Origin of the sequence: Polynucleobacter finlandensis, assembly GCF_018881755.1 — a bacterium.
Classification (GTDB): Bacteria; Pseudomonadota; Gammaproteobacteria; order Burkholderiales; family Burkholderiaceae; genus Polynucleobacter; species Polynucleobacter finlandensis.
In genome coordinates this window covers 1-115,343 of sequence record NZ_JACVPS010000007.1, presented here as the reverse complement: position 1 = coordinate 115,343, position 115,343 = coordinate 1, and the positions used below count along the sequence as shown (strand labels likewise).

Annotated in this window: 113 protein-coding genes, 2 tRNA genes and 1 riboswitch (1 of these 116 running past the window's edge); of the genes, 47 read left to right on the top strand and 68 right to left on the bottom strand. The window is 46.1% G+C overall.

Going from position 1 to position 115,343, the window contains the following annotated elements:
- Positions 1-520 carry the start of an adenylate/guanylate cyclase domain-containing protein gene (locus ICN49_RS06555; protein ID WP_216166878.1) on the bottom strand. It extends 1,052 nt beyond the left edge of the window, so 520 of the gene's 1,572 nt are visible here — the first part of the coding sequence; its start codon is at positions 518-520; its stop codon lies off the left edge, out of view.
- A 163-nt stretch (positions 521-683) separates the two neighbouring features.
- On the bottom strand, positions 684-3,611 hold the full coding sequence (locus ICN49_RS06550; RefSeq protein ID WP_255535419.1) for a bifunctional diguanylate cyclase/phosphodiesterase: 2,928 nt from the start codon (positions 3,609-3,611) through the stop codon (positions 684-686).
- 271 nt (positions 3,612-3,882) lie between these two features.
- Here ICN49_RS06550 and ICN49_RS06545 point away from each other — a divergent pair, with 271 nt between their 5' ends.
- Together ICN49_RS06545 and ICN49_RS06540 are read left to right on the top strand one after the other, a co-directional pair.
- A complete protein-coding gene (locus ICN49_RS06545) occupies positions 3,883-4,410 on the top strand; it encodes a PDC sensor domain-containing protein (RefSeq protein WP_216166876.1) in 528 nt (175 codons plus the stop codon).
- Positions 4,411-4,429: 19 nt separating this feature from the next.
- Positions 4,430-5,392 carry a diguanylate cyclase domain-containing protein gene (locus ICN49_RS06540; protein WP_216166875.1) on the top strand — a complete coding sequence of 321 codons (963 nt, stop codon included), beginning with the start codon at positions 4,430-4,432 and terminating at the stop codon, positions 5,390-5,392.
- 11 nt (positions 5,393-5,403) lie between these two features.
- Here ICN49_RS06540 and ICN49_RS11720 read toward each other — a convergent pair whose 3' ends face one another.
- The 3 genes from ICN49_RS11720 to dusA all read right to left on the bottom strand — a co-directional run bounded on the left by ICN49_RS11720 (position 5,404) and on the right by dusA (position 7,806).
- Complete coding sequence (locus tag ICN49_RS11720) at positions 5,404-6,357, bottom strand: HD-GYP domain-containing protein (protein ID WP_216166874.1); 954 nt, start codon at positions 6,355-6,357, stop codon at positions 5,404-5,406.
- 222 nt (positions 6,358-6,579) lie between these two features.
- Positions 6,580-6,655: transfer RNA gene (locus ICN49_RS06530), tRNA-His, on the bottom strand.
- A gap of 68 nt (positions 6,656-6,723) precedes the next feature.
- The gene (gene dusA, locus ICN49_RS06525) at positions 6,724-7,806 is read right to left on the bottom strand and encodes a tRNA dihydrouridine(20/20a) synthase DusA (protein WP_216166873.1); all 1,083 of its coding nucleotides are present in this window, start codon (positions 7,804-7,806) and stop codon (positions 6,724-6,726) included.
- 114 nt (positions 7,807-7,920) lie between these two features.
- Here dusA and ICN49_RS06520 point away from each other — a divergent pair, with 114 nt between their 5' ends.
- Entirely contained in the window at positions 7,921-9,051 is a 1,131-nt protein-coding gene (locus ICN49_RS06520) for a site-specific integrase (protein WP_216166872.1), read from the top strand.
- A gap of 59 nt (positions 9,052-9,110) precedes the next feature.
- On the opposite strand, the gene ICN49_RS06515 is transcribed toward ICN49_RS06520, so the two are convergent.
- The 3 genes from ICN49_RS06515 to ICN49_RS06505 all read right to left on the bottom strand — a co-directional run bounded on the left by ICN49_RS06515 (position 9,111) and on the right by ICN49_RS06505 (position 10,314).
- A complete protein-coding gene (locus ICN49_RS06515) occupies positions 9,111-9,443 on the bottom strand; it encodes a helix-turn-helix domain-containing protein (RefSeq protein WP_216166871.1) in 333 nt (110 codons plus the stop codon).
- Positions 9,440-9,787 (bottom strand): type II toxin-antitoxin system RelE/ParE family toxin, encoded by a 348-nt coding sequence (locus tag ICN49_RS06510; protein ID WP_216166870.1) that lies wholly within the window; start codon positions 9,785-9,787, stop codon positions 9,440-9,442. The genes ICN49_RS06515 and ICN49_RS06510 overlap by 4 nt, the downstream gene beginning before the upstream one ends.
- 95 nt (positions 9,788-9,882) lie before the next feature.
- Positions 9,883-10,314 carry a hypothetical protein gene (locus ICN49_RS06505; RefSeq protein ID WP_216166869.1) on the bottom strand — a complete coding sequence of 144 codons (432 nt, stop codon included), beginning with the start codon at positions 10,312-10,314 and terminating at the stop codon, positions 9,883-9,885.
- 211 nt (positions 10,315-10,525) lie between these two features.
- On the opposite strand from ICN49_RS06505, the gene ICN49_RS06500 reads away from it, so the two are divergent.
- Together ICN49_RS06500 and ICN49_RS06495 are read left to right on the top strand one after the other, a co-directional pair.
- Positions 10,526-10,849 (top strand): helix-turn-helix domain-containing protein, encoded by a 324-nt coding sequence (locus ICN49_RS06500; protein WP_216166868.1) that lies wholly within the window; start codon positions 10,526-10,528, stop codon positions 10,847-10,849.
- Positions 10,850-11,134: 285 nt separating this feature from the next.
- Positions 11,135-11,407 carry a hypothetical protein gene (locus ICN49_RS06495; RefSeq protein WP_216166867.1) on the top strand — a complete coding sequence of 91 codons (273 nt, stop codon included), beginning with the start codon at positions 11,135-11,137 and terminating at the stop codon, positions 11,405-11,407.
- A 129-nt stretch (positions 11,408-11,536) separates the two neighbouring features.
- On the opposite strand, the gene ICN49_RS06490 is transcribed toward ICN49_RS06495, so the two are convergent.
- The 13 genes from ICN49_RS06490 to ICN49_RS06430 form a co-directional block, all read right to left on the bottom strand.
- Positions 11,537-12,583, bottom strand: coding sequence for a Fic family protein (locus tag ICN49_RS06490; protein WP_216166866.1), 1,047 nt, complete (start codon positions 12,581-12,583; stop codon positions 11,537-11,539).
- 2,306 nt (positions 12,584-14,889) lie between these two features.
- Positions 14,890-15,225, bottom strand: coding sequence for a hypothetical protein (locus tag ICN49_RS06485; protein ID WP_216166865.1), 336 nt, complete (start codon positions 15,223-15,225; stop codon positions 14,890-14,892).
- 280 nt (positions 15,226-15,505) lie between these two features.
- A complete protein-coding gene (locus ICN49_RS06480; protein WP_216166864.1) occupies positions 15,506-15,784 on the bottom strand; it encodes a type II toxin-antitoxin system RelE/ParE family toxin in 279 nt (92 codons plus the stop codon).
- Positions 15,784-15,993: a TA system antitoxin ParD family protein gene (locus ICN49_RS06475; protein ID WP_216166863.1), complete on the bottom strand. Its 210-nt coding sequence runs from the start codon at positions 15,991-15,993 to the stop codon at positions 15,784-15,786. Before ICN49_RS06475 ends, ICN49_RS06480 begins: the two co-directional genes overlap by 1 nt.
- Before the next feature lie 219 nt (positions 15,994-16,212).
- A complete protein-coding gene (locus ICN49_RS06470; RefSeq protein WP_216166862.1) occupies positions 16,213-16,479 on the bottom strand; it encodes a hypothetical protein in 267 nt (88 codons plus the stop codon).
- A gap of 13 nt (positions 16,480-16,492) precedes the next feature.
- Positions 16,493-16,876 carry a translational machinery protein gene (locus ICN49_RS06465; protein WP_216166861.1) on the bottom strand — a complete coding sequence of 128 codons (384 nt, stop codon included), beginning with the start codon at positions 16,874-16,876 and terminating at the stop codon, positions 16,493-16,495.
- A gap of 104 nt (positions 16,877-16,980) precedes the next feature.
- Positions 16,981-17,880 carry a pseudouridine synthase gene (locus ICN49_RS06460; RefSeq protein WP_216166860.1) on the bottom strand — a complete coding sequence of 300 codons (900 nt, stop codon included), beginning with the start codon at positions 17,878-17,880 and terminating at the stop codon, positions 16,981-16,983.
- A 60-nt stretch (positions 17,881-17,940) separates the two neighbouring features.
- Entirely contained in the window at positions 17,941-18,732 is a 792-nt protein-coding gene (scpB, locus tag ICN49_RS06455) for a methylmalonyl-CoA decarboxylase (protein ID WP_216166859.1), read from the bottom strand.
- A gap of 25 nt (positions 18,733-18,757) precedes the next feature.
- Positions 18,758-18,973: a hypothetical protein gene (locus ICN49_RS06450; protein ID WP_216166858.1), complete on the bottom strand. Its 216-nt coding sequence runs from the start codon at positions 18,971-18,973 to the stop codon at positions 18,758-18,760.
- 14 nt (positions 18,974-18,987) lie between these two features.
- The gene (locus ICN49_RS06445) at positions 18,988-20,202 is read right to left on the bottom strand and encodes a polyhydroxyalkanoate depolymerase (protein WP_216166884.1); all 1,215 of its coding nucleotides are present in this window, start codon (positions 20,200-20,202) and stop codon (positions 18,988-18,990) included.
- Entirely contained in the window at positions 20,202-20,549 is a 348-nt protein-coding gene (locus tag ICN49_RS06440) for a hypothetical protein (protein WP_216166857.1), read from the bottom strand. The genes ICN49_RS06445 and ICN49_RS06440 overlap by 1 nt, the downstream gene beginning before the upstream one ends.
- The gene (locus ICN49_RS06435) at positions 20,540-20,977 is read right to left on the bottom strand and encodes a cupin domain-containing protein (protein ID WP_216166856.1); all 438 of its coding nucleotides are present in this window, start codon (positions 20,975-20,977) and stop codon (positions 20,540-20,542) included. Before ICN49_RS06435 ends, ICN49_RS06440 begins: the two co-directional genes overlap by 10 nt.
- Positions 20,978-20,979: 2 nt before the next feature.
- Positions 20,980-21,639 (bottom strand): glutathione S-transferase family protein, encoded by a 660-nt coding sequence (locus tag ICN49_RS06430; protein ID WP_216166855.1) that lies wholly within the window; start codon positions 21,637-21,639, stop codon positions 20,980-20,982.
- 172 nt (positions 21,640-21,811) lie between these two features.
- Between ICN49_RS06430 and ICN49_RS06425 the strand changes: the two genes are divergently transcribed.
- The 5 genes from ICN49_RS06425 to ICN49_RS06405 are packed head-to-tail and all read left to right on the top strand — an operon-like array spanning position 21,812 to position 29,829.
- Positions 21,812-25,234 (top strand): transglutaminase family protein, encoded by a 3,423-nt coding sequence (locus ICN49_RS06425; RefSeq protein WP_216166854.1) that lies wholly within the window; start codon positions 21,812-21,814, stop codon positions 25,232-25,234.
- A gap of 11 nt (positions 25,235-25,245) precedes the next feature.
- Entirely contained in the window at positions 25,246-27,855 is a 2,610-nt protein-coding gene (locus ICN49_RS06420; protein WP_216166853.1) for a circularly permuted type 2 ATP-grasp protein, read from the top strand.
- A 12-nt stretch (positions 27,856-27,867) separates the two neighbouring features.
- Positions 27,868-28,788: a transglutaminase family protein gene (locus ICN49_RS06415; protein ID WP_216166852.1), complete on the top strand. Its 921-nt coding sequence runs from the start codon at positions 27,868-27,870 to the stop codon at positions 28,786-28,788.
- A 36-nt stretch (positions 28,789-28,824) separates the two neighbouring features.
- Positions 28,825-29,598 (top strand): sulfite exporter TauE/SafE family protein, encoded by a 774-nt coding sequence (locus ICN49_RS06410; RefSeq protein ID WP_216166851.1) that lies wholly within the window; start codon positions 28,825-28,827, stop codon positions 29,596-29,598.
- On the top strand, positions 29,599-29,829 hold the full coding sequence (locus ICN49_RS06405) for a hypothetical protein (protein WP_216166850.1): 231 nt from the start codon (positions 29,599-29,601) through the stop codon (positions 29,827-29,829).
- Here the strand turns inward: ICN49_RS06405 and arsB are convergent.
- The 13 genes from arsB to scpB (ICN49_RS06340) all read right to left on the bottom strand — a co-directional run bounded on the left by arsB (position 29,826) and on the right by scpB (ICN49_RS06340) (position 46,451).
- The gene (gene arsB / locus ICN49_RS06400) at positions 29,826-30,884 is read right to left on the bottom strand and encodes an ACR3 family arsenite efflux transporter (protein WP_216166849.1); all 1,059 of its coding nucleotides are present in this window, start codon (positions 30,882-30,884) and stop codon (positions 29,826-29,828) included. The two genes, ICN49_RS06405 and arsB, sit on opposite strands and share 4 nt — an antisense overlap.
- Positions 30,881-31,360, bottom strand: a complete 480-nt coding sequence (locus ICN49_RS06395; protein WP_216166848.1) for an arsenate reductase ArsC — start codon at positions 31,358-31,360, stop codon at positions 30,881-30,883. Before ICN49_RS06395 ends, arsB begins: the two co-directional genes overlap by 4 nt.
- Positions 31,357-31,686 carry an ArsR/SmtB family transcription factor gene (locus ICN49_RS06390; protein WP_216166847.1) on the bottom strand — a complete coding sequence of 110 codons (330 nt, stop codon included), beginning with the start codon at positions 31,684-31,686 and terminating at the stop codon, positions 31,357-31,359. The genes ICN49_RS06395 and ICN49_RS06390 overlap by 4 nt, the downstream gene beginning before the upstream one ends.
- An 85-nt stretch (positions 31,687-31,771) precedes the next feature.
- Positions 31,772-32,848, bottom strand: coding sequence for a ketopantoate reductase family protein (locus ICN49_RS06385; RefSeq protein ID WP_216166846.1), 1,077 nt, complete (start codon positions 32,846-32,848; stop codon positions 31,772-31,774).
- 65 nt (positions 32,849-32,913) lie between these two features.
- Positions 32,914-33,024, bottom strand: a riboswitch (glycine riboswitch).
- A gap of 299 nt (positions 33,025-33,323) precedes the next feature.
- Positions 33,324-35,696, bottom strand: a complete 2,373-nt coding sequence (locus ICN49_RS06380; RefSeq protein ID WP_216166845.1) for a Tex family protein — start codon at positions 35,694-35,696, stop codon at positions 33,324-33,326.
- Between the two features lie 133 nt (positions 35,697-35,829).
- Entirely contained in the window at positions 35,830-37,647 is a 1,818-nt protein-coding gene (gene typA / locus ICN49_RS06375) for a translational GTPase TypA (RefSeq protein WP_216166844.1), read from the bottom strand.
- A 71-nt stretch (positions 37,648-37,718) separates the two neighbouring features.
- A complete protein-coding gene (gene truB, locus ICN49_RS06370) occupies positions 37,719-38,630 on the bottom strand; it encodes a tRNA pseudouridine(55) synthase TruB (RefSeq protein ID WP_216166843.1) in 912 nt (303 codons plus the stop codon).
- 4 nt (positions 38,631-38,634) lie between these two features.
- On the bottom strand, positions 38,635-39,003 hold the full coding sequence (gene rbfA, locus ICN49_RS06365; protein ID WP_216166842.1) for a 30S ribosome-binding factor RbfA: 369 nt from the start codon (positions 39,001-39,003) through the stop codon (positions 38,635-38,637).
- A gap of 19 nt (positions 39,004-39,022) precedes the next feature.
- Complete coding sequence (gene infB, locus ICN49_RS06360) at positions 39,023-41,785, bottom strand: translation initiation factor IF-2 (RefSeq protein WP_216166841.1); 2,763 nt, start codon at positions 41,783-41,785, stop codon at positions 39,023-39,025.
- A gap of 13 nt (positions 41,786-41,798) precedes the next feature.
- On the bottom strand, positions 41,799-43,280 hold the full coding sequence (gene nusA / locus ICN49_RS06355; protein WP_216166840.1) for a transcription termination factor NusA: 1,482 nt from the start codon (positions 43,278-43,280) through the stop codon (positions 41,799-41,801).
- The gene (gene rimP / locus ICN49_RS06350; protein WP_216166839.1) at positions 43,277-43,768 is read right to left on the bottom strand and encodes a ribosome maturation factor RimP; all 492 of its coding nucleotides are present in this window, start codon (positions 43,766-43,768) and stop codon (positions 43,277-43,279) included. Before rimP ends, nusA begins: the two co-directional genes overlap by 4 nt.
- 172 nt (positions 43,769-43,940) lie before the next feature.
- Positions 43,941-45,713, bottom strand: coding sequence for a 23S rRNA pseudouridine(2605) synthase RluB (rluB, locus tag ICN49_RS06345; RefSeq protein ID WP_216166838.1), 1,773 nt, complete (start codon positions 45,711-45,713; stop codon positions 43,941-43,943).
- A gap of 6 nt (positions 45,714-45,719) precedes the next feature.
- Entirely contained in the window at positions 45,720-46,451 is a 732-nt protein-coding gene (gene scpB / locus ICN49_RS06340) for an SMC-Scp complex subunit ScpB (protein ID WP_216166837.1), read from the bottom strand.
- A 189-nt stretch (positions 46,452-46,640) separates the two neighbouring features.
- Between scpB (ICN49_RS06340) and ICN49_RS06335 the strand changes: the two genes are divergently transcribed.
- The 3 genes from ICN49_RS06335 (at position 46,641) to ICN49_RS06325 (ending at position 48,156) form a co-directional block, all read left to right on the top strand.
- Positions 46,641-47,555 (top strand): patatin-like phospholipase family protein, encoded by a 915-nt coding sequence (locus tag ICN49_RS06335; RefSeq protein WP_439650852.1) that lies wholly within the window; start codon positions 46,641-46,643, stop codon positions 47,553-47,555.
- Between the two features lie 72 nt (positions 47,556-47,627).
- The gene (locus ICN49_RS06330; protein ID WP_216166836.1) at positions 47,628-47,897 is read left to right on the top strand and encodes a BrnT family toxin; all 270 of its coding nucleotides are present in this window, start codon (positions 47,628-47,630) and stop codon (positions 47,895-47,897) included.
- On the top strand, positions 47,881-48,156 hold the full coding sequence (locus ICN49_RS06325) for a BrnA antitoxin family protein (protein ID WP_216166835.1): 276 nt from the start codon (positions 47,881-47,883) through the stop codon (positions 48,154-48,156). Before ICN49_RS06330 ends, ICN49_RS06325 begins: the two co-directional genes overlap by 17 nt.
- 37 nt (positions 48,157-48,193) lie before the next feature.
- Here ICN49_RS06325 and ICN49_RS06320 read toward each other — a convergent pair whose 3' ends face one another.
- The 5 genes from ICN49_RS06320 to ICN49_RS06300 all read right to left on the bottom strand — a co-directional run bounded on the left by ICN49_RS06320 (position 48,194) and on the right by ICN49_RS06300 (position 54,637).
- Positions 48,194-48,868 carry a C40 family peptidase gene (locus tag ICN49_RS06320; RefSeq protein WP_216166834.1) on the bottom strand — a complete coding sequence of 225 codons (675 nt, stop codon included), beginning with the start codon at positions 48,866-48,868 and terminating at the stop codon, positions 48,194-48,196.
- 126 nt (positions 48,869-48,994) lie between these two features.
- Entirely contained in the window at positions 48,995-50,674 is a 1,680-nt protein-coding gene (locus tag ICN49_RS06315) for an ABC transporter ATP-binding protein (RefSeq protein WP_216166833.1), read from the bottom strand.
- Positions 50,671-51,696 carry an ABC transporter permease gene (locus ICN49_RS06310; protein ID WP_216166832.1) on the bottom strand — a complete coding sequence of 342 codons (1,026 nt, stop codon included), beginning with the start codon at positions 51,694-51,696 and terminating at the stop codon, positions 50,671-50,673. Before ICN49_RS06310 ends, ICN49_RS06315 begins: the two co-directional genes overlap by 4 nt.
- Positions 51,693-52,757 (bottom strand): microcin C ABC transporter permease YejB, encoded by a 1,065-nt coding sequence (locus ICN49_RS06305; RefSeq protein WP_216166882.1) that lies wholly within the window; start codon positions 52,755-52,757, stop codon positions 51,693-51,695. Before ICN49_RS06305 ends, ICN49_RS06310 begins: the two co-directional genes overlap by 4 nt.
- 11 nt (positions 52,758-52,768) lie before the next feature.
- On the bottom strand, positions 52,769-54,637 hold the full coding sequence (locus ICN49_RS06300; RefSeq protein WP_216166831.1) for an extracellular solute-binding protein: 1,869 nt from the start codon (positions 54,635-54,637) through the stop codon (positions 52,769-52,771).
- Between the two features lie 50 nt (positions 54,638-54,687).
- Here ICN49_RS06300 and fabI point away from each other — a divergent pair, with 50 nt between their 5' ends.
- The 6 genes from fabI (at position 54,688) to ICN49_RS06270 (ending at position 61,092) form a co-directional block, all read left to right on the top strand.
- Positions 54,688-55,470 carry an enoyl-ACP reductase FabI gene (fabI, locus tag ICN49_RS06295; protein ID WP_216166830.1) on the top strand — a complete coding sequence of 261 codons (783 nt, stop codon included), beginning with the start codon at positions 54,688-54,690 and terminating at the stop codon, positions 55,468-55,470.
- Position 55,471: 1 nt separating this feature from the next.
- Positions 55,472-56,827, top strand: coding sequence for a chromate efflux transporter (gene chrA / locus ICN49_RS06290; RefSeq protein WP_216166829.1), 1,356 nt, complete (start codon positions 55,472-55,474; stop codon positions 56,825-56,827).
- A 19-nt stretch (positions 56,828-56,846) separates the two neighbouring features.
- Positions 56,847-57,731 carry an HTD2 family dehydratase gene (locus tag ICN49_RS06285; RefSeq protein WP_216166828.1) on the top strand — a complete coding sequence of 295 codons (885 nt, stop codon included), beginning with the start codon at positions 56,847-56,849 and terminating at the stop codon, positions 57,729-57,731.
- An 18-nt stretch (positions 57,732-57,749) separates the two neighbouring features.
- Positions 57,750-59,126, top strand: a complete 1,377-nt coding sequence (locus ICN49_RS06280; RefSeq protein ID WP_216166827.1) for an MmgE/PrpD family protein — start codon at positions 57,750-57,752, stop codon at positions 59,124-59,126.
- 41 nt (positions 59,127-59,167) lie between these two features.
- Entirely contained in the window at positions 59,168-60,013 is an 846-nt protein-coding gene (locus tag ICN49_RS06275) for an HpcH/HpaI aldolase/citrate lyase family protein (protein ID WP_216166826.1), read from the top strand.
- Between the two features lie 92 nt (positions 60,014-60,105).
- A complete protein-coding gene (locus ICN49_RS06270) occupies positions 60,106-61,092 on the top strand; it encodes a tripartite tricarboxylate transporter substrate-binding protein (RefSeq protein ID WP_216166825.1) in 987 nt (328 codons plus the stop codon).
- A gap of 69 nt (positions 61,093-61,161) precedes the next feature.
- Here ICN49_RS06270 and ICN49_RS06265 read toward each other — a convergent pair whose 3' ends face one another.
- The 3 genes from ICN49_RS06265 to ICN49_RS06255 are packed head-to-tail and all read right to left on the bottom strand — an operon-like array spanning position 61,162 to position 64,735.
- On the bottom strand, positions 61,162-61,785 hold the full coding sequence (locus ICN49_RS06265) for a hypothetical protein (protein WP_255535418.1): 624 nt from the start codon (positions 61,783-61,785) through the stop codon (positions 61,162-61,164).
- Positions 61,782-63,017, bottom strand: coding sequence for a sialidase family protein (locus tag ICN49_RS06260; protein WP_216166824.1), 1,236 nt, complete (start codon positions 63,015-63,017; stop codon positions 61,782-61,784). Before ICN49_RS06260 ends, ICN49_RS06265 begins: the two co-directional genes overlap by 4 nt.
- On the bottom strand, positions 63,014-64,735 hold the full coding sequence (locus tag ICN49_RS06255) for an ArnT family glycosyltransferase (RefSeq protein ID WP_216166823.1): 1,722 nt from the start codon (positions 64,733-64,735) through the stop codon (positions 63,014-63,016). Before ICN49_RS06255 ends, ICN49_RS06260 begins: the two co-directional genes overlap by 4 nt.
- Before the next feature lie 207 nt (positions 64,736-64,942).
- On the opposite strand from ICN49_RS06255, the gene ICN49_RS06250 reads away from it, so the two are divergent.
- The 3 genes from ICN49_RS06250 (at position 64,943) to ICN49_RS06240 (ending at position 67,128) form a co-directional block, all read left to right on the top strand.
- Positions 64,943-65,278, top strand: coding sequence for a c-type cytochrome (locus tag ICN49_RS06250; protein WP_216166822.1), 336 nt, complete (start codon positions 64,943-64,945; stop codon positions 65,276-65,278).
- A gap of 10 nt (positions 65,279-65,288) precedes the next feature.
- A complete protein-coding gene (locus tag ICN49_RS06245; RefSeq protein ID WP_216166821.1) occupies positions 65,289-66,563 on the top strand; it encodes an NAD(P)/FAD-dependent oxidoreductase in 1,275 nt (424 codons plus the stop codon).
- A gap of 106 nt (positions 66,564-66,669) precedes the next feature.
- Positions 66,670-67,128 carry a phosphate-starvation-inducible protein PsiE gene (locus tag ICN49_RS06240; RefSeq protein WP_216166820.1) on the top strand — a complete coding sequence of 153 codons (459 nt, stop codon included), beginning with the start codon at positions 66,670-66,672 and terminating at the stop codon, positions 67,126-67,128.
- Here the strand turns inward: ICN49_RS06240 and ICN49_RS06235 are convergent.
- Complete coding sequence (locus tag ICN49_RS06235) at positions 67,125-68,534, bottom strand: TAXI family TRAP transporter solute-binding subunit (RefSeq protein ID WP_216166819.1); 1,410 nt, start codon at positions 68,532-68,534, stop codon at positions 67,125-67,127. The two genes, ICN49_RS06240 and ICN49_RS06235, sit on opposite strands and share 4 nt — an antisense overlap.
- A 76-nt stretch (positions 68,535-68,610) precedes the next feature.
- Between ICN49_RS06235 and ICN49_RS06230 the strand changes: the two genes are divergently transcribed.
- On the top strand, positions 68,611-69,312 hold the full coding sequence (locus ICN49_RS06230) for a pirin family protein (protein WP_216166818.1): 702 nt from the start codon (positions 68,611-68,613) through the stop codon (positions 69,310-69,312).
- Between the two features lie 6 nt (positions 69,313-69,318).
- On the opposite strand, the gene ICN49_RS06225 is transcribed toward ICN49_RS06230, so the two are convergent.
- The 3 genes from ICN49_RS06225 to ICN49_RS06215 all read right to left on the bottom strand — a co-directional run bounded on the left by ICN49_RS06225 (position 69,319) and on the right by ICN49_RS06215 (position 72,295).
- Positions 69,319-70,062: a GntR family transcriptional regulator gene (locus tag ICN49_RS06225; protein WP_216166817.1), complete on the bottom strand. Its 744-nt coding sequence runs from the start codon at positions 70,060-70,062 to the stop codon at positions 69,319-69,321.
- 10 nt (positions 70,063-70,072) lie between these two features.
- Complete coding sequence (locus ICN49_RS06220; protein WP_216166816.1) at positions 70,073-70,996, bottom strand: SMP-30/gluconolactonase/LRE family protein; 924 nt, start codon at positions 70,994-70,996, stop codon at positions 70,073-70,075.
- A gap of 156 nt (positions 70,997-71,152) precedes the next feature.
- On the bottom strand, positions 71,153-72,295 hold the full coding sequence (locus ICN49_RS06215; RefSeq protein ID WP_216166815.1) for a mandelate racemase/muconate lactonizing enzyme family protein: 1,143 nt from the start codon (positions 72,293-72,295) through the stop codon (positions 71,153-71,155).
- 95 nt (positions 72,296-72,390) lie between these two features.
- Here ICN49_RS06215 and ICN49_RS06210 point away from each other — a divergent pair, with 95 nt between their 5' ends.
- The 4 genes from ICN49_RS06210 to ICN49_RS06195 all read left to right on the top strand — a co-directional run bounded on the left by ICN49_RS06210 (position 72,391) and on the right by ICN49_RS06195 (position 76,395).
- Positions 72,391-73,368 (top strand): Bug family tripartite tricarboxylate transporter substrate binding protein, encoded by a 978-nt coding sequence (locus ICN49_RS06210; protein ID WP_216166814.1) that lies wholly within the window; start codon positions 72,391-72,393, stop codon positions 73,366-73,368.
- 45 nt (positions 73,369-73,413) lie between these two features.
- A complete protein-coding gene (locus ICN49_RS06205) occupies positions 73,414-74,961 on the top strand; it encodes a UxaA family hydrolase (protein WP_216166813.1) in 1,548 nt (515 codons plus the stop codon).
- A 133-nt stretch (positions 74,962-75,094) separates the two neighbouring features.
- Entirely contained in the window at positions 75,095-76,063 is a 969-nt protein-coding gene (locus ICN49_RS06200) for a DnaJ C-terminal domain-containing protein (protein WP_216166812.1), read from the top strand.
- A gap of 5 nt (positions 76,064-76,068) precedes the next feature.
- Entirely contained in the window at positions 76,069-76,395 is a 327-nt protein-coding gene (locus ICN49_RS06195) for a chaperone modulator CbpM (protein WP_216166811.1), read from the top strand.
- On the opposite strand, the gene ICN49_RS06190 is transcribed toward ICN49_RS06195, so the two are convergent.
- Positions 76,392-78,317, bottom strand: a complete 1,926-nt coding sequence (locus tag ICN49_RS06190; RefSeq protein ID WP_216166810.1) for an ATP-binding cassette domain-containing protein — start codon at positions 78,315-78,317, stop codon at positions 76,392-76,394. The genes ICN49_RS06195 and ICN49_RS06190 overlap by 4 nt on opposite strands.
- 67 nt (positions 78,318-78,384) lie before the next feature.
- Here ICN49_RS06190 and ICN49_RS06185 point away from each other — a divergent pair, with 67 nt between their 5' ends.
- Positions 78,385-78,981 carry a P-loop nucleotide/nucleoside kinase family protein gene (locus ICN49_RS06185; protein WP_216166809.1) on the top strand — a complete coding sequence of 199 codons (597 nt, stop codon included), beginning with the start codon at positions 78,385-78,387 and terminating at the stop codon, positions 78,979-78,981.
- Positions 78,982-79,042: 61 nt separating this feature from the next.
- Here the strand turns inward: ICN49_RS06185 and ICN49_RS06180 are convergent, their stop codons facing one another.
- From ICN49_RS06180 to ICN49_RS06165, 4 genes are all read right to left on the bottom strand, one after another.
- Entirely contained in the window at positions 79,043-79,672 is a 630-nt protein-coding gene (locus tag ICN49_RS06180) for an OmpW/AlkL family protein (protein ID WP_216166808.1), read from the bottom strand.
- 171 nt (positions 79,673-79,843) lie between these two features.
- Positions 79,844-81,259 carry an oxygen-independent coproporphyrinogen III oxidase gene (gene hemN / locus ICN49_RS06175; protein WP_216166807.1) on the bottom strand — a complete coding sequence of 472 codons (1,416 nt, stop codon included), beginning with the start codon at positions 81,257-81,259 and terminating at the stop codon, positions 79,844-79,846.
- A gap of 26 nt (positions 81,260-81,285) precedes the next feature.
- Entirely contained in the window at positions 81,286-82,899 is a 1,614-nt protein-coding gene (locus ICN49_RS06170; RefSeq protein WP_216166806.1) for an NAD(P)/FAD-dependent oxidoreductase, read from the bottom strand.
- Positions 82,900-82,927: 28 nt separating this feature from the next.
- A complete protein-coding gene (locus ICN49_RS06165; protein WP_216166805.1) occupies positions 82,928-83,917 on the bottom strand; it encodes a tripartite tricarboxylate transporter substrate binding protein in 990 nt (329 codons plus the stop codon).
- A 79-nt stretch (positions 83,918-83,996) separates the two neighbouring features.
- Here ICN49_RS06165 and ICN49_RS06160 point away from each other — a divergent pair, with 79 nt between their 5' ends.
- Both ICN49_RS06160 and ICN49_RS06155 read left to right on the top strand, forming a co-directional pair.
- Positions 83,997-84,542: a YaeQ family protein gene (locus tag ICN49_RS06160; RefSeq protein ID WP_216166804.1), complete on the top strand. Its 546-nt coding sequence runs from the start codon at positions 83,997-83,999 to the stop codon at positions 84,540-84,542.
- Between the two features lie 16 nt (positions 84,543-84,558).
- Positions 84,559-84,975, top strand: coding sequence for a putative toxin-antitoxin system toxin component, PIN family (locus tag ICN49_RS06155; protein WP_216166803.1), 417 nt, complete (start codon positions 84,559-84,561; stop codon positions 84,973-84,975).
- Here the strand turns inward: ICN49_RS06155 and ICN49_RS06150 are convergent.
- The gene (locus ICN49_RS06150) at positions 84,972-85,988 is read right to left on the bottom strand and encodes an LLM class flavin-dependent oxidoreductase (protein WP_216166802.1); all 1,017 of its coding nucleotides are present in this window, start codon (positions 85,986-85,988) and stop codon (positions 84,972-84,974) included. The genes ICN49_RS06155 and ICN49_RS06150 overlap by 4 nt on opposite strands.
- Positions 85,989-86,021: 33 nt before the next feature.
- Here ICN49_RS06150 and ICN49_RS06145 point away from each other — a divergent pair, with 33 nt between their 5' ends.
- The 3 genes from ICN49_RS06145 (at position 86,022) to ICN49_RS06135 (ending at position 86,874) form a co-directional block, all read left to right on the top strand.
- The gene (locus tag ICN49_RS06145; RefSeq protein WP_216166801.1) at positions 86,022-86,243 is read left to right on the top strand and encodes a hypothetical protein; all 222 of its coding nucleotides are present in this window, start codon (positions 86,022-86,024) and stop codon (positions 86,241-86,243) included.
- Between the two features lie 14 nt (positions 86,244-86,257).
- Positions 86,258-86,461, top strand: a complete 204-nt coding sequence (locus ICN49_RS06140; RefSeq protein WP_216166800.1) for a SlyX family protein — start codon at positions 86,258-86,260, stop codon at positions 86,459-86,461.
- A 62-nt stretch (positions 86,462-86,523) separates the two neighbouring features.
- Complete coding sequence (locus ICN49_RS06135; protein ID WP_369411512.1) at positions 86,524-86,874, top strand: phage holin family protein; 351 nt, start codon at positions 86,524-86,526, stop codon at positions 86,872-86,874.
- Positions 86,875-86,890: 16 nt separating this feature from the next.
- Here the strand turns inward: ICN49_RS06135 and ICN49_RS06130 are convergent, their stop codons facing one another.
- Positions 86,891-88,702, bottom strand: coding sequence for an AsmA family protein (locus tag ICN49_RS06130; protein WP_216166798.1), 1,812 nt, complete (start codon positions 88,700-88,702; stop codon positions 86,891-86,893).
- A gap of 96 nt (positions 88,703-88,798) precedes the next feature.
- Here ICN49_RS06130 and ICN49_RS06125 point away from each other — a divergent pair, with 96 nt between their 5' ends.
- Genes ICN49_RS06125 through ICN49_RS06115 form a run of 3 tightly spaced genes read left to right on the top strand, consistent with a single transcriptional unit; the run spans position 88,799 to position 91,069 of the window.
- Positions 88,799-89,674 carry a fumarylacetoacetate hydrolase family protein gene (locus ICN49_RS06125; protein ID WP_216166797.1) on the top strand — a complete coding sequence of 292 codons (876 nt, stop codon included), beginning with the start codon at positions 88,799-88,801 and terminating at the stop codon, positions 89,672-89,674.
- Positions 89,675-89,689: 15 nt separating this feature from the next.
- Positions 89,690-90,679 carry a Bug family tripartite tricarboxylate transporter substrate binding protein gene (locus ICN49_RS06120; protein WP_216166796.1) on the top strand — a complete coding sequence of 330 codons (990 nt, stop codon included), beginning with the start codon at positions 89,690-89,692 and terminating at the stop codon, positions 90,677-90,679.
- 42 nt (positions 90,680-90,721) lie between these two features.
- Positions 90,722-91,069, top strand: coding sequence for a zinc ribbon domain-containing protein YjdM (locus ICN49_RS06115; protein WP_216166795.1), 348 nt, complete (start codon positions 90,722-90,724; stop codon positions 91,067-91,069).
- Here ICN49_RS06115 and ICN49_RS06110 read toward each other — a convergent pair whose 3' ends face one another.
- Positions 91,070-91,285: an HP1242/YdcH family protein gene (locus ICN49_RS06110; protein ID WP_216166793.1), complete on the bottom strand. Its 216-nt coding sequence runs from the start codon at positions 91,283-91,285 to the stop codon at positions 91,070-91,072.
- Positions 91,286-91,505: 220 nt separating this feature from the next.
- On the opposite strand from ICN49_RS06110, the gene ICN49_RS06105 reads away from it, so the two are divergent.
- The gene (locus ICN49_RS06105) at positions 91,506-92,396 is read left to right on the top strand and encodes a hypothetical protein (RefSeq protein WP_216166791.1); all 891 of its coding nucleotides are present in this window, start codon (positions 91,506-91,508) and stop codon (positions 92,394-92,396) included.
- Between the two features lie 10 nt (positions 92,397-92,406).
- On the opposite strand, the gene ICN49_RS06100 is transcribed toward ICN49_RS06105, so the two are convergent.
- Positions 92,407-92,673: a hypothetical protein gene (locus ICN49_RS06100; RefSeq protein WP_216166788.1), complete on the bottom strand. Its 267-nt coding sequence runs from the start codon at positions 92,671-92,673 to the stop codon at positions 92,407-92,409.
- Positions 92,674-92,754: 81 nt separating this feature from the next.
- Between ICN49_RS06100 and ICN49_RS06095 the strand changes: the two genes are divergently transcribed.
- Positions 92,755-93,420, top strand: a complete 666-nt coding sequence (locus ICN49_RS06095; RefSeq protein ID WP_216166787.1) for an alpha/beta hydrolase — start codon at positions 92,755-92,757, stop codon at positions 93,418-93,420.
- 63 nt (positions 93,421-93,483) lie between these two features.
- Here the strand turns inward: ICN49_RS06095 and ICN49_RS06090 are convergent, their stop codons facing one another.
- The gene (locus tag ICN49_RS06090; protein ID WP_216166785.1) at positions 93,484-94,266 is read right to left on the bottom strand and encodes a bestrophin-like domain; all 783 of its coding nucleotides are present in this window, start codon (positions 94,264-94,266) and stop codon (positions 93,484-93,486) included.
- A gap of 161 nt (positions 94,267-94,427) precedes the next feature.
- Positions 94,428-95,264 carry a hydroxyethylthiazole kinase gene (gene thiM, locus ICN49_RS06085; protein WP_439650851.1) on the bottom strand — a complete coding sequence of 279 codons (837 nt, stop codon included), beginning with the start codon at positions 95,262-95,264 and terminating at the stop codon, positions 94,428-94,430.
- Positions 95,265-95,373: 109 nt separating this feature from the next.
- Between thiM and ICN49_RS06080 the strand changes: the two genes are divergently transcribed.
- The 3 genes from ICN49_RS06080 to ICN49_RS06070 all read left to right on the top strand — a co-directional run bounded on the left by ICN49_RS06080 (position 95,374) and on the right by ICN49_RS06070 (position 97,794).
- Entirely contained in the window at positions 95,374-96,048 is a 675-nt protein-coding gene (locus ICN49_RS06080; RefSeq protein WP_216166782.1) for a carbonic anhydrase, read from the top strand.
- 103 nt (positions 96,049-96,151) lie between these two features.
- Positions 96,152-97,318: an outer membrane protein assembly factor BamB family protein gene (locus ICN49_RS06075; protein WP_216166780.1), complete on the top strand. Its 1,167-nt coding sequence runs from the start codon at positions 96,152-96,154 to the stop codon at positions 97,316-97,318.
- An 8-nt stretch (positions 97,319-97,326) separates the two neighbouring features.
- Entirely contained in the window at positions 97,327-97,794 is a 468-nt protein-coding gene (locus ICN49_RS06070) for a DUF411 domain-containing protein (protein WP_216166778.1), read from the top strand.
- A gap of 97 nt (positions 97,795-97,891) precedes the next feature.
- On the opposite strand, the gene ICN49_RS06065 is transcribed toward ICN49_RS06070, so the two are convergent.
- From ICN49_RS06065 to ICN49_RS06040, 6 genes are all read right to left on the bottom strand, one after another.
- Complete coding sequence (locus tag ICN49_RS06065; RefSeq protein ID WP_216166776.1) at positions 97,892-98,242, bottom strand: hypothetical protein; 351 nt, start codon at positions 98,240-98,242, stop codon at positions 97,892-97,894.
- Between the two features lie 73 nt (positions 98,243-98,315).
- A complete protein-coding gene (locus ICN49_RS06060; RefSeq protein WP_216166774.1) occupies positions 98,316-98,891 on the bottom strand; it encodes a hypothetical protein in 576 nt (191 codons plus the stop codon).
- A 101-nt stretch (positions 98,892-98,992) separates the two neighbouring features.
- Positions 98,993-99,082: transfer RNA gene (locus ICN49_RS06055), tRNA-Ser, on the bottom strand.
- A 51-nt stretch (positions 99,083-99,133) separates the two neighbouring features.
- Positions 99,134-100,444, bottom strand: a complete 1,311-nt coding sequence (gene serS / locus ICN49_RS06050) for a serine--tRNA ligase (RefSeq protein WP_216166772.1) — start codon at positions 100,442-100,444, stop codon at positions 99,134-99,136.
- A 43-nt stretch (positions 100,445-100,487) separates the two neighbouring features.
- The gene (lolA, locus tag ICN49_RS06045; protein ID WP_216166770.1) at positions 100,488-101,186 is read right to left on the bottom strand and encodes an outer membrane lipoprotein periplasmic chaperone LolA; all 699 of its coding nucleotides are present in this window, start codon (positions 101,184-101,186) and stop codon (positions 100,488-100,490) included.
- 9 nt (positions 101,187-101,195) lie between these two features.
- A complete protein-coding gene (locus ICN49_RS06040; protein WP_216166768.1) occupies positions 101,196-103,508 on the bottom strand; it encodes a DNA translocase FtsK in 2,313 nt (770 codons plus the stop codon).
- 39 nt (positions 103,509-103,547) lie between these two features.
- Between ICN49_RS06040 and trxB the strand changes: the two genes are divergently transcribed.
- Positions 103,548-104,504, top strand: a complete 957-nt coding sequence (gene trxB, locus ICN49_RS06035; RefSeq protein WP_216166761.1) for a thioredoxin-disulfide reductase — start codon at positions 103,548-103,550, stop codon at positions 104,502-104,504.
- Between the two features lie 91 nt (positions 104,505-104,595).
- On the opposite strand, the gene ICN49_RS06030 is transcribed toward trxB, so the two are convergent.
- A complete protein-coding gene (locus ICN49_RS06030; protein WP_216166760.1) occupies positions 104,596-106,653 on the bottom strand; it encodes a sodium-translocating pyrophosphatase in 2,058 nt (685 codons plus the stop codon).
- A gap of 172 nt (positions 106,654-106,825) precedes the next feature.
- On the opposite strand from ICN49_RS06030, the gene ppa reads away from it, so the two are divergent.
- The 3 genes from ppa (at position 106,826) to ICN49_RS06015 (ending at position 109,444) form a co-directional block, all read left to right on the top strand.
- Positions 106,826-107,362, top strand: coding sequence for an inorganic diphosphatase (gene ppa / locus ICN49_RS06025; protein ID WP_216166759.1), 537 nt, complete (start codon positions 106,826-106,828; stop codon positions 107,360-107,362).
- A 40-nt stretch (positions 107,363-107,402) separates the two neighbouring features.
- A complete protein-coding gene (locus tag ICN49_RS06020; RefSeq protein WP_216166758.1) occupies positions 107,403-109,022 on the top strand; it encodes an NAD+ synthase in 1,620 nt (539 codons plus the stop codon).
- Positions 109,023-109,105: 83 nt separating this feature from the next.
- A complete protein-coding gene (locus tag ICN49_RS06015; protein ID WP_216166757.1) occupies positions 109,106-109,444 on the top strand; it encodes a P-II family nitrogen regulator in 339 nt (112 codons plus the stop codon).
- Positions 109,445-109,448: 4 nt separating this feature from the next.
- Here ICN49_RS06015 and ICN49_RS06010 read toward each other — a convergent pair whose 3' ends face one another.
- Positions 109,449-110,438 (bottom strand): helix-turn-helix domain-containing protein, encoded by a 990-nt coding sequence (locus tag ICN49_RS06010; RefSeq protein WP_216166756.1) that lies wholly within the window; start codon positions 110,436-110,438, stop codon positions 109,449-109,451.
- Positions 110,439-110,567: 129 nt separating this feature from the next.
- On the bottom strand, positions 110,568-111,197 hold the full coding sequence (locus ICN49_RS06005) for a response regulator transcription factor (protein WP_216166755.1): 630 nt from the start codon (positions 111,195-111,197) through the stop codon (positions 110,568-110,570).
- 240 nt (positions 111,198-111,437) lie between these two features.
- On the opposite strand from ICN49_RS06005, the gene ilvD reads away from it, so the two are divergent.
- Entirely contained in the window at positions 111,438-113,126 is a 1,689-nt protein-coding gene (gene ilvD, locus ICN49_RS06000) for a dihydroxy-acid dehydratase (protein WP_216166880.1), read from the top strand.
- A gap of 85 nt (positions 113,127-113,211) precedes the next feature.
- Here the strand turns inward: ilvD and ICN49_RS05995 are convergent, their stop codons facing one another.
- Positions 113,212-113,697, bottom strand: coding sequence for a copper chaperone PCu(A)C (locus ICN49_RS05995; RefSeq protein ID WP_216166754.1), 486 nt, complete (start codon positions 113,695-113,697; stop codon positions 113,212-113,214).
- 42 nt (positions 113,698-113,739) lie between these two features.
- On the opposite strand from ICN49_RS05995, the gene ICN49_RS05990 reads away from it, so the two are divergent.
- Positions 113,740-114,243, top strand: a complete 504-nt coding sequence (locus ICN49_RS05990) for a peroxiredoxin family protein (protein ID WP_216166752.1) — start codon at positions 113,740-113,742, stop codon at positions 114,241-114,243.
- On the opposite strand, the gene ICN49_RS05985 is transcribed toward ICN49_RS05990, so the two are convergent.
- A complete protein-coding gene (locus ICN49_RS05985) occupies positions 114,244-115,290 on the bottom strand; it encodes a transporter family protein (protein ID WP_216166750.1) in 1,047 nt (348 codons plus the stop codon).
- Between the last annotated feature and the right edge of the window lie 53 nt (positions 115,291-115,343).

The following is a 115,343-nucleotide window of genomic DNA, read 5'->3' as shown; positions in this document are numbered from 1 at the left end:
AGTTACGCTCGGTACTTTTAGCCGGTGGCGTCACAAAGCCAAATACCTCTTTACGCGCAGTCTCATTAAACCAAGTGAGCTCAAAGTTGTAATTGAGCATATAGGCTGGATGCGTGAGGGTATCAAGCGATAGCGATAAATTACCTAAAGCCTCTGACATGCCATGGCCTGAACGGGTATTAGCCGTTCTTGCATTTGTCGAACCACCCACTGGGCGCATCGCAGGACGTGCGCTCACGGTTTCGAGTTGCAACTCGTGAACTTCCAGCAAAGCGTCGGTTTGCGCTAAACGTTCGGCTACCTGGGCCATCGATAGGCCTTGGGTTTTTAATATCTGCACTGCCTGCACTCTTTCAAGAGCGTCATCTGGAAAGAAGCCCAAAACTCTAGCCCCACCCTCATCTGCATCAGCAGACAAAGACTGTACAACCGGCTTAGGCAAAATCCCAAGCTGGATGTAGTTATTGAGGGTTGCACGCGATATACCGGTCTGGTCTATCAGTGCCTTGCTAGAAATCATGTGTATATCTGTCCAAAAAGTGATGGCTGGGGGATCATTTATACAGACATCTATGCGGCATAGACAACACTTATGTGTATAAAAGTAGAAAACAACTAGACAGTTAGTTGTCTAAATCCAACATTTTAATATAAATTAGACTGCTATATGTATAAATAGACAGTTAAAGGAGGATATTTTTGAATTCTTCTGCACTGAGGGGCTTATTGAAAAGGTAGCCCTGAGCAAAGTTGCAGCCCATATCCCGCAGTAAGCCTGCTTGGACTTCGGTTTCAACCCCTTCGGCAATGGAATGTAAGCCCAATCCCTTAGCCATAGACACCATGGCAGAAACTAAGGAGGCATCCATACTATTCGGAAGAAGTGTCCGAATGAAGTGCGCATCAATCTTGAGGTAATCAAAATTAAAGTTCTTTAGGGAGGCTAGGGAAGAATAGCCAGTACCAAAGTCATCTACGCTGAACTTGCACCCTGCCTCTTGAAGCATGGCAATCTTTCTCAAGACGCGCTGCGACTGGATGAGCATCATACGTTCTGTAATCTCCAACACAATTAACTCAGGTGAAACATCGCCCTCACGTATCCAATCAATCCAGTTCATAGCAGAATGCTGATTTGAATTAAATTGTGATGCGGAAACATTTAAAGCAATCGTCACTTGATTATCCCGACCTAGTGACTTTAGGAAATAAATCACCTCTTGAACTACCCAATCGCCTATTTCAACAATCAACCCCGATTCTTCTGCAATTTCGATGAATGCACCTGGCATCACGATTTCGCCGCTTGCACGTTGCCACCTTAATAAAGCCTCAGCATGTGTAATCACGCCCGTCTCTAAATGCACAATCGGTTGGTAATGCAATAAAAATTGCTTTTTCTCCAAGGCTGTTCGGAGCTCAGCAATGATGCCGGCACGATAGCTGGCTTCAATCTGCAGGGATTGCGTGAAATACTGGTAGCCATTGCGGCCATTGGATTTTGCGGCATACATTGCCTGGTCAGCACCCAAGAGGAGCGCCTTGCCATCGCTACCATCGTTCGGAAACATCGAGATACCAAAGCTTGCCGTTACATACACTATTTGATCTTGAATCAAAAATGGCTCAGCAAGTTTCTTCAATATCTCGCGGATGATGATGTCAGCATTTTCTGGTCTATCCAACTCTCCTAACAAGACCACAAACTCGTCCCCACCAATGCGCGCTACCGTGTCAGTCTCACGGATCTCGCCTCGCAAACGCGCTGAAACAGACCTGAGAAGCTCATCACCAAAATCATGGCCACGACTATCGTTCACATCTTTGAAGTTATCTAAATCGATATAAATGACCGCAAGACTCTTCTGGGAACGAGTAGCTTGTTTGATGAGCTGCTCCAAACGATCCAACATCAGACGGCGATTTGGCAAACCTGTTAATGGATCAAAGTTTGCTTGTTGGCTGATCAGTTCTCGCGCTTTGCGATAGTCCGTCACTTCTGAAATCAAGATAACCCGTTGCAGCGCAAAACCGCCTTCATCAAAAGTAGAGTAGATCGAGACAAAGCGCAGTTCCTCGTCGCCGTCTTTCACGTCAATCCAGGCCTGCCCTTCCCAGCGACCCATGGCCGCTAATGAGGTAAAAATATCCGAGTACGAACGTGCGCCGTGGCGCTTCACTAGGAAATCAGAAAAAGAGCGTCCTACCAAGTCGGCGTTCTGGTAACCAGTGAGCTTTTGGAAAGCTTCATTTACTAACAGGATATTATTTTTGGCATCACTTATCACCACGGCTTCGCCCATAGCTTGATATAAGGCGGAGGATATCTTCAGTACATCTTCAGAGCGTCTTTGCTCTGTTACATCGTTACCGTGAATCACCATGCGGTCAGAAGTAAAAAAACAACTCCAGGCAATGAGACGCTGAGAACCATCCTTACATGTAGTAATAGTCTCCATATCTCGAAAAGCAGTATTTGTTACGCGAGCTTCCTCGGCCCGGCGATTCCACTCCGTCTCAACCTCGCTGCGGTAAACCGGATCGGGGTAAGCAAATGTCCACCACGCACCTGACTCAGAAAAATCTTCAGTGACATAGCCCAATGATTTAGTAAAGAATGGATTGACATAATCTGTTTTTTGATTTTTTAAGTCATATGTCGCCATCAATATCGGCACAGAAGAGACAATTGCTTTGAAATGAATCGCAGACTCAACGGCAAGCCAGGATACCTTCTTAAGATCTGCAGCTTGAATCTTAAAATTCTTAACAGCCAAGCTGATTGAAACACCAACGCCGCAGAGTATGCCTAGATATACCCAAATAACCTGGTGACCTGGTTTAGTCATTAAGTCATGGCCAATATATCCGCCGCCATAGATGGCACCCAAAATTGATTGGATCATGACCAATGCAAAGGCTAGTAACGCGCCATGTCGACCAAAATAAAATCCGAATAACGCAATGAGGAATATTAAGAAAAAACCTCGCCCTGTTAAATCAACGAACTCTTTAAACCATGCAAAGAATATCGCTTGGCCAAGAATGAACAATGCAAATAGAGCCACAGCAAAGAAGTATTTTTTTTGCTTTGGCCACGAAAACATCCCCGGCTGATGCAGCACCAGAAGAATGGGTGTTACAAAAGCCATCCCAAAGAAATCGCCTGTAAACCATTTCTTGTAAACTTCTGTCAAAGCCTCGGACGACATGAGGCCGCCCAAGATCAGAAATTGAATGTTTAGAGCAGTGCTAATTGCAGCGGCTAATAAACTAACTAGGAGCAAACTCCCGTAGTCACGCAGCCCTTCAAAACGCACGTTAAACCTACAGTAGCGCTTAAGCAGGACGTCAGCTAAGACAAAACTCATAACGGAACCACTCGCTAACTGCATCGCCATCAGTAAGTTGTGCCCGCCGCCCATTTCACCCAATGTGGCGCCTATAAATACAAAGGGCCAGTAACGCAAACCAAATACCAGCAGTGCTCCAAGACCGATTCCCGCGGGCAACCAAATAGGACTCTCACCCACCACGCCGGAAAAATAATTCAATAAAAAAGTGGATACAAGGGCGTAGGAGATGGACCAAAGGGTGACCCTAATCACCATCTTTTTACTAAAACGCTGGGAGGAAGTTGCTATCGAAAGGAGGCTCAAGAATTAGACTAAAGTTATCGTAAATATGAGTTAGACAATATAAGGGCAATAGCCTTGATTGTCCTTAATATTGCCTAAAAAAATCAAAATTTAAGCCGTAAATAGCATTTATGGACTAGTAATGCATATCTTCAATCCAACACACTCCAAGATACCTGAAATACCAGAGCAACTTCCTGTAAATATAAGACTGATTTCAACATCACCGTTGCTATCATGGTAAATGGATGCTGAATTAAGAATTCGAAGAATTACCCGCCTGACAATCATTACCGGCTTTGCTCTGGCGATCATTTTTATCATCAGCGCCGCGATATCCGCTTACATCCTGCGCGAAAATTCTATTAAAGATAGGTCTGAGCAACTTTCAAACCTTGCTTTAACCCTCTCTGAGCATGCTGCTCAAACCATGTTTTCTGCAAATACTGCCCTACAAAGTCTGGTTGATGGTGTCTCAGGCGCAAGCATTCAAAGCGAGAAGGCCTACCGAGATTTCGCCAGCAAAAAAGATCGCTTTCTTTCGCTGCAAGAAAAAACAAATTCCAACTCGATCATTGATGTAGCTACTTATATTGATAAAGACGGCAAAGTCATTAACTTTTCAAGATCCTATCCACCCCCTACGATTAACTTGGCAGAGCGCGACTACTTTCAATACCTCAGTACCCACAATACATCTGAAACTTTTTATAGCAATCCTGTTCACAATAAAGGGAATGAAAAATGGGTATTTTATTTAGCCAAGCATTAACAGCAGCACTGGTGAATTCTTGGGTGTTGCTCTGATTGGTGTTTCAGCCGAAGTCTTCTCCAAATTTTATGAGCGCGTTGGCGTTAGTTTGGGCGAAGGTTCCTCGCTTGTGCTATTTAGAAATGATCGAACACTTTTAACCCGTTGGCCATTTGTCGACGAACGGATTGGTAAGAAAGTTTCTAGTGAACCATTAGAAAATGCTATCAACAACCCTCAAGTGAGCGATGCGGTTGTCATAACTGATGCCCCAACTTCATTGCGTGATAATGAGCGCGTCGTACGAATGATCGCCTTTAGATTGGTTCCAGAGTACCCTTTGGTAGTTGGTGCAATTGCAACGAAGGAACTCTACCTGTCAAGCTGGCGTCAGAGCGTCTACGGGATTCTATACACAACTCTTTTAAGCCTACTCTTCATTGCAATTGGCACCAGACTACTCATCAAGTCTTATCATAAGAATATTCAAAATGAGCACCTTGCAAATCATGATCTGCTCACCAATCTACCCAATCGCCTACTCTTTGCAGATCGGCTACACCAAACACTAGGTGCAGCAAAACGTCATCATTCTAAATTTGCCCTAGTATTTATCGATTTGGACAATCTAAAAACCATCAATAATCAGTATGGTCACTCAGCCGGCGATGATATGCTGGTTGAGGCCTCTAAGCGTATGCAAAATTGTGTGCGCGGTTCTGATACCGTAGCGCGCATTGGGGGTGATGAGTTTGTCCTCCTGCTTCCCAATATCGATAACGAGGAAAGCGCCTTTAGCACCTCAGAAAAAGTTCGGGCCACATTGGCTGAGCCCTATATGGTGAATGGTCAAGCTATTGCTGGCGGTGCAAGCCTGGGAATTGCCATCTATCCCGAGCATGGAGAAGATGAGAATATCTTAACGAAAAATGCCGATAAGGCCATGTATTACGCGAAGTTCCACGGCAGAAATCGGGTGCAGGTATTTAAAGAAGATCTTTAAATCTTCGCTCACTAAGCAAACTCAGCAGCTACCTTTAAGAAATTTTGCTCCTCCAGCAAAAGGGCTTCTACCACCCATGGGTCGAAGTGGATATTTTTCTTAGCGACAATTTCTGCGACAGCCTCTTGATGAGTCCATTGACGTTTATAGGGTCTAGTGCTGACCAGTGCATCATAAACATCTGCTACTGCCATGATCCTGGCCTCAGCGGGAATTTCCTCACCCACTAAACCCCTTGGGTATCCAGAACCATCCCAACGCTCATGATGCCCGCCGGCAACTTTAATAGCGATCGTAATCAAATCTCCATCTGCCATATCACCAAATTCTGCGGCCGACAGAATCGACTCACCAATCAAAGTATGGGCCTCGATGGATTTGCGCTCATCATCACTTAAAGCCCCAGCCTTTCTTAAGACGGCATCAGGAATACCCATCTTCCCAATATCATGCAATGGCGCCACTTTAGAAAGTGTCTCGATCTTGCTGCCTGCAAGCACCTCTTGGAACTGGTCCATTTCCTGAAGACGATAAGCTAAAAGCGTGAGGTATTTTTGAGTTCGTATTACATGACCACCGGTCTCATAATCTTTTGCCAGGGCAAGTGAATTGAGTAAAGCTAGCATTTGGTTTTCACGCTCAGAGATTTTTGTGGCGGCATAATCAAGCTCATCCAATAATGCTTCGCGCTCTATTGCATCTTCTCGAATGATCCGCTCATCTTCCTTTACTAGAAATTCTGATTCAATCAACGAATCTAGATTTCGAGCCATTGGCTTATAAATAGCCGCTATCACCACTGGAAGAGCGATGGCTACCAGCAACACGCTATCTATTACCGCCTCAACAATCGGAGTAAAAGGTCCGAATCGATCCAGCAAAAACATAATCACGACTTCACCCACGCAGATTGCGGTGATCAGAGCTACAACAGCAACTTTAATTGAATGACGTCTGGCAGACACTCTTTGCCTTAGAAAGTGGATAGTTTAAAGGTGACTTCCTAAACTTAATCACATTGATCCTAAAAAATCAAGTTGTGACTCGCTCACTCTACTCTTTAATGATGAAGAGTAATTGAGATAGATCACACGCGGATTGAGTCTTGACAAAATAATTACTACCGCGATCAAACGATTCTAAGACAAAGAAAAAGACCTCAAATGAGGTCTTTTATTGATCTGCGGTGGGGCGAACGACGGGGCTCGAACCCGCGACAACCAGAATCACAATCTGGGACTCTACCAACTGAGCTACGTCCGCCATCGTAGATCCAAGATTATAGCTTTTACGCTCAAAACCTGTCAAAAACACGGTAACTCAGCACTATATTAGGCGCCCTCAAACTCAAAAGTAGCCCAGTCTCCAAGGGTTAGAGAAGCGTCTAGGAAAAAGTCAGCTATCGCTGCTTTGCTCTGAACTTTAGCTAAGGCATGATGATCTGAGAGGCGTTGACGCCAGTAGCGAGATCCTGCTCTACCGTGAGCGAGGCCCAGGATATGGCGAGTAAACGCGCCGATATAGAAAGGCTTCCCCTTTTCTCGACACTCATCAAACCAGGACTGCACCTGCTTGACCAATCCAATCTGAATGCGATGCCACTCGGTTTCGCTAAAGAGATAGCCTGCAGCCTCACCATCGGTATCAATCAAATCATCCCAGCCCAAGAGCATTACTGGGAAATGATAAGCAGCCCTACCAATCATAAAACCATCAAAATCATTCCAATGGCCTGCAATTTGTTCATTTGTCTCTAGTCCGCCATTGAGCAAAACATGTAGATGCGGAAATTGTTTTTGCGCATCGACTCGTAGCTTGGCGGCAACCTCATAACGCAGGGGTGGCTTGCTACGATTCTCTTTTGGGGATAGGCCTTTTAGTACAGCATTGCGCGCATGAATGGTCACTTGACTGGCGCCTGCATCAGCAACCGCAAGGATGAAGTTCAATGCAAATTGATAATCTCGTTCTGAATTGGCCGCATCCATTGAATCCAAACCCAGACGATGCTTTACTGAAATCGGAATATCTACAGCTGACTTCATGGCCTTGACACAATCAGCCACCAAATTTGGCTCAGCCATCAAGCAAGCACCAAAGGCACCGCGCTGCACTCGCTCTGAAGGGCAACCACAATTGAGATCTATCTCGTCATAGCCCCACTGTTGTGCAAGCTCAGCAGCCTTAGCCAAATCAGAAGGCTCGCTACCACCCAATTGCAATACCACTGGGTGTTGATCTTGTGAGTAATCCAAATGACGTGGCACATCCCCATGAATCAGTGCGCCCGTAGTGACCATTTCGGTATAAAGCACCGCCTGCTTACTAAGGGTGCGGTGAAAAGAGCGGCAATGACGATCTGTCCACTCCATCATAGGCGCTACGGCTAATCTCTTAAGGCTTTGTTTTTGCATCTTATTGATTTAATTAAAATTAATTTCGCTTTTACTAGCTGTTACTAGTTACAACTAGTTCTAAATCCCCAAACATTGCTCCCTTTTTTGCCCCTAATTCGTTTAGAATGGTAAATGGAAAAACAAGAAGATTTTATTATTGAGTTAAAAGGCATCAAGGGAACAACCTATAAGGTTCGCATTAGACAGAAATGCCCTTTTACCGGCGAGACCATCAAAGTCTCCAAATCTTTTAAGACACGCAAGCAAGCGGAAACATATAAAAAGATAACGCTTGCTCAGATTTTACAGGGAACTATCAACCAGAACATCCATGGTGAAAGATCCCTGTCCGACTTAATAGATGAATACATTGGTGCAGTTGGTGACAATTTTGGACGATCTAAGATTGGGGCCTATAAGCTGATCAAAAGAAGTAATCTCGCCAAAAAGAGAATTGATAGCCTTTCTACCCAAGACTTAATAAAGCATGGCAGAGAAAGGCAGCTGCCGAAAACTCAAACACTCAAAGACGGAACAATCAAAGAATCACCAGGCGCTGGCGGGAGTACATTGAATGCTGAATTTAGTTACATCGGAACGGTCTTAAAGTGGGCAAAAGCTGAGAAATACTCCGTCAATGAGAATCTCATTACAGAGTCTAGAAGAGCTTTGGAAATGAACCATCTCATTCACGATGGCATTGAAAGATCCAGAAGACCATCGCAAGAGGAGCTTGATCAGCTCATTAACTATTTCGAAGTCATCAGACCTGAGCGCGACATTCCACTCGGAGTATTAGCGCGATTTGCAGTAGGTACCGGTTTGCGACTTGGCGAAATTGTGCGCCTAGAATGGAAAGAGCTCAATGAAGTTAATAAAACCATCTGGATTAGGGATCGAAAAGATCCGAGGCAAAAAAAGGGTAAAGATAGTGAGATCGCACTGATCTGGCAAACCGGATACGACACCTACGATATTCTCATGGCGCAAAAAGGAAAACACCCTCAGCTAGTTTTCCCATACTCGGCAGATACCATCTCAAGCGTATTTCCAAGAGCAGTAAAACGACTTGGAATTGAGAACCTCCACTTTCACGATTTACGTCATGAGTTTTGCTCTCGGATGGTGGAGTTCGGTTGGACGATACCGAAGATCCAAGTTAATAGCGGGCATAAAGATTTACGCTCAATGCAGCGCTATATGAATATGGTTTCCAAGAACCTACATGAAGAAAAACCCAGTGGCTGGGTTGCCCTTACTTAAAAAGCATTTAGATTTTTTAAAATTAGCGTATCAGATTTTTGTGATTGACAGCCCGCTTGCTATCGAATAGCTAACTCAACGCGCTTGCCTGTTCTGGCCAACATATCCACAAGTGAATCTATCGTGAACTTAACGGTCTTTTTATGAACTACGTCCGAAACTCTTGGGCGGGTAATGCCAAGAATAATGGCGGCATCATGTTGTTTGAGTTTCTTTTCATCAATCCATGAAGATAACTCAGCCATCAATGACTCTTTGATGGCCAACTTTTCGGAGATAATTCGTTTCGATTTGGCCTGCAAGGCTGCAGCCTCTTTGGGAGAGAATCCAAGATCGGCAAAGACGTTTTCACCAACAGCAGTAATATGCGTTGATTTTGTATTTTGTGTCATTTTTTTATCCTTTCCTTAATCACTGCCTTGTATCTACTAGTGGCAATTTCTTTGTCCTGCTTACTGGTTACGCGTGACTTCTTTTTAAAGCAATGCAGAACGTATACCGACTCTACAAATTTAGCTACGTACATCACCCTAAACCAACCATCATCTAAATTGATACGAATTTCTTTGGTGCCTGCACCAACTTCCTCAAAAGGTTTCCAGTCATCAGGGTCCAATCCCATTTGAACTAGATTCAATTGGTGACCAGCTTCCCTCCTGGCATCTGCCGAAAAAATACCATCATCTTTAATATCTTTAAAGGATGACCCCCGCCAGTCAATTGGTTTTTCTGCCATTCAATCTAATTGTATCAAATTTTATACATCTTTATCGATAAAGCAACCCAGCTACCCTGAAGCTGCAGCCACTAAATATTTATCTAGATTTCAGGCTATTCCTTATTCTCGATATCCCCAGGGCTAAGAGCAAATCCAAACTTATCCAGCTTCACTCTAGAAGGCCCGTCTGGTAGCTTTACTGCCTCATCGTCCTTAACAATTAATTCACTAAACGGTGGGAATGGCTTTGGATTATGTAGCTCCTTATACGATTCCCAGGAAGTACTTAAGGCTTGAAGCTTCTTGCGTAGTATTAACTGCTTATTTTTTGGAACTATCGAGAGCATCTGCGTCAACTCTTCCTGATACCCGGAAAAATCAAGCATTCGGGCCTTTTGTAAAAAAGGCAGGTCACGCACTCCAGACTGCCAGCCACTGATGACGACTTTAGACGTGCCAATTACACGACTTAAACCCGCATCTGTTTCGCCAACACAGGGCTGAGTTTTAATAATTTCAGCTAGTTTAGTCCAATTTATTTCCATAGTGATTTCCCTAAAACATTGTTTTAATTGATAAATAAAAATTTAATAAAAATATGTCTTGACATTTTATAAATTAAATGTTAACTTATAGTTAATAAATCACAAGTACTAAGTACCTTTATTATAAATGATTTATATAAAATAAGCTAGTTTATTAGCAATAAAAACTAGTCATCTTCGGGAAATAAAATTGAATTATTCGGGTCAAAAAATGCAACAAAACAGAAGTGAACATATCAGCGTAATCAATATTATGCTGCAGTATTTTGGTAACCGCCTGGTTATCACCAAACGAGAGGTCGCTGCATATCTCGGCTACAGCGAACACACATTACAGAAAATTATAGAAAAAAAAGATACACCACTGACTGAGATTTTCTATAAGGTGGGTAAGCCTTGGGTATGCGACCTTAGAGATCTAGCTGAGTTCATCGAAGCAAACAAACATAAGCACTTGGATTCAAGCCCGCTCAATACGAATGGAATAGCCCGCGTTTCAAAACGAAACTACTCTTCACCAGCATTAGTCCAATAGTTCGCATAAGACTCAATGCGAAATACTCAACTTCACGAGGCGCTGGTAGAAACAATCAGTCAATTTAAACCGCATCTCACACATGCCGTCACATTGACGTTTAAAACACAGGCCTACGTAAAGCCTCGAAGCTTCGAAAGATACTATCCAGCTAAAGGTAGGTTGACCTATCTAAATGAAGAAATTGCAATAAGCACTCTGAATTATTTTTATCAGCTACTTACATCTTTGCTGTTTGGCAGAGACAGTAAACGCACGTCTACAAAAGCATTTTCAGTCCCACTAATGATTTCGAGCTTAGAGGGCTTGCATAACGGCAAGCACCTCCATGCACACCTTGCAATTGGCAACTTGCCACCCAATGTTGATATTTACTCTGCAGTAGCACGAGCTTGGGAAGGTTGCGATTTTGGAGATCGCGACATTGTTGTCAAGCCACTAAGCGATAGCCGTGGTTGGATTACGTACATAACAAAAGAAGCAGAAGTTGGTAACTTAGATGCCTTGAGCCTTCAAGACATCAAACAACCGCAAATCTACTTAAGTGCATTGGCGTAGAAAACAGCTGGTAGTTAAGTAGATTTGGACAATTTAGCATGAATCAAACATTAGTTTTAATTTAATGTCTTAGTCCATAACTACGTCCAGTCCATAACTACGTCCACAATATTTCCTATCCATACACTTTCACGGTAAGCCATACCAAATTGAGCGCCCTCCTCCATGCCGTACCAATAACCCTTTTTTAACGAGACTACTAAACGTTGTTTTTAGAGTGTTCGGGCTTGCACCGAATTCACGGACCATATCACGCGTAGTTACGCGTCCATGATCGCGAACGTAATCAAGAGCCTTAACGGCCAATTCCGGCAATAACGCCAGCGATCCTTTTTCACGCTCAACTTTAGCAGCCAGCCGCCTCTTCTGTTGCTGAAGTGCTCGCATGAAGAACAATAACCATGGCTGCCAGTTTGGCGTTTCGCTATGCAGAGATTGCTGAGTCTGACGTAGAGCTAAATAGTAGTTATCTTTACTCTGCTCGATAACGCTTTCAAGCGAGCTATAAGGAACATAAATATAGCCGGCTTGTAAAAGCAATAACGTCGTCAAAATACGACTGAGTCGTCCGTTACCATCTTGAAAAGGATGGATTTCTAAGAATGTGACTATGAAAACAGCTACGATCAGTAGTGGGTGTAATCGCCCCAACTCTCGCGCATCTTTGAGCCATTCAACTAACTCAGTCATCCGACGCGGAGTATCAAACGGAGTTGCTGTTTCAAAAACTACGCCAACCATCTTTCCATCAGCATCAAAGGCAACCACATTATTCGGTAACTTCTTATATTCACCTCTGTGTCGCTCATCCTTTTGGCTATAACGCAAAAGATCGCGATGCAGTTGCTTTAAATGATTCTCGGTAATCGGGATGTCATCAAAGGAATGGAAAATAGTTTCCATTGTCTCGGCGTAACCAGCAACCTCTTGCTCGTCACGACTATCAAACTTCTTAATCTCTATTTTTGAAAGTAGTTTCTCAACCTCGCGGTCAGTCAACTTGCTACCTTCGATGCGGGTTGATGAACCGATACTTTCTATGGTTGCCACATGTCGCAATGCATTGAGGCGCTCTGGCGCCAAAGTTCCCAATGCACGCCAAGCGCCTTTAAACTCATCGACTTCGCTCAACAGATTGAGCAAGTCAGGCGTGATAACAATGGTTTCAGTATTCATAGGCTCGATTATAAACCCGATTAGACCGGAATGTCAACCGGAATAGACCTGAATAGGCACGTCTTATGATCTTGCATCAACCCAAATACATACCGGATTAAACCGAAATAGCTTAGGCAGCAGCCTCAAGCTGTTTTTGCTCCAATAGGTTGAGGAGTTTTAACAATGGGCTACTGAGATGCTTCGCTCCAATTTCCCACTTTCAAATTGAAGATAAGCACGTATTCAAGATGGATGTGAGGACAATCATTTTTCCTTTCCCAGCTCTTATAGTTTTTTATTCCACTGGAATGCAGGCGAGTCACATCGAAGCCGAGCACAACGAATTTCACCCCTGAAAATCTTGCCCTGGACTTCACTAGGTTTTTCTTAACGAACATAGAGCGCACGGAATCCTTCGACAAGCCATCATCCAGATTAATTGGTCGGAGCCCTCACCCTGAATAATGCGCAATACAGTGACCCGTTAAAGGAGCGTAGTAGAGCGCGCAACGTTGATGGGGAGAAATGAGCGACCGCGCCAGAACAATTGCTTTCACCTGACTGCATTCGCTTTAGCGGATAGCAGGCATGGGGAAGACCCTTGCGGTCTTAGCAATTCGTGATGTCGGTGGAACCGCTTGCCGGAATGGACGTGGTGTCGTTTTTCACGAGTAATCGACGAGTAAAGAAAAGCGGTTATTCCTTATTTAGAGGGAAAAGGATGAGAGGTTTTACAGATATCGACAATGAAGAAGCCAGTCTTGCTGGCGACTATCAGTGACGTGTACACGGAGCGCAGCTCAGACTTATCCAAATCAAGAAGGAAGTTGTGGATTCTGACTTTAGACTTTTTACGGAATCGCTTTCATCGGGGTGTAAATCTGAAGGGCCTGAACGTAGGAACGAAGAGAAGACAACGCCTGGATTTATTCAAGGTTGAAACTGGTGACGTGGTTTTGACTTTGCTTGGGCATTCGCCCCAAACGAAGGGTGTCGTAAAAAGGCAAACCGCGTAAGGACTCTTGCTTTCACCTGGCTGCATTCGCTTCAGCGGATAGCAGACATGGGGAAGACCTTTACGGTCTCAGCAAGTTAGTCCGTCGGTGGAAGCGCTTGCCGCAGCGAACATCGTGAGCGGGAGGTAACGGATTGCCGCCTTGAGACAACCAGACTGTCGGAACGACATAATCCGTGTACACGTATTTAGGTACTAAGGACATTTTTCACCGTAGTTGTGAAAAGGTCGTAGTGCGTCACTGAGAAAAGAGGCGGGTAAATATTGTGGGAACCGATTTCTCGATCGGAACTTGTCGAACGTAAGGGAGACAGTGTGAAGGAGGGGAATACGTGTGCACGTATTTAGGTTGAGCCTAGTGAATTGCGAAAGATACGAGTTCATGAGGTCTGAGTAATTGCAGTACCGACATCGTTGATGCGAAATTCATGACCCGGATGGGGGAATGGATTGAGTGAGCTAACAACGTGTACACGTAAGCGGAGCGTCGACGAATAATGCGAAATGACAATTGAGTGTTGTGAGGATGTCGGGCTTTACCGAAACTTACGACTCCGAGAGAGGAGTGAGTTGAGGGTCTTTGACTTGGCATTGTGATTTGTTTGAGAAGCACCCTTCCCGGCTTGTATGGGACGTCCTTCTTTATAGCGTTATCGACATTGAACGAGCAGTTTCATCGCGACTATCAATGACGTGTACATATGTACGTAACTCCGTGTACACGATTAATGATGTATGCGCTGTATCCATACGTTAATAGTGGAAAGGAAGACTCAAAGCGTTATTGAGGAATCCCTTTAACGACCAAAACGGGGTGCTTTTGTGACCGAGAGTTGGTAGGCAAATGCAAACTATTAGAGGTACGAAAATTAGTGAAATAGAGCCAAACCCCTGTAAACAGGAACTCGGGAACCTTTTTCCTCTTTAACTTTGCTTTACGACACAACCAATACTTCTCCTCCATCTTGCTTCGACGACACAACCAAAGAGAAACAAGTCCCGTTTTTACACCTAATGGGTGTTTTTAATGCCTCTTTTGCTTAATAAGTAGGCAGATTAGGGGTTAAAACAGGGTGTTTTTGGCGGAAAGTCGTGTTTTGGTGTTTTTTGGCTCCTATCAACCCCAAAATAATAAAGTCTTATTCCCCGCTGAATAAAGCCTTATTGCAAGAGACTTATATGTTTATTGGCTCACAGATCGAAATGAATAAAGTCTTATTCCACGCTGAATAAAGTCTTATTGCTTCATGGTGCAGAGTGTATTGACATATTCTTAATAAATGAAAGTTTCAGAATTAACATCCCAATGCTAATAAATTTCGAGAAAATCAATGGATTCTGCACCAGACTCAATTGACCCCGCAATGGCACTTCGTGCTTCATCTAAAAATTCATCAATCCAGTGATGCTTTAAAAGTTCCACTAAAAATGGACTCCAGTCGACCAAACAAAAAATATCGCGTGAGGTGGTATCGGCAGCCAGCTGAATTACATCAAATAAGTGTCCGGAGATATTTTTAGTGACATCAAGATCCAAGTATTCACCCCATGTACATTCTTCATCGTATATCCATCGAGTTTGAATTAATGAGCCTCCTTGATGCAGTGCAAGTTTTTTCCGTCTCGACAACGTCAACCAAAGCAATCAATTCGATATATTCGTTATTCATGATTAACATCTCTCAAGGTCTAGGTATTCATACTTATAATTGCTAAGGGATACATATGAATGAATTTTTTTAAATATAAGAAAGTAATTCCGAGGGAGATTAAAAATTCAGAGCGATGTAACACGCTCCCTTTATTGCCCCTTAAGGGGACTAAAAATACGTTAGCCCTTATTCTATAAGGATTCAAAGCCTTCGTTGCCCCACTCCATCATGGGGGCAACGGCTAATCTTTTCTTTTTTATATTCTCCATGCCTTCATTCACCCTGGCGCTTCAAATCACGATAGAAATTCTCATGAGGCCCAAAGGTCAGTAATTTGATGCTTTCCTCATCCAATATTCGATACGCTAGCAAGCATAATTGCTGCGACAGTTTGAATTTGTAAACTCGAACTCCCAACAAATCCCCCGCCTTAGTCTCCCCAATGGATGGGTTAATGCTGATCACTTTGACCGCAGTATCTAATTCAGTTTTTTGAGAAGGATGAAGTTTTTTTGTAGCCTTAACAAACGTGGCTGTAACAAGTAAACGCATCAATTAAATACGTATTCGCCGACGACAGGCTCTTGATCTGCAATCAAGATCTCACGAATCATGGAAAACGGTAAGTCTGGGTTTTCTTGGGCAATCTTGCCGATCTGTGACCAGTACTCAATCTGCTTAGGTACTGAGCGATGCTCAATATGACCATATGCCCTAGCCTGCTCCACCAAGGAATCTGATAATTTGACGTTGATGGACATGTTGCCCCCTATTTTTGAACTTGGTTCCATTATAGCAAAATTAGTTCCTAAATGGAACCTTTTTAAACTAAAACATGAGAATAACTTGAAGCCCTAAATGCGTCTTTTAGAGGTAAGAGCCATCAGATAGGTGGTTTTTTCTTAGTCCTGCACTTGTGAGCGAGCAAAAGAAAAGGCAAGCGAAGTTGCCTCTGCTCATTCTTGAAGTGCTATCTAAAGCTAATTTAACTTAGCAATTTTCGCCTGTAACTCATGAGCCACCTCAAGAACCCCTTCGTACCCAGATCGCAAATGACTGGGTAAATCAGGATCACCAATCATCGTTCCTAGCGTTTCAGTAATGCTATAGATAATTCCTTTGGCTGCGCCCACAGCAATACTCTTGCTGCTGACAGCTTCATCAATATGGTTTACCGCATCCAAGAAATAATCATGACTGGGAAGTCCATTCAGTCCGATTGGCTCTCGATTCTTTTCTGGATTCATTTATCACCCTCCTTCACAACATTTGATCTGCTTTGTAGAAAAATTTGCGCGCATAAGCCAGAATCTCTTTATCACTTGGGTGATCAACCGTTTCCACGCCGACGATATTTGCAGCAATCTGTTGATCATGTTGATGGGCATGCTTAATCAACTCTAGCTTTGCTGAGCCGGGTCCTAGAATCAGAATTTCTTTTGATTCTTTCACGGCCTGCATTACTGAATGCAGGTATTTAACGTCCAACGAAACCCTGCCACTGCCCACTTCATTGGCCTTATGGTGCAAATGAGAGTGAGTCGATTTTGTTTTGATGATTTCTGCTTCACTGGCATCTTGACTCAGAAACATGACATGCGCCTCTTTGTGATCGATCCAAATAACCGCGTGATTAAGTGACATAAGAACCCTTTTATATTTATTGTTGGTTCTTATACCCTACTCCTTTATTGACCTCATTACAGCATTTAGGTGCTAATAAAGACCATATTCAGCCGTATGATGATCTAAATCAAATGGATTTCTCTTCGACTGACAAAAGACCTATTCTCACCCGTTACTGGATCCACAAAGGTGATCTCTTTTGCTAAGAGTTGTAATGGCTTTGAAAAATCCAAGTCATATTCTTGATAAGGGGTTAGTACTGGATAAATCTGGTCGAACTTAATCGGAATACCTAAGGCATTAAGATGGCAGCGCAGTTGATGCTTCTTACCGCTTCCGGGAGTTAATCGATATTTAGCCCAAGGCTTGACCACTTCAATCAACTCTATATAAGTATCTGCATTAGGTTCGCCAGCCACCTCCCTCATCTGCAAGAAGTGTTCGGACTCTTCTAGTCGACTCTGATACACCATTGGCAGTTTTGCAGACAACTCTTCTGAATATGGCGCAACTACTTCATATGCTTTGGTCACAACTCGATCCCGAAAAAGATTCTGGTAATGCGCCCGCTCATTGGGTTGGATACAAAAAATCACTAGTCCAGCAGTGTCGCGGTCAATGCGATGAATCGGACTTAAGTGCTGTAGGCCGGTCTTTTTCTTTAGTCGATTGAGTAAGGTTTGATGCAAATACAGGCCACTCGGTGTCACTGGTAAGAAGTGGGGTTTATCAGCCACCAGAATGTGATCGTCCTGATAGAGAATCTCCTCTTCGAAAGGAATCTCGGGCTCACGTGCCAAGCGCCTGAAATAGAGTAAATGGGCATTGGGTTGATAAGCGTCGCTAGCTGCTACTGGTTGACCATCTGCAGTCATCACCAGGCCTTCGCAAAAGCGAGCACCCCACTCACTAGGTTCAATATGAGGGAAATTGGCTATAAAGAAATCCAGGAGAGTTGGATAAGGCTCGCCAGCCGGCAAATACACGCGCGATGAAGAGACCCCTTCAGAATTAACTTGCATGTAAAGCGCCCCGAACCGACTAGCTATTGATAGTGGGCTATTTTAAAGCAAGCGCTTGTTTTATTTGACTGCCTGGCCAAATACCGGCTCACGCCTCTCTAAAAATGCAGTAATCCCCTCGCGGTAGTCACTACCCATGTAAACATTCTTGCGCAAAGATTGCAGATGCTCGAATACTGCTGGGTTCATCACTGCGGCATCTGAGAGCATTTGCGCTTGGGCTTTTAAGACCGAATTGGCTTGTGGTGAACGCGAAGCAATCGTTCTGGCCATTTGATAGGTTTTGTTTTCTAGCTCACCGGAGACGTAGAGGTGATTCAAGATGCCAATTTGTAATGCGCGGTCGGCACCAATCGGATCAGCGGTAAGGAACATCTCTTTGACAACATTCAGGGGCATTCTGGACATGAAATGCAAAATCCCACTGGCCGTATAAGGCAGACCCAGTTTTGCAGGGGTAATTGCAAAGGTAGAGTCGTGATCACCAATCGCAATATCGCAACTCATAATGAGATCGGTTGAGGCACCCCAAACAGAACCATCAACCATCGCAATCACAGGCGCTCTAAATGCGCGGATAGATTTCAGCAGAACCATGACTGGATCATCCGCCGGCAATGGATCACGCTCAGAGCGTGGCAACTCCATCACATCATGGCCTGCAGACCAGACTTTATTCTTTTGATCTGATCTGAGCACCAATACCCGGACATCCTCTTTGCCAAATACTTCAAGGGCATGGTGCATCTCTTCGATGAGGCACTCACTGAGAGCATTACGCTTCTCATAATGATTAAAGCGAATGGTTGCTATCAGATCCGCTTGTTCAGTTTTGATGTATTGATAATTCAATTGAAGTCTCTTTCCTGGTAATGCTTTATGCAGCGATCATGATGTCGCCGAGCTCCATCTTTTCCCACCAAATAAAGGGCAAAAGATAGAGTGGCTCACCCTGAGATTGCAAGATCTCCAGAGCGCCATCGTTGGTTTTGTTCGCCTCATACTTGCCGGGTACTAAAGACTTATTGCCATTATCTGTGCCGTCATTTCGACGCATTCTGGCTGTGATATTTCTGGTGACATAGACTTGCATATATCCTCCGATGTTTAAAGTGCCGACTGAATATGATTGCGAACCACTGGGTAAATCTGAGCTTCCCAGCGCTTACCGTTAAATACGCCGTAGTGACCTACGCCTGCTTGTAAGTGATGGGATTTTCGATAGCCTGCTAAGCCATTGCACATGTCTTGCGCAGCCAAGGTTTGACCGATGCCACAAATATCATCCTTCTCACCTTCTACCGTGAGCAGAAAGGTTTTTTTGATGGCTTTAGGGTTCACGGGGCGTCCACGATACGTTAACGTGCCATTGGGTAAATCACAATCTTGAAATACCTTCCGAATTGTCTCTAAATAGAATGGGGCAGATAAATCCATGATGGCGAAGTACTCTTCATAAAATTCATGAATGGCATCGGCTTTTTCGGTGTCACCGTTGACCCGATACTCATAGAGTTTTCTAAATGACTCAGCATGGCGATCTGGATTCATGCTCATAAATGCCATCAGCTGTAAGAAGCCTGGGTACACTCTGCGCCCTGTGCCGTTAAATTGGCTCGGGATGACACCAATCAACTTCTCTTCAAACCAGGTAATAGGCTTGCTGGTCGCTAGCTCATTCACCTTGGTTGGAATCATACGCACATCAAGCGGTCCCGCCATCAGCGTCATGCTAGCTGGCACGTAAGGGCTCTTGTCTTCGGACATTACTGCTGTAGCAGCCAGGCAAGCAACTGTCGGTTGGCACACCCCCATGAGATGGGTATCCGGACCAATGACTTGCAAGAAGTTGATGATGTGCTCTACATAAGAATCAAAATCAAAGTCGCCACAACTCAGAGGAATGTCACGAATATTGAGCCAATCCGTCACATAGACTTCATGGTCTTTTAATAATGTTTTGATGGTACCAGCCAAGAGCGTGGCGAAGTGTCCTGACATCGGGGCAACCAATAAAATCTTAGGTTGCCCTGCTATGCCCTCTTTTGTAAATCTCACCAAATGACAAAAATGTGTCGAGTAGACCAACTCTTCATGGACAAGCTGCTCGGCCCCTAGAGAATCAACAATGGATTTGATTTTGAAATCAGGTCTTGAGTGCGTAAAACCTAACAGCGATATCTGCTCGTAATGCGCCGCTAAGCGTTGCATTGGATTGAGCGAAAAATTACCAAACCAGTTTTTAGAAACGCGTTCAGAAGCGCTTGCAAAAAGGCGGACTGGATCATGCAAGTTGGCAAAGGTTTGGTATGCCCGATACATCATTCAGATTCCCTGCTTTCGATATGACGTAAGGCGCGCTCTGAGTCCTTTAGCGCAGGATCAAATACTCGACTGAGAGAAACATCATTAGCCACAATGGCAGCCGTTTGAGCGGCCCTTGCTGCTACGATAGAGAGGTGCACAAATCCAGATACATTGAATATCTTCAATAAATCCTGAGCACTTTCATCGTCAGCATTGATCTCACCAGACTCCATTTTCTCGAACAGCTTGCGATAGTATTGGCGCATGCCATCAACTTCATCCGCTAAGCCAATAATTCTTTGAAACAGCAGGGCAAAATCAGATGCCAATGGCTTATCCAATTTAATTTTGGTCACTTCCATGGCGTTACCCCGGGTACGGCTGCCGGTCCATTTGTAACTGAGACAGTACCAAAATCTGCTGGGCCCACAATCTCGAGGTACTCCATATCTGGTGAGTAGTCAAAGAGGTAGTGAGTAATGCCAGGCATTTGATGCACCACATCACCAGCCTCGACCAGCGTTGGCTTATCCTCATACATAAAGCGCGCCCAACCTTTGGTCATGATGACAATCTGAAACTCAGCGACGTGATAGTGCCAGCCGGTACCATCTTCAGGAGGCATATTGGCTTTGACTAAATGGGCAATTACTTTTCCACGGGTAGCTTTCGCTACGCCAAGATCACGGTAGAGGAAAAAGTCTCGCAGACCACCTGGAAGAAACTGGGTGTCGCCTGGTTTTACATGAGAAAAATCAGTATCACTAACAAATTTTACGGGTGCATTCATGATTAAAACTCCACTTCAAGCTCTTCAATGTCATCGGGTTCTTCAAGGGCGCCCATCACCCACTCCTTCATCTCTGGCAGCGCCATGATGTGCTCGCAATATTTCTGTGAAGCAGCATCAAGGTCGATGTTGTAAGTCAGGAATCTTGTGACGACTGGCGCAAACATGGCGTCAGCCAAAGTAGGAGATTTGCCAAATAAGAATGGGCCACCATACGTTTTGAGGCAGTCTTGCCAAATCACCAAAATACGATTGATATCAATTTGGGCTTTTGACCACACTTTGAATGACTCGAACTTGGCCTTGATATTCATCGGCAAGGAAGCTCTTAAGGCAGAGAAGCCTGAATGCATCTCTCCGCAGATCGAGCGGCAGTAAGCCCTTGCCACTGGATCGCTTGGCAATAAGTGGGCCTTCGGCTTGTGTTCGTTGAGATATTCGCCAATTGCCAAGGTATCCCAGACCTTGCATCCATCATGATCTAAGCGTGGCACCAAGATCGACGGGGATAGCAAGAGTAGTTCTGCGCGGTTATCCACATCGTCCGGAGCTACTTGCACTTCCTGAAATGCTAGCCCTGAAAATTTGAGCATCAACCAGCCGCGCAGCGACCATGAGGAGTAGTTCTTGCTGCTAATCGTCAGGGTAGTGTGCTTGGGCATATCAACTCTCTCTTTGGCTTAACTACAACTTATTCCTTCTAAAAGTGAGGAATTTGCCCCCATGCCCTATTTCAGACCGGTTTTACCCAAATTTGGGCTTAAGCCGGTTTTACGCACTATTAATGGGCGTACGCAATGTCTATATTTGGTGCGCAAGCATAGACTTTGAAGCATGTCTATACACGCCGCCCTCCACCACGTTACCGAATATCAATATGACCGCCCAGTCAAACTGGGCCCGCAGGTGGTTCGCCTGCGACCCGCCCCGCACTGCCGAAGTCATATCCTTTCTTACTCACTCAAAATTGAGCCAGAAGGTCACTTTATTAACTGGCAGCAAGATCCGTACGCCAACTACCAAGCGCGCTTGGTGTTTCACGAGCCAACGACGCATTTCAAGGTCACAGTGGATTTGGTTACCGAGATGGCGGTGTACAACCCATTTGATTTCTTCTTAGAGCCCGATGCGGAAAACTATCCATTCACCTATAGCTCTGATCTTAAAAAAGAATTGCGGCCTTACCTGGGCAGAATGCGCAATGCGACTTTAAACAAATATTTCAGAACGATTGATCGTAGTGAAATGCGCACGATTGATTTTCTAGTCAAACTGAACCAACAAGTTCAAAGCGATATTAACTACACCATTCGCATGGAACCTGGCGTGCAAACTCCAGATGAGACTTTAGATTTGCGCAGTGGTTCATGCCGAGATTCTGCATGGCTCATGGTGAACTTGTTGCGACTGTGTGGTTTAGCATCGCGTTTTGTTTCTGGTTATTTGATTCAGCTCAAGCCGGACGTCAAAGCATTAGATGGTCCTAGCGGTACCGAAGTTGACTTCACTGACCTGCATGCCTGGTGCGAAGTGTATTTGCCTGGAGCGGGCTGGATTGGCTTAGACCCGACTTCTGGTTTATTTGCTGGCGAAGGCCATATTCCTGTAGCTTGCACACCTGAACCATCGGGCGCCGCACCGATTGAAGGCGGTGTGGATGAGTGCGAAGTGGAATTTGCACACACGATGGAAGTAACGCGTATTTATGAATCACCTCGCGTTACCAAGCCTTACACCGAAGAGCAATGGCAAGACATTTTGGATCTTGGCAATAAGGTCGATAAAGAATTGCAAGATGGTGATGTACGCCTCACCATGGGTGGCGAGCCTACCTTTGTATCGATTAATGGTCGCGATGAGCGTGAGTGGAATGTGGATGCGCTGGGACCTACCAAGCGTGCTTATGCAACTGACTTGGTAGATAAGCTTCGTAAAGAATATGGTGATGGGGGTTTCCTCCACTTTGGGCAAGGCAAGTGGTATCCAGGAGAGCAATTGCCACGTTGGGCGCTATCGATTTACTGGAGGGCCGATGGCAATCCCATTTGGTCTAACCCTGCATTATTTGCCAATGAATCTAGCCCTATCCAGTACACCAGCAAGGATGCTGACAAGTTCATTCACACCCTCTCTAGAAATTTAGGCTTAGCAGATAAATTTATTGAGCCTGCTTATGAGGACGTGTTTTATTACCTCTGGCGAGAATCCAAACTCCCTGTCAATGTGGATCCGTTTAAGTCCAATCTCGAAGATGAGATGGAGCGCACACGCCTCAAACGCGTCTTCACACAAAAACTGGATTCAGTGATTGGTTATGTGCTCCCAATTGAAGCCAGTCATGGCCAAAGCTACTTAGATACCCAATGGAAGACAGGTCCATGGCTCTATCGCGACGACCGCCTCTATCTTTTACCTGGCGACTCCCCGATGGGCTATCGCTTGCCACTGGACTCTCTCCCATGGGCAAATAAGGCTGACTATCCTTATCTGATTGAAGAAGATCCTTTTGCACCGAGAGCGCCATTACCCAGTAGCGCCCCGATACTCAGGCAATATCAGAATGTCGGCCAGGGAGGTTCTAACTCTACCGTTAGTAGCAATCCCACTTCTAGCAAGGGCACCATCTGGAGCCAATCACAAGAAGTGCGTCAGCCTCAACGTCAAGAGTCTGCTGCTTGGATTACCAGAACTGCACTGTGCGTTGAAACACGCGATCCGATGCGTTCTAACGGACCTAAAGCAGAAACTGAGCACGGCGGGAAAAATGGTGCGCTCTATGTCTTCATGCCACCATTGGCACGTCTTGAGGATTACCTCAATCTCTTGCATGCGGTTGAAGCTACTGCGGAAGAATTAAAGTTCCAAATTGTTCTTGAGGGATATCCTCCGCCACGCGATCCAAGACTCAAACTCTTACAAGTGACGCCTGATCCAGGTGTAATCGAGGTCAACATTCATCCGGCGCATAACTGGAATGAATTAGTGAACCACACCGAGTTTTTATACCAAGCAGCTTTTGAATCTCGCTTATCTGCTGAAAAGTTTATGGCTGATGGACGCCATACAGGCACTGGCGGTGGTAATCACTTTGTGATGGGTGGTGCCACACCAATTGACAGTCCATTCTTACGTCGTCCAGAGTTATTGGCTAGCCTGATTCTCTACTGGCATAACCATCCAAGCTTGAGCTATCTCTTTAGCGGTATGTTCATTGGCCCTACTAGCCAGGCTCCGCGGGTTGATGAGGCTAGAAATGATCAGCTCTATGAACTAGAAATTGCCCTCAAAGAGATTCATGAGAATCGCAAGAAGTATGGTCAAAGCATGCCACCGTGGATGGTGGATCGCACTTTACGCAACATCTTGATTGATGTGACCGGCAATACCCATCGCAGCGAGTTCTGTATCGATAAAATGTACTCGCCCGATAGTCAAACAGGTCGCTTAGGCTTATTGGAATTGCGCGCCTTTGAAATGCCACCGCATGCACAAATGAGTATCGTTCAGCAGCTATTGATTCGGGCGCTGATTGCGCGCTTCTGGGATGAGCCTTACCTTGCTTCTGCCACCCGCTGGGGAACAGAGCTGCATGACCGCTGCCTCTTGCCAACTTTTATCAAGATGGACTTTGCAGATGTTATCGAAGAGATGCAAATCCATGGCTATGAGTTCAAGGCAGAATGGTTTGATCCACATCTCGAGTTCCGCTTTCCATTGATTGGTCAAGTACAAACTATGGGTACAGAAATTACTTTGCGCAATGCACTAGAACCATGGCATGTGATGGGCGAAGAAAATTCTGTTGGCGGCACTGCACGGTATGTCGATTCCTCACTGGAAAGAATTGAAATTCGGGTTACGGGATTAAATCAAAGTCGCTATACAGTGACCTGTAATGGTGAGCCATTACCTCTGCAGCCAACCGGTATTGCTGGTGAATACATTGCGGGCGTGCGCTATAAAGCCTGGAACCCGCCATCCAGCTTGCATCCCAGCATTGGCGTGCATGTGCCCTTGATTTTCGACATTGTCGATACTTGGATGAAACGTTCGATTGGGGGCTGTCAGTACCACGTCGCCCACCCTGGCGGTCGCAACTACGATAACTTCCCAATCAATGCTTTTGAGGCTGAAAGTAGGCGCCTATCCCGCTTCTTCCGCATGGGTCATACCCCTGGCCCGATGAAGGATATTCAGCCAAACATTGGACTGCAAGTAAGTCGTGAGTTCCCATTCACGCTTGATATGCGTCAATGAGACAATAGGGTGTGGACTCATCACAAGCCGAACCGTTGAATGCTAGCCTAACCTCATCTCTTTTAGATGAGATAAGTCGCCTATCGCCTAAAGCCGAAGAAGGTCATTTTGACGAGTTGCGCGGTAATGCAGAGGGACTACTTGCTCATTGGAAAACCTTTTTTGAGCAACTAGAGCCCACAGGTCTTGCCGACTTAGATCAGCGCACCCAAGAACTCAACCGACAAGTTCGAGACAACGGCATTACTTATAACGTATATGCCGATGAATACGGTCCACAAAGACCTTGGTCGGTAGACTTATTTCCACTCATCATCACAACTGATGCTTGGCAAGAGATTGAATGTGGCATCTTGCAACGCGCTCGCCTACTTGAAGCCATCATCACTGATGCCTATGGTCCGCAGAATTTACTCAAACAAGGTTTGATACCGCCAGCGCTAGTCCAAGGGCATCCTGGTTATCTACGTGCCATGCATGGTGTCAATCCAGCCGGCAACAAACATCTACACATTATTGCTTTTGATTTGGCAAGAGCCCCAGATGGGCAGTGGTCAGTTATTTCTCAACGCACCCAAGCGCCATCTGGTCTTGGCTATCTCTTAGAGAACCGCAACCTGATTGCGCGGCAATTTCCAAAATCGTATGAGTCAATGCACATTGCGCCATTGGCCAATGCCTACCGAGACCTGATTGATACTTTGAAGTCACAAAGTCCGGCGGGCGGTAATACACACATCGCCCTACTCACGCCCGGACCTTATAACGAAACTTACTTCGAGCATGCTTACCTTGCTCGCTACTTGGGGCTGACCCTAGTAAAGGGTGGCGATCTTACTGTTCGCGATCAACATGTATTTCTCAAAACTGTACGCGGCTTAGAGCCAGTCCATGTTTTATTAAAACGTTTAGATGATGAGTTCTTAGATCCCCTAGAACTGCGTTCGGATTCAACGCTAGGCATACCGGGACTATTACAGGCCATTCGTGCAGGCAATGTGATTATGGCTAATGCGCCAGGGTCAGCATTTTTAGAGTCGCCAGCCTTGTTGGGCTTTCTACCCGCCATTAGCGAATATCTACTCAATGAAAAAATCCAACTACCAGCAATGGATACCTGGTGGTGTGGCGAGCGTGCAGCATTAGAAGCGGCTATACCAAACCTTGGCCACAGTGCTATCAAGCCAACCTACCCCCAGTCTTTTGGTCATGAGAGCTATGAGTCCACATTGGGCGGAAACTTAAACCAAGCTCAACTTGATGAATGGGTCGGAAAAATCACCCGTCAGCCAGATGAGCATACGGTTCAGACTTATATTCCATTGGCGCAAATGCCTACTTGGCTAAATGCTTTTAATATCAATGACGCTTCATTGATTGAACCCCACTCTTATATGTTACGTGTCTTTGCTTTAAGTAATGGCCTTGATGGTTGGCAAGTTCTACCAGGTGGTTTGGCGCGCATCTCCACAAATGACTCTGGCATCGCCTCGATGCAAAGGGGTGGGAGCAGTGCAGATGTTTGGGTCCAGAGGACTGCTAGCAACCAAACGACTGATTCTGCGCCACAGCAAGTTCAGCATTCTAAATATGCAGTTCGTAAACGCCTAGTGACCAGCCGCGCTGCGGAAAACCTGTACTGGTTTGGCCGCTATACCGAGCGCAGTGAAAATATTCTGCGACTTGCTAAGTTGTATCTTGAAAATATCAATAGCGAATATATCCCATCAAAAGCCATGTGGATTTGGCTCGAGAAGCTCTGTGAGCAATATGGCTTAGTTCCCGAGGGCGTACCCACCAATCATGATCATGAAGAAGCGCGGCACAGAATTTATGAAAGAACACTGATTGATAGCTTGAGCAGTCTTGATCACGCCACCAGCGTTGGCTTTAATCTGAGCGCCATGAAGCGTACTGCCTCCAATGTGCGTGAGCGGCTCTCTCCCGAACAATGGAGCACTATCAATCACTGTATTGAAAACTTTCAAGCTGATTGCCATAAAGCTACTGCCTACCAAGATTTTTCCTCTTCACTTGCTATCGAGGCGCTCACGAGCGCGAGTCAGGCTCTAGCTGCTATCACGGGCGCACAAACTGACCGCATGACACGCGACGATGGCTGGCAACTCCTTGCCATTGGTCGTCATATTGAGCGCCTGTCCTTTTTGACAACTGCCCTCGATTTAGCGATCACCTCCGGCCTTCTCTTTAACCCTAAAGCAGATGACTCGGGCTATATCGCCCTACTGACATTGTTTGATAGCACCATTACCTTCCATGCGCAGCACCAACAGAGCCGTGAAATTGGTGCACTAGTAGATCTTCTCGTCATGGATGATGAAAATCCGCGCTCCTTGGCTTGGGTTAGTAAAGCACTGAGGTCTAGACTCTCAAAACTAGCAGGTACAGAACGTGATGCCCCCGATGAGCTCACGCGTAGCGTTACCAATCTTCAAGATTACTCTTTAGATCTCCTGATTGCCGTCAATGCAAATAACGATCTCCAGAATTTAAGAAGTTGTCTCGCCAATTGCTCGCAGGCAGCATGGAATGTTTCTGATGAAATCAGTGCGCGTTATTTCAACCTCATTCACCATAATGAATATAGCGTTCAGACTTAAGGTCCTGTAATCATGTTGCTTGAGATCATTCACGATACCCACTACTCCTACGATCCCAATGTTGAGATCGCTCAGCACTTTACCCATCTCAAGCCAGCTGCCACGGGAACGCAGGCAGTCATTAGGACTGATGTCCTCATTGATCCCAAACCCGCCTGGCAAGAAGAGCGAGTGGATAGCTATGGCAACATTTGCACCTTCTTCTCACTACAAAATCGACATAGTGAACTATTCATTTCTGCAAAATCTATTGTAGATACGGGTCAAGACCAACAGCATGGCCCCAAGCCTTCTGAAACTCCGCGCTGGGAAGATGTACGTGAGTATTTTCGGTATCACTCCAATACGCACTGGGACCCTGCTTCAGAGTTTTTATTCACCTCTCCGTTTGTCACCTTGCGGCAGGAGTTTGTGGAGTTTGCTAGATCCAGTTTCACCAATAACAAGCCAATCTTAGTCGCTGCTGCCGAACTGACAGAGCGTATCTATAAAGAGTTTCATTACGTTAGTAAAAGCACAGATATCGATACTCCCGCTCATGAGGCGCTCACTAAGCGTGAAGGTGTCTGCCAAGATTTTGCTCATATCCTCATTGCATCACTACGCAGCATTGGTCTACCAGCTAAATACGTGAGCGGCTACATCCTAACTAACCCACCCCCCGGTCAGCCCCGTTTGATTGGCAGCGATGCTTCACACGCTTGGGTATCTATCTATATTCCACAAAGCAATGCTGATGGCACTCTATCTCAAGGGTTCTGGTGCGATCTTGACCCCACCAATAATCGCTGGGGTTATGGCTCTCCTGGTGAGGACTATATTCACCTGGCGCAAGGCAGGGATTACTCGGACGTATCACCGGTGCGCGGAGTGATTCATGGCGGCGCAGACCATGTCATGAAGGTAGCGGTTACTGTTCAGCCCACCGAATAAAGTAGTAAGCTTCTAGCTTTACTAGCCTTATCACTCATGTTTGATCTTTCCCTTTTGGACTTAAGCCTACTTGCCGCATGCGCCCTGCTTGCGGGCCTGATTGACGCGATCATGGGTGGCGGAGGGATGATTCAGGTGCCAGCACTGTTTTCTGTATTGCCAGGTATGGCGCCAGCCAGCCTTCTAGGAGTCAATAAGATTGCCTCGATCATCGGTACCGCTGGCTCAGCAATGCAATACACTCGCGCCAATAAGAGCCCATGGAAGCTGGTGATGATTTCTTCAACGGCTGCCTTTTTAGCTTCTGTTGGCGGCGCCTACCTCGTTACCCAAATACCAAACCAATGGCTACGCAGTGCCCTACCATTCTTCTTGGTTGCCTTGCTCATCTTTAATATCAAATCCAATGCTGGCCTCATTCATGAGCCTCGCCATAAACATCACAAGCAAAATGCGATCGCATCTGCGGGCGCTGGCGTCATTGGTTTTTATGATGGCTTTCTTGGACCTGGTGCTGGCGCCTTTTATAAGCTCTTTTATACAAGAGTCTTAGGCTTTGACTTCTTACGCTCCGCAGCCCCTTCGAAGTTTTTAAACATCGCATCTAATCTGGGTGCTTTGTGTGTCTTCTTCTATATGGGTTTTATTGACTGGAGGCTAGGTATCTTCATGGCTATAGCCAATTTTGCCGGTGGTCAGATTGGCAGCAAGATAGCGATTAAGCATGGCAATAGCTTTATTCGTAAAGCCTTCTTTATTTCTGTAACGGCCTTAACCATCAAAACCTTCTACGACGCATTTCTAAAGTAAATGTTATTAGCCTTTTTCTCCGCCCTACTCCTGACTGTTTATGCTGTCATTCGCTACATTGTTTCTAGCTCGGGAGTCAGGTATCTCGTGGATACCTACGGCATGGATAAACAGAAGTTAGGCAAACTAAAATACAAAGAGATTGCCACTCTTAGAAAAAACATCAATCAACTCCGAAAGCAGAATGATGCTTTTTCTCTTGAAGAGCTTGTTAGAAAATATCGGCCTTAATGGGTTTCTGACGGCTTTGAAAAGAAGCTTTCTTTGAACCACAGCGCTACAGTGACCAAGCCGATCATGATTGGCACTTCAACCAAAGGTCCGATAACAGCCGCAAAGGCCGCCCCAGAGTTGATTCCAAATACTGCAATTGCTACGGCAATCGCTAACTCAAAGTTATTGCTTGATGCGGTAAATGATAGAGTGCAGCAACGCTTGTAATCAATTCCCATTCTCACTGTGACAAAGAAAGTCAGCAGGAACATGATGAGGAAAAAGACTAGGAGTGGAACGGCAATCGTCACTACATCCATTGGCAAGGACAGTATGAGATTTCCTTTGAGGCTGAACATCACCACAATAGTAAATAGCAAAGAGATCAAAGTGATTTTGCCAATGCGTGGAACAAAATGCTCGTGATACCAGTCTTTAGTAACAAATTTAAGCATCACCACCCGAGTCAAGATACCTGCAATACAAGGTATGCCAAGGTAGATAAAGACGCTTTGGGCAATTTGACCCATGCTGACACTCACACTGGAGCCAGCTAAACCAAAATAGGGTGGCAAGATGGTTAAGAAGAAATAGGCATAAACACTAAAAAATAAAACTTGGAAAATAGCATTAAACGCTACCAAGCCAGCAGCATACTCGGTAGAGCCTTTTGCCAGATCATTCCAAACAATCACCATGGCAATGCAAGGTGCAATGCCAATCAGAATCAAACCAGCCATATACTCAGGCCGATCTGGCACAAAGGTAATCGCCAGAAAGAACATCAGGACTGGAGCAATAATCCAATTCATCAAGAAGGCAATTCCAAAGATACGCTTGTCTTTAAATACATCTGGCAAGTCTTCGTAACGCACCTTCGCAAAAGGTGGATACATCATCAAGATCAAACCAATCGCAATAGGAATATTGGTAGTGCCGACCTGAAAGGAATTAATAAAACCCTCTACCCCAGGATAGAAGTAGCCAAGACCAATACCCAAGGCCATGGCGGCGAAGATCCAGACCGTCAAATAACGATCTAGAAATGACAGTTTTTTAGTAAGTGAACTCATGCTTTTGTGTGGATCTCTTTTAAACTCATTGAATCTAATTTGTCTAATGGCATATCTGACATCAAATCGATGCGCTTTTTAAGGCCAATCATGACATCCCTAAATGCCCTGCGCTTTTCTTCATCGCCACCCTGAGCTTGTGATGGATCAGGAAATCCCCAGTGGGCTGTAGCTGGCTTACCTGGCCAAAATGGACAAACCTCACCTGCCGCGTTATCGCACACAGTGATGATGAAATCCATCTCTGGCGCACCTGGCAAACCATACTCATCCCAACTCTTACTTCTGAGATTTTCTTCTGGGTAGCCCAACTCTTTGGCAATCTCAGCAGCAAAAGGGTTAACGGTTGCGCCTGGTGTCGAGCCAGCGGAATAACCAACAAACTTACCGCTAGCGTGAGTTGAGGCAAGCGCCTCTCCCAGGACAGATCTTGCGGAGTTATGGGTGCACAAAAAGAGGATGTTGTATTGCTTCATAGTGATTTAACCTTTTTAAGGGATTTGGTATTGGCACAAGATTTGCCACCACAACAGTTATCCAATAAGAACTCACTGAGGTCTTGAACCAACTTGGCATTAGGGCGATAGATGAGATTGCGACTCTGACGTTCCACTAGCAGTAAGTTCGCCTGAACCAATTCTTTTAAGTGAAAGCTCAAGGTGGCATTCGGAATGCCCAATTTTTCAATGATTTGACTTGGGGTCAGGCCAACATTGCCTCGCTGAACAATCAGACGAAAGACGTTAAGACGGGATTCCTGCCCTAGTGCTAGGAAAGCTGAGATAGCATCTGGATTTTTCATATTTCCAATTATATAGAAATATATATGACAAATTGATGACTGCCAATACAGCCTTTAGGGGGTCTTTTGACCCCCTTAGTAAGACTTACTGTGCTCGGTTTTTCTCAAGCTGGGCATTGACTAGCGTAACCACCTCATCAATAACGGGCAGGCTTTTGCCCTTCTGCTTGGCAATGAGTTGCACCAATTTATCCACCCGCTCGATATTCTTTGCGCCACCAAACAACGCCCTTGCTGCCGAAGAAGGGCTGCCTAATCCATTTGCTGCTGCAGCATACTTTTCAAACGGAACCAAATCCTTGGGATCAGCACCAAGAGAAATGCACAAATCTCTAACCCACGCATAGGTTGCTTCAGATTGTTTGATGTCAGAGTGAACGGCTTCTTTGATTGGACGCATTCCGGCAGCAGTGATGCACCGATAGTTTCCGGAAACCAACATACTCCACTTAGCCAATGGCACAAATACAGAATCGAACACCTTCAACTTCACCGGCAACTCTATCTTTTCACCATCCACTTCAAATCGCACAGCTTCAATATCAGTGGCTATTTGACGCAGCATATTGGTGTGATCTTCAGACTCAAAACGAGCAGCTTTAAAGTTGGTTGGTAAACGCACCTGCAATACGTTGACGCCCTCTTCTGGAGGTCTAAAGGCTTGGGCGTCAGGACTACATAAGGTCATCAATTTTGGATCGAACTTATCCCAGACTTCAGGTGCTGTATAGCAATCACGGTAGTCGTTTGCATTCAGGCTTGGAACGCGTGCTAGATATGGTAATGGCGGCATATTCATAATCGACATGGTTGGAATATGTGTGACTGCTACCGCCTCCAATAGGGCGCGCACAGTAGGAGCGCCATATTGGGGCTCTTGCATAGCCAGCACCACCAAATCAAAGTTGGTTGGATTGACGTTTTCTGGTGTAGCCGCACTAATCTTGCCTGGCAAACCGCGGGAATCAATTTCCACCAAGCCTTCGCGACCCTTAATAGGTAAACGAACGCGTGTGCCCACAGTGTTGATCAGCTCTACTTCTGCCGGCAAACACACTAAGGTTGCGTTATGACCTGCCAAGGCTAATTTAGTAGCCAGTAAAGAACCGTAAGAGGCTCCAAAAATAAGAATATCGAAATGTTTTTTTGAATGGGTTTGCATTTAAATCAAGCCTTAAGCTGATGCCCGGCTTAACTAATGTAAACCACATTAGATCAATCCAGGCTACCGCTCCCCCTGTCCTTGATACCTGAGAGATTCGTACTTAATGGATATTAAGTACTTGCTCCTTCGGTGCATCATTCAATTGAATGATGACTCTCCAGTCGGCGATTCAAATTAAGCAGTACATCTCCATTGGATACCTGAGCGTTCATGGGAGTTTGCGCCTTCGGTGGAGGTTTGACCCTCTCTCTCCTGCTTGGATAAAGTATATCTGCAATGCCAAACAAACTACTGACTCACAAGTCGTAATTGACCATAGTGTTTACCCTAGATGTGCCTTATTGATGATCATACGCACCAGTAGCGGAGACTATAAACATTAGAGTCAAAATAAAAGTGAATGCACCGCTAAATCTAGAGCCTAGCATTCAAGATTACGTTGAATTACGTACTTCAAATGGCTAATGGCGTATTACTTTTTTAACTTTCCAAATGCCGCTGCCATTGCGCTGTTGATTGGCGGAGAACGTCGATCTTCTTGAGGCTTTCTGAGATCTTGAGCTCTTGGAGCCTTAGGCGTATTTGGTCTATTAGGAGATCTTTGCTCTGACTTACCCCCTTGATTTGCTTTGGGGGTCTCATCAGTTAAGCACATGGTAAGTGCGATCCGTTTACGCTTCTCGTCAACCTCAAGCACTTTTACTTTAACTACCTGCCCTGCTTTGACAACGGAGTGGGGGTCTTTAACAAAGGTATTAGATAAAGCGGATATATGCACTAAGCCATCTTGATGTACACCAATATCTACGAAGGCACCAAAGGCAGCGACGTTAGTCACAACCCCTTCTAAAATCATTTCAGGCTTGAGATCGCTGATCTTTTCAATACCATCTTTAAAGGTGGCGGTTGTGAACTCAGGTCTGGGGTCACGTCCTGGCTTTTCCAATTCTTTCAGAATATCCGCGATCGTTGGCACTCCAAATTTCTCATCAGCGTATTTTTCAGGATTTAGATTTTTCAAAATTGCAGTATCGCCAATAACTTCTTTAACGCTCTTCTTGATGTCTTTCAGAATCTTCTCAACCAAAGGATAAGATTCTGGATGCACCGCTGAAGCATCTAACGGGTCATTGCCATTCATAATGCGTAAGAATCCCGCTGCTTGCTCAAAAGTCTTCTCGCCTAAGCGTGGCACACTTCTAAGGTCTGCCCTGGACTTGAACATCCCATTGATATCGCGATAAGACACAATGCCTTCAGCTACAGTCGATGAGAGTCCAGATACTCTCGAGAGTAATGGTGCTGAGGCGGTATTCACATCGACGCCCACTGCATTCACGCAATCCTCAACCACTGCAACCAATGATTTGGCTAACTGTGTTTGCATCACATCATGCTGATACTGGCCAACGCCAATCGATTTAGGATCAATCTTGACCAATTCAGCCAAGGGGTCTTGCAGGCGACGTGCAATCGACACGGCGCCACGAAGTGAAACATCCATGCCGGGAAGTTCTTTAGAGGCGTATTCCGAGGCAGAGTAAACAGAGGCTCCTGCTTCTGAGACCACAATCTTAGTTAGCCTGAGCTCTGGTCTAGCTTTAATCAGATCCTGCGCTAATTTATCGGTCTCACGCGATGCAGTACCATTCCCAATCGAAATTAAGCTTGCTTGATGCTTCTCAGCCAACTTACTGAGGGCGTGCAGTGATCCTGCCCAGTCATTTTTAGGCTGATGTGGATAGATCACATCGGTATCTAGCACCTTACCAGTTACATCCACCACAGCCACCTTCACGCCGGTACGCATACCAGGATCTAAACCAATCGTAACCCTAGGGCCAGCTGGGGCGGCGAGTAGTAAAGCTTTGAGGTTAAGTGCAAACACATGGATTGCCTCTGTATCTGAGCGATCACGAAGTGCGCTCATGAGCTCAGACTCTAGATGCAAGGAGCATTTAATGCGCCAAGTCCAGCGCACGGTGTCAGCCAGCCATTGATCGGCTAGTCGTCCTTCATTTTTGATCTTAAATTGATTGGCAATGCGAGATTCGCAAGGATTATGTGGTGCGTCCCATTTGGGTTTTTCTGCTTCGCTATCCAAGCGAAGATTGACCATCAAGATCTGCTCGCGGCGCCCCCTGAATAACGCAAGCGCACGATGTGACGGAATCGCTTTTATCGGTTCAAAGTAATCAAAGTAATCAGCAAATTTCTCGCCATCTTGCTCTTTGCCCGCAATGACCTTAGATTCCACTACACCATGGTCTTGCAAGTACGCTCTCAATGATTGCACCAAGCCAGCATCTTCAGCAAAGCGCTCCATCAAGATTTGGCGGGCGCCTTCTAATGCAGTCTTCGTATCCGCTACGCCGGGGTTATCACCTTGATCGGACGTGAAGGCTTCTTTAAAGTATTTGGCCGCCTCTAATTCTGGATCTAGGTTGGGGTTTGCTAGTAAATCATTTGCGAGAGGTTCTAAGCCAGCCTCTAGAGCAATCTGTGCCTTGGTACGGCGCTTGGGTTTATATGGAAGATACAAGTCCTCTAGGCGGGTTTTATCCTCTGCCAGCATGATGGCTTTAAGTAACTCGGGCGTCATCTTACCCTGCTCTTGGATCGAAGCAACAATTGTCTTGCGTCGATCCTCTAGTTCGCGCAAATAACTTAAGCGCTCTTCCAGTAGGCGTAACTGCGTGTCATCTAAGCCACCCGTAGCTTCCTTGCGATAACGGGCAATAAAAGGAACTGTAGCGCCCTCATCCATTAAAGCAACTGCAGCGGCTACTTGGGCGGGCTTAGCGGAAAGCTCTTGAGCAAGACGTTGTTCAATCGATGGCAGCATAGTGAAATATTGTGTCTTATAAAAATGTAGAGGTATGGAGCTAAGAGGGTATTGTTTTAGCGCTTTTGTTATTTACTCAGGCACATAGATAAAAGCCACCCGAAGGTGGCCTTTATCTCAACTTCACAGTTGATTACTCGCGTGAAGCCTTCTTACGATCATGCTCTTTCAGGTAACGCTTACGAACGCGAACACTCTTCGGTGTTACCTCAACCAATTCATCATCGCTAATAAATTCCACAGCGTATTCCAAAGTCAAATCCACTGGTGTTACCAGGCGAACCGCTTCATCAGTACCTGAAGAACGCACGTTGGTTAATTGCTTACCTTTAATCGTGTTAACAACTAAGTCATTGTCACGGCTATGGATACCAATAATCATGCCTTCGTATACTGGGTCGCCATGCTTTACAAACATACGACCGCGATCCTGCAATTTCCAAATGGCGTAAGCAACTGCCACACCGTCATCTTGACTAATCAATACACCGTTATGACGCTCACCCAAGATGCCATCTTTAGCAGGGGCATAAGAGTCAAAGGTATGGCTCATTAAGCCGTTACCACGGGTCATGGTCATGAAATCACCTTGGAAGCCAATCAAGCCACGCGCAGGAATACGGTATTCAAGACGAGTGCGGCCTTTGCCATCACTCACCATGTCTTGTAGTTCGCCTTTGCGCTTACCTAAGTCTTCCATCACAGCGCCTTGAGTAGCATCCTCAACGTCAACTGTTAAGTTTTCAAATGGCTCCATCTTCACGCCATTCTCTTCGTGGAATACCACGCGCGGACGTGACACAGCCATTTCATAACCTTCGCGACGCATCGTTTCAACCAAGATAGTCAGATGCAATTCGCCACGACCAGAAACCTCGAAAACAGTATCGTCATCGGTTTCTTTTACGCGCAATGCCATATTGGACTTGAGCTCACGATCTAAACGCTCACGAATCTGGCGGCTAGTAACGAACTTGCCTTCACGACCTGCAAATGGGCTCGTATTCACCATGAAGTTCATGGTTAAGGTTGGTTCATCAATCTTGAGCATTGGCAATGCATCTGGTTTATCAACCGCACAAACCGTTGTACCGATCGCCAATTCATCAATACCGTTAATCAAGGCAATATCGCCAGCAAAAGCTTCGTCAACGATTTCACGCTCAAGGCCTTTGAACTTCAATACTTGATTGACACGACCCTTAAATGGCACGCCATCAGGTCCGTTCATGCAAATGACTTCCATGCCTGGCTTAACGCGGCCACGGTTCACGCGGCCGATACCAATCTTGCCCACATAGCTGTTGTAGTCGATAGAAGAAATCTGGAACTGCAAAGGACCATCAGGATCATCATCACGGACAGGAACATGCTCTAACACGGCATCAAACAAAGGACGCATGTCGCCTTCACGAACATCCTCAGTTGGACCTGCATAACCATTTAAGCCAGATGCATAGATGATTGGGAAGTCGAGTTGCTCTTCAGTAGCACCGAGTTTGTCAAACAATTCAAACGTAGCGTTGATGACGTAATCGCAACGGGCACCTGGACGATCCACTTTATTAATCACAACGATCGGCTTCAAACCAAGGGCTAAGGCCTTCTTAGTCACGAAACGGGTCTGTGGCATTGGGCCTTCAACCGCATCTACCAAGAGCAATACACCGTCAACCATAGAGAGCACACGCTCTACTTCGCCGCCGAAGTCTGCGTGTCCTGGTGTGTCAACGATGTTGATGTGTGTGCCGTCGTATTCAACTGCACAGTTCTTGGACAAAATAGTAATGCCACGCTCTTTTTCCAAGTCGTTTGAGTCCATGACGCGTTCGGTCATTTTTTCATTCGAGCGGAATGTGCCAGACTGGCGCAAGAGTTGGTCAACCAATGTTGTTTTGCCGTGGTCAACGTGGGCGATGATGGCGATATTACGAAGTGCGCGTTTAGTCATGTGAAGCTTCTAAAGTTAAGAATAAGAATTCAGGTTGGAATAAGGTTAATCAGTAAATAAGTCAAATGGGTTTAAGTGGCCTGAGAGATTAAACGCTTTGGGTGTAGTACACCAGAGCGCCAATCAGCAGTACCGATAAAGTTATGCGGGGCAGCAGTTGCGCGATAAATACGCACTAAAGCTTCAATCGATGGCAGATTGAGAGGTACACGTTGACCCATCTCTAAGCGTTTCGCTTGTTGCTCATCCACCGTGAGGTGAGGTAGGGTTTGCAAGAGCGCATCAACCGGCAAGATATAGCTAGAACTATCTTGTAAGCCTTGTTGAATCGACTCCATCGTAAATGACTGTTCAAGGTTTAAGTGACCTACTTCGGTACGGCGCAAACCTACTAGATGAGCACCACAACCAAGGGTGTTGCCAATATCTTCAGCCAACACTCGAATATACGTACCCTTACTACAACTCACCTCTAAGGTCGCTTCCGGCCAGTTGACATTGGTCCAACGGATAGCATGAATCGTGATCTCACGCGGTGCACGTTCTAACTCAATGCCAGCGCGTGCGTACTCGTACAGAGGCTTGCCATCACGCTTTAATGCCGAATACATCGGGGGTACTTGAGTAATCGGACCGGTAAATTTTGGTAACAAAGCATCTAGAGCAGCTTTAATAGCAAGCTCATCAGCAAACGCTGGGAGAGGCAGCTCTTCAATGATTTGACCTTCGGCATCACCAGTATCAGTACGGGAGCCAAACTTCACTTGTGCGATATAACTCTTATCCGCCTCAAGCAAGTCTTGTGAATATTTTGTAGCCTCACCCAAGCAAATCGGGAGAAGCCCTGTAGCCATTGGATCTAATGTGCCAGTATGGCCAGCTTTATCTGCGTTGAATGCGCGTTTCACCGCAGTCACTGCACCTTGCGAGCTCATGCCAGCAGGTTTATCTAATAAAACAACGCCATCGATCCGTATAGACATGAAATTACAGACTCTCGTCTTTACGATCACTATCCACCGCTTGATCAATCAAGCGAGACATTTCAATACCATGCTCAACTGAGCTGTCATAGTGAAAGTGCAAAGTGGGTACGGTGTGAATATGTAAACGCTTGAACAACAAAGAATGTAAATAGCCCGCTTTTTCTTGCAATGCTTTCAATGCATGCTCAGGCTCAGCACCTAAGACAGTAAAAAACACTTTAGCGTGTGCCAGATCAGGCGTGAGCTCAATACTTTGTAAAGTAATTAAGCCCAGACTAGGACTGCGCAACTCACGCGGAATCAGCTCGGCCAGGTCTCGCTGAATTTGATCGGCGAGACGCTGGTTACGATGTGGGCTAGTTTTATGCATTAGCTTTGGAGTCGATGAATTAAAGAGTTCTAGCTACTTCAGTAACTTCGAACGCTTCTAGTTGATCACCCTCTTTGATGTCGTTGTAGCCTTTTAATGACAGGCCGCACTCAACACCAGCACGCACTTCTTTTGCATCATCTTTGAAGCGCTTGAGAGAATCGAGCTCTCCAGTCCATATCACAACGTTTTCACGCAGGAGACGAACGCTAGAGTTGCGTTTAACAACACCATCGAGGACTAAGCAACCTGCAATCGCGCCAACTTTAGATACCAAGAAGACTTGACGGATTTCAACCATACCGGTGATCTCCTCTTTCTTATCAGGAGTCAACATGCCGCTTAAGGCTGCTTTCACTTCATCGACTGCGTCATAAATAATGTTGTGATAACGAATATCTACACCATTATTCTCGGCTAACTTACGTGCCGCTCCATCTGCGCGTGAGTTAAAGCCAATGATGACTGCCTTAGAGGCAACCGCCAAGTTCACGTCGGTTTCAGTAATGCCACCCACAGCTGCGTGAACGATCTGAACTTTCACTTCTGCAGTAGAGAGTTTTTGTAATGATTGTGACAATGCTTCTTGTGAACCCTGAACGTCGGCCTTGATGATCAGAGGTAAGAGTTTTGCTTCAACAGCGCCCTCTTCCATGTTTTCCATCATGGTTTCAAGTTTGAATGCTTGCTGTTTAGCCAACTTCACATCACGGAACTTACCTTGACGGAAGAGTGCAATCTCACGAGCCTTACGCTCATCAGGAACCACTTGCACTGACTCACCAGCTGCTGGCACTTCAGATAAACCTTGGATCTCCACCGGAATGGAAGGACCAGCCTCATTACATGGCTTGCCGTTCTCATCCATCATCGCGCGAACGCGACCATAGGTAGAGCCAGCCAACAACATATCACCACGCTTCAGGGTGCCAGACTGTACAAGTACTGTAGCCACTGGACCGCGGCCTTTATCTAAACGCGCTTCGATTACAAGACCTTGTGCTGGAGCATCTTTAGGAGCCTTGAGTTCGAGAATTTCTGCTTGCAAGAGAACGTTCTCCAACAAAGCGTCGATGCCTTCGCCAGTTTTTGCTGATACAGAAATAAATGGCACATCGCCACCATATTCCTCAGGAACCACTTGCTCAGCAACCAATTCCGTTTTAACGCGCTCTAGGTTCGCATCTGGTTTATCAATTTTATTGATAGCAACAACAATCGGAACGCCACCTGCAACCGCATGGTGAATCGCTTCTTTGGTTTGTGGCATCACACCATCATCAGCAGCCACTACCAAGATCACGATATCCGTTGCCTTAGCACCACGAGCACGCATCGCCGTAAAGGCTTCGTGACCAGGGGTATCTAGGAAGGTAATCATACCGCGAGGTGTTTCTACGTGATATGCGCCAATATGCTGAGTAATACCACCAGCCTCACCAGTTGCTACTTTTGCTGCACGAATCTTATCGAGCAAAGAAGTTTTACCGTGGTCAACGTGACCCATTACTGTCACTACTGGAGGACGTGGCAATAATTCTGCATCATGACCAGCAATACCAAGATCTAAATCAGGATCATCTAATTTGGCAGCATGCGCTGTATGACCCATCTCTTCGACGATGATCATCGCAGTATCTTGATCCAAAATCTGGTTGATCGTCACCATTTGACCCATACCCATCAGAAGCTTGATCACTTCAGCACTCTTCACAGCCATTGCATGAGCTAACTCTGCAACAGTAATGGTTTCTGGTACATGAACATCATGAACCACTTTTTCAGTCGGGACCTGAAAGTTTGTATCAACGTTCGCTTCTGCAATTTGACGTTGTTTTCTACGGCCACCGCCTGAACGCCAACCGCCTACGCCGCCAGAGCTATCACCACGAGTCTTCAGACCACCAGGCTTCTTAGCGCCTTCTTCTTGCCAAGTAGATGAAGTCTCGGCAGACTTGATTGTCTTACCGCCAACTTTGGCAACAACCTTCTTCTTGTCATCGGCACCTTCAACCTTAGCAGGCTTATGCAAGGTACCTTTTTTAGCTTCTTCAGCAGCAACTTCACTTGGCGCCTTCAGAACTCGCGCTGGTGCACTCATCATGTCACGAATCGCTAAAGCCTCAGCTTCAGCAGCGGCACGACGGACACGTATGTCAGTCAATTCTTTTTCTTTGGCAGCTGCTATATCTTTTGAAGCTTTGTCAGCTTGTGCTTTTTTCTCTGCCGCTTTAGCCGCAGCAGCCGGGGCATCATCAGCCTTTGCCTCGACCTCTATTTCTGGAGCTGCAGCTTGTTTTTGGCGCACTTCTTCAGCGGCCTTCATTTCAGCTTCTTGACGAGCCAACAACTCAGCTTGACGTGTTGCTTCGGCCGCGCGCTTCTCTAACTCTTCTTCAGATATTGCGTGTTTAACTGGAGCGGCTTTAGTGGCAACTTTTTCTGGGGCCACTTCTACTTCTGGAGTTTCAGCAACTTTGTCGCCCGCTTTAACCAATACACGCTTCTTGCGAACTTCAACCTGAACTGTGCGTGTACGCCCAGCAGAATCCGCTTGGCGGATTTCAGAATTCTCACGCTTAATCAAAGTAATCTTTTTACGATTACCTGTATCGGCATTACCGTGCTCTTTTTGCAAATGCTCAAGCAGAACAGTTTTGTCCTTTTCGGTAATGCTATCGTCCTCAGAACCTTTTTCGATACCGGCCGCCTTCAACTGCTCTAGGAGGTCTGGCGCGGTACGTTTTAATTCTTTAGCGAGTACTTTTACTGTTGTTGCCATCTACTACTTCCTCTCATGAAGTAAACCAATGTTCGCGCGCTTTCATGATGAGCGTTTTCGCAGTTTCTTCGTCAATTTGTGTCGCCTCAACTAGCTCATCAACAGCCAGTTCAGCAAGGTCGTCACGGGTATGAACTTGATTGTCAGCAAGCTTAGCAATCAACTCCGTTGTCATTCCCTCGAGGGAGCGTAAGTCTTGTGATACTTCGCCAACGCGCTCTTCTTTAGCCAATTCCATGGTTAACAAGGAGTCACGTGCACGAGTACGCAATTCATTTACAGTGTCTTCATCGAATGAATCAATTTCTAACATTTCAGACAAGGGTACGTACGCAACCTCTTCCAATGTGTTGAAACCTTCTTCAATCAAAATATCAGCCACTTCTTGATCCACATCCAATTTATCCATAAACAACTGACGTACAGATGCGGCTTCTTTTTCAGTTTTCTCTGCAGACTCTTCTGGAGTCATGATGTTGATCTGCCAACCAGTCAAGTCGCTAGCCAAACGAACGTTTTGTCCGCTACGGCCAATGGCGATTGCCAAGTTCTCTTCATCAACCACCACATCCATGGCATGACGCTCTTCGTCAACCACGATAGAAGATACTTGTGCTGGCGCTAAAGCACCAATCACAAACTGTGCTGGATCTTCAGACCACAACACGATATCGACAGCTTCGCCAGCAACTTCATTACGCACTGCAGTAACGCGTGTGCCACGAACACCTACGCAAGTACCGATTGGATCGATACGCTTGTCATAAGTAACCACTGCAATCTTGGCGCGAACACCAGGGTCACGAGCTGCACCCTTAATCTCTAATAGGCCTTGTTCCATCTCAGGAACTTCGTTTTCAAATAACTTGATCAAGAAGTCTGGGCAAGTACGCGACAGTTCGATTTGTGGGCCACGCGCTTCACGATCCACTTTAAGGATGTAAGCGCGGACACGGTCGCCTGAACGCAAATTCTCTTTCGGAATCATTTGATCCCGACGTAACAACGCTTCAACGCGACCAGATTCAATAATGAGGCCGTTCTTATCGGCACGCTTAACGGTACCGGTCATGACTTTTTCGCCACGATCAAGGTAGTCGTTCAAAATTTGCTCACGCTCAGCATCACGAATACGCTGCAAGATCACTTGCTTGGCAGCTTGTGCCCCAATACGACCAAAGGCTAAGGATTCAATTTGCTCTTCGATGAACTCGCCAACTTCCATATCTGGAAATTGCTCAAGTGCTTCGAAATGTAAAATTTCTTTGTCAGGCTCTTGCAGACCAGCTTCATCTGGCACGACCAACCAACGACGGAAGGATTCGTATTCACCAGACTCGCGATCGATTGAGACGCGAATATCAACATCTTCTGTTGTATAGCGTTTCTTGGTCGCAGAGGCTAAGGCCATCTCTAGCGCCTCAAACACAATTGCTTGATCAACGTTTTTTTCACGCGCTAGGGCGTCTGCCAACATGAGAACTTCTCGGCTCATGACTTTCTTCCTTTGAAATCAATAACAGGGACCAACCGAGTCTTATCGACCTCGGCTAAAGAAAACTCCAATTGAGACTCGGCGCCATCGGCACCTTCAAACAACAAACCAAATTTCGCATCCGGTGAATTCAATTCACCACTCAGCAAACCTTGCAACACACCACGAAAATTCTTACGGCTGCCAACGGCAACACGCAACTTCATCTCTACTTCCATGCCAGAAAAGCGCTCAAAATCTGCTGCAGACTTCACGGGACGATCTAAACCTGGGGAAGAAACCTCTAAACGCTCATAAGGAATATTTTCAACTGGCAGCGTGTAGCTCAGCTGATGACTTACCTTTTCGCAATCTTCCACGTTAATTAAACGCTCGTAATCGGGGTTTTCAATCGTGACGCGCAGCAAACCTCCAGCTTCACGCTCGATATCCACCAGCGCGTAGCCCAAGTTTTCCAGCTCTGCAGAAATAATCTGCTGATCTTTCACGACACCCCTTCAAGCCAATTTGGCAAAAAAAAATGGGCTTTGAAGCCCATATTCTCAAAAATCAGAACAGGCCGACTTACGTTGATCGCAACATCAGTCGGTAACTACTCACAACAGCAGCAAACTACTGCAGACCAAAATTATAGCCGATTTAGGGGAAAACCGATAGAAATCAGAAGCTTTCGCTTGGATTTCGTGGCTTTCTGGGGCCTTTATTGAATGGTTTGCGCCCTTTCGGTGCACCCCGTTTAGGTCCATTGCCTGGACTTTGTGGGTTTGCGGTCACAAAAGCGGATTGTCCGTGATGGACTTTTGCGCCCTTGCTACGGTTTTGACCCTGACCACCTTGACCACCGCCTTGCCCTGCTCTACCGCCTTGGCCACTGCCCTGACCTGGTCTACCGCCTTGAGTACGACCCCGGAAAGGACCGCGCCCCTCAGCTGAGCCACCGCCAGCAGGTTTACCACCCCTACCTTGATGAGTCAGGCCATTATGGCCATCAGCCATCGTCAAAGCATCGCGCGAACCCCAATAAGACACTGAAGTTTGCATTGGATCAGGCTGGAAATCTTCTCCAGCCACACCTGCATGACGATCCCGACCATGTGAGCCAGGACCTGGACGACCCCTATCTTGAGCCTGAGGCACTTTTAAGCCTGCAGATTTCATGAGATTTGCAACGCCATCGGGAGAAACTTCTTCCCATTTGCCACGACGCAGACGTGGAGGCAATAAGAACATGCCATAACGGGTACGGATCAAACGAGAAACAACGTGACCAACCGCTTCAAACATGCGGCGCACTTCACGATTACGGCCTTCTGTTAAGGCAACCTGATACCAACGATTAGCACCATCACCACCACCCATAGCTAAGCGCAGGAAACGTGCTTGGCCATCATCAAGCTGAATACCGCTCTTGAGTTGCGCAGTATTTTCTTGACTCAATTCACCCAAAATACGCACAGCGTATTCACGCTCGACGCCATAACGGGGATGCATTAAGCGATTTGCTAATTCACCTGAAGTGGTAAATAAGAGTAAGCCTTCAGTATTGAAGTCCAGGCGGCCTACTGCAATCCAGCGACCTTGGCGCGGCTTAGGCAAACGATCAAATACGGTTGGACGTCCCTCTGGATCGGACTGACTCACGATTTCACCAGAAGGCTTGTGATACATGATCACGCGTGGCGGCTTAGTCTGAATCTTGCGGTGGACTTGCTTGCCGTTAATGCGCACTTGATCTGTCGGTCCAATACGCTGCCCAATATGAGCAGGTAAACCGTTCACCGATACACGACCTTGAATGATTAAATCTTCCATGTCGCGGCGTGAGCCCATGCCAACATCGGCTAATACTTTATGAAGCTTAACGGTATCTTCATCATCAGCATCATCATCTAAACCATCTAAATCCGACCAAACTTCATCACGCAAACTCAGAGGCAAGTCATCCACGTTTGCAAATTGCAAACTACTCATCTCATCATCACTCGGCATATCCGCATCTTCGTCGTGACGCACACGCTGAGCACGACGCTCGGCACCGGTCTGATGAGAAACCTCATTCTCATTCACGCCATCGGGATTTTTTGTTTCAAGCGCTTCTGGAGCATCCAAAGCAGCATCGAACTCACCGGACACTACTGAAGCAAACAAAGCCTCACTCTCGGCGGGATTGGGAGCTAATTTTGCTGACTGATTGCCGCCACCTTCTCGAGGACCATTGGTATCGCCGCCTTCTCTACGAGGCTTGTCCTTGTTGAAGGGGCGCTTCTTATTAAAGGGATGTTTGCCAGTACCGGTGCGACGTGGACGACGTTCACCACCCTCGCGACCTTGAGGAGCAGCGCCATCATTGTTTGATGGGCTTGTCTCAGTATTAGTAGGGCTTGCCGATGAAGGAACTACTGGGGATGAATCGTTTTCGTTAGAGCTTGTCATTAATCATTATTTTGTTTCGTCTGTTTTGTCTTCAGACTCAGGGGGAACCTCTTCTATTACTTCTGTTTTTTCTGCACTTGCTTCTTCTGTTACTTCTTGAATAGTTTCTTCAAAGTCGATTTGAATAATCTCTTGACCGTTCTCATCCAGCTCAACCACTGTCTCGACAGTAGCAGTAGGATCAAACTCCATGACCGCCTGCCCCAATTGCTCAGCAGCAGCCATCGGCGCAGAGTCTTCCAAGATTGGCAAACTTTGCAAGTTTGTCAAACTCAAATCATCTAAGAATTGTTTGGTAGTGGCATATAGACCAGGGCGACCGATTGTTTCTTTATGGCCAATCACTTCAACCCAACCACGATCTTCCAATTGCTTCATGACGTTACTACTCACAGCAACACCACGGATCTCTTCAATCTCACCTCGCGTTACTGGTTGACGGTAAGCAATGATTGCTAAGGTTTCCATCACGGCACGAGAATATTTTGGCGGCTTTTCTGGTGTTAAGCGATCTAAGTATTCGCGCATCGACAAACGACTCTGAAAACGCCAGCCTGTAGCGATGTGCACTAGCTCCATGCCTTTGTCGTGCCATTCTTGCTGAAGATCCAATAAAACATCTTCTATCTCTGCACCAACAACATCTTCCGTAAATAATCGGGTGATATCAGTAACAGTGAGTGGCTCCTGCGCGCACAGGAGAGCTGTTTCAATTACGCGCTTGTGGTGATCATCCATAAAATTCGGGCTATCAGGCAATATCCTGATTAGACTTTAATAATGTATTTCAATAATGGGTTTGTGGTGTTATCTAGCTACTACGGACATTCCGTCTCTTTAATTCTGATTAGGGGGCCGTCCGCGCTGAAACGATTTATCTTCGTTCACCGTGGACCCATTATAGGGTAGGCTCAATACAATAGCTATATGCGCCAATTTCCACCTAAAACCCCCATATCCGCCACAGACCTCACAAAAAGACGCCGTTTTTTGAATCTCAGCCTAGGTCTAGGGGCTATTGCAGGCAGTGCAAGCCTGAGTTCTTGCGGGGTATTTACTGGTCACAAGCCCGTTATCGGCCTTGTTCTAGGGGCAGGTGCTGCGCGCGGGTTTGCCCATGTTGGTGTGATTAAGGCGCTTGAGGCCCAAGGAATTCATCCAGATATTGTTGTTGGTAGCAGTGCTGGCAGTGTGATTGCCGCCCTATTGGCTTCTGGTGCCACTGGCAACGATCTCAATCGACTTGCTCTGAATTTAGATGAAGCCACTATTGCGGATTGGGGTCTGCCTTTTGCCGGTCGCTTTGGCGGACTGATCAAAGGTGATGCCCTGCAAAACATGGTGAACCGCGAAGTACAAAATAAATCGATTGAGCAAATGCGTATTCCATTAGGAATTGTGGCAACTGAACTCCAATCAGGCAAAGGTGTTTTATTTAGAACTGGCAATACTGGCTTAGCAGTCCGAGCCTCCTGTAGTGTGCCGGGCGTATTTCAGCCGGCAGTGATTAGCGGCAAAGAATACGTTGATGGCGGATTGGTTGCGCCAGTGCCGGTTAGTTATGCAAGGCAAATGGGCGCTACTCTAGTCATCGCCGTGAACATTTCTTCAGAGCCCGTTCATCAAGATGCCAGCGGAACTTTTGGAATCCTGCAACAAACCATCTCGATCATGCAAAGAAGTATTAATGAGCATGAGTTAAAAACTGCCGATATTGTGATTCAGCCCCAACTCAAACAAATGGGTGGCAGTGACTTCAAATCCAGAAATGCTGCAATTCTGGCTGGAGAAGCTGCAGCACAAGCGCAGATGGCACTAATCAAAGAAAAACTGAAGATATAAGGGCTTATCCCCACAACCTTTGGGGAGACATGGTATATTTCCATACATCAAATTGTAGTTACAATTTGATGTATGGAGATTACCTATGACCAAAGCAAAAACGCAAAGAACATTCAAGAACGAAATATCTCATTTGAAGAAGTGGCAGAGTTCGATTTTGAAACAGCGAAGTTTTCAATCGACGTGCGAAAAAACTATGGGGAACTTCGCAGACGCGCCATTGGTTTCTTGAATACGAGATTACATGCTCTAGTATTTTTAGAAACCACAAAAGGCATTCGAGTCATTAGTTTTAGAAAAGCAAATAAGCGAGAGATCGAAAAGTATGAACAGCAAGCCTAAGATTGATCAGGAAGATTTTGAATGGACTGCTGCTGAGCTAAAGGCAGCTAAAAAATTTGCAGACCTACCAAAATCCTTACAAACAAAATTAGCCTCCCGCAAGTCTAGGGGGACGCAAGTATTGCCGACAAAGATTTCAACAACTATTCGTCTATCCAGCGAGGTGATTGATTCATTTAAAGCAACAGGAGCTGGGTGGCAAACCAGAATTGATCTAGCACTCAAAGAGTGGCTTAAAGAACATGAACTTGCTTCATGAAAAGGTTGACTGATCTTATTCTCAGTCGCAGAACCTTTTAAAGACTACGCGACTTACGCTTGAGGTTCTTGACCTCATTGAGTAGGTCTTGACGCTCTTGATCGCCAAGGTTGTCACTACCGTCTAGGCGACGAGCGCCATCAAAACGTTTATCCCAATACAAGCTGCCTAAGTCATCAACGCGCACACTCGCACCCTTAGATGGGGAGTGAATAAATTTGTTGTCACCGACATAAATGCCGACATGAGAAAAAGTTAAGCGCATGGTATTGAAAAAGACTAAGTCGCCTGGTTGCAACTCTTCACGATTAATGGGTTTGCCAACACGACTCATTTGAGTCGACTTACGCGGCAACAAGAATCCCAACTTATCTTTAAACACATAGCCAACGAAACTGCTGCCATCCAAACCGGATTGTGGCAATTCAGTATCCCAGCGATAGCGCACACCAATCACCACCATCGCTTGATTAATTAACTCTTCAGTTTTTCCGGATACGGAATCTACCAAGCGATCCGACACGCGAGCAAAGTAAGACTTACCTGCTTGGAACATGCTTTCTTTTGGAGCATCTTTAGAAATCTCAACGGGAGCATCTTGTGCAACATCCGCCGCCTGGGTCACAGAAAACGAAAAAGCACAGCCCAATATCAGGCCAAAGCGCACAAGCGTGGCTAGAGACAATGAAAGTGCTGCTTTTTTGAGTGACATCGAACTAGTTTAACAAAGAACCTCTCATTAACCAAGACTTCACTGTAGGGCTAACATCTTGTTTATAAAAGATTTTTTGCGCCAATCAAGGGCATATGCACCAATTTGGACCGGCTATAGGGCAACTTAAGTCAGCTCAGCGGCTGTAAAAAGCTCTTTTGTATACACCTGCCGAGGATTTTTGATCAAGGCCTCGGTCTCGCCAAACTCCACTACTTTGCCGCCTTTGAGCACCATTACCTCATGCGACATGGCGCGGATCACTGCCAAATCATGGCTAATCATGAGGTAGGCCAAGTTGTATTTTTTCTGGAGCTCACTCAATAAAGCCAGAACCTGCTTTTGAATGGAAACATCCAAGGCGGAGGTCGGCTCATCTAAAACCAAAATCTGAGGACGCAAAATCAGTGCGCGAGCAATCGCGATGCGCTGTCTTTGCCCACCAGAAAACTCATGGGGATAGCGGGTTAATGCCGCCCGATCTAAACCCACTTCTCGCAACATATCCAAAACTCTGGACTCACGCTCGGTAGCAGACAGATTCGGAAAATGCACATCTAAACCTTCGGAAATAATTTGCATCACATTCATCCGCGGGGAGAGTGAGCCAAATGGATCTTGAAAGATCACCTGCAAACTGGAGCGCAATGCACGCCGCTCGACAGACTTTAATTTTTGCCAATCATTACCGAGAACATCGACATCACCAGTGACCTCTGCCATAGAGTCGCCAAGCAATCCAAGTACGGCCATACCTAAAGTCGTTTTACCAGAGCCTGATTCGCCAATGACACCAATAGTCTGACCTTGTTTTAATTCAAAATTGACCTTACGCAATACTTGGTGGCGAGGCTGCTTCTTAAACCAGGAGGCTGCTTGGGTAGCTGGATAAGAAACCGACAAGTTATCGGTCTTTAGCAGTACCGGGGCTAAGGGCATCACCGGCGCGATCTCGCGCACAGGCTGACTATTGACTAAAGCACGTGTGTAAGGATCTTCAGGTCGCTCAAAGACCTGTTTGGTTGTCCCCACTTCCATGAGGTTGCCTTGATTTAACACTGCAACCCGATGTGCGAAATGTTTCACTAAATTGAGATCATGGGTAATGAGCAAGATGCCCATGCCGCCATCATCTTTTGCCTCTTCTTGCAATTCTTTTAAGAGGTCCAAGATCTGTAAACGCAGACTCACATCTAAAGCAGTGGTGGGTTCATCCGCAATTAAGAGGCGCGGTTTACAAGCTAAGGCCATCGCAATCATGGCGCGCTGTCTTTGACCGCCAGAGAGCTGGTGGGGGTAAGAATGAAAACGGGTTTCTGGCTCAGGTATACCAGTCTTCTTCAGCAGTTCAATTGCAGCTGACATGCAATCTGCTTTAGAGATCAGTGGCTGATAGACCTGCACTGCTTCGACAATTTGATTGCCAACAGTGAACAATGGATTGAGTGCAGTCATTGGCTCCTGAAACACCATGGCAATCTCACGGCCACGTATCTCACGAATATCCTGGATCGGTAAAGCTAGCAGGTCGATCGGTGTTCTCGAAGTCTGTTTATTCACATCCTCTTTGCCGCTCCACCAAATCCGGCCGGTAACCTTGGCCCCCTCTGGCTCCAATCGCAAAGGTGCCAGTGCGGTCAAGGTTTTTCCTGAACCCGATTCACCGACTAAGGCGACGCGTTCACCAACGCCGATTTCTAAATCAAGATGATGAACGGCAAACTTCTCACGGCGTCCAGATCCAAAGGAAATGCATAGATCCTCATAACGCAACAATGGGTTAAATGACTTAGGAGCTGAACTCATGAGCGCCCTCCACTCATCAAGCCTGATTTACGAGAGTCAAATGCATCCCGTAAAGCCTCACCCATGAATGTCAATAGCAATAGGGTGGCGACCAAAACAACAAAAGTAGAAAGTGAAATCCACCAAGCATCTAAATTGCCCTTCCCTTGAGAAAGTAACTCCCCCAAACTCGGTGTTCCCGGGGGTACACCTAGGCCCAAGAAATCTAAGCTCGTCAACGACAGAATGGCCGCACTCATTCGGAAAGGTAAAAAAGTAATGACTGGCGTCAAGCTATTGGGAAGAATATGACGCCGCATAATTTGGACATTCGTCAAACCCAATGCTCTGGCAGCACGCACATACTCCAAGGCACGATTGCGTAAAAACTCAGCGCGCACATAATCCGATAAACCCATCCAGCCAAAGGCAGCCAACAAAATAATGAGCAGCCAAATACTGGGGTTAAAAATGGAAGCAAAAATAATTAAGAGATAGAGCTCTGGCATGGCCGACCAAATTTCAATCAAGCGCTGCGAAATCAAATCAAACTTGCCGCCAAAGAAGCCCATTAAGGAGCCTGTGATAATGCCGACGCTAACACCAACAATGGTGAGTGCCAGACCAAACAAAATCGATAGACGAAAACCATAAATTAAGCGTGCTAAGACATCGCGCCCACGATCATCAGTGCCAAGCCAGTTATCCCAAGAAGGTGGCGCAGGGTTAGGCACTTGTGAAAAGTAATTGAGTGTTTCGTAGCTATATTGAATTGGTGGATAAATCGCCCAATTACCGTTACTCGTAATGTTCCGACGAATATCAGGATCTAAAAAATCTGTCGGGGTTGCAAAGTCTCCACCAAAAACGGTTTCCGCTTGGTTGTGAGCAATCGGAAAATAGAAGTGGCCTTCATAGCGAACAATCCAAGGCTTGTCGTTGGCAATCAATTCGGCGCACATGCTTAAGCCAAACAGAGTCATAAAGACCCATAAGCTCACATAGCCTGTACGGCTAGCCTTAAAGCGCTGCCAACGACTCATGAACCACCCCCAGCACCAAACTGAATGCGCGGATCGACATAGACATAGCAAAGATCAGAAATGAGCTTGGTGAATAAACCAATCAAGGTGAATAAATACAAAGTCCCAAACACCACGGGGTAGTCGCGACGCATCACTGACTCATACGACAGCAAACCTAAGCCGTCCAATGAGAACAAGGTCTCAATCAATAATGAGCCAGTAAAGAAAGCACCAATGAATGCGGCTGGGAATCCTGTCACCAAAGGCAATAAGGCATTGCGGAACACATGCTTCCAAAGCACTTGTTTCTCTGTCAAGCCCTTTGCTCTGGCAGTCAATACATACTGCTTGCGGATCTCTTCCAAGAAAGAATTCTTTGTCAACATGGTGACGACAGCAAAACTGCCAAGGACAGATGCCGTAATAGGCAGCACCAAGTGCCATAAATAATCCAAGACCTTGCCCATCAAACTGAGATCACTCCAGTTATCAGAGGTCAGTCCTCGCAAAGGAAATATTTGCAAGAAACTACCGCCGCCAAACAACACTAGTAAGAGCACGCCCAACACAAATCCCGGTATGGCATAACCCACCAAGATCATGCTGCTGGTCACAGCATCAAAACGAGATCCATCGCGAACTGCCTTGGCTATCCCCAGCGGAATAGAGACCAAATACGTAATGAAGAAGGTCCACAAACCAATACTGATCGAAACCGGCAACTTAGACACCACTAAACGCCAGACGCTTTCATGTTGGTAATAACTCTGCCCCAAATCAAATGTTGCAAAGCGTCCCAGCATCATGAAATACCGTTCAAGTGGTGGCTTATCAAAACCATAGAGTGCTTTCACTTCTTCTAAGCGCTGAGCATCAACGCCTTGTCGGCCGCGATAGGTAGCGCCCGCACCAGAAGACTCTGAGCCCCCTACTGAGGCATTGCCTTTACCCTTCAATTCCAGAACCATTTGCTCTACTGGACCACCAGGTACAAATTGCACCACGGCAAAGGTCAAGGTTAAAACACCCAACAAGGTTGGGATCATTAAGAGCAGACGCTTAAAGATGTAGGAGCGCATTTGTCCTTGCATTATTGAGATCCCTCTTTCCACCAGTTTTGCATGATCCAGGCCTCTGCTGAATAATACAAAGGAGGCTCGGGATAGCGCATCTCTTTACGATACGCTACACGATGCGTTGGGTTGTACCACTGCGGTACAACAAAGTAACTATTCCACAGCACACGATCTAAAGAACGGGTAGCTGCACGCAGCTCATCACGATTCTTTGCTTTGGTAATCTCCTCAACCAAAGCATCTACTACGGGCGACTGAATTCCAATAACATTATCAGAACCTTTTTCTTTAGCAGCCTGACTACCAAAGCGATCCCATAATTCACTACCGGGATTTTGAGAGTCCTGAAAGCGAATCGTAGTCATATCAAAGTCATACTCATTCATGCGCTTTTGATGGAGTGCAAAGTCGCTGGTTCTCACATCCACCTGGATGCCTAGCTTTTCAAGATTACGCACATACGCAGAAATCACTCTTAAAAAGAATGGTCCATCCTCAACCATCTCAAAGCGAAATGGCTCACCCTGAATATTGCGTAATGCGCCATCACGATATTGCCAGCCTGCCTCAGCCAGTAAGGCTCTAGCCTTACGCAAGTTTTGACGCAAGCTACCTGGAGGTGTTGTAGACGGCGCAGGTGGCATTGGGCCAAAGGCAGCATCTGGTACCCACTGAGGGTATTTCGCTTTTAAAGGTTTGAGTAATTTCAACTCTGCTTCAGTAGGTTTGCGTGGGCCATCAAAGTTTGCACTCAAATCACTATTAGTGAAGTAACTATTGATACGGCCATATTGATCAAAAAAGATTTGGCGATTGAGCCACTCAAAATCAAGTGCATACCCCACTGCTTGTCGCACGCGCGGATCCTGAAAAATAGGGCGACGCAGATTCATGGCGAAGCCTTGCATACCGGCGCCATTGTGATTGAGGAAAGCTTTCTTGAATAAAGTGCCGTCATTGAACTTTGCGCCCACATACCCTTTAGCCCAAATCTTGGCGCGATACTCAACCAAAGCATCAAACTCACCCGCCTTAAATGCTTCGAGCCGCACAGCATCATCACTGTAAAGTTTGTACAGCACGCGATCAAAGTTATAAAAACCAACGCGAATATTTAAAGGTTTACCCAAATGATCGGCCCAATAATTGGGATTTCTTTTATAGGTAATGGATTTACCAGCCTTGAATGACTCAATTAAATAAGGACCACTGCCAATCGGTGTTTCAAAGGCCATCTGATCAAACGGCATCATTGAGCCATCTGCCTTCTTGCCCCAGTTATGAGAAAAGATGGGCAATGTTCCTGCCAAGATAGGCAGTTCAGTGTTGGTATTTTTAAAATCGAAGCGTACCTCGCGAGCAGATAGAACCACGGCTTGCTTGATATCACCAAAGGTTGTTTTGTAGCGTGGGTGCGCTTGTCCACTCATTAAGACATCAAAACTATGTTTGACATCGGCAGCTAGAACTGGGCTGCCATCAGAGAACTTTGCCCCTTCACGTATCCGAAAGATGACTGATTTGTGATCCGCTGCCACTGCAATATCCTCCGCGAGCAAGCCATAAACACTGGAAACTTCATCAGCGCTCCCTTCAGCCAGGGATTCAAACATCAGCTCGATCCCAGGCGCAGGAATACCTCGCAAGGTAAAGGGATTGAATTTGTCAAAACTGGTTCTTTGTCCAGGATTGGGCAAAGTCAGGGTTCCACCCCTAGGGGCATTGGGATTTACATAGTCAAAGTGGCTAAATCCATCGGCATATTTGGGTTTGCCATATTGAGAAATGCCCTGTCCGGCCTGTGCTGTATTGGCCTGCACCCCAGCCAGTAGGGCTAGCAGCAAAAAGCAGGTAATTTGACGGAAGGGGATGTGGATGGACATATATGCAACAATTGTAGTTAGCAAATCTTATTTGAATCAAAGGACACATCATGGGCTTTCTCTCCGGCAAAAAAATTCTGATTACCGGCCTCCTTTCTAACCGCTCCATTGCGTATGGCATCGCTAAAGCCTGCCACCGTGAAGGGGCTGAATTAGCCTTTACCTATGTAGGAGAGCGTTTTAAAGAGCGCACCATAGATTTCGCCAAAGAATTCAATTCAGAGCTCATTTTTGACTGTGATGTCGGTAGCGACGAGCAAATTGAGGCTGTATTTACCGATTTGGCCAAAGTATGGCCACAGCTCGATGGCTTAGTCCATGCCATTGGTTTTGCCCCACGGGAGGCAATTGCCGGTGATTTCTTGGATGGATTTACTCGCGAGGCTTACCGTATTGCCCATGACATTTCTGCATATAGCTTCCCAGCGATGGCCAAAGCAGCACTGCCGATGCTCAGAGAAAACTCTTCATTGTTAACCTTGACCTATCTTGGAGCAATGCGCACCGTCCCCCACTACAACACGATGGGTCTTGCAAAGGCCTCACTAGAAGCTTCTGTTCGCTACCTTGCAACCTCATTGGGCCCTAAAGGCATTCGTGTAAACGGCATTTCTGCAGGCCCCATCAAGACCTTAGCCGCTTCAGGCATTAAAGATTTCAGCAAGCTCTTAAGTGGCTTTGAAAATGCTGCCCCTTTACGTCGCAACGTCACCATTGAGGAAGTTGGTAATGCAGCTTCATTCTTGCTTTCAGATTTAGCTAGTGCCATTACTGCTGAAATCATTTATGTCGACAATGGCTTTAGCCAAGTAGCGGTCGGTATGGGCGAGTAAGTTGAATCCTGGGCAAGTCAAACAAAATCCAATTCCCCTTACAGAAGCTTTAAAGTTCTGGGCAAAATTAGGATTCATTAGTTTTGGCGGCCCCGCAGGACAAATCTCGGTCCTGCATCAAGAGCTAGTTGAAAAGCGTCGCTGGATTTCTGAGCGGCGCTTTTTACATGCGCTCAATTACTGCATGCTGCTTCCAGGTCCTGAGGCGCAACAGCTAGTTGCTTATATTGGCTGGCTCATGCATCGCAGTTGGGGTGGGATCTTGGCGGGTACTTTATTCGTCTTGCCATCACTGTTTATTTTGATTGGCTTGTCATGGGTGTATCTGACTTTTGGGCAAGTACCTTGGATTGCAGCCATCTTCTTTGGTATTAAACCTGCAGTAACGGCGATCGTCATCCATGCTGCCGTGCGCATTGGTAAGCGCACTATTCACAATCAAGCTTTACGCTGGATCGCGCTGGGATCTTTTCTAGCCATCTTTATTCTGAATGTAGCCTTCCCAATCATTGTTGTCATAGCAGCATTGATCGGAATTTGGGGTGGCAAGAAATACCCACAATACTTTCAACAAAAAAGTAGCCATGGTTCAAGTGGAGTTGTTGAGCATCTTCCTGCCATCATTGACGACAACACGCCCACGCCAGAGCACGCACAATTTAATATTCAGAAAACCATCAAGCATTCAGCCATTGCTGCGCTCTTCTGGATTATTCCAATAGCAAGTCTTGCGGCTCTGTTTGGATGGAAAACACTTTATCCACAAATCGCTTGGTTCTTCACCAAGGCCGCCTTCCTCACTTTTGGTGGCGCCTATGCTGTACTGCCTTACGTCTATCAAGGTGCTGTCGATCAATTTCAATGGCTTAGCGCAGGCCAAATGATGGATGGTCTGGCACTAGGAGAAACAACTCCCGGCCCACTCATCATGGTGGTTGCCTTTGTAGGTTATTTGGCTGGCCATATCCAACATCTAATTGGTAATGCAAATCCATTTTGGTTTGGCGCTCTTGGTGCGTGCGTAGCAACATGGTTCACCTTTCTACCCTCCTTCTTTTTTATTTTGGTTGGTGGCCCGCTGATTGAGTCGACCCATGGCAATGTCAGTTTCACTGCACCCCTCACTGCAATTACTGCAGCAGTGGTTGGTGTGATCGCCAATCTAGGTCTATTTTTTGCGTATCACGTATTTCTGCCACATGGCCTAGGAGGTTCAATTTCTTGGATCTCGATGGTGATCTGCCTATTGGCAGCCCTTGCGCTTTTCAAGTACCAAAAAGGGGTTATCACGGTATTGGCAGGCTCTGCTTTGGCGGGGCTCTTAGCCTATCTCAGCTCCATATTACTTGGCGCCTAAGTAGCTCAAGATTGGCATAATGGAAGTTATGCGAATCGAACCTCAGACCATCACCCACCTCCAAGAATGGCTCGGCAAAACGGAGTCTCTTGAAGACACTGTCACAGCAGCGCCAGTCAGAGCACTCTCCGCCACATTAGATCGTCCAGATCCTGCCCCAAGCAAAGGTAGCTTCTTGCCTGAACTGTGGCACTGGCTATACTTTTTACCGCATGCTCGCCAATCTGAAATTGGTCCGGATGGTCATCCTAAACGCGGCGGCTTTCTGCCTCCAGTTCCGCTACCCCGTCGCATGTGGGCTGGTAGTCGCGTGCAATGGCTTGCGCCGCTTTCTGTTGGTGATGAGATCAAACGGGTTTCTAAAATTGAATCTGTTACCCATAAAGCGGGTCGCACCGGTGATCTAATTTTTGTTTTAGTCAAACATGAGATCTCCAACCAAAATGGTTTAGCCCTCATTGAAGAACATGACATTGTGTACCGCGATGCGCCTGGACCAGATGACAAGCCCGTGGCACCAACACCAGCGCCAAGTGATGCCAAATGGTCTAAGACCATTACACCGGATGATGTTTTGTTATTCCGCTACTCAGCACTCACCTTTAACGGCCATCGCATTCATTACGATCGCCAGTACGTCACTGAAGTTGAGGGTTACCCAGGTCTCATTGTTCACGGGCCACTGATTGCAACCTTGTTGGTTGACCTCGTACGCCAAAGTATTCCGGGATGCAAGCTCAAGAGTTTTGAATTCCGTGCCATCCGCCCCACCTTTGATATCAACATCTTCAAAGTAAGTGCCAAGCCCGATCTCGAAAAAGATCCTAGCGGTAAGATGATTTCTATCTGGGCCCAAGATCACGAGGGTTGGCTCACGATGCAAGCAACCGCAGTGTTAGCTTAACGAGAACAGGCGCCCTTTATGTCGACACCCCATTTATCCAAAGAGCTGGCTAACTTTGCCGCCAATCTAAAGATTGCTGACATTCCCAGTGATGTCATTGCGCGTGCAGAAGACTTATTAGTAGATTGGTTTGGTTCTGCGATTGCTGGTAAGGGCTCGCGTCCTGTTGAGATCATTACGCAATTTGCACAAAACATGAGTGGCTACGATAGTGCTCATACTGGCCCATCTGAAGTGTTGATTTCTCGTGCAAGCTCAAGTCCATTTCTAGCAGCCATGGCTAACGCCGCAGCATCACATGTTGCTGAACAGGACGATGTCCATAACGGCTCAGTCTTTCACCCCGCTACCGTAGTGTTTCCGCCCGCTTTAGCTTGTGCGCAAGCGCTTGGCGCATCTGGTGAAGAAATGCTCACTGCTGCAGTTGCGGGTTATGAAGTCGGTATTCGCGTTGGCGAATTCTTGGGTCGCTCACACTACAAAGTGTTTCACACCACTGGCACTGCCGGCACGCTTGCAGCCGCTGCGACAGTTGGCCACCTCCTCAAACTCAAGCCCGAACAAATGCTCCACGCCTTTGGTTCGGCTGGCACTCAGTCTGCCGGTCTTTGGGAGTTCTTACGAGATGCTGCAGATTCAAAACAACTACACACAGCACATGCCGCTTCTACTGGCTTGATGTCTGCCTATATTGCACAAGCTGGATTTACTGGCGCTCAACACATCATGGAGGGTAAGCAAGGTATGGCGGCCGGGATGTCAAGCGACTCAGACCCAAGCAAGTTAGTGGATGGTCTTGGCACACGCTGGGCTATTGCTGAAACCAGCTTTAAATATCACGCTTCTTGTCGTCATACTCACCCTGCAGCAGATGCCTTACTGCAAGTCATGCTCGCAAACAAACTCAAACCTAGCGATATAGCGAAAGTAGAAACTTTAGTTCATCAAGGGGCAATTGATGTCTTGGGACCAGTGACCGATCCAGCCACCGTTCATCAATCCAAGTTTTCAATGGGAACGGTATTGGCGCTCATTGCACACTATCAATTTGCTGGCTTACAAGAGTTCGATCAACATTTTCATGATGACGCTATTTGCCTATTCCGTGATCGCGTAACGATGACTTTGGATCCTGAAGTGGATGGCGCTTACCCGCAACGCTGGATTGGCAAGGTCAAAGTACATCTTCATAATGGTCAAATCCTAGATGGTCGAGTCGATGAACCAAAAGGTGATCCAGGCAATACGCTCAGTCGCACTGAGATTACCGATAAAGCCATGCGTCTTGCTGCATTTAGCGGTGGCGCCAGCGCAGCAGAAATGAGTAAAGCTATTGAGCTCTTGTGGAATGTTCGTAAACAGTCCAAGATAGGCTTCTTACTGCCACGCAATTAATTGATACATTTCATTTACGTATTTCATTTTCTCTCTATTTCATGAACCCACTCGACACACCTCTTGGCTTTAGTAGCAACTTCTTATTTGTTCCTGGCACACGTCCAGAGCGTTTTGCAAAAGCCTTGGATAGTGGCGCTGACGCCGTCATTCTGGATTTAGAAGATGCTGTGCCAGAAGATGAAAAAGAACATGCGCGTAGCGCCATTCGTGCAGCCTGGCCTCAATTTACAGCCGAACAAAAGAAGCGTTTAGTTCTGAGGTCAAACTCACCTGGCACAAAATTTTATGTAGCGGATCTAATATTGGCACAAGAGCTCAATATTGCTTGCTTATTAATCCCGAAAAGTGAATCTCTCGATCAAATTAATGGGGCTGCACAAATCTTGCCAAATACGGCCATCGTACCCATGATTGAAACTGCGATTGGGCTAGATAAACTCAAAGAGCTAGCTAACTCAAACCAGGTACTTCGACTTGCTCTGGGCAATATTGATTTACAGGCTGATCTTGGAATGGTTTGCGATCCCCAAGAAACCGAACTACAAGTCGCACGCTACCAAATCGTTTTAGCTTCGCGGCTAGCCCAAATTGCTCCGCCGATTGATGGCGTGACTCCATCTACCGATGATATTGAGCGCATTCAGGCTGATGCTCAGCGGGCTAAACGGCTGGGCTTTGGAGCCAAACTCTGTATTCACCCTAAACAGGTGGCCCCAGTCAAGACAGCCTTTATGCCAAGTGAGGAAGAGGTATCTTGGGCTAAGCGGGTGATAGAAGCCGATCAAGCCTCTAAAGGTGGTGCAATCAAGTTAGATGGCCGCATGATTGATCGCCCAGTGGTACTTTTAGCCCAAAGAACCCTTGCAATTGCTGGTAAACACTAATCAGCCAAGTCAAGAATGCTGGCAAAATCAAACCTGCATATAAATATATTCAAACAAGTCATTCGATTTATAGAATTTAGACGGAGAAAACCATGAAATTACGTACATCCATATTGGCAGGACTAGGCGCCCTGCTCGCCTCCTCCTTTATTGGATCTGCTCTTGCAGCTGATCCCTATCCAAATAAGCCGGTAACGCTAGTCGTACCATTTGCCGCCGGTGGACCTACCGACGCAGTGGCTCGACTCATTGCCATTCCAATGGGCAAATCCTTGGGGCAAACAGTCATCGTTGAAAACACAGTTGGTGCAGGCGGAACGATTGCTGCAACGCGCGTTGCTCGGTCGGCTCCAGATGGCTACACCGTTTTTATTCACCACATGGGTATGGCTACAGCGCCAGCCTTGTATAAGAAACTCCAATTTGATCCAATGACCGATTTTGAATACATTGGTCAAGTAGTTGACGTACCAATGGTGCTCTTAGGTCGCAAGAACTTCCCGCCTAACAACTTTAAAGAGCTTGAGGTTTATATCAAGGCCAATAAAGATAAAGTGACTTTGGCGAATGCCGGTCCTGGCGCGGTTTCACAGCTCTGCGGTTTGCTATTCATGTCCCGCGAAGGCGTGGAATTGACTACCGTGCCCTACAAAGGCACAGGCCCAGCTCTAACGGATTTATTGGGCGGTCAAGTTGACCTGCTGTGCGATCAAACAACACAAACTGTTCCCTACATCAGAGATGGTTTAGTCAAGACCTACGGCGTAACAACACCGAAGCGCTTATCAGCCCTGCCAAATATTCCTACATTGGATGAGCAAGGCCTTAAGGGATTTGATGTCAAAGTTTGGCATGGTATGTATGTATCAAAAGGTACTCCACCGGCTGTGCTTGCAAAAATCAACAAAGCGCTCAATGCCGCTTTAAATGATCCAGAAGTGAAGACACGTTTAGCAGAGTCTAATATTGAGATTGTTCCACCAAGCAAAGCAACGCCTGCTGGACTCAAGAACCATCTAGAATCTGAAATCAATAAATGGGGTCCAGTGATTCGTAAAGCTGGTGCGTATGCTGATTAAGCATTCTCTCTAGTACCAATAAAAAGGCCAGCTCACGCTGGCTTTTTTGTTTCTTCATTTATTGGCCAATCATCCCGCCCTAAATAAGTATCCTGATTGCGCTCGCTCGCGTCGCTTTAGCCGAAACGAGTTGACGATAGACCCAATAGCCCAAATACCCAAGAAAGGATCCAATAAATAGTCCCATAGGTTGGCGGATTCATGCCAATGAAGGGTCCAGGCAATAATGGCGATCGCAATGATCCAGACCCCTTTATTCCAGTTAGCTAGACCGCAAATGACTGCAAATACCAAGACTCCAATCAGAAAGCCGATCGAACCATACCCCCACGTATATGGATCAAACATTCCTAAACCGAGTGCAAGCGGATAGAAACTAATAGCCACAATCGCGACTGCAACTTTAAATGCAATGGGATTGGGCTTGTTAGAAGGCAATAGAGTAGACCAGAGTAATAACATGGAAACAATGCTCAGATCGCCCGTTACACCGCGAACATAAGCCGCTATGGGCAACTCCATAAATAAGCCAAGCGGCCAAAAGAAGAGATTGCCAAACAATATCAAGAGAATGATACGGGCGCTCAGTGGCATGCTGACTTGGAATATTTTTTCTATCAACCAAATCACCATGACGGCGCAACTGATTGACATCTCTATCAAGGCAACGATTTGCATTAAACGATCCATCATTGCTCCCCTTCTTTTTTCTGATCTTTTAATTGACTCTGTAACTGGGCGAGCCAAGCGGATCCAAAATGCATGTGGCGTATTTTCTTTCTATCCCAGGTGTAAACCAAATGCGCATCACTACCATCACCCGTGATCAAGTATGGGTATGAGAACTCACGACGCTGCTCGTCGGGTAATGCTTCATCATCTTCGAGCACTTGAACCACTTGCCATTGCTTAGCTTTATCGCTAGGGTCGGCCATTAGCAAAACCAAGCGATGGCGCCCCGCCTCTAGATTATTCAATACCAATAAACGCATGCCGTTCGATAGGGTCAATGCGGCAATCGCTGAATTTGGATTGGCAATTTCTAAGTCGCCGATAGTCTGCCAAGTCTGCCCAGCATTGTGCGTTTCGCTCACAGGAATTTGCTTAGGCGCAGATCCACTCCTCGCTTGACGAAAATATGCTGCTGCCTGTTCAGTGCCGTCTGTAAAAACAATTGGCTGAATCGCACTGCGCCCGGAGCTCATGCGGCGCTTATCAATCACTTGATCAGATTCGATCCTCAAGAACTCGCCAAACCGACCAATCCACTCATGATAGGCAGGCAAACCTAAGCGACCATCCGCAAACTGAATCGCGGGTGATTTCACTAAAGTACTCAGATTAGTCAAGGGTGAGGTAATCAAACGATGTGGGCGACTCCATGTTGCCCCCTCATCATCTGAACTGATAGTCGAGATTGAACTTCCAGCCCAGCCACCGATAGATACCGTAACAAAGAACAGTTGCAGGCGGCCATCAGCAGATCTACTCGGAACTGGATTACCTAGCTTAGCGATATAGCGTGATAGACCTTTTTCTGCGGTAAGGCGATCCATGACGACAGTTGGCGCACTCCAAGCACCAGACTTCGAATCATAGATGGCGCTATTAATCACCACATCTGATGCGCCTTCTCTACTACCAGCAAACCAGAAGGCTCGAATAGCACCGTCTTTCAGACTAATTAACGATGCAGCATGTACTGAAGCGGCGCCAGTATCTGGCAACCAATCTGATTGTGGATGCGCTATGGTTAGCTTATTAACTGGGGATGATTTTTTAACTGGACTACTTTGAGCTTGCTCTTCCTCAACAACTGCCACAGCAGAGACAGTAAAAGGCGCCCACGCTGGTCGACTATCAATATATAAAAAACCCAGAACAGCGGCTAGCAATAAAAAACAAAAGGCAATGACACGACTCATCGACAAGCATCCTTACCGCTTTGCGGCTCAGTTATTTTTACAGGGGTAGAAATCAAATACTCCATTACAAACAGATGCTCACCAATATGGCCCATGAGCATATCTTTGATTTCTTCATCAGAGTGGCGTGCACGCATTTCCATGCGTCCACCAACAATCTTGCAAGTCTCACAAATCTGCGGGGCAAGCCCAAGAGGTGCCTGCACTGCTACCAAGGGATAGGCATTTACTAGAGCATCCACATTACCAGCATCCTTAGCTAAATAACCATGTAGTTTGGCGCCTGGCAACAACAAGCGGTACTCTTCATCTTTGGCGCGATAGTCACAAGGAATCCATACCTCTTGATCTTGAACAGCTTGCATAGTGGCCGGATTAAAGCGCCCTAGCGCACCCTCAAGAGGAGATAAGCTACTTGTTAAGGCGCAATAACACAAGAAACATCCAGCTAAAGCAATCGTCTTGCCAAGATTTTTTCTAAACAAGCCAGCCAAGATCACCATCAAGCTGATCACCATTAAAGCCCAATGCCAGCTCGAGTAGGTCCAAGCACCTACCTCACCTAAAAAGTGGGATGCTTGTAAATTACCGCCCACCCAAATCAGCGCAGAAAGAATGATGAACTGCAATAAGAGTGCAGCTCTAAAGCCCCACAAGGGTAGTCGATCCCAATACAGTGCAATCAATGCGGCAAAGGCCGGCATGACTGGTAAAAGGTAGCGGCCAGAACGCTGACTAGGCAGACTAAAGATCAATAGGAAAGCGGCAACTAATAAAAGTAAGAGGCTCTCTTCTAGAGAAAGAAAGCGACGATTGCGCCAGCACTGCCAGAGGGCGCTAATCAAAACAAAAAAGAATAGGCCTGCATTTGCTAGCGTTGTCAGCAACAACATCCAAATACTATCGCCACCACGAATAAAATCTAATAGATAGTTCGAGCTGCGTGCCTCAAATTTTCCGGCATTTTCACCAAGTACAAATTCTTTCCAGACTGCCTCAGGAAATGGATCGAGTGCAAACCAGAGCGCAAAGATTCCTAAGGCCAACACCGCAATCAAAACAACCTTCGTGAAGTCATGTATCAAAAACTTCGGAATACTCCATTCACGCCAACGCCAGTAGTACAGGCTCAGAGCCAAAGATGCCGGCACGATATAAGCAAACGATTTAGAAAGTAACGCCAAACCGAAACAGATGGCAGCCAATAATGGGAATAATAATTTTGATTCAAAGGCGGACTTACCCCAGTACAGTAAAGCCATAAACGATAGGCTCAGCCAAAATACTTCAGGGGGATCAGTTAAAAATGGCCGACCATAACGATAGCTTGCAAAAAATGAGAGCCACACTAAACCAGCTAATAACCCTGTTTGCGTCTTGCCACTAAAACGACGCACCGCCAGAAATAAGAAAAATGCGGTCAAGGCGGTATACGCAAGGCTTGGCCAACGAAGACTCGAGAGGCTCCACTGGCTAGCCCATCCAGTACTAGCAATCCCCTGCCAAAACAAGAGCGGGGGTTTGGTGTTCTTTATCCCATCCATCTCAGACTGGAGTGGCAACCAAGCTGCAGAATCAGCGGTCATCCGCACAATATGCATATATGGGTACTCATCACCGTTTTTAGGGGCAAATCGACTATCTAAACCATAAAGATAGGTGAATATGCCCAAGAGCAAGATGAGGATGGCACTGCGGTAAGAAAAAGTACTTCGCATGTGCCTAGTTTAAAGGGCTTAGCACCGAAGCGGCAAAAAGCCCAGAAGCCCTACTAGAGAGCCTTATTCGCCACTTTTAGTTCTAAGCTTATGAAGATTGATTCTATTCAAAACCATGTTTTATCTTAGACTACTGTTTAAGATAGGTGCATTCAATACCGCTTAGTCATTATTAATATTGCACTAGAGAAAATAAAGAGTATTCCCATGAGAAATCAATATCCCAAACTCACTTACTTCATGACCATGCTCATTGGATTGGGCTTCATGAGCAACCCTACAATCGCCCAAATATCAAATGCAAGCCAGCTATATAAAAGTGGTTTAGCTGCAACCTGTGCTAACTGTCATGGCACAAATGGGAATGGTGTCGTAGGCGCTAGCATCCCACTCATCAATACTTTTACAAGCGAACACATGCTGACTCAACTTCAAGCATACAAAAATGGTTCGCGCGAAGGTACGATCATGCCCCAACTTACGAAGGGCTACACCGATGAGCAGCTTCAAACCATCGCCCTTCAACTTGGCAAAAAACAATAAAGGAGCCAATATGAATCGTCGACATTTCTTAGGTCAAAGTGCTGCAGGAGTGGGCTTGCTGGCTGGCTTCTCTGGGCAAGCTCGTGCCAACCTACAAAAGGCAGAAATATTAGTCATTGGCGGTGGTTACGGCGGTGCAACAGCAGCAAAGTATTTACGCCTCTTTTCTAACAACACTGCCCGTGTCACTTTAATAGAGCCTAATGCCGCATTTTTATCGTGCCCACTCTCCAATCTTGTGGTTGGGGGATCTCGCACCATGGCAGACATCACCTCTTCCTATGACAACTTAAGCAAACGCCACGGCATTAAAGTCATACAAGACAGTGTTGTGAGTATCGACCCAGATAAGAAAACGGCTAAGCTCGCCTCAGGAAAAATCTTGTCCTATGACAAGGCGGTTGTCTCGCCAGGCGTCAGCCTCATCATGAGTAGCATTGAAGGTCTCGCTCAGGCAAATAAAGAGGGTGTGACACTACAAGCCTGGAAGGCCGGCCCAGAAACGGTCGCACTTCATAAGCAATTGGCGGCCATGCGTGATGGTGGCGTATTTGCTATTAGCATTCCGGAGGCGCCTTATCGTTGCCCCCCTGGTCCTTACGAACGAGCATGCCAGGTCGCAAACTACCTCAAACAGCACAAGCCAAAATCCAAAGTGCTTATTTTGGATGCAAATCAAGATGTCACCTCCAAAGGTGCCTTGTTTAAAAAGGTATGGGCTGAGCAATACCCTGGCTTGATTGACTATCGCCCCAGAAATAATGTGATCGCCGTAGATGCCAAAACAAAAACCTTGAAGATTGAAGTAGAGGATGACATCAAAGCAGATGTGCTAAATATATTGCCAGCAATGAGTGCCGGAGCAATTGCAGTGAACACTGGGCTTGCAAATTCCAATGGCCGTTGGGTCAACGTTCATTACTTAAATTTTGAGTCAACGGCGCGTAAAGATATCCACGTCTTGGGGGACTCTATTCAGGTTGCACCAGCGATGCCAAAATCCGGGCATATGGCCAACCAACATGCCAAAGTTGCAGCTGCCGCGATTGTTGCTGAACTGAGTGGTTGGGAAGTCAATCCAGCCCCAGTACTAACCAATACCTGCTATAGCTTTGTGAATGAAAGGCAAACCATTCATGTAGCCAGCGTGCATCAATATGATGCTACTGAAAAGACCTTTAAAGCCGTTCCTGGTGCAGGTGGACTATCCCCTGCCCCCTCAACCCTAGAAGGGGTCTATGCCTGGGGCTGGGCACACAATATCTGGGCTGATAGCTTAGCTTGACAGAAGTCAAGAGTTCATAAAAAAGAGGCTTTTATGCCTCTTTTTTGTTTACTAACTCGGCTAGATACCTAATACTGAGACAAATAATATTAAATTAGGAGATTTCATGAACTTGCCACCTGCCTTACCCAAGGATGCATCCAAGCTGGAGGATGCCATTGAAAAATGGACGGTTCCCATTGGCAACTTATTTGTTTCCCTCTTTCATCGTATTGCCCTATTCGGTATCGGAGCTGCGACAGTCTGGTCAGCTGGTGTTGCCTTTATAGGAATGGCAAATAAAGGCTCAGCGTCGATCGAAGATCTGCTCTTGCTATTTATCTATTTAGAAATTGGCGCCATGGTGGGGATTTATTTCAAAACCAATCATATGCCGGTGCGCTTCCTCATCTATGTTGCGATCACTGCAGTAACGCGTCTTATTATTGATTTGGTGAATACCAAGCATGAAGCGGATATGGCCATCCTCTTTATGGGAATTACGATCTTGGTTTTAGCGCTAGCGAATGCCGTCGTTCGTTACGCCTCTTACAAATACCCCAGCAAAAACGGTATCAGCGATTAGCTTGGTAATTGTTCCGTAGCAATAGTCTGATAGGGGTGTACACCCCGATTCAGACAATTGCGAACGTAATCAATACTGGTGCGCAACGCATAGTAGTCACTCGACATGCTCTTAGAGACTTGAAGCTTTAAAGCTTCATACTCCATTAAATCAATTTTGGCCAAGTACTCATTATGCTTTCCAGGATCGTAGGAGGCGATTAACTCCCCCTCAAACATCTTCAAGGCGCCATACATGCGATGAATACGAACCTGCACTCGCCGCTTGCGATAGCTTGGTAAAGCCAAGAAAATTGGGTAGGCAAAAGCACAAAATGGCAATAACACCACAAAGAGTCTATTGACTAACTCTGCCAGCCAAAAAGGCAAGTAATCCATCAGTAATGGCGCACCTTTTTCCTCAAAATGCACTGCTACAGGGCTTTCAGGAAAGCTTGAATTTTTAAACGATGGAAACTCCCCGCGCTCAGCAAAGAATGAGGCTTGACCATTAATCTCTTTTGCAGCCTCCAAAAATAAAAACTGAATAGCTGGGTGCATACGGTCATCAATCAACAATTGGGTGGTAGTCGCCAAAAGATTGATGTCCTTACTTGGGAAGTTACGAATTAAATTAAATCCCCCTTCTGGGACTTTTAAGACGTGTAAAAAAGGGAGGGCATGAGCATAAGCACCAGCACGCTTGACATTAACCAAATGCAGACTTGGATCCTTCAGCAAAATCTGAACGTTTGCCGATTCAATACCATCGGCCATAAAAACACCATCAACCTCGCCTTTTTGCAAAGCTTCAACTGCTTTCGCACCTGGTAAATAAACCAACTTAGACCCCCCAACTAAACCAGAAGCCTCCAAAACGTGCATTGCTTGCGCATGCGTACCGCTACCCTCTATGCCAACTGAAATCTTTGCATTAACAAAATACTTTAGACGCCCATGTAACTCTTCAAAATCAGTCTCCTTTACAACTGGGCCACGGTAAAAAAACCAAATGGGTTCATAACCAATACTGCCGAGAGATTGAACACCCGCAGCCCCCTTTGAACTCGCCACACCGGCCTGAACAAATGCCGCCTGCACAGGATCTTTACGGTCGACCAAATGGTTAATATTTTCTTGGGCGCCATTTGTAGGCAATAGCTCGAGAGTGATGTGCTTCTTTGCGAAGAACTCGGCATACTTTTCACCTAAAGCCTGGTACTCACCACCAACCGATCCCGTAGCAAGAATCACATGCTTTGGCGGCGGTGGATCAATAAACCACCAAGTAATCGCCAAACCCACAAATAATAATGAAAGCAAAATCCATGCTTCGCGCATAAATAGAATGAAGTCATGCCAATACTCTTGCGCAGCCTCTACTATACCCAGGCCAGTATCTTTTAAGTTTTGATGAAAGCTTCCCATGGCTTGCCTATTAGCAAAATAATCTAAAGCTAATGATAATGTGCTTATTTACTTTCACAAGCGAACAGATCAAACCATGCACTTCCTTAGAAAATCCCAAGATCGTGGCTATGCTGACCATGGCTGGCTCAAAAGCTTCCACTCCTTCTCCTTTGCTGGATACCACGACCCTAAATTCATGGGATGGGGTAATTTACGAGTCATCAACGAGGACCGTATAGCTGCTGGAATGGGCTTTGGAAAGCATGGGCATCGTAATATGGAGATCATTAGCTACGTCCTCTCAGGTGAGCTAGCTCATGAAGACAGCATGGGCAATGTCAAAGGCATTCCGCCAGGCGATGTTCAGCGCATGAGCGCAGGTACCGGAGTTACCCACAGTGAGTTCAATCACGCTAAAGACCAAACCACCCACTTCTTACAAATCTGGATTGAGCCTAGCATTCTTGAAGTGACGCCTGGGTATGAACAAAAAACGATTCCGCTAGAAGATAAGCAAGGAAAGCTTCGCCTAATAGCGTCGCCTAATGGTGACAATCATTCCGTCAGGCTTCATGCCGATGCAAAGTTATACGCGGGATTATTTAACGGCGAAGAGTTTGCCACCTTGGCGATCAATCCAAAACTGAAAGCCTACGTTCACTTGATTCAAGGCTCTCTGAATGTGAACGGCGAAATATTGACAAGCGGGGATGCACTACTCATTCAAGACGAAGCCCAAATCCAAATCAAGGATGGCGAAAATGCTGAAGTGCTGGTATTTGAACTAACAGCCTAGATTTAATTAGCCTCTAAATTCCATGCTGTAGACAAATCGTTTTTCAGGATGATAGGCAACGGAAATCTCAAAAGGACTTCCGTTGGCATCAAAGTAGTGACGAATAATTGCCAGACAAGGCGTTCCCTCTGGAATATCCAAGGCCTTAGCCATTTCAGGTGATGCGCCGCAAGCATAAACGTCTACCTCGGCACGATCAATGTGCACATCAAAACGCCTTTCGATTTGCTCGTACACCATAGAATGCGTGTGGTCAGGCTCAGAAGTGAGCTCGGCAAATTTAGGCAGAATATAAATATCAGACCATGCAATAGTGAGGTCAGAGCCTTGCTGCTTACGAACCGCACCAATGTGATACCAAGACGATCCAACGGGCACCTTTAATAAACTTGCCAAAGCGGAATCACACTCTACGTATTCCTCTACTTCGTTAACCCGATAGGTTTCTTTTGGGTAGCGCAGAATATCCGCAGGCGAGTTGAAACTTTGGGTAAATTTTCTGGGACGTTGACGTGAGATCACGCGGGTTGGAGCGCCCTGTCGACGAACGATCAGGCCGCCGTCTTCCAGAGTGCTTAGGGCATGCCTTAGGGTATGCCGACTAATACTATAGAGCTTGCATAGCGCAACTTCAGGGGGAATGGGAGAGCCTACAGCCCAAGCCCCCTCGCGAATTTGCTCTTCAAGAGTTGCTGCAAGAGCCTGATGTAAAGGAATTCCAGGCTCTTGATTTAGCAGTCTTTCATGCATGTCGATAGTCTTAGCTCAAACCAAACATCTTCTTACCAGCGACTGGCATACGAGCTTTTAAAATATCGCCAGACATGGATTCAGTAATGTAAAGATCTTTGCCGTCGCCACCAAAGCATAAGTTGGCTAAATGGTGGTGATGTGGATTTTCTGAATATACCAAATGGGTAGGCAGCATATTGTTATCAAAGCGCCAAATACCGACGCCCAAATGACATACCAACAGACCATTCTCAGAATCCATCTCAATACCATCAGGACCAGCAGCGCCGCCAGATAACTGAATCGCTACACCAGTTTTAGAAACGGAACCATCAGCCATCAAAGGTAAGCGCCAAATTTGCTGTGAACGTGTCGCCGCAACAAATACATGCTTTTCTTGGGTATTCAAAGTAATACCGTTTGGACTTGGGACATTAATTACCAAACGATCTAATTTGCCATCTGCACTTAAGCGGAACACGCGGCCAGATGGATCGGCAATACCAGTTTGACCTTGGTCAGTGAAATACAAATCGCCATTGGATGCGAAATGTAAATCATTCAAGCCTTTGAAGTTCTCGCTATACATTGAGCCTAGAACGGTTTCAATTTTTCCTGTTTTTGGATCCAAAGAAAGCAAGCCTGCTTTGTAGTCAGTAATGAATGCGCGGCCATCTTTGTGAAACTTCAAGCCATTAGGCCAGCCATCGTACTGAGTGACCAACTCCCAATCACCCTTAGGAGTGATGCGGAAGATACGGCCAAAAGGAATATCTACGAACCATAGATTTCCTTCGCGATCAAAAGAAGGGCCTTCTAAGAAGCACTCAACTTCTGCACCCTGGCGGTTTGGATCAGACCAGCCTGTGCGGCTTTTTTTACGGAATTTAGCCGGCATCGTCATGAATACCTCGGCTTTAATCTTCTCTACGGGCTGAAATGGGTTGTACATACAGGTCTCCTCCTATTTATTTGTTCGGACAAGTTAATTTAACACAAATCCACGGAAGACAATGGAATTATGAATAATTAAGGGTATAGTTATATCAAACTAAAACTTGTCCGAACAATATTGGAAGCAATGCAGCAATACCCGATCAACAATCACTTAGATATTAAATTCCCGCACGGGAAGGGTCTTGCTCGCAAATTCGGCAAGGTGCTTAGCCTCAGGTGCATAGCCCAAACCAGGTTTACTCAATTGCTCAATCAAAATCGCACCACCGATTGGGGCAAGCGGATTCTCACAAATGTCTTTGGCCAGATAGCGGTTAGACATGCTGTACCCCCATGCAATCTCACCCAAAGCAAAGCCAACATGAGCAGTTGCCGCAGCAGAAATGCTGGTCTCGGCAACCTTGCAAGCCAAATTGATATTCATGCCACGTCTGAGGCACTCGCGCCCTGCCCGAACCATTGCCTGAGTACCACCCAGCTTAATCAACTTCAAACTAACTCCTTGAGCAGCACCTTTTTCGTGAAGCTCAATAATATCTTCCAAGGATTGAATCGATTCATCGGCACACAAGGGAAGACGCGTCTCATGATGCAGGGTACTGGCAGCATCAATCATGCTACTTGGGTATGGCTGCTCAAAGAAACTCAAGCCACTCTCAACGCCTGCATAAGCAATGGCAAGCGCCTCTTCAATCGTCAAACCTTGATTAGCGTCAGCCGAAACGACATCACCTCGCAGGGCCTTGCTCAGTTCGCGCACACGCAAGACATCATTGGCAAGATTGCCAGTACCCACTTTGATCTTCCACTGACGGTAGCCAAGTTGACGCAACTGGTTTGCTTCCTCAAGCTCGGCCTCCAAATTGCCAGACGCCAGCATATGCAACATCTCCAGCCTGCCATTGGAATCAACAACCTGATCCCCTGCAAGCAGCTGATAAAGTGGCACTCCCTGTCTTTGCGCAAACAGATCCATGAGAGCGGTTTCATAACAAGATTTCGCAGATGCGTTCGAATACAAGACTTGATCTTGCAAGGATTGAATGGCATCTGGATTAGCAATTTCTTTACCCAGCAACTTCGAAGTCAAATACTCAGTGCTCGCAGCAATGCTACCCAAGGTTTCGCCAGTCATCAGTGGCGCGGCACTAGCCTCACCCCAGCCTTCGCGCCCATCTTCATCTATCAATCGAATCAACAAAGTTTGTGCATGGGTGATGGTTTCGCCAGCCATTTTGATTGGCTTAATCATTGGCAACTCAAGCGGATATAGTTGGGCGCTACGTATTTGCATGGAATGAAGTAAAAAGTAGTGAAAGAAAATTAATAATATAAGTAGGAGACAAAATGATATCCCCCAAGAAAGCGAATGCAACAAGAATCTTTTTGATGCCCCGAATTAAAGCCATTCTGACATTGATTGGGCTAGGCATTGCCAGCGCCTTCATGATGGGAGGCGAGGCGCAAGCCGCTTATCCGGATAAACCGATTCGCCTCATCATCCCGTTTGCAGCTGGAGGCCCTTCAGATGTATTGGGAAGGTCGATTGGACAGCGCCTAAGTGTTTTAACTGGTCAACCTGTTTTAGTAGAAAACAAGCCTGGTGCTGGTACCAACCTCGCTGCAGACTTTGTTGCTAAATCTCCAGCGGATGGCTACACCCTACTTCTGATGATGGTGGGAACTCAAGCAATTAATGAGGCAATGTATCCCAAGTTAAGTTACAGCACTCTGAAAGATTTTGCGCCAGTTAGCTTAGTGGCATCCTCTTCGCTCGCGCTTGTTGCCAATCCTGAATTGCCAGCTAAAAATCTAAAAGAAGTGATTGCCTATGCAAAAGCAAATCCTGGAAAGCTCAATTACGCAACTTCTGGTGCGGGCACTCCATTGCATATGGGTGGCGAACTTTTAAATAATCTCGCAGGCGTCAAGATTGTTCATGTGCCTTACAAAGGCGCTGCACCAGCCTTGAATGATGTATTGGGTGGTCAAGTGCAATTGGCAATGGTTGGCACTCCATCTGTTCTTCAATACCTTAAAACAGGCAAATTGATTGGCATCGGCGTAACCAGCCTTAGGCGCTCTCCAAATGCGCCTGAAGTACCAACCATTGCAGAAACGATTCCTGGATACGAAGTGGAGTTAGTCTATGCAGTTGTAGCTCCTACCGGAACCCCCAAGCCCGTCATTACCTACTTAAATAGCCAACTTGCGAAAGCCTTAGAAAACCCTGAAGTTAAAGAGCGTCTGGCAGGACAAGGGTTTGATATTAGACTGAGTACTCCCGATCAATTGGGAGGCTACATTCGGAGCGAGCTGAAGAAGTGGGAGCCAATTGTGAAAGAATCCGGCGTTAAGCCTGAGTAAAAACTTGGAATGATTTATTTAATTTGAATTTAAGTGTGAGAAAACATGATTGAAACTTCTGGAAAAAAATTAGCTGGCCCGATTATTCGACTTCATCCAAATGACAACATTGTTGTTGCTCGGGTTGATGTCAGCATTGGGACCGAAGTGCCGAGTGAGCACTTTACAAGCCGCAGTCAGGTTCCTGCTGGTTATAAGATTGCCACTAAAAAGATTGCTAAGGGCGACCCTATTCTCAAATACAACGTTACCGTTGGATTTGCAAACACCGATATTGAACCGGGCACGATGGTGCATAGCCATAACACCGAGTTCCGGGAATTTGATCGTGACTATGCTTACGCTAGCGAGTTCAAGCCCACTCAAATGCTGCCAGAATCTGAGCGTGCAAGCTTCCAGGGCTATGTGCGTCCTAATGGCAAAGTGGGCACACGCAACTTCATCGGCATCTTGTCAACGGTGAATTGTTCAGCAACCGTTGTCAACAAAATTGCTGACTGGTTTACGCCTGAACGCTTAAAAGATTTTCCGAATGTGGATGGGGTAGTCGCTTTTAGTCACGACATTGGCTGTGGCATGGAAATGAGTGGTGAGCCAATGCAATTGCTCCGCCGCACCATGGCAGGCTATGCACGTCACCCTAACCTAGCGGCTGCTCTAATCGTGGGTCTTGGTTGTGAACGCAATCAACTCAAGGGCCTGATGGAGCAAGAAGATCTCAAAGAAGGTCACAATCTGCACACTTTCATCATGCAAGAATCTGGCGGAACTCGTAAAACCATTGAAGCAGGCATCCAAGCCGTTAAAGCGCTGTTACCAGAAGCCAATAAAGCAAAACGAGAAACTGTTTCGGCCAGCCACCTGATGGTTGGTTTGCAATGTGGTGGATCGGATGGATTCTCATCGATTACAGCGAACCCAGCACTCGGAGCAGCTATTGATATTCTCTCACGTCATGGCGGTACGGGCATCTTGTCAGAGACTCCTGAGATCTACGGGGTTGAACATACACTTACTCGCAGAGCTGCTTCAAAAGAGATTGGTGAAAAACTCATCAAGCGAATTCGTTGGTGGAAAGATGAATACTCAGTCGGCCGCGATGTTCAGATCAATGGTCAAGTCAGCCCAGGAAATCAAATTGGCGGTCTTGCTAATATCTTTGAAAAGTCACTCGGCTCTTCCATGAAAGGTGGCACAGGCCCATTAATGGAAGTGTATAAGTACGCCGAACCTGTTACTGCAAAAGGCTTTGTATTTATGGATACGCCAGGGTTTGATCCGGTTTCTGCAACAGGGCAAATTGCAGGTGGCGCCAATTTAGTCGCTTTCACTACGGGGCGTGGTTCTATGTTTGGCTCCAAGCCAGCCCCCTGCATCAAATTGGCAACCAATACGCCCATGTATCAACGCTTGACTGAAGACATGGACATCAACTGCGGAGAAATTCTGGATGGCACGGTATCAGTTCAAGAGATGGGGCAGCGGATTTTTGAACTCTTCCTACGTACCGCCTCTGGCGAAGCCTCTAAGAGTGAATTGCTGGGTCTTGGGGACTATGAGTTCGTACCTTGGCAAATTGGCGTGATGAGCTAAGTTCCAGCCACTGCAGTACCTAGAACAGGCGGGCCACGAGCCCGCTTTTTCTTTGTTCAAAAGAAGCTGAAATCAATCCCTAAGGGACTGTAGAATTAATGCTATTAGCTCAATCGGGACTTAAAGCAGGCTTATGAAATTTAAGGATTACTACGAAACGCTAGGTGTTGCACGTGGTGCCACTGAAGCCGATATTAAAAGTGCTTATCGCAAGCTAGCTCGAAAATATCATCCAGACGTCAACAAAGAAAAGGATGCTGAAGAGCGCTTTAAAGAAGTTGGTGAAGCTTATGCCGTGCTCAAAGATACAGAGAAGCGCGCAGCTTACGATCAAATGGGTAGCAACTGGAAGAGTGGTCAAGACTTCACTCCTCCGCCAAACTGGAATGAAGGTTTTGAATTCTCAGACGGCGGTTTTGGGGGTGGCGGCTACGAAGGAGATCAAAGTGAATTCTTTGAATCTCTTTTCGGTCGAGGTAAGCATCGCCAAGGTGGACGTGGTGGCCATTCTAGACAAGATCAAGGTATGCACTTTAAGGGCCAAGATCATCACGCAAAAATTTTGATTGATCTCGCCGATGCTTACAACGGCGCCAAAAGAACTATTGCTCTGCATATGCCAACTCTGGATGCAAGCGGTCATGTCACAACCCAAGAGCGCAAACTCGATGTCAGCATTCCCAAAGGAATTAAAGCCGGACAAAATCTGCGCTTAAGTGGGCAAGGAGGGCCTGGTATGGGTGAAGGCGGCGCGGGTGATCTCTACTTGGAAATTGATTTCCACCCCAACCCGATCTACCGAGTTGATGGCAAAGATGTTTATCTGGACTTACCACTTGCGCCATGGGAGGTGGCACTTGGTACAACGGTAAAAGTACCCACTCCAGCAGGCACGACACTAGAGCTAACTATTCCAGCAAATACCATTGCAGGTCGCAAGATGCGACTCAAAGGCAAAGGCATTCCAAGCAAGGAGCCTGGGGACCTCTATGTCGTTACGATAATTGCGACACCGCCTGCTGATAATGATGCTCAAAAAGAAGCTTATCAAGAATTTGAGAAAGCTTTTGAATTCAACCCCAGAACACACTTGAAGGGATGATGGATATGACACAAACGAATATCACCTGGATTGAAGGCGCCATTGTTGAGAATGAAATTCACATGAGTATTGTGGAACTATCTCAAGCGGCAAGCACTAGCGAAGAACTCATCATGGCATGGGTTACTGAGGGCGTCCTCAGCCCAACAGGATCATCACCTCAGGACTGGCGCTTTGGCGGCGATTCATTAAGCAGAACCAAGACCGCCGTGCGCCTGAGTAGAGATCTCGAAATCAATACCCCGGGATTGGCGCTGGCGCTTCAGTTACTGGATCAAATCTCTGATCTTAGAGCGCAACTGGTGCGCATTGCTAGCAGCAAAAAGGACTAAACCTCAGCCCTTTGCAATAAGCTTTCCCAACGCTGCATCTTTTGCTCTAAGTCAGCGGTAATCTCCGATAAACGAGCCTGCATGCTGGCCGCCAGCTCAGGCTCATTTTTATACAAATCGGGATTACTCATCTCGATTCCAATATCCGCCTGCTCTGTTTCCAGATTCTCAATCTGCACAGGCAATACTTCAAGCTCTTGACGCTCTTTACCATTTAGCTTTGACACCCCACCTTTAACTGCCGCAGGCTTTACTTCAGTCTTAGCAACCGTCTTCTCAACAGGCTTAGTTGTTTGCTCTTGTTTTGCAGCGCCATTTGCTGCGCGAATTTTATCTGAACGCGCCTTTTGAATCTTCCAATCTTCGTAGCCACCCTCATACTCGCGCCAAAAGCCATCACCTTCATTCGCAATAATGCTGGTAACCACGTTGTCCAAGAAATAGCGATCGTGACTTACTAAGAAGACAGTGCCTTTGTAGTCTTGTAGTAACTGCTCGAGCAAGTCCAAGGTATCAATATCTAAATCATTCGTTGGCTCATCAAGCACCAATACGTTTGCGGGTCTTGCAAACAAGCGGGCTAGTAGTAGGCGGTTACGCTCACCACCAGATAAAGTGCTTACAGGGGAATTTGTGCGCTCAGGAGAAAACAAGAAATCGCTTAAATAACTCTTCACATGTTTACGATTGCCATTGATCTCGATCCATTCACTTCCAGGGCTAATGTAATCTTCCAAAGAGGCATTGAGGTCAAGACCTTCACGCATTTGATCAAAGTAAGCCACTTCAATACGGGTACCCATCGTCGCTGTACCAGAATCCGGTGCAATCGTTCCCAAAATTAACTTGAGCAAAGTTGTTTTACCAGCGCCGTTAGGTCCCAAGAAACCAACCTTGTCGCCACGCAAAATGGTTGCTGTGAAATCTGTCACGATTGGTCGATCATAAGATTTCGACACATTCTGTAGGTCGGCAACAATCTTGCCACTACGATCTCCAGCAGATACAGCTAGCTTGACCTGGCCAATGGCATCGCGCCTTTGTGAGCGGCTCACGCGAAGATTTTCTAAACGGGCAATACGGGCAACGCTGCGTGTCCGACGCGCCTCAACCCCTTTACGAATCCACACTTCTTCTTGAGCAAGCAATTTATCCGCACGCGCATTAGCCAATGATTCGGAATTCATTTCCTGATCTTTTAAAACCTCATACGCTGAAAAGTTTCCGGGATATGAGCGCAATATGCCGCGATCCAGCTCCACAATTTGTGTGCAAACATTGTCCAAGAAGGCGCGATCATGCGTCACCAAAATGACCGAGCCTTGATATTCTTTTAGGAGCTCTTCTAACCAAGCAATCGAATCCAAGTCCAAATGGTTGGTAGGCTCATCCAAAATCAGTACATCAGGGACCTCAACTAAAGCGCGCGCTAAGGCAACCCGTTTCTTGGTCCCACCAGACAATGTATTGATCTTCAGATCGGCTTCGAGATGTAATCGGTCTAAGGTTTCATGAACACGTTGTTCCCAGTTCCATCCGCTGACGGACTCCAACTGAGACTGAACTTCGTCAAGGCGATGGTGAGACGCATCATCCCATTCTCCGATACTGAGAGCCTCATACTCTTCACGTAGCGCCTTGGCCTGTGCAACGCCTTGAGACACTGCATCGAAGACGGTTTCATTCGCTTCAAAAATGGGTTCTTGGGGGACATAGGCTATACGCAGGCCTTGCTGGTATTGCAGCAGTCCATCATCCAATTTCTCTATGCCAGCCAAGATCTTCAATAAAGAAGATTTGCCAGTGCCATTGCGGCCAATTAAGCCAACACGCTCCCCAGATTCGAGGGAAAAAGCGGTGTTTGCGAGGAGGTCAACGTGGCCAAAAGCCAGTTTTGCATCAGTAAGTACGATTAAAGCCATGGCGACATTATCAACGCTTCAGCAAAAGAGGGGATATTTCCCTCAATTTCTGCGAGACTAGCTGCATATGACCTGCAAATTATCGACTTCCGCACCGCGCCTGATTCTTTTTGCCGGCCATGCCGGAACTGGAAAATCTACTCTAGCCAAGAGGGCTCTGCCCCTGATTGTCAAAAAGACCGGGGCAGATTTTTTCTTCTTGGATAAAGATACGGTTTATGGGGCCTATAGCTCACACATGATGCAGCTGACTACCCATAACCCCAATGACCGAGACAGCCCCTACTACCTCGAAAATCTGCGTGATTGGGAATATTCCGGCCTGATTGATATCGCCAGAGAAAATCTACTCCTCGGTGTGAATGTCATTTTGGTTGGACCATTCTCAAGAGAAATTCAAAGTGGCAAGATGTTTAGCCCTACAGCTTTGGGTATTCCACCAGAAACCAGCATCCGACTTGCCTGGATAGATTTAGAAGAGAAGGAAGCAAAGCTTCGGATAGAGCAACGTGAAGATCCACGAGATGATTGGAAGCTAGCAAACTGGAATCAATATGCCAAACGCAGAATTGAGCCACCAGAGCATCCAGCCATTTTTCGATTCGATAATCTTCAGTTCAACGAAGAGCGCTTTGAGAAACTCGTTGAACAACTGACTCAATAAAAAAGATTAAAAAAATAGGGCCCCTTCAGGAGCCCTACCTCAAGACCTAAGAACTGAATTCTTAGAACTTGTATGCAACACCAACAGAAGGCATCCATGGATTAAGAGTCAACTTACCCCCATTTACTCCAGCAGCACTCGTAACGTTTGTAGACATAGTCGCGTACTTAACATCAATGTTTAGACCCCAGTTTTTATCAAGCATATAGTCTGCGCCAACTTGACCTACAGCACCAACACTGGAACTATCCACAGAATAAGCGCCATTACCAAGGTTATTGCGATTACTAAAAATGGTGTAGTTCACGCCAGCACCAACATAAGGCTTAAGCGCACCCAAGTCAGTAAAGTGGTATTGAAGCAAGAGTGATGGTGGTAAAGCTTTGATAGAACCAAGATTTGTTTGGTTGGCAGTGTAATTAATGTTGATAGTTTGTGGATAAGTTAACACCAACTCCGCAGCAATATTTTTGGTAAAGAAGTAGGAAACGTCGAACTCTGGAATGACTTTATTAGCAGCTTTAACGTTGGCACCCTGAACCACAGCGCCAGACTGACCATTTTGCCAAATTAAGTCTGTTGCACGTACACGCACCATCCATGGGTTTTCGCCTGATGATTGAGCTTGTGATGCAATTGGTGCCAATGAAGCTACTGCGGCCATGGCCACTACTAGTGATTTGAGACGCATGATATTTCCCTCTTTTGTTTTCAATTTGATGAATTCATTTTCAAATTGCGAGAAGGAAATGGATTTGATTTGCATCAAACCCACTGTCATAGATTTGTCACCATTTGCTTAAAAGCAACAATGTTTTGTCGAGTTTTTGATCTATATCAAAACAAGCGACATTTGATCTTTTTACAGAACCTTGGAGTAGGTTCCGCGCGCTTGAGATTCTCTTAAATGACGGTCAAAAGTCATGGCTACGCGCCTTGCTAAGAGACGTCCTTTGATAGGCACTACCATGCGAAACCCTTGCCATTCAAGGAGCCCGGCCTCTTCCAAGCCTTTTAATTCTTCAAGCTCGACCTTAAAGTATTTAGGAAATTCGATTCCATGATCTTTTGCAAACTGATCAGTGTCTAGTGCAAATTGGCACATCAACTCGCCAATGAGCTCGCGGCGTAATAGGTCATCCTTGTCCAAACGCATCCCTCTAAGGGTTGGCAAATGGCCAGCATCAATTGCGGCGTAATACTCATCTAAGGTTCTGACGTTTTGCGAATAGCAATCATCCACCTTGCCAATAGAAGAAATACCAAAGGCCAATAAATCGCACTCAGCCTGAGTGGAGTAGCCTTGAAAATTGCGATGCAACTTTCCTTCTTTCTGAGCGATCGCTAATTCATCGTCCGGTTTGGCGAAGTGATCCATTCCAATAAAGACATAACCTGCCTCACCCAAGCGCTCAATCGTATTCGAAAGAATGTTGAGCTTATCCGCTGCTGGCGGCAACTCTGCCTCAGAAATTCTGCGCTGCGGCTTAAAGATGTGTGGCAAGTGCGCATAGTTATAGACGGAGAGCCTATCAGGACTCATCTCCAGCACTAGATCCACTGTCTCTTTAAATGTTTCGGGTGTTTGCTTGGGTAAGCCGTAGATCAAATCGACGCTTCTGGATTTAAATCCATACTTTCTGGACCAGTCAATGACAGCACGCGTCTCTTCGACAGTTTGGACGCGGTGCACTGCTTCTTGCACTGCCAAATTAAAATCTTGAACTCCAAGGCTAATCCGATTAAATCCAAGCTCAGCTAGTAATGCAATATCTGCTTCGGTAACGCGGCGAGGATCAATCTCAATCGAGTACTCACCACCAGGGAGTAACTCAAAATGCTCACGCGTGTAGAACATGAGTTCTGTCATTTCTTCATGAGACAAGAAAGTTGGTGTACCGCCACCCCAATGCAATTGGGTAATAGGGATTTTTTTCTGAGCACCCATAGCTGCGGTCACCATCGCCATTTCTTTGGCTACATACTTAATATACTTGGCGCTACGGCCATGATCTTTAGTAATAATTTTGTTACAGCCACAGTAGTAACAAATGTTTGGGCAGAAGGGTAAGTGAAAATACAGCGATAAAGGCTCGTCAACTCTGGCGACCCGTTCAAGCGCGCCCAAATAATCCACTTCAGCGAACTCATTATCGAATCGATCTGCGCTTGGGTAAGAGGTATAACGCGGTCCATTGATATCAAACTTTTTCAAAAGCTCAGGATGGAATAGCACTTCTACTTCACTGTTTGACGAATTAACCACTGCTGTGCCCATAAAGACGAATCGATGTTAAATATGCATTATTGAGAGAGGCAATCAAGTGCGACTGCTTCTGCCACTTTAATCCCATCGACGCCTGCCGACAAGATTCCACCCGCATAACCAGCTCCCTCGCCCGCAGGGTATAGGCCTTTGATGTTCAGACTTTGAAAATTAGGGCCCCGGGTAATGCGTAATGGCGAAGAAGTTCTGGTTTCAACCCCAGTTAAGACAGCATCTTTCATCGAAAAGCCCTTAATCTGCTTTTCAAAGACAGGAATAGCCTCTCTGATCGCCTCTATGGCATAGGCAGGCAAGCTATCTGCTAAATCCGTTAAATGCACACCAGGCTTATAGGATGGTATGACGCTGCCAAACTCTGTAGAAGGCTTACCTGCTAAAAAGTCGCCGACCAGTTGACCTGGCGCTTCATAAGTTGACCCACCAAGGATATAGGCCTTTGATTCAATTGCTCGCTGGAACTCAATACCAGCCATTGCACCGCCAGGGTAATCATCAGGCGTAATGCCAACGACGATTCCGGCATTCGCATTTCGCTCATTACGGGAGTATTGACTCATGCCATTAGTGACAACACGATTTGGCTCCGAGGTTGCAGCAACTACGGTACCGCCCGGGCACATACAAAAGCTATACACAGAACGGCCATTTTTAGCGTGATGCACCAACTTATAATCGGCAGCGCCGATCATGGGATTGCCAGCATGGGGACCTAAGCGCGCTTTATCAATCAGGGATTGAGGATGCTCAATCCGAAAACCCACCGAGAAGGGTTTGGCTTCCATATACACACCAACATCATGCAATGCTTGAAAGGTATCGCGTGCGCTGTGACCTAAGGCGAGCACTACCTGATTAGCCGGTAGATCGTCATGCCCTTCTATTTTGACGCCCTGAATGTGATCATTCTGAATATCAAAGCCGATGACTTTCTGAGAGAAACGAATCTCGCCACCCAGCGCAATAATCTCTTCCCGAATTTTTTCGACCATACCTACCAAACGGAAGGTGCCAATATGGGGTTTAGCGACGTAGAGAATTTCTTCCGGAGCTCCAGATTTGACAAACTCGTTCAATACCTTGCGACCATAAAACTTAGGATCTTTAATTTGGCTCCAAAGCTTACCGTCTGAGAATGTACCTGCTCCACCCTCGCCGAACTGGACATTAGATTCCGGGTTTAAAACATTTTTGCGCCACAAATCCCAGGTATCCTGGGTTCTCTCGCGAACTTTCTTACCCCTCTCAAGCACAATCGGCTTGAATCCCATCTGTGCCAATACCAATGCCGCAAAAATCCCACAGGGTCCAAAACCAATCACGACAGGTCGCAGCAGTGTTCCCGATTCAATACCCTCTGGCGCTTTAGCAACAAAGTGATAGCTTGTATCAGGCGAAGGTCTGATGTGAATATCATTTGCAAATTGCTTGAGTACGCCCTCTTCATCCTTCACGGAGAGATCAACGGTGTAAATGAAGGCGAGCGCTACATTTTTTCTAGCGTCGTAGCTGCGCTTAAAGACAGTAAATGTATTTAAGTCTTTAGGGGCTAAATGTAGGCGCTTGAGAATGGCCAGCTCCAATACCTCAGGAGGATGGTCAATCGGTAAACGCAGTTCAGTAATACGAATCATGGGGTTCTACGATACACAGTATGAATGCTTACTCTGCCTTCGCCCCCGAGATTCTAACCACATTCGCCATCCGATCGAAATCTTTGACAAGCAGTTGATTGAACTCATTAGGCGTAAGACTGCCAATCTCAATACCCTGACGTCGCATACGCTCAATGATCTCTGGCTGTTTCAGTAGTTTAGACATTTCTGCAGAAATTTTATTAGTCACCTCTTTTGGTGTACCAGCGGGCGCCAGCAAACCAAACCAACTGTCAAATGCGTAACCTTTTATCGAATTACCAATAGGAGGAACGCCGGGTACAAAAGGCGAAGGTTTCTCTGAAGATACCCCCAAGAAACGAATACGACTGTCAGTGGCAAATGGAAGTGCAGCAACGTTCGCAGCAATCACTGCCTGTGCACGATCAGCTAGTAACTCGGTAATCGCATCACCCGTCCCTTTGGTGGGAATATGAACCAAATCAATGCCAGCCATACTATCGAAATAAGCCATCGCTAAATGTGATGCACTGCCATTACCAGCACTAGCGTAATTAAATTGTCCTGGCTTAGCCTTGGCCAGCGCAACAAACTCAGCAACAGTCTTTGCTGGAGATTCTGTATTAGTCATCAAGATGTAACTGCTAGTTCCAATATAGGCTGCTGCCGTGAAATCTTTAATCGGATCAAAATTTAATTTAGGAAATAAAGTGCCATTGATGTTGTGGCTCGCTGCAGCCATCACCAAGGTATATCCATCAGGTGCAGATTTAGCCACAATGCCAGTTCCGACAGTGCCACCGGCACCCGCCCTGTTCTCAACTAAGACTGGTTGTCCAAGCGCTTGGCCTAATTCAACTGAGAAGGACCTAGCCAAAGCATCCTGAACACTGCCTGGTGAAAATGGCACGACGATCTTAATCAGCTTACTAGGCCAAACTTCTGCTCCCAAGGCCGAATGGCCAAGGCTAGACAAAATCACTCCTGTCACTAAGACTAAGAAATAGCGAATTTGACGAGCAAGGGAAGTATTCATGGATATTCCGTTTAAAGGGCCTAATTCACAAAATGATACTGGGTATATGGCTAGCGCTCTTTAAAGGCGATAATGCGCCATGGCTCTACGCGCAACTATCCACAAAGCCGACCTCCACGTCGCCGATTCAGACCGTCATTACTACGGTAGTCACTCGCTAACCATTGCTAAACACCCCTCCGAGACCGAAGAGCGGATGATGGTGAGGCTCATCGCTTTTGCCCTCCAGGCACAAGAAGATCTCACCTTCACCAAAGGACTGAGCGATACCGATGAGCCGGATCTCTGGATTAAAGACCTCACAGATGCGATTAAGTTATGGATTGAGATTGGCCAACCTGATGAACGCCGCATTCTCAAAGCATGTGGACGATCCGACCAGGTGATTGTGTATTGCTATGGCGGGCATACAAGCAAAATCTGGTGGGATGGCATTGCCAATAAGCTCACACGTGCTCGCAACTTAAAAGTCATTTCTATTCCAGCTGAACAGGCCAATGAACTCAATAAATTAGTGGAACGTAGTATGGTTATCCATATCAACATTCAGGATGGTGAAGTCTACGTTTCTTCCGATCAAGGACAAGTCACTATTACTCCTGAGATCTGGCGCAACAATACCTAAGTAGTCAATTTCAGCAATGAAGCCCATCATCTTAGATACCAATATCTTGCTTGATATTTTTGTCTTTGAAGATGTCAGAGCGGACCGATTAAGAAATGCTGTTCTCAATCGACAGATCAAGACCTATTTAAACCAAACTAGCGTAGAAGAATTAGCCGATGTCATCTCTCGCCCATTCTTTGACCTAGAAGAAGGCCGACAAGCAGAAATCATGGGGCAGTGGCAGTCTTTGAGTCAGTCGATAGAAGATCCCAAGCTAGAACCGGCGCCTTGGAAATGCCAAGACCCTGATGATCAGGTCTTTTTAGATCTTGCCTTTACAGTACGGCCTTCGATCTTAATCAGCAAAGACAATGCTGTATTGAAACTAGCAACTCAAGCACTCAAAGAAGGCGTCTGGATTACTGCTGACTACAACGCCTTTGCTCTCTAGACCGAGAGCTTGAGGTTCAAGCTTTGCGCTGCTTGCGCAGCAATGTGAAATGATTTCAATCGCGCCTGATGGTCGAATATCTGACCGGTCACAATCACCTCATTTGCACCCGTTAGATCCATCCAATGCTGCATCTGTTGTTTGACAGTCTCGAGAGAGCCCACTGCAGAACACGCTAAAGAGCGTATTACTGATGCTCTTTCATGCGGCTCCCAGAAGTCTTCCATGTTGCTAGTTGGTGGAGGTAATTGCCCGCGAGTATTGCGACGCATTCTTGCAAAATGCTGCTCTAAGGTTGTAAATAAATACTGAGCTTGTTCATCGGTATCAGCAGCAACCACATTCATCACAAAAGCAGCATAAGGGCTAGCTAATTTATCTGAGGGCTTAAATAGATTGCGATAGGTATTCATGGCATCGATCAATTGCTCGGGAGCAAAATGAGAGGCAAAGGCATAAGGCAGGCCAAAGTGGGCTGCCAATTGAGCGCCATATAGGCTTGAGCCCAAAATCCAAATAGGCACCTCGGTGTCAGCCCCCGGAATTGCTTTAACAGCCTGCCCCTCCTGAATGGGTCCAAAGTAGTGTTGCAGCTCACGCACATCTTGTGGAAAGCGATCATCGCTGCCCAATAAGTCTCGACGCAAAGCTCTTGCTGTCATTTGATCGGTACCAGGCGCACGACCAAGCCCCAGATCAATCCTATCGGGAAAGAGTGAGGCTAAGGTGCCAAACTGCTCTGCAATGACTAAGGGGGCGTGATTCGGCAGCATCACGCCACCAGAACCCACCCGAATACGCGAGGTACCTGCAGCGATATGCCCAATCACGACTGCCGTGGCCGAACTCGCATTACCTGTCATATTGTGATGCTCAGCCAGCCAATAGCGCGTATAGCCCCACTGCTCGGCATGCTGCGCAACATCCAAGGAATTGCGCAAAGCATCTGCTGCGGTAAATCCCTGCGGGATCGGAGATATATCTAGAATGGAGTACGGGACACTATTAGTCATCCCAAGATCATACTGAGAAAGTAAAGATTTGACATGAACCAAGCGCGAATGGCAGCGGCTGATGAAGGCCTCTTTAAACCTGGTAGTAAGCTTAAGCACAAAAAGACAGGTGGCTTTTATAAAGTCGTTCTGCTGGCCAACGTAGAAGCGAATCTAGAACCGGCCTATGTTTATGAATCTCTGCAAAGTCATGATTTTTGGATCAGACCAAAAGCAGAGATGGAAGATGGGCGCTTTGAACTCATCACAGAATAAAACGGGAGCATGAAATGAGCGAAGATCGCATTACTAATCTAGAAATTAAGCTGAGTTTCACAGAAGACCTCATCGAAAAACTCAATCAGATTGTTTACAAACAACAACAGCAAATTGAGTTTTTATATCGAGAGCTCAAATCCATTAAAGAACAAGCCAGTAGCAGCGGTGGTGGCGGTTCAGGCAGCCTTAAAGATGAAATTCCCCCACACTATTAGGCAACTGATACCATTAAGCCAGCATCAATAGCAACTGACATTTAATTACTTCAAAGGAGTTAATCATGGGTAACTTAACGCCGTTCCTAGTTCAATGGGCATTAACCTCTTTATCCCTGTGGGTAGCCAGCTATATCTTTAGTGGCTTGCGCTTTGCCGATGGTGGATCGCTCTTGATTGCAGCTCTGTTGCTTGGCTTTGCTAATGCCATTGTGAAACCACTTCTCATCCTATTCACACTCCCACTGACTGTGTTGACGATGGGATTATTCTTGCTAGTCATTAATGCACTGGTGTTGATGCTAGTTTCTTCACTAGTAAGCGGCTTCACCATCTCCAGCTTCTGGACAGCATTTTTTGCCAGTATCTTTATTGCTTTGTTCAGCCTCTTTGTTAGCGGAGTGCTGTTTTAAGGATTTGTCTTAAGTACTAATTTGCTCCTGCAGTAATATCCGACCAAGGACGCAGCGCAGTCTTGCATGGCTGTGACTTGGTCGCCATCGACTTAGCATTTTCAGCCAAGATCGTAGCGCCGCCAGTCAAGATACCTAGGCCAATTGTCACTGCGCTATTCACCACTCCAGCCTGATTAATTCCCGAGCTAGGATTTTGTAGCGTTCCCTGTAATTTGATCAGGTTGCCCAAATCAACGCCCAAGGTAAGCCCTGATTTCTCCCTGGGAAAGATCTTGAGGTTAATTTCCTCATTATTCAAATTCACAGTGCCATTAAGCACCACGTCTAACCTGTCAGTTTCTACGCCAACAGTATCAACAACACTCACCAGGCCATTGTTGATTGGTAAATACGCTACCGCGCACTCCAAAACAGTTTGATTGGATTTTTTGCGCAAGGGATTCACAGCATCAAGCACTGTGATCACAAAATCACCGCCTTTATTGAGGAAACTGGTTGCAAGTTTTGCTTGGCCAACCGATATTTGAATTTTACCGTTTGCTCTACTAGCCAATTGATGCATGCTGATTCCGGAACTCTTCAAATTAAATGCAACCTTAGTGTCGCCACCACTGACCTTGGATTTAGCATCAGCGAGAATCTGTTCAATCGTAAAACCTTTGGCAAAGCCATCGATAGAGAGGCTCGGCGCAGTACTCTGAAACTTATCTAGAGATACATTTCCCTGCGCACGACCATTGCCCAACTCAAAACTAAAGTCTTGCATGTTGATGCGATCACCACTGAATGTTAAGGTTGCACGCAAATCACGAATAGGCTCCTGATCTGGCAAGCCCAACTGAGCAATGTCAACATTAACCTTGCCATTTGCCATCGGCAATAGATCAAATGGCAAATGATCTTCATTAAAGAAGTATTTAGACTTTCTTTTTGGTTTTGAGGCAGTATGCGGGATATTGCCATCGGACGCCGCCAAAGCGGAGCCAGCTACAAGCGAGGTCAAATCAAAAGATTTTGATTTGAGGGCAATATCAAAACTTACTAACTGCTGGGGAGTTTTATGAACATCGCCACGAACCAAGAGTGATTTGCCATTCAAAGTAATGTCCAGGTCAATATTGACCTTTAATGGCGAGGCATTCCAACTATTCAATATTTTGCGAACGGACGTTACTTTGCCGCTCACCCCTAAACTGTCATTAGCATGCTTCATATCCAATTGAATGGCAGTCTTATCGCCACCGCCCGATAAAGATAAGCGCTGTACTTCAAAAATATTTTGAGGCCCAGAGCCATCTTTATAAGAAATTCGAGCATCTGTAATGCTGACATTTTCGATAGAGACAAAACTATCGTCGCCATTACTAGGTGCAGCACTTTCTGGTTTATCAGTATTGGCATTCGCTGTAACTCCCTGGGCCAGAGGGGCAGCCAAAACCCAATTGCCCCGCCCCTCAGCGTTGGATTGCAGGTGAGCATCCAAGCCATTGAGATTGATACGGGTAATTTCTATACGCTTGCTCAATAAAGGCAGCAAGCGAATGCCAATATCAATCCGCTTGAGCTGAATCATGTCTGAGCCCGAAGCCCAAGTGGCATTACTAAGAGAAACATCTTCAGCCTTAACGCCAATAGAGGGAAAGATCGTCAAGCTCACAGGTCCTGCGATCTTCAAATCACGCCCAGTAGCTGCCTTTACAGAAGAGCTCAATAGCTGCGTGAGTTGGGCAGGGTTAATCGTACTAATGGCGTACCAAGCACCCCCCATCGCTAAAACGAGTAAAGCTAGAAATACCAGCAGGAATAACTTCAGGTTTTTATGCATATCTCAATATAGCGCATGCCTCATAAAAGCACCGCAACATTGACAATCAGGTTAGTATTTTAGGAATAAAAATATAAGTGCCGAGACTACATTTCCATGAAACTGGTTACCTACAAAACGAAGTCAAATCAATACCTCATTGGGGTCATGCAATACCCCAACATTATTGAATTAACCTCATACCTCCAAAAAGCATGTAACCCAGTGGGTAACATGGTTGAGCTTTTGCGAGAGCTAGAAAGTAATAAGACACTTTTTTCTGAACTTAATCAATATATTCAGTCGACAAAAAACTTCATCCCGCTGACAGAGGTGGAACTTCAGGCGCCCTTGTTACGCCCTGGAAAAATTGTTGCCCTGGGTAGAAATTATGCCGATCACGCCAAAGAAACTGGCGTACAGCCGTTTGAGAAACCCCGCATTATTTCTAAGTTTCCATCTTCCATTACAGGACCTAATACCATTATTCATACACCCCCCGGTGTCACTAAGCTCGATTTTGAAATTGAATTAGCAGTAGTGATTGGAAGAAGGGCTAAAAATATTTCCAGAGATCAGGCGCTCAACTATGTTGCCGGGTACACGATCTTGAATGATGTCAGCGCCCGAGAGTTTCAGTTTGATATCAGCCCACCACAAACAACTTTCGCCAAAAGCATGGATGGGTTTTGCCCATTGGGACCCTATATTTTGACGGCAGATGAGCTGACCAATCCCCAGGAACTAGAGTTAAACCTCTGGCTCAATGGTGAACTCATGCAGCATGGCAACACTCGGGATATGCTTTTCCCTGTGGACTTTCAGATTGAATATATTTCCACATTCACCACCTTAGAGCCCGGGGATATTATTGCTACCGGGACTCCAGCAGGCATAGGCGCCTTCAGAAACCCACCAGTTTGGTTAAAACCGGGAGATGAGGTCAAGCTATCCATCGCCTACCTAGATGCTTTGACTAATACCATCGCTTAGCTTATGAAAGAAAATATGAACGCCAAAAAATATCTCATAAAATATTTCCTTTGCTTGGCCGCTTTCTTTTTTAGCCTTTCAGGATTTGCTCAAAGCAACTCAGCGGCAAACTATCCGATCCGTCCTATTAAAGTCATTATTGGATTTACTGCTGGAGGCCCTACTGACATCATTGCGCGAGTTCTCGCTAAAGAAATGACTCTCAATCTAGGGCAGCCTGTAATTGTGGAAAATATTGCCGGTGCCAATTCGATGATTGCTACGAATGCAGCACTCAATGCTGCGCCGGATGGCTACACCTTGTTTTGCGCATCACTCCATTTCAACGTAAATCCTATTCTCAAGAAGAATGTTTACAAACCATTGCAAGATTTTGTTGCGATTGAACAAGTTGCTAACTTACCCATGGTGATGGTGACTAGCCCTGAATCACCCTATAAAACTGTGAATGATGTTGTGCAAGCAGCTAAAGCACGTCCAGGCGTAATTAACTATGCGATATCAGGCAATGGCAGCTCTGGTCACCTGACCGCAGAAATGTTTGCAGAAGAGGCCCATTTGCAGATGACTGGCATCCCCTATAAAGGAAACGGCCCAGCCCTGATGGACGTGATGGCTGGAAGAGTCGATTTCATGTTCTACCCGATTGTTGGCGTTCCAGAGTTGGCTAAAAATAATCGCATTCGCGTTCTCGCTACCGGCACTAAAGCGCGCAGTCCAGATTTCCCGGGCGTGCCTACTATGAACGAAGCTGGCTTTAAGGGCTTTGAGGACACGGCTCCATGGGTTGGATACTTTGCCCCCAAAGGTACGCCAGAGTCAGTGGTAAAGCGTCTGAATGCTGCTATCACCAAAGCATTGGCAAACCCTGAAGTCATTACCAGCATTAAAAATTTAGGTGCCGAGCCAGTAGGTGGAAGCTCAGCAGAATTTCAAGCCTTCTTAAAGGCGGATGTGGCGCGCTGGACAAAAATTGTTAAGGCAGCCAATATCAAAGATGAATAATGCAAGCGCTTAAAATATTGCATTACCTCAACTAAGAATGACATGACCACTCCAGCCGCCCTACCTAAATGCCCAGCCTGCCAGGAGGATATGACCTATCCAGATGGCGAAAATTTTGTCTGTGCACAATGCGGGCATGAGTGGCCCATGGCTGCAGTAGCAGATGACATTGAAGTGGGGTTGATCGTAAAAGATGCCAATGGCAATTTACTGGCTGACGGGGATACCGTTACCCTCATCAAGGACCTGAAAGTTAAAGGCTCTTCAACCACCCTTAAGGTTGGTACCAAGATCAAGGGTATTCGCCTAGTTTCGGGCGATCATGAAGTGGACTGCAAAACAGAAGCAGGCAATATGCTGTTAAAAGCCTGCTTCCTTAAAAAAGCCTAACTAAGCGCTGGCCTTCTTCAAAGTCGCGTAGATCTGATCCTTCAAAAGTAATTTCTCTTTCTTGAGGGTTTCAATTTCCTCAGGGGTAGCGGGCTCTTTATGAGACTCCATGCGCAAAATCTTTGCGTCTAAATCATTGTGCTTATCAAATAAATGTGAAAAATGGCGATCCGACGTTTTTAGCTTACTAATTAATTCACGATATTCAGGGAACATAAACTCTCTTTAGATGTTGGTGGTCGATAACTGCACTGTTCCAGTTTAGCAAGTCAGCACCCAATTTCAAGGTACTGAAAACAATTTTTTGCTAAATCCACCAACCCACTTGTAATTCCACGGAAAACCCTCATATAGAAGCAGCAAATCCTTATATAAATTGCAGTAATATCAAACAGTGCACTATGCACAATAACTACCAAAAGAAGGGTAATAAACCATGGCTACAAAGAAGTTATCAGCAAAAAAGAAAGTAGCTACCAAGGTGGTAAAAAAAGCCCCTGCAAAAAAAGCTACCAAAAAGCCAGTTGCCAAAAAGGCTCCTGCCAAGAAGGTAGTGAAAAAGGTAGTGAAAAAACCAGCAACGAAGAAAGTAGTTGCCAAAAAAGCTTCTCCTAAGAAAGTGGCTGCCAAAAAGCCAGTTGCTAAGAAACCAGTTAAAAAAGTAGCGGCAAAGAAACCTGCTGTCAAAAAACCGGCTAAGAAGCCAGTTAAAAAGGCTTCCATTAAATCACCCAAGGTTGATCAATATGGACTAGAGTCGGACGATGAATTTTATGGTCTTTACTTTGCCAAATCCACCGACGAAGGTTTAGTAGAAGTAAAGCCATGCACCTTCTCGCTGATGTATTGGTGGAAAGGCCTGCTTGGCTACCCTGACATGATCGAGATCTCCAGAGACAGCAATACTGCGATGCTGCAGTTTGAATCCACCTTCGGTGGCGGCGACTCTGGTGAAACAGAATTAACAGAGCAAGATACCTTAGAGATTGATCACATCATTGAAGTCGATGAAGAAGAGCGACTGGTATCCCTCTACTCCTACGTGCCCATCCCCGTTCCAGATAAGCTCATTGCCGCTTTAGGTTTGGCGATCTTGAATATCAATCCGGAAACGCGTTATGGCAGCCTAGAAATTTGCTCCACAACCAATGAAGAAGATGAAGATGAGCATTTCCTCAGATATCGTGTTGCAACTTACTTGCGCGGCATTAAATCTGGCAAGGTAGAAGCAATTGAAAGCATGATCACTAACGGATCTGAATTCTTTGGTATCGCTTTAGATGCAATGTGTGTGGATAAATCGATTAAGAAGTGGTTGCTTAGCTAATTTCTAAAGATCAATTACCACAGGCATAGATGTAAGTCATAGGAAAGCGGTCGTTTACTGTTTTACGTCCTTCAAGAACAGTTGCGGTTCGCTTTCCTAGTTTTTTACACTCCTCAACAGCCGCATCGTGAGACTCCTCTTCTGTGGCTGATTTCGGAGAGTGCACCCCAATAGTTCCATCAGACTGTCGATAGACGCCAAACTGACTAGGTGGGGTTCCGCAAGCCGCAAGACTGAGGCCAACAATAGCAATTACAGTAAGATAATTTTTATTCATGAATACACTACTCCGTGGGTGCTGTAAGCCTATATTAACGGAGCTTTAATATTCGTTTTGGCAATTAACCATTAAATACATATGACTACTCTTCCCTGCATTGAAATAGAAACTGCACCCAATCCAAGCGCTTCAGTAATCTGGCTCCATGGCCTAGGCGCTGACGGAAACGACTTTGTACCTATTATTCCTCAGCTCAAACTGACAGATTGTCCAGCAATTCGGTTTGTTTTCCCAAGCGCACCCAGCATGGCGGTTACTGTAAACGGTGGCTATGTTATGCCAGCCTGGTATGACATCACCGGTAGAGATCTCACCGATCGCCAAGATGTATCTGGTATACAGAAATCTGCTGCAGCCATCACCGCCCTGATTGAGCGCGAAGCTACCCGTGGCATTGCCTATGAAAACATTGTCTTGGCTGGATTCTCACAAGGATGCGCCATGTCCTTACAGGTAGGTCTGCGTTTCCCGCACAAGTTGGCAGGGATCATGGCGCTATCAGGCTACTTACCACTAGCAACATCATTAGCAACGGAAAGAAGCGCCGCCAATCAGGACACGCCTATTTTTATGGCTCACGGAATTTGGGATGCTGTTGTGATTCCGGAACGCGCCGAAGCATCTGTTGATGTATTGGAAAAGCTGAGCTATCAAGTGGATTGGAATACCTACCCCATGGAGCACTCACTCCACCCAGATGAGCTAACGGATATTTCTAGATTCTTAACCTTAGTACTAAGTTAACTCCGGGCTGACGGTTTTACTAAACCTTTCTCTGTTTTGATGCCCTGGAAGAGGGTTGCCGCCCTATATATTTCTAGTTTTGATTGATGCCAGCACCTTACCTAACGCAGAGGAGGTGATGGCATTTTGCCCTCTAAAAGGTCTATCCGTTATTACTAATAAGGAAATCAATCCCCCAAATGCTATTGGAAGAATGGTTAAACCGAATACGAAATGATCGGAAGGTAAAAATAAAGTATTGACGCCCATAAGTGTTCCAAGACAAAGAAAAATAACAACCCAAAATAATGCAGGTAAATGTTTTTCTGATCTATCAATTCTCATCTCGCGACTTTCAGAAATTTCCTCAGATTTTTTAATAATGTCTGAATATAAGGCAAGCTGTTTTGGAGTTTGTGGGTCAAGCTGAAATACATCTTGAGAAATTGATCGCCAAATCATATGCGTTTTACTGCTACCCCTACCTTCCCTGAGATCGGGCCACTCATCCTGAATGATTGACTCAATATATGCCCTTATTTTGAGGCGAATACCTAAAGCCTGTTCACTTCCAAATCGAAGTAGAAGCCTATCAAGGTTATTTATTCTGCCCGCCTCTGAAGAAACTATCATCTCAACTTCACGAAAATTGGTTTGCGCCTGATTTAATAAAAAACCTATCAGCAGGCCTGCACTAGAAGCAATTGGTGAAAATAAGGACTGACCTAATTTTGTACTCTCGTCACTAGGATCCATGAAGGGAAGTAATTGAAGCAGTTTTGGAAGGTAGTTCATTACCGTAGTAATTAAGATGATAAAAAACACCATAATCGCTAGATTTGAAAATCGATAGATAAAGCTGGGCATGGATTATTTCCGATTCAGTAATTATCGCTAGATATTATCTGAATTACCAATTCGGCCTCAATAAAAAGTCTTAATGAACCCGCGAAGCTTATTTACCTGAATTTGCTAGTCAGGCGACATCCATAACCCTAATGCAGACTTTCACACCCAGACTTCTTGCCTTAGTACTTGGTTAATTCCAGGTTGACGGTTTTAATAAACATTTCCCTGTCGAGCAAATTCACCACATCCAATAGATTGATTTGATAGCTGCCGGAACCACCTCCGGTGGCCTTTGTTGTGCGCTCTGCAATTTCTCCGGACACCCCCAGATAAGCCATTGCACCCACAGTAGCCCTGAACCAATCAGGCTGTACGGCAGAGAATGCACCAATCATTGCAGTAGCGGAGCAACCTACTCCCGTAACCTTGGTCATTAATTGACTGCCATTTGAGAGGCTTACATGTCGTCCCATGCCGTCGATCACATGATCGGTCTGCCCTGAAATACAAACAAACCCATCAATCTGTCGAGCCAAAGTCATGGCCGCTTCAATAGCGTGATCAGAGCTGACTGAACTATCAACTCCTTTTGTTACTACTGCTAGACCTGCAACACTCATGATTTCAGATGCATTACCGCGAATGATATTTGGCGGATCAGATGAAATCAACTCAGTGATGCATTGATTTCGATATGAGGTCGCCCCAGCGCCGACGGGATCTAGGGTCACGGGCACACCTTTTGCCCGAGCGCATTTTTTAGCCACACCCATTGCGCGTACCCAGCCCTCATCTAAAGTACCAATATTGAGTACTAGGGCCTGTGAGATGCCCACCATTTCCTCAACCTCCTCAATGGCATGCGCCATGATTGGGGAAGCACCCAAGGCTAGCAGCATATTGGCATTGAAATTCATGACAACCAAGTTCGTAATACTGTGAACTAGCGGGGACTGTGTGCGTACGCTTAAAACATCTTCCCACAATTGTTCTGCTGTCAATTGATGCTTCATCATTGCCCCGTAAATCTATGTAATGTAGGGCTAAGAAGTAACTGGCGATTTGTTTTAAATCAATAACTCCTTACAAATTATCATGCGGCCATATTTGAGGTAATGTAAGGATATGCGACTCATTACTCGATTGTTGTTACCGCTCTGTGCCTCAGTGTCATTCTCTTGCCTAGCAAATACCTGTAATACTGGCCGCCTGCAATCACCCATCAACATCACCTCAACCCAAAAGCAAAAACTTCCCGCTCTAGAATTTACCTACCTGACTTCACCATTAGTCATTGCCAATGATGGGCATACCTTGCGCGTAAGACTAAATAACCACAGCCAGCTCAAGCTTGGCAAACAAATCTACACTCTTTCTCAGGTGCATTTTCATACCCCAGCTGGAGACCAAATTTCCGGTGAGACCTTCCCGATGGGCGCTCACTTTCTACATAAAAGTTCGAGCGGGCAACTACTAGCCTTAGTTGTGCTATTTCGCGTGGGCGATTCGAATAAAACTTTCGATACCCTCTTAAGCAATATTCCCAAACAAGTGGGCCCTAATCAAGCCATTCAAAGTACATCAATTAATGTCAATGGCTTACTCCCTGTGAGTAAGGGCTATTACCGTTATATGGGCTCTCTAACAGCGCCCCCTTGCACCGAAGGAGTCGAATGGCTTATCTTAAAAGAACCTATTTCTGTATCCACTGAACAGTTAGCTGTTTACAAAAAATCTTTTTCTGATAATGCCCGCGCAGCACAACCCGTCAATCAGCGCCCGATTCTAGAAAGCATGTAAAGCAATATTGAGAATCCGTCATCGAGTTGCGATAGATCAAATCCTCAAGCGCATAAGTCCTCAATAATCAAATCAACACCTCGTGTTTTGACTAAGGATTCTCATGCATACCAAAATTGCAGCATTTCCCAAGACCTCTGATTTATATTGGGTTGCCGTCTTTCTTTGTCTTGGATTGACGCCTATACACAGCAAAGCAGAAACCAAGGTCGCTAAGGCTGGTAATCCAGCAGGCGTTGAAGTGCAAGTTACCCCAGAAATGCTGGGCGCAGGAGTCGTATCCAGTGGCGCTGTTTTGCCCCCTATTCCAGTGATCACTGGCAATCGTCAAAAACCAGTAGCCTCCTGGGGCAAGCCTTTGCCTTATCCCATTGTGATTGCCGATCGACGCAATAACCGCTTAATTGAAATTGCCCCAAACAAGAAAATTATTTGGGAATTCCCATCACCCAGCATTAAAGCCTATCGCGGGAATGAGGATGTGAACTTCTCCCCTGATGGCAAGCAACTGGCTGTGAGCGAAGAAGATAACTTTGATGTCCATATTGTGGATTATGAAAAGAAAGTGCTTGCTTGGACTTATGGTATTCCAGACAGACGTGGCAGCGGTCCAGGCTTACTCAACTACCCTGACGATGCACACTTACTCGCTGATGGAAAATTCATAACCGCTGATATTCGCAATTGCCGTGTGCTAATTATTGATCCCAAAGATAATTCAACTGTTTCTCAATGGGGTACACCGGGGAAATGCAAACACAATCCTCCTTACGAATTAGCCCATCCAAACGGCGCAACCCCAATGGAGAATGGCGATATTCTCATCACAGAAATTACTGACTCATGGATCTCCCGCATTACCAGAGAAGGTAAGGTGGTGTGGAGCGTTAAGGCTCCGAATATTCGCTACCCTTCCGATGCCTTTCCAACGGTTGATGGCAAACAAATCATCGTTGCTGACTTCTGGAAACCAGGAAGAGTAGTTATTTTTGATCCACTCACCAGAAAAATTACTTGGGAGTATTTTGCCAAGGAAGGAGATGGCGTCTTAGACCATTCTTCGATCGCTAGAGAGCTCCCAGATACAGGCGATGTTTTAATCGTAGATGACCTCAATGACAGGGTTATCGTGGTTGATCGCAAAACGAAGGAAATCATTTGGCAATATGGTGAAAAAGGTAAAAAGGGATATACCCAGGGACTGCTCAACTATCCCGATGGAGTTGACCTAGATGTATTTAGGGACTGGAAAGCAGCTCTTCAGAAATAAGGCAAAAAATGCAGAACATTGACCGTCGACAGATACTCAAGGGATTATTGACCTGCTTACTGCCCATGGATCTCGCCATGGCGACCAGCAATCAAACAACTATTGAAATTTGGAAATCGCCAACATGTGGTTGTTGTCATGACTGGGTAAACTACATGACTAAAAATGGTTTTACCCTTGGCAAAGTCCATGATGATGGCAATGATGTAGCTAGAAAGAAATTGGGTGTTGATATTCAATATGGTTCCTGCCATACAGCTCTGATTGATGGTTATGCTTTTGAGGGCCATGTACCCGCGAGAGATGTTGCTCGGGTTTTAAAGGAAAGGCCTAATATTGCAGGGCTAGCAGTTCCTGGAATGCCTGTTGGATCTCCCGGCATGGATGGCCCTGAATACAAGGGTAGGAAAGATCCCTATGATGTCTTGGCTATTGCAAAGAATGGGCAAGCAAAGCTATATCACCGTTACGGCTAAAGTTGTCTATTAACTAACTCTGTAACGACCCAATCCAAATACTCAAGCGTTTGATGAGGTCCCTGCAAAGCCCCGAAAGAAGGCCTCACTTTATCTGCTACGCAGTGATAGCTTTTTCTAAAAGCTTGGATAGCATTTCATAGCGCTTTATCGCCAGCTTTGTTGGGAGGATTTTCTTTTTTCTACCATCTACTGAATCCAGGGCCTGCTTTACGTAACCCAATTTGATCAGTTTTTGTACACGTCCATGCAAAGTAGCCTGCGAACCAATATGACTCAGCAGCAATAAATCGCCAACTAAAATTTCACAACCTTGTGCGTCAGTCATCATGACCCAGTCAAGTAGCTGGGTTTCAATTGCATCCAATTTTTTTACGCCGCCTTTTTCTTCTAGTGCATCAATGCAATTCAGGAAGCGTATATACGAAGATTGGTTCATAGTAGTCATTTTTGTCTCATGATCAGGGTGGTCCCTAGTTCTAGATTTAATATAAGCATATTACCTGACGTATCTGTATAGGCTAGCTTTTTTTCATAGTATTGATTAAATTTAAGATGCTTGTTTTATGCTTCAATATCAATACCAAGAGGCAAACGACCAAAGCATTGCCTGCAAAACTGCCTACACCAGCCAAAAAACCGCCGTGAAATATATTTTCGCCGACCCGCATATCTGTCAGGTGGCTAACTCCAAACGAAAAAGTAAAGCCATTGGTAAGGCTGGCCAAAAGCGCCAAAATCACCACTTGAAGGTATTTTAAGTTTGATAAATCCCTGTTAATTCTGAGCAACTTCAATGAAAGCTCAATAACAAGGTATATGGCTAGCGTAGAAAACACGGCAACAATTAACCAACTCATCATAGGTTCATCGGGGGCAACTAGCTCCAACCGAGAAAAAACTGCCAACGAAACCCCAATCACCGCACGCCATCTAACAATTAATATCGCAAATAACTTCATTGCTGCAGGAAGAAATAGATAGTACGTGAGCGGCCCGCTCTTTAATGCTGGAATAAAGTAAAGAATCGAAGCCATGCTCCAGTAGAGTGCAAACGAGGCAAGAATCTCAACGAGGTTTTTTTTATATTCAATCAATTTTTATTCATTCCTGCTTTGAACCATTATTACAAATATTAGAAATGAATATCTAAGTACTTGCCCCAAGGGTTAAAAGGGATCAAGTGACTAAATTGGCATGGCGGAGAGGGTGGGATTCGAACCCACGGTAGGTTTGACCCTACGCCTGATTTCGAGTCAGGTACATTCGACCACTCTGCCACCTCTCCGAACCGAAGGGCAATTATAGCTTTGGGATCGCTATTTCTTGATTACTCTGTCTAGATCGGCTTGAGAGTATCCAAACCACCGAGATAGGGTTGCAGAGCTTTGGGAATGGAGATACTGCCATCGACTTGTTGCTTATTCTCAATCAGGGCTACAAGTGCTCTACCTACTGCAAGACCTGAACCGTTTAAGGTGTGCACTAATTCTGGCTTACCTTGGCCCGCTTTGAATCTGGCTTGCATACGACGAGCCTGGAAGTCACCCATGCTGGAGCAAGAGCTAATCTCACGATAGGCTTTTTGTGACGGCACCCATACTTCTAGGTCATAAGTCTTGGTACTACCAAAACCCATGTCGCCAGTGCAGAGTAATACTTTTCTGTAAGGCAATTCAAGTAATTCTAGAATCTTCTCTGCATGGCCTGTTAAATCTTCTAATGCCTGCATCGAATGCTCTGGCTTCGTGATTTGCACTAACTCTACTTTGTCAAATTGGTGCTGACGAATCATGCCGCGTACATCGCGCCCATAACTACCTGCCTCAGAACGGAAGCAAGGTGTATGCGCTACAAACTTCATAGGTAAGTTATCGGCATTCACAATCTCATCACGCACCAAGTTTGTCACTGGTACTTCTGCTGTTGGTATGAGATAGAAGTTTTCAGTTTTAGCTTCGCCGCCCTCATCTTCCCCACCCATTTGACGGGGAACTTTAAAGAGATCCTCTTCGAACTTGGGCAACTGTCCAGTGCCACGCATCGAAGCAGCATTCACCATATAAGGTGCATAGATCTCTTGATAATCATGCTGCGTTGTATGAGTGTCGAGCATAAACTGCGCTAAGGCGCGATGTAGTCTTGCGATAGGTCCTTTGAGCACCACAAATCGTGAGCCACTAATCTTGGCTGCAACTTCAAAATCCAATCCCAAGGGGCCGCCAAGGTCTACGTGATCTTTAATCTCAAAATCAAAGATAGGCTCACTACCCCAACGCTTCACTTCTTTGTTCTCGGTTTCATCTTTGCCAGTTGGCACAGACTCATCTGGCAGATTAGGAATGCCCATCAAGAAATCAGAAATCTCTGCCTGCAAAATGGCTAAGCGTACTGCGCCTGATTCCATGTCAACGTTGATCTGACTTGCCTCTGTCATCTCAGTAGCAGCATCTTCGCCCCTGCCTTTTTTCATGCCAATGGCTTTTGCCAATTGGTTACGTTTAGCTTGCAATTCTTCGGTACGGGTTTGTAAAGACTTGCGTTCAGACTCAAGCGTGTTGAATTTCTCAACGTCGAGCTGAAATTTACGAGTAGCTAAGCGCGCAGCAACGGCGGCGATATCTTTACGGAGTAATTGTGGATCAATCATATGTTGCTCAGGTTGGGTACTTACTAAATTGGGATTATTAGCTCTAGTTTAAGCGTAAGACTTCAGCCCCTACCGGTGGGGTGAAATTAAAACGATTTGCAGGCAAAGTCACGTTTAGCTGGATCTTATCCAAAGTCACTAGAACCACACTTCCCAAGCCATCCATTAACTCAAGCGCCTTGGGTAGGCCATTGGCCATACCTATAGAGATTTTTGTATAAGGCAGATCATTACCACCCTTGGTATTGGGATCTTTTTTGGGGGTAAGTGCCACCCATTTCATACCCAGGCGATCTTCACCGTCGATGAGATCAAAATGTTGATCCAAGGAAGATTCCCCAAACAGAATGGCAGCTGGGGTGGAGGCTAATGCTTGTCCTGCAGGTCTAAAAGTTGCTTGGTTTAAATCCTTGTCCCACAGAATTAACTGCTTGCCATCGGCAATCAGCTTTTGCTCAAATGGTTTTTGGGTATCCCAAACAAAACGGCCTGGCCTTTGAAAGGCAAAGTGACCTTGAGTTTGACGCACTACTTTCAAACCCTTATCTTGTGGCTCGTTAGCTTTGGGTGCGCGTAACTGTTGTTGTACAAAGTCACCTTCTGCAGTTTTAGAGTTCCGTACGAATTGCCTTAGCTGCTCGGCCCCACTATCTGCATCAGCAGCAATACCAATACTTGGAGAAAATAAAATGAATATGCTGACTACGACTGTAATCGCACGCACTAAGAAGAGTCTTTGCAAAATGAAACCTTACTCTGATGGGCGATGCAGAATTTCGCGGTTACCGCCGTTGCCCATTTTGGATACGAGGCCAGCTTTTTCCATATCTTCCAGCAAGCGGGCCGCACGGTTATAACCAATGCGCAGATGACGTTGTACTAGTGAGATTGAAGGACGCTTGTTATCCAGAACGATTGCCACGGCCTGATCGTAAAGTGGGTCTGCTTCGCCACCACCCTCACCTGTCAAGGCATCCATAGTGGATTCATCGGCGCCTTCAAGCACACCATCAATATAATTGGCTTCGCCTTTTTCTTTAAGCCACTCGACCACGCGATGTACTTCATCATCTGATACAAAGGCGCCATGTACGCGCACTGGCAAACCAGTACCTGGGGCCATGTACAACATGTCACCCATACCCAACAAAGCTTCAGCGCCCTGTTGATCCAAAATCGTACGACTATCAATCTTGCTGCTCACTTGAAACGAAATACGTGTTGGTACGTTGGCTTTAATCAAGCCAGTAATCACATCCACGCTTGGACGTTGTGTTGCTAATACCAAATGAATGCCTGCAGCACGGGCCTTCTGGGCGATCCGTGCGATCAACTCTTCAATCTTCTTACCTTGAACCATCATCAAGTCAGCAAGCTCGTCGATCACAATCACAATCACAGGGGCTTTATAGATTGGCTCTGGATCGTCTGGCGTCAAGCTAAATGGATTGGTGAGTCTTTCACCTTTTTCTTCGGCCTCTAAAATTTTCTTATTAAAGCCAGCAAGGTTACGTACGCCAAACTTACTCATCAGTTTGTAGCGACGCTCCATCTCATTGACCGCCCAATTGAGCGCGTTATATGCCTGCTTCATGTCTGTAACCACTGGGCACAACAAATGCGGAATCTTGTCGTACATTGCCATCTCAAGCATCTTCGGATCAATCATGATCAAGCGCACTTCATCAGGCTTAGCCTTAAACAGCATCGACAAAATCATGGCATTGATACCAACCGACTTACCAGCGCCAGTTGTACCTGCGACTAAACAATGTGGCATCTTCGCCAAGTCGGCAACCATTGGACTGCCAGAAATATCTTTACCCAAAGCTAGCGTTAGCAAGGAATGGTTATCGTTATAAACCTGTGAAGTCAGAATCTCAGAGAGGTAAACAGACTGACGAGTTGGGTTTGGTAATTCCAAAGCCATACATGTTTTGCCAGGGATAGTTTCCACAACGCGCATACTCACAACACCAAGTGAGCGAGCTAAGTCGCGCGACAGATTCACAATCTGACTGCCCTTCACGCCAACCGCAGGATCAATCTCATAACGCGTTACCACTGGGCCAGGGTAGGCGGCAATGACCACCACCTGAACACCAAACTCGGCCAGCTTACGCTCAATTAAACGAGAGGTAAATTCCAGCACATCGGCAGAAATGGTTTCTTTTACTTCGGGAACTGGATCAAGCAAGGCCAAGGGTGGTAACTCTGAATCCGGAATATCCACAAACAAAGGTTGCTGCTTTTCACGCTCAACCCGGGCACTCTTAACAATCTCTACTGGGGCACGCACAATTTGTACTGGAGCAGCAACCTCAACGCGCCCCCGGAATTCTTCTACGTATTCTTCACGCTCTTCAGCCGCGGCTTCACCAAGCTTGCGGTCTTCTTCGCTCTCACGACGCTCACGCAAACGCATGTAAGCCAATTCGAGGTAACGCCCTACTTTTTCAGCGACATCGAGCCATGAAAAGTGCAGAAATAAAGAAAGCCCTGCACAAAGCCCAAACAACAGTACTAATGTGGCGCCAGTAAAGCCCAAAGACATCTGCAGGGGATCGCCAATCAATTCACCCAAAATACCGCCAGGGGGACGTGGAAGCTGCCAGCCAAGTGAATGCAGACGAATTGACTCTAAGCCCATACTGCTGACCAAGGTCAATCCAAAACCTAGCCAGCGCATTAAAAATGAATCAGGCTTGGCCTCTGGGTCGGCGGGCAAAGGAATACTCCAAAGCTCACGCCAGCCATTAAGAACCCGACGACCAAAGATGGCAACCCACCAAAAAGCAGATATCCCGAAGATATAGAGCATTAAATCGGCAATATAGGCCCCAAAACGACCGCCCAGGTTCTTAGGAGCCTCAAAACTAGCATGAGACCAGGCTGGATCAGCCTTGGAATAGGTGGCCAAAATGGCAAATAAAGCCAAGCAAAGGCCGAGGGAGATAAACCAGCGAGCCTCTAGGAGAAGGCGGGGCATCCTGCCCTGCCCATCAAGTTCTGGGGGCTGGGGGCTTAGTGGAGTCTTGGACTTCGGGTATACAGTTCTCGCCATGTTCTCCCGATTGTAAACAAGCAAATCTATAATTTGGGGATGACGACAAATACCCTAAAACACTCCAAAGTCCTGATCCTCGGATCTGGCCCTGCCGGCTATACAGCCGCTGTTTATGCTGCCCGCGCTAATTTGCAGCCTACCCTCATCACGGGATTGGCTCAAGGAGGTCAATTAATGACCACTACAGACGTTGAAAACTGGCCGGCAGACCCTGATGGGGTTCAAGGTCCAGAACTCATGGAACGCTTCCTAAAGCACGCTGAGCGCTTTAATACTGAAATCATTTTTGATCACATTCATACGGCAGCTCTGACAGAAAAGCCAATACGCTTAGTTGGCGATTCTGGCACCTATACCTGTGATGCCTTGATTATTTCTACTGGGGCCTCGGCGCAATACATTGGCTTACCAAGTGAAGAAGCTTTTATGGGTCGCGGTGTTTCTGGTTGCGCAACTTGCGATGGATTCTTTTATAAAAACCAAGATGTTTGCGTAGTAGGTGGTGGCAACACTGCAGTTGAAGAAGCGCTCTACCTCACTGGTATTGCCAAAAAGGTTATCGTCATTCATCGTCGCGACAAGTTCCGTGCTGAGCCAATTTTGAATGACCGCTTAATGGCAAAAGTTGCTGAAGGCAAAGTAGAGCTCAAACTAAACTCCACACTGGATGAAGTGCTTGGAGATGAAAAAGGTGTCACTGGTGTGCGCATCAAGAAACAAGATGGCAGCACAGAAGATATTGCTGTAACTGGTGCCTTCATTGCAATTGGTCACAAACCCAATACCGAATTGTTTATCGGTCAGCTCGACATGAACAACGGCTACCTCAAGACCCACTCCGGCTTAGAAGGCAATGCGACTGCTACCAACATTCCAGGTGTCTTTGCAGCGGGCGACGTACAAGATCACATCTATCGCCAAGCTATTACCAGTGCAGGCACTGGCTGCATGGCAGCACTCGATGCGCAGCGTTACTTAGAGTCGCTGCCTTAAGAGGGCCTCAGTTGTAACGGATGTTGTTAAAGCCGAAACAAAAACGCCTAGCATTGCTAGGCGTTTTTGTTTGTACCGCTCTGTTATTGCATTAACGCACCATTGGCAACAATGGCACGATCAGCAATGCCACGATGTTAATGATCTTAATCAGCGGGTTAACAGCTGGGCCGGCAGTGTCTTTGTAGGGATCGCCTACAGTATCACCAGTCACTGCTGCTTTATGCGCTTCAGAACCTTTGCCGCCGAAATTTCCTTCTTCGATATATTTCTTGGCGTTATCCCAAGCACCGCCACCAGTACACATCGAGATGGCTACAAACAAGCCGGTCACGATCGTACCCATGAGTAAGCCGCCTAAAGCAGCAGGTCCTAGTAAGAGACCTACAGCGATTGGTGCTACCACTGGTAATAGTGAAGGAACAATCATTTCTTTAATCGCAGCGGAAGTCAGCATGTCCACAGCCTTGCCGTATTCAGGCTTAGCAGTACCCTCCATGATTCCTGGGATATCGCGGAACTGACGACGCACTTCCTCAACCACTGCGCCTGCACAACGACCTACCGCTTCCATTGCCATCGCACCAAACAAGTAAGGGATCATGCCGCCAATAAAGAGGCCGATGATCACCATATGATTGGACAAGTCAAAAGAAACTTGTTGACCGATAGATTCCAGTGCATGGGTGTAGTCAGCAAAAAGCACTAAGGCTGCTAAACCGGCGGAACCAATGGCATAGCCCTTAGTCACAGCCTTGGTGGTGTTACCAACAGCATCCAATGGATCTGTAATGTCACGAACAGCTTGTGGCAATCCAGCCATCTCTGCAATACCGCCTGCGTTATCAGTAATTGGGCCGTAAGCATCAAGGGCCACAACAATACCAGCCATCGATAACATGGCAGTTGCTGCAATCGCAATACCGTAGATGCCAGCTAACCAATAAGCCGCATAGATAGCAGCACAAACAAATATCACCGGATAAGCAGTCGACTTCATGGAGATGCCTAAACCAGCAATGATGTTGGTACCGTGGCCTTTGGTAGAAGCTTCAGCAATATGTTGTACTGGCTTGAACTGTGTGCCGGTGTAGTACTCGGTAATCCATACCAATGCTGCAGTCAGTACCAAGCCAACAATGGTGGCACCGAACAAACGCCACTGACTACCAGGGATGCCCAAAGCGTCATCAGGCATGATGAAGTTGGTTACAAAGTAGAAAGCGATGAGTGAAAGTCCGCCAGCAACAATCAAGCCTTTATATAAGGCTGGCATCACGTTTTTCATACCAGGTGTTGCTTTTACAAATGAGCAACCAATGATGGAGGCAATGATAGAGACGCCACCTAAAACCAATGGGTAAACAATCGCAGCAACCGGCGCACCTGTCACCATTAATGCACCTAGCACCATCGTGGCAATCAAAGTCACAGCATAGGTTTCAAATAAGTCAGCCGCCATACCAGCGCAGTCACCGACGTTATCGCCAACGTTATCTGCAATCACAGCTGGATTACGTGGATCATCTTCCGGAATTCCGGCTTCAACTTTACCGACCAAGTCAGCACCAACGTCAGCGCCCTTGGTAAAGATGCCGCCGCCCAAACGAGCGAAGATCGAAATCAATGAAGAACCAAAAGCCAAACCAATCAATGGGTGCAATACCGATGAGAGATCTTGTCCGGCACCAATCGATACCAAGAACATAAAGAAGAGTCCAACTCCGAGCAGTCCAAGGCCGACAACCAACATCCCGGTAATCGCACCACCTTTAAAGGCAACGTTCAAGGCTTCATTCATGCCCTTAGTTGCAGCCTGTGCAGTACGCACGTTTGCTTTTACGGAGACATTCATCCCAATAAAACCGCAAGCTCCAGAAAGCACAGAGCCAACGACAAACCCAAGTGCAGTTGCATAGTCCAAAAAGAGGGCTATTAAGATTGTCAGAACGACTCCGACAACGGCGATGGTTTTATATTGGCGCGATAAATAAGCTGCTGCGCCCTGCTGAATTGCCCCTGCAATTTCTTGCATCTTGGCATTACCGGCATCTTGCCTCAAAATCCAGCCGCGCATCACAAAACCGTAAATCACGGCCAGGACACCACAAGCCAAGGCAAAATACAAGCCTAAAGTGACGTTACTCATGCTTGAACTCCCTAAAATTTAATTTTTTAATGTTTTGTTTCTAGCGCCTATGCAGATCTGGTTTCTGAAAGCTTTAAACTAGAGTCAATAAGCTTTATAAGTATGTAGCAGAATCGCTACTCTGGGCCCTTACTAGGATCAGGGTATTTACCAATCACTATTCGGAGTATGTATGAGTCTTGACAACGTCAAACCAGGTAAAAAGATCCCTGAAAGCTTCAACGTCATCATTGAAATCCCAATGAATGCGGATCCAATCAAGTATGAGGTGGATAAAGAAAGTGGCGCTATTTTCGTTGACCGATTCATGGGTACTGCAATGCACTATCCCTGCAACTATGGCTACATCAATAAGACGATTGCTGGCGATGGAGATCCGGTTGACGTTCTCGTGATCACCCCATTCCCACTTATTCCAGGTGTTGTAGTCAGTTGCCGTGCAATTGGCCTACTGAAGATGGAAGATGAAGCCGGTCAAGATGCAAAATTGTTGGCCGTTCCAGAAGATAAAATTTTGCCAATCTACACACATTGGCAAAAACCAGAAGATATCAACCCATTACGTTTAAACCAAATCCAACATTTCTTTGAGCACTACAAAGATCTTGAGCCAGGTAAGTGGGTAAAAATAAATGGTTGGTTTGGTGTTGCTGATGCCCATACAGAAATTCTGGAAGGCATCGAACGTTACAACAAAGCACATCAGTAATTCGTACCTGTATTTATTATCAAAGGCTTTGTAATTCGAAGTGAGCTCGCAGAAAATTGCCCTAGTCCAAATGAACCCGTTACTGGGGGACTTGGCTGGCAATGCGCAGCTCATTCACAAGGCTGCCTTAGATGCTTATGCGCAAGGCGCTAAACTCGTATTAACGCCTGAACTCTCGCTCACTGGCTACCCCCCAGAAGATCTATTGTTGCGCCCCGCATTTATTGAAGCGGCTCAGCAGCAACTCAATACATTGATGTTGGAGCTTGCAAGCTTGCCGGGTCTTACTGTCATTGTGGGTCACCCTCAAAAAACATCCGCTGGTTTACAAAACTTCGCCTCCGTCCTGCGTGATGGCAAAGTGATTGCGGGCTACGCAAAACAAGAGTTGCCTAATCACGAAGTGTTTGATGAAGTCCGCTACTTCGTTCCCGGCAATCAAGCTTGTGTCTTCGAATGCGATGGCATTCAATATGGGCTGATTCTATGTGAAGATGCGTGGCACGCAGGTCCTGCAAAACAGGCCCATAGCGCAGGCGCTCAAGTGCTACTCGTACCCAATGCCTCTCCTTACCATTTGCAAAAGGAAGCTTTACGCATTGAAGTGTTGCGTCAGCATATTGCTCTGACCAAAATGCCACTCGTCTATGTGAATGCAGTTGGCGGTCAAGATGAGTTGGTCTTTGATGGTGGTTCATTCGCACTCGATTCCAAAGGCGAGCTAGCAATGGCTATGCCGCAATTTGAAAGTGCACTTGGCTTTGTCAATCTTGACAGCCAAGGTGAGTTAGAAAAAGGATTGATCACTTCACTACTGAGCGTTGAAGCTCAAGCCTATCAAGCGCTTGTGTTGGGCGTGCGTGACTATATTCAAAAAAATGGTTTTTCTGGCGTCATCATTGGTTTATCTGGTGGCGTTGACTCCGCTTTGGTATTAGCGATTGCAGTCGATGCCTTAGGTGCAGACAAGGTACGCACTGTCATGATGGCCTCCCGTTACACCGCTGATATCTCTTGGATTGATGCACGCGAGATGGCTAAGAACTTGAATGTTCAATATGACGAAATTCCGATTAGCGAGCCTGTAGATGCCTTTGAGAAAGCCCTGGCCGAGCAATTTAAAGGCTTAAAGATCGATGCCACTGAAGAAAATATTCAGGCGCGTGTGCGTGGCACCCTACTGATGGCACTCTCTAATAAAACAGGTCGCCTGGTCTTAACTACTGGCAACAAGAGTGAAATGGCCGTTGGTTACTGCACTCTTTACGGCGATATGGCCGGTGGCTTTGCGGTGATCAAAGATATTGCCAAAACGCTGGTCTATCGCTTGTGCGCCTATCGCAATAGCATTGCTCCAATCATTCCGGAGCGCATTCTGACGCGTGCCCCTTCGGCTGAATTACGCCCTGACCAAAAAGACCAGGATAGTCTTCCCTCTTATGAAGTGCTCGATGGGATCGTTGAGCGCTATATGGAACAGAATCAATCCATCGAGCAAATCATTGCCGCCGGCTTTGATCCTGAAAGTGTTGAAAAGGTCACTCGCCTCATTAAACTCAATGAATACAAGCGTCGCCAAGCGCCGCCTGGCGTGAGGGTCACTACGCGTGCCTTTGGCCGCGATTGGCGCTACCCTATTACATCTCGCTTTAGAGCCTAAATATAGCTAAATAGAGGCTCAGGCGCCTTCTTTTTGGCAAGTGGGTCAGTTCTAGGTATGATTACTGGATTAAGGGGAATTACATGAAACTCATTACATCAATCATTAAACCGTTCAAACTGGATGAAGTTCGTGAAGCTTTGGCGGAAGTGGGCGTTACCGGCCTTACCGTTACTGAAGTAAAGGGCTTTGGACGTCAAAAGGGGCATACCGAGCTCTATCGCGGTGCCGAATACGTCGTCGACTTTTTGCCTAAAGTAAAAGTGGAAGTAGTCGTACCCGGCAATCTCGTTGATGCTGCGATTGAAGCGATTACAAAAGCTGCTCACACTGGCAAAATTGGAGATGGCAAGATTTTTGTTAGCCCAATTGAGCAGGCTATTCGCATTCGTACTGGTGAAACCAACGAATCAGCTGTTTAAGAAGTTAGCGGAACCCAGAATCCGTAGGGGCCGCGGGCTGACTGATGTCACCCGCCTCCAACAAAATGGTTTTACCATCTAAGTTTGCAGGGCGCACTTTAGCTCCCTGAAAATAGACATCCACCTGGGTGAGCCCTGAGCTCAAAACCTTAAAGGGTGGAGTTCCATAAAAAGATGCCCCCAAATTGGGATCGATTGTTTTATTTTGAGTCTTACCTGAAGCATCCACTACGCAAACGACCTGCTTTGTTTTGGCCTGCACATAGACCAGATCAGCTGGCTTTCTAGGTGACAAAGGTTTGTAACTTGGCACTATTGCATCTGCTACGGGGCAAGCCTCTGCATTTGCAGGAACATCATTGGCAACCTGGGCTGGCACAGGGGCAGCGGCTATGACAGGCGCTGAGGTAGGGGCGGGAACGGTCTCAGAAACTTTTGCATCGACAATAGGTTGCTCAACAATTTCCTCTTTAACAACAATGATTTCTTCTGGCTTTTCGGGGAAAAAAAGTGGGCGCAAGTTCACAACAGAAAACACTACTACCGCAATCAAACTGAGCCAAATAAAGAGGCGCTTCTTTGGAGGCTGTTTTAGGTTCGATGCCCCAAGAGCAGAAAAAGTAAAGGCCGCCTTTACTGGAGTTACTTTGATGTTTTGTTTTTGCTCTGGCTCTTGGTTTTGTTTTGTCTCCGCCACCACTAATTTTTTAGGCTCTTCTGGTATCGCAGCGATTTCTTTTTTGAGTTCGACAACTTCGCCGTGATTGAATGCATCTTCTTCACTGAGCCCTAAAAGCTTTGCTACTTTTTTAGCGGCAGTCACTTTAATCTGAGCGCCATAGAAGGAACCCATTTCACCATTTTCAATTTGCTCTATTTGGTGCTTAGAAAGACATGCTTGACCTGCCAAATCTTTAATACTTAAACCAAGCTTTTCCCGGGCCTTAGTAAAGGCCCCATTTCGAATCTCGGGCAGCTTAGATTTTGGATTCACTTACTCAGTCTCAAAAATATATTGCCAGCTTAATGTGCAAGCCATTGTTCTAGCTTGAAATATTAATGCTAATACGGATATTAGTACTTATCTACCATTACACCAATTCACCTAAGAGCTAACTTCTGATTAGTCCAGCTCTAGGTCACCCAAATCAGATTCAAGGAACTTCTTAACCAATGTTTGCACCGAATCAACGTGCATTTTGTCCATTACCCTTGCTTTATGAACCTTGATCGTCGCATCGGTAGTACCCAGTTTTACGGCGATATCCTTATTGAGAAGGCCTTGGACCAGCCATGAGCAAACCTCCTTCTCACGTGGAGTGAGGTTTGCGTAGTCCTTCTTAGTTTCCACATCCTGGGAAACGCGCTTGAGTTGACGTCGATCAAAATCTATTGCCTCTGCAACTGCTTTGAGCAAGTCTTCCAAGTTAAAGGGTTTGAAGAGAAAATCCAATGCGCCCTTCTTCAGGCCTTTAACAATCTGATGGGGGTGGCTCTGGCCGCTAACAAACACAATCGGCGTTTTACGCCCTAATTGCAGCAATTTCTCCTGAAGATCGAGCCCAGTCATGTCTGGCATCTGCATATCGAGCAAGATCACAGCAGGTGAAACCGGAATAGACTTTTCTAAAAATGTCAGTGCAGACGAGTGGTCTTCAACCATATAACCAACTTCACGCAACATTCTGGTCAATGAGGTCCGCATAGATTCGTCATCATCAATTAAATAGATATGGCCGGCAGATTTGGTCATTGAATTCAAAGAAAAAAATTAATAGATGTGCCAATGTACTGCAGTTGTTTTTTGAAGGATATTAGCCTTATAGCTAATATTTACTCAACAATATCAAAGAAATAGGTACTTTTTAAGTCATTAAATATTGCAGTGCAATATTTAAACGAGAAGCATCTTGATCTACGTGGGGTACAGCAAGCCCTTTCTCACGGCACAATAGAGCCTTTCGACAAATCCCTTTTCTGGAGTAATTACCGCATGAAACGCCTCAATGAACGCTCGCGCAATGTCACCGAAGGAGTTGCTCGCGCACCCAACCGGTCAATGTATTACGCGATGGGTTACCAAGAAAAGGATTTCACCAAGCCCATGGTTGGTGTTGCCAACGGTCACTCAACGATTACGCCCTGCAACAGTGGCTTACAAAAATTAACAGACGCTGCAGTTGCGGCGCTAGAAGAAGCTGGCGCTAAAGCGCAAATGTTTGGCACGCCTACCGTCTCTGATGGTATTGGCATGGGAACCGAAGGCATGAAGTACTCCTTAGTTTCTCGTGAAGTGATCGCCGACAGTATTGAGACTTGCGTGAACGGTCTTTGGCAAGATGGTGTTGTCGTGATCGGTGGTTGCGATAAAAATATGCCAGGCGGCATGATGGCGATTGCGCGCACTAACGTTCCAGCAATCTATGTTTATGGTGGCACGATCAAACCAGGCCACTTTAAAGGGAAAGAACTCAATATCGTTTCCGCTTTTGAAGCTGTTGGAGAATTTACTTCCGGCAGAATGAATGAAGAAGATCTGAAGGGTGTTGAACAGCACGCCTGTCCTGGTAGTGGCTCTTGCGGCGGAATGTATACAGCCAATACGATGAGTTCGTCTTTCGAAGCTTTAGGCATGAGCCTGCCCTACTCTTCAACGATGGCTAACGAAGATGCAGAAAAAGTCGCTAGCGCTGCAGAATCAGCACGCGTCTTAGTGGAAGCCATTAAAAATAACTTACGCCCACGCGACATCATTACCAAGAAATCCATTGAGAATGCTGTCAGCGTCATCATGGCCGTTGGTGGCTCTACTAACGCTGTCTTGCATTACCTCGCTATTACTAGCGCTGCTGAGATTGATTGGACGATTGATGACTTTGAGCGCATTCGCAAACAAGTTCCCGTCCTTGTTGATATGAAACCCTCTGGCACCTACTTAGCAACTGACTTACATCAAGCTGGCGGCATTCCACAAGTCATGAAGATTTTATTAGATGCCGGCCTCTTGCATGGTGATTGCATCACTATTACTGGACAGACAATTGCAGAAGTATTAAAAGATGTCCCATCAGTGCCACGTGCAGATCAAAAGGTCATTCGCACTATGGATAACCCAATGTACAAACAGGGTCACTTGGCTATTCTGAAAGGCAATATCTCACCAGAAGGCTGTGTGGCCAAAATTACCGGTCTCAAGAATCCATCTATTACCGGCCCAGCCCGTGTGTTTGATTCTGAAGATGATGCAATGCAAGCCATCATGGAGCAGAAAATTAAAGACGGTGACGTGGTCATCATTCGCTACGAAGGACCCAAAGGTGGACCTGGAATGCGCGAGATGCTGGCCCCTACCTCCGCCCTAGTAGGACAAGGCCTAGGAGAGTCTGTAGGCCTCATTACCGATGGCCGTTTCTCTGGTGGTACTTGGGGCATGGTAGTTGGTCACGTCGCTCCAGAAGCCTATGTTGGCGGCGTAATTGCCCTGATTCATGAAGGTGACTCAGTGACGATTGATGCCCACAAACTGCTCATCCAGCTCAATGTAAGTGATGAAGAAATTGCTAAGCGTCGTTCAACCTGGGTGCAACCAAAGCCACGCTACACCCGTGGCTTGCTTGCCAAGTACGCGCGTCTGGCTAGTACAGCCAGCAAAGGTGCGGTAACGGATTTGAATTTAGACTAAACATCCAAACTAAAATCAAAAGCAGAAAACAAAAAGCCCCTAGAAAACTCTAGGGGCTTTTTTAATGCCAAATATTAAAGAGCGTCTAGTGTTTCATCGCTCCAGCACCCATAGCATTGACTGGAAATTTCACTTCAACTTCACCAGCCTTGGCAAACTTTAACTTTACTGGAACGGTTTCACCAGCAGCCAAAGGAGTCTTGATGTTCATAAACATCAAATGTAATCCGCCCGGTTTTAATTCAACAGCGCCGCCAGCAGGCACAGGAATATCTTTCAGTTGACGCATTTTCATAACATTGCCTTCCATGGCCATTTCATGAAGTTGCACTTCACCAGCAGCAGGAGAGCTTGCTGAAATCAACTGATCGGCAGCGCCTTTGTTCTCAATCTTCATAAAACCACCGGCCACTTGCTGGCCAGGAGCAGTAGCACGGGTATAGGCATTGTCAATCTGCAAACTCCCGACTTTAGCTGTCTGGGCGTAAACAGCAGTGCTCAATGCAAAGACCGCGGTCAATATACCGAATGCTAATACTTTTCTACTCTTCGCTTTATTACTATTTATCATTACCTTCTCCTGTAAATTGATTTTCATGAAATACTGATCGCAATGCATCGATACCGCGCCCTACTTTTTGCCTTGCTGACAGCCTGCATGTGCAATGCAGTATTTGCTGCTATTGAGCTTGGGCAAGTTGCACCCAATATAGAGGGAACTCTTTTAGATGGCAAGCCATTCTCCCTTCAGGCCCATAAGGGTAAAGTTGTTTTAGTCAACTTTTGGGCCAGTTGGTGCGAACCCTGCAGAGAAGAAATGCCTATCATCGAAGCCTATCTCAAGAAAAATAAAAGTAAGGGTTTTGAGGTGCTCGCTATCACGATGGATAAACCATCAGACATTGAACAAGCCCAAAAGATCATGCAAAACTATTCCTTTCTGTCTGCAGATAAAAAACAAATCAACTACTCAGGCTACGGCAGAATCTGGCGCATACCAAGTACATTCATTATTGATAAGCAGGGTATCCTCAGAAAAAATGGGCTCACTGGAGATCCAACAGTCGACACCAAACTTCTTGAAGAAATTGTCACCCCGCTTTTATCAGGCCATTAATCAGAAAAAGACTCTCACCCCCATAGATGCAATATAAGACGGGGTCAACTGAATACCGTTGACGTTCTGATAAACAGGTAACTGGACGTTTGCATACACTTGGGTTTTTTCGGTCAAGCGATACAGTACGCCAGGAGTGAGATAAGCCAAGGTGCCACCGGTTGCCCAAGTATCTGCAGCCGTTCCACTATCAGCAGTTTTATTCAAAACATTCAGCTGCAGGGTTGGCACCCACTTCTCAAAGCCTTGGTAGTTCACACCCACATTCACATTAGCTGCATTTCCAGGTCTGTATGTTCCGCCTGGGTTGTCATTCACGCCAACCAAAGATCCAGGAATTGACTGGACCATTACAGCAGCTTGATATTGCGCCTGTGCAAAGTAGCCCCAATTTTCTAAGTCATTGATAAAGCCAAATTTGTATATACCTGCAATTAAATCGGTGGAGCCAGTACCAGCCTGAAGACCAGGGTCTACCGCAACTGGGCCTCCAACGGCTAATGTGCCGGTTTGATTTCTGCTGCCGGTTGGCAACTTCACGCCAAACTGGAATCCCCAATCCTTTTGCTCCGCAAAGCCAAAATAACGGCCAATGATTTTCATATCTCCAATGCCGGCGGTTTTAGAGCTATATGCTCCTTCACCAGGGGCTGGTGGAAGATCCCCACTTCCATCATAGACACCAAACGTACTGTGGTTACGCATGATGTATGGCAATACTCCAGTTACACCCCAGCTCTCACCATCGTTGTAATCTAATGAAGCTGTTAAATAATTGTTTTGGGTATACCCCTCTACCTCTGCGTTTTGCCCCGTCTTTGGATTTGGTGTGTTGGCTGCCTGAGATTGAGAAATACTCTTCGTGCCATAGCGCAATTTATTTTGGTTGAGCGTATCGTAGCGAACATCAAGCGTCCAGCCTTCGGTCATACCCATGCCTTGAGTACCAATATCAGTGTTTAGGCTACAGCCACAACTAGCGCATGCCATTGCACCTGCTGCTGGCAATACGAGCGCCATGGCAACTACAATTTTCTTTATTTTCATTTAAAACCCCACACAATTTAACGGTAACGTGGTGTATTGCCTTGTTACCAAAT

What these genes read in the sequence shown, in the direction of transcription:
- ICN49_RS06200 (WP_216166812.1), top strand. Translation starts at nt 75,095, where the DNA reads ATGAAATTTAAGGATTACTACGAAACGCTAGGTGTTGCACGTGGTGCC.
- ICN49_RS06405 (WP_216166850.1), top strand. Translation starts at nt 29,599, where the DNA reads ATGTTATTAGCCTTTTTCTCCGCCCTACTCCTGACTGTTTATGCTGTC.
- trxB (WP_216166761.1), top strand. Translation starts at nt 103,548, where the DNA reads ATGACGACAAATACCCTAAAACACTCCAAAGTCCTGATCCTCGGATCT.
- ppa (WP_216166759.1), top strand. Translation starts at nt 106,826, where the DNA reads ATGAGTCTTGACAACGTCAAACCAGGTAAAAAGATCCCTGAAAGCTTC.
- ICN49_RS06270 (WP_216166825.1), top strand. Translation starts at nt 60,106, where the DNA reads ATGAAATTACGTACATCCATATTGGCAGGACTAGGCGCCCTGCTCGCC.
- ICN49_RS06210 (WP_216166814.1), top strand. Translation starts at nt 72,391, where the DNA reads ATGCCCCGAATTAAAGCCATTCTGACATTGATTGGGCTAGGCATTGCC.
- infB (WP_216166841.1), bottom strand. Translation starts at nt 41,785, where the DNA reads ATGGCAACAACAGTAAAAGTACTCGCTAAAGAATTAAAACGTACCGCG.
- ICN49_RS06195 (WP_216166811.1), top strand. Translation starts at nt 76,069, where the DNA reads ATGACACAAACGAATATCACCTGGATTGAAGGCGCCATTGTTGAGAAT.
- ICN49_RS06395 (WP_216166848.1), bottom strand. Translation starts at nt 31,360, where the DNA reads ATGAAGCAATACAACATCCTCTTTTTGTGCACCCATAACTCCGCAAGA.
- ICN49_RS06320 (WP_216166834.1), bottom strand. Translation starts at nt 48,868, where the DNA reads ATGTCACTCAAAAAAGCAGCACTTTCATTGTCTCTAGCCACGCTTGTG.
- ICN49_RS05990 (WP_216166752.1), top strand. Translation starts at nt 113,740, where the DNA reads ATGCATCGATACCGCGCCCTACTTTTTGCCTTGCTGACAGCCTGCATG.
- scpB (WP_216166837.1), bottom strand. Translation starts at nt 46,451, where the DNA reads ATGGATGATCACCACAAGCGCGTAATTGAAACAGCTCTCCTGTGCGCG.
- ICN49_RS06550 (WP_255535419.1), bottom strand. Translation starts at nt 3,611, where the DNA reads ATGGTGATTAGGGTCACCCTTTGGTCCATCTCCTACGCCCTTGTATCC.
- ICN49_RS06095 (WP_216166787.1), top strand. Translation starts at nt 92,755, where the DNA reads ATGACTACTCTTCCCTGCATTGAAATAGAAACTGCACCCAATCCAAGC.
- dusA (WP_216166873.1), bottom strand. Translation starts at nt 7,806, where the DNA reads ATGCAAAAACAAAGCCTTAAGAGATTAGCCGTAGCGCCTATGATGGAG.
- ICN49_RS06205 (WP_216166813.1), top strand. Translation starts at nt 73,414, where the DNA reads ATGATTGAAACTTCTGGAAAAAAATTAGCTGGCCCGATTATTCGACTT.
- ICN49_RS06075 (WP_216166780.1), top strand. Translation starts at nt 96,152, where the DNA reads ATGCATACCAAAATTGCAGCATTTCCCAAGACCTCTGATTTATATTGG.
- ICN49_RS06440 (WP_216166857.1), bottom strand. Translation starts at nt 20,549, where the DNA reads ATGGAAGTGACCAAAATTAAATTGGATAAGCCATTGGCATCTGATTTT.
- ICN49_RS06435 (WP_216166856.1), bottom strand. Translation starts at nt 20,977, where the DNA reads ATGAATGCACCCGTAAAATTTGTTAGTGATACTGATTTTTCTCATGTA.
- typA (WP_216166844.1), bottom strand. Translation starts at nt 37,647, where the DNA reads ATGACTAAACGCGCACTTCGTAATATCGCCATCATCGCCCACGTTGAC.
- ilvD (WP_216166880.1), top strand. Translation starts at nt 111,438, where the DNA reads ATGAAACGCCTCAATGAACGCTCGCGCAATGTCACCGAAGGAGTTGCT.
- ICN49_RS06545 (WP_216166876.1), top strand. Translation starts at nt 3,883, where the DNA reads ATGGATGCTGAATTAAGAATTCGAAGAATTACCCGCCTGACAATCATT.
- ICN49_RS06190 (WP_216166810.1), bottom strand. Translation starts at nt 78,317, where the DNA reads ATGGCTTTAATCGTACTTACTGATGCAAAACTGGCTTTTGGCCACGTT.
- ICN49_RS06015 (WP_216166757.1), top strand. Translation starts at nt 109,106, where the DNA reads ATGAAACTCATTACATCAATCATTAAACCGTTCAAACTGGATGAAGTT.
- ICN49_RS06460 (WP_216166860.1), bottom strand. Translation starts at nt 17,880, where the DNA reads ATGCAAGTTAATTCTGAAGGGGTCTCTTCATCGCGCGTGTATTTGCCG.
- ICN49_RS06100 (WP_216166788.1), bottom strand. Translation starts at nt 92,673, where the DNA reads ATGAATAAAAATTATCTTACTGTAATTGCTATTGTTGGCCTCAGTCTT.
- ICN49_RS06155 (WP_216166803.1), top strand. Translation starts at nt 84,559, where the DNA reads ATGAAGCCCATCATCTTAGATACCAATATCTTGCTTGATATTTTTGTC.
- ICN49_RS06415 (WP_216166852.1), top strand. Translation starts at nt 27,868, where the DNA reads ATGTTGCTTGAGATCATTCACGATACCCACTACTCCTACGATCCCAAT.
- ICN49_RS06250 (WP_216166822.1), top strand. Translation starts at nt 64,943, where the DNA reads ATGAGAAATCAATATCCCAAACTCACTTACTTCATGACCATGCTCATT.
- hemN (WP_216166807.1), bottom strand. Translation starts at nt 81,259, where the DNA reads ATGGGCACAGCAGTGGTTAATTCGTCAAACAGTGAAGTAGAAGTGCTA.
- truB (WP_216166843.1), bottom strand. Translation starts at nt 38,630, where the DNA reads ATGTCTATACGGATCGATGGCGTTGTTTTATTAGATAAACCTGCTGGC.
- ICN49_RS06065 (WP_216166776.1), bottom strand. Translation starts at nt 98,242, where the DNA reads ATGACTACTATGAACCAATCTTCGTATATACGCTTCCTGAATTGCATT.
- ICN49_RS06390 (WP_216166847.1), bottom strand. Translation starts at nt 31,686, where the DNA reads ATGAAAAATCCAGATGCTATCTCAGCTTTCCTAGCACTAGGGCAGGAA.
- ICN49_RS06495 (WP_216166867.1), top strand. Translation starts at nt 11,135, where the DNA reads ATGATTTCGAGCTTAGAGGGCTTGCATAACGGCAAGCACCTCCATGCA.
- rbfA (WP_216166842.1), bottom strand. Translation starts at nt 39,003, where the DNA reads ATGCATAAAACTAGCCCACATCGTAACCAGCGTCTCGCCGATCAAATT.
- ICN49_RS06245 (WP_216166821.1), top strand. Translation starts at nt 65,289, where the DNA reads ATGAATCGTCGACATTTCTTAGGTCAAAGTGCTGCAGGAGTGGGCTTG.
- ICN49_RS06080 (WP_216166782.1), top strand. Translation starts at nt 95,374, where the DNA reads ATGCGACTCATTACTCGATTGTTGTTACCGCTCTGTGCCTCAGTGTCA.
- ICN49_RS06335 (WP_439650852.1), top strand. Translation starts at nt 46,641, where the DNA reads ATGCGCCAATTTCCACCTAAAACCCCCATATCCGCCACAGACCTCACA.
- ICN49_RS06380 (WP_216166845.1), bottom strand. Translation starts at nt 35,696, where the DNA reads ATGCTGCCATCGATTGAACAACGTCTTGCTCAAGAGCTTTCCGCTAAG.
- ICN49_RS06285 (WP_216166828.1), top strand. Translation starts at nt 56,847, where the DNA reads ATGGAAGTTATGCGAATCGAACCTCAGACCATCACCCACCTCCAAGAA.
- ICN49_RS06260 (WP_216166824.1), bottom strand. Translation starts at nt 63,017, where the DNA reads ATGAGTCGTGTCATTGCCTTTTGTTTTTTATTGCTAGCCGCTGTTCTG.
- ICN49_RS06330 (WP_216166836.1), top strand. Translation starts at nt 47,628, where the DNA reads ATGGAGATTACCTATGACCAAAGCAAAAACGCAAAGAACATTCAAGAA.
- ICN49_RS06480 (WP_216166864.1), bottom strand. Translation starts at nt 15,784, where the DNA reads ATGCGTTTACTTGTTACAGCCACGTTTGTTAAGGCTACAAAAAAACTT.
- ICN49_RS06230 (WP_216166818.1), top strand. Translation starts at nt 68,611, where the DNA reads ATGCACTTCCTTAGAAAATCCCAAGATCGTGGCTATGCTGACCATGGC.
- ICN49_RS06165 (WP_216166805.1), bottom strand. Translation starts at nt 83,917, where the DNA reads ATGAATACTTCCCTTGCTCGTCAAATTCGCTATTTCTTAGTCTTAGTG.
- ICN49_RS06385 (WP_216166846.1), bottom strand. Translation starts at nt 32,848, where the DNA reads ATGCAAACCCATTCAAAAAAACATTTCGATATTCTTATTTTTGGAGCC.
- ICN49_RS06115 (WP_216166795.1), top strand. Translation starts at nt 90,722, where the DNA reads ATGACCACTCCAGCCGCCCTACCTAAATGCCCAGCCTGCCAGGAGGAT.
- ICN49_RS06515 (WP_216166871.1), bottom strand. Translation starts at nt 9,443, where the DNA reads ATGACACAAAATACAAAATCAACGCATATTACTGCTGTTGGTGAAAAC.
- ICN49_RS06425 (WP_216166854.1), top strand. Translation starts at nt 21,812, where the DNA reads ATGTCTATACACGCCGCCCTCCACCACGTTACCGAATATCAATATGAC.
- thiM (WP_439650851.1), bottom strand. Translation starts at nt 95,264, where the DNA reads ATGATGAAGCATCAATTGACAGCAGAACAATTGTGGGAAGATGTTTTA.
- ICN49_RS06490 (WP_216166866.1), bottom strand. Translation starts at nt 12,583, where the DNA reads ATGAATACTGAAACCATTGTTATCACGCCTGACTTGCTCAATCTGTTG.
- ICN49_RS06215 (WP_216166815.1), bottom strand. Translation starts at nt 72,295, where the DNA reads ATGCAAATACGTAGCGCCCAACTATATCCGCTTGAGTTGCCAATGATT.
- nusA (WP_216166840.1), bottom strand. Translation starts at nt 43,280, where the DNA reads ATGAGCCGAGAAGTTCTCATGTTGGCAGACGCCCTAGCGCGTGAAAAA.
- ICN49_RS06140 (WP_216166800.1), top strand. Translation starts at nt 86,258, where the DNA reads ATGAGCGAAGATCGCATTACTAATCTAGAAATTAAGCTGAGTTTCACA.
- ICN49_RS06070 (WP_216166778.1), top strand. Translation starts at nt 97,327, where the DNA reads ATGCAGAACATTGACCGTCGACAGATACTCAAGGGATTATTGACCTGC.
- ICN49_RS06410 (WP_216166851.1), top strand. Translation starts at nt 28,825, where the DNA reads ATGTTTGATCTTTCCCTTTTGGACTTAAGCCTACTTGCCGCATGCGCC.
- ICN49_RS06475 (WP_216166863.1), bottom strand. Translation starts at nt 15,993, where the DNA reads ATGTCCATCAACGTCAAATTATCAGATTCCTTGGTGGAGCAGGCTAGG.
- ICN49_RS06280 (WP_216166827.1), top strand. Translation starts at nt 57,750, where the DNA reads ATGTCGACACCCCATTTATCCAAAGAGCTGGCTAACTTTGCCGCCAAT.
- ICN49_RS06450 (WP_216166858.1), bottom strand. Translation starts at nt 18,973, where the DNA reads ATGCAAGTCTATGTCACCAGAAATATCACAGCCAGAATGCGTCGAAAT.
- ICN49_RS06185 (WP_216166809.1), top strand. Translation starts at nt 78,385, where the DNA reads ATGACCTGCAAATTATCGACTTCCGCACCGCGCCTGATTCTTTTTGCC.
- ICN49_RS06315 (WP_216166833.1), bottom strand. Translation starts at nt 50,674, where the DNA reads ATGAGTTCAGCTCCTAAGTCATTTAACCCATTGTTGCGTTATGAGGAT.
- ICN49_RS06275 (WP_216166826.1), top strand. Translation starts at nt 59,168, where the DNA reads ATGAACCCACTCGACACACCTCTTGGCTTTAGTAGCAACTTCTTATTT.
- ICN49_RS06470 (WP_216166862.1), bottom strand. Translation starts at nt 16,479, where the DNA reads ATGAATCCAGAAAAGAATCGAGAGCCAATCGGACTGAATGGACTTCCC.
- ICN49_RS06500 (WP_216166868.1), top strand. Translation starts at nt 10,526, where the DNA reads ATGCAACAAAACAGAAGTGAACATATCAGCGTAATCAATATTATGCTG.
- ICN49_RS06505 (WP_216166869.1), bottom strand. Translation starts at nt 10,314, where the DNA reads ATGGAAATAAATTGGACTAAACTAGCTGAAATTATTAAAACTCAGCCC.
- ICN49_RS06145 (WP_216166801.1), top strand. Translation starts at nt 86,022, where the DNA reads ATGAACCAAGCGCGAATGGCAGCGGCTGATGAAGGCCTCTTTAAACCT.
- ICN49_RS06510 (WP_216166870.1), bottom strand. Translation starts at nt 9,787, where the DNA reads ATGGCAGAAAAACCAATTGACTGGCGGGGGTCATCCTTTAAAGATATT.
- ICN49_RS06030 (WP_216166760.1), bottom strand. Translation starts at nt 106,653, where the DNA reads ATGAGTAACGTCACTTTAGGCTTGTATTTTGCCTTGGCTTGTGGTGTC.
- ICN49_RS06300 (WP_216166831.1), bottom strand. Translation starts at nt 54,637, where the DNA reads ATGTCCATCCACATCCCCTTCCGTCAAATTACCTGCTTTTTGCTGCTA.
- ICN49_RS06310 (WP_216166832.1), bottom strand. Translation starts at nt 51,696, where the DNA reads ATGAGTCGTTGGCAGCGCTTTAAGGCTAGCCGTACAGGCTATGTGAGC.
- ICN49_RS06265 (WP_255535418.1), bottom strand. Translation starts at nt 61,785, where the DNA reads ATGATGGATCGTTTAATGCAAATCGTTGCCTTGATAGAGATGTCAATC.
- ICN49_RS06150 (WP_216166802.1), bottom strand. Translation starts at nt 85,988, where the DNA reads ATGACTAATAGTGTCCCGTACTCCATTCTAGATATATCTCCGATCCCG.
- ICN49_RS06235 (WP_216166819.1), bottom strand. Translation starts at nt 68,534, where the DNA reads ATGGGAAGCTTTCATCAAAACTTAAAAGATACTGGCCTGGGTATAGTA.
- ICN49_RS06090 (WP_216166785.1), bottom strand. Translation starts at nt 94,266, where the DNA reads ATGCCCAGCTTTATCTATCGATTTTCAAATCTAGCGATTATGGTGTTT.
- ICN49_RS06105 (WP_216166791.1), top strand. Translation starts at nt 91,506, where the DNA reads ATGGCTACAAAGAAGTTATCAGCAAAAAAGAAAGTAGCTACCAAGGTG.
- ICN49_RS06465 (WP_216166861.1), bottom strand. Translation starts at nt 16,876, where the DNA reads ATGTCACTTAATCACGCGGTTATTTGGATCGATCACAAAGAGGCGCAT.
- ICN49_RS06225 (WP_216166817.1), bottom strand. Translation starts at nt 70,062, where the DNA reads ATGCATGAAAGACTGCTAAATCAAGAGCCTGGAATTCCTTTACATCAG.
- serS (WP_216166772.1), bottom strand. Translation starts at nt 100,444, where the DNA reads ATGATTGATCCACAATTACTCCGTAAAGATATCGCCGCCGTTGCTGCG.
- ICN49_RS06430 (WP_216166855.1), bottom strand. Translation starts at nt 21,639, where the DNA reads ATGCCCAAGCACACTACCCTGACGATTAGCAGCAAGAACTACTCCTCA.
- ICN49_RS05985 (WP_216166750.1), bottom strand. Translation starts at nt 115,290, where the DNA reads ATGAAAATAAAGAAAATTGTAGTTGCCATGGCGCTCGTATTGCCAGCA.
- ICN49_RS06005 (WP_216166755.1), bottom strand. Translation starts at nt 111,197, where the DNA reads ATGACCAAATCTGCCGGCCATATCTATTTAATTGATGATGACGAATCT.
- ICN49_RS06120 (WP_216166796.1), top strand. Translation starts at nt 89,690, where the DNA reads ATGAACGCCAAAAAATATCTCATAAAATATTTCCTTTGCTTGGCCGCT.
- fabI (WP_216166830.1), top strand. Translation starts at nt 54,688, where the DNA reads ATGGGCTTTCTCTCCGGCAAAAAAATTCTGATTACCGGCCTCCTTTCT.
- ICN49_RS06170 (WP_216166806.1), bottom strand. Translation starts at nt 82,899, where the DNA reads ATGATTCGTATTACTGAACTGCGTTTACCGATTGACCATCCTCCTGAG.
- ICN49_RS06305 (WP_216166882.1), bottom strand. Translation starts at nt 52,757, where the DNA reads ATGCGCTCCTACATCTTTAAGCGTCTGCTCTTAATGATCCCAACCTTG.
- ICN49_RS06520 (WP_216166872.1), top strand. Translation starts at nt 7,921, where the DNA reads ATGGAAAAACAAGAAGATTTTATTATTGAGTTAAAAGGCATCAAGGGA.
- ICN49_RS05995 (WP_216166754.1), bottom strand. Translation starts at nt 113,697, where the DNA reads ATGATAAATAGTAATAAAGCGAAGAGTAGAAAAGTATTAGCATTCGGT.
- ICN49_RS06130 (WP_216166798.1), bottom strand. Translation starts at nt 88,702, where the DNA reads ATGCATAAAAACCTGAAGTTATTCCTGCTGGTATTTCTAGCTTTACTC.
- ICN49_RS06180 (WP_216166808.1), bottom strand. Translation starts at nt 79,672, where the DNA reads ATGCGTCTCAAATCACTAGTAGTGGCCATGGCCGCAGTAGCTTCATTG.
- ICN49_RS06240 (WP_216166820.1), top strand. Translation starts at nt 66,670, where the DNA reads ATGAACTTGCCACCTGCCTTACCCAAGGATGCATCCAAGCTGGAGGAT.
- ICN49_RS06125 (WP_216166797.1), top strand. Translation starts at nt 88,799, where the DNA reads ATGAAACTGGTTACCTACAAAACGAAGTCAAATCAATACCTCATTGGG.
- ICN49_RS06255 (WP_216166823.1), bottom strand. Translation starts at nt 64,735, where the DNA reads ATGCGAAGTACTTTTTCTTACCGCAGTGCCATCCTCATCTTGCTCTTG.
- rluB (WP_216166838.1), bottom strand. Translation starts at nt 45,713, where the DNA reads ATGACAAGCTCTAACGAAAACGATTCATCCCCAGTAGTTCCTTCATCG.
- ICN49_RS06040 (WP_216166768.1), bottom strand. Translation starts at nt 103,508, where the DNA reads ATGGCGAGAACTGTATACCCGAAGTCCAAGACTCCACTAAGCCCCCAG.
- ICN49_RS06160 (WP_216166804.1), top strand. Translation starts at nt 83,997, where the DNA reads ATGGCTCTACGCGCAACTATCCACAAAGCCGACCTCCACGTCGCCGAT.
- ICN49_RS06110 (WP_216166793.1), bottom strand. Translation starts at nt 91,285, where the DNA reads ATGTTCCCTGAATATCGTGAATTAATTAGTAAGCTAAAAACGTCGGAT.
- arsB (WP_216166849.1), bottom strand. Translation starts at nt 30,884, where the DNA reads ATGAGTTCACTTACTAAAAAACTGTCATTTCTAGATCGTTATTTGACG.
- ICN49_RS06220 (WP_216166816.1), bottom strand. Translation starts at nt 70,996, where the DNA reads ATGTACAACCCATTTCAGCCCGTAGAGAAGATTAAAGCCGAGGTATTC.
- ICN49_RS06325 (WP_216166835.1), top strand. Translation starts at nt 47,881, where the DNA reads ATGAACAGCAAGCCTAAGATTGATCAGGAAGATTTTGAATGGACTGCT.
- ICN49_RS06445 (WP_216166884.1), bottom strand. Translation starts at nt 20,202, where the DNA reads ATGTATCGGGCATACCAAACCTTTGCCAACTTGCATGATCCAGTCCGC.